Origin of the sequence: Aeromicrobium sp. Root344 (genome assembly GCF_001425755.1) — a bacterium.
Taxonomy (GTDB): Bacteria; Actinomycetota; Actinomycetes; order Propionibacteriales; family Nocardioidaceae; genus Aeromicrobium.
On the sequence record NZ_LMDH01000001.1, the window covers coordinates 2,223,802 to 2,336,258 of the forward strand.

Annotated in this window: 115 protein-coding genes and 1 riboswitch (1 of these 116 running past the window's edge); of the genes, 72 read left to right on the plus strand and 43 right to left on the minus strand. The window is 69.5% G+C overall.

Annotation, left to right across the window (positions count from 1 at the left end):
• Positions 1–452 precede the first annotated feature (452 nt).
• From ASC61_RS10860 to ASC61_RS10925, 14 genes are all read left to right on the plus strand, one after another.
• Positions 453–1,475: a LacI family DNA-binding transcriptional regulator gene (locus ASC61_RS10860; protein WP_162243669.1), complete on the plus strand. Its 1,023-nt coding sequence runs from the start codon at positions 453–455 to the stop codon at positions 1,473–1,475.
• Positions 1,476–1,663: 188 nt separating this feature from the next.
• Positions 1,664–2,692, plus strand: coding sequence for a substrate-binding domain-containing protein (locus tag ASC61_RS10865; RefSeq protein WP_157439454.1), 1,029 nt, complete (start codon positions 1,664–1,666; stop codon positions 2,690–2,692).
• 98 nt (positions 2,693–2,790) lie between these two features.
• Entirely contained in the window at positions 2,791–3,894 is a 1,104-nt protein-coding gene (locus ASC61_RS10870; protein WP_082530604.1) for an ABC transporter permease, read from the plus strand.
• Entirely contained in the window at positions 3,891–4,709 is an 819-nt protein-coding gene (locus tag ASC61_RS10875; RefSeq protein ID WP_056211790.1) for an ATP-binding cassette domain-containing protein, read from the plus strand. The genes ASC61_RS10870 and ASC61_RS10875 overlap by 4 nt, the downstream gene beginning before the upstream one ends.
• A 108-nt stretch (positions 4,710–4,817) precedes the next feature.
• Positions 4,818–5,741 (plus strand): TIM barrel protein, encoded by a 924-nt coding sequence (locus tag ASC61_RS10880; RefSeq protein ID WP_200935437.1) that lies wholly within the window; start codon positions 4,818–4,820, stop codon positions 5,739–5,741.
• Positions 5,742–5,756: 15 nt separating this feature from the next.
• Positions 5,757–6,767 carry a Gfo/Idh/MocA family oxidoreductase gene (locus tag ASC61_RS10885; protein WP_056211792.1) on the plus strand — a complete coding sequence of 337 codons (1,011 nt, stop codon included), beginning with the start codon at positions 5,757–5,759 and terminating at the stop codon, positions 6,765–6,767.
• A 41-nt stretch (positions 6,768–6,808) separates the two neighbouring features.
• The gene (locus tag ASC61_RS10890; protein WP_056211794.1) at positions 6,809–8,305 is read left to right on the plus strand and encodes a CoA-acylating methylmalonate-semialdehyde dehydrogenase; all 1,497 of its coding nucleotides are present in this window, start codon (positions 6,809–6,811) and stop codon (positions 8,303–8,305) included.
• Positions 8,306–8,330: 25 nt separating this feature from the next.
• Positions 8,331–9,209, plus strand: a complete 879-nt coding sequence (locus ASC61_RS10895) for a sugar phosphate isomerase/epimerase family protein (RefSeq protein ID WP_056211796.1) — start codon at positions 8,331–8,333, stop codon at positions 9,207–9,209.
• Positions 9,203–10,195, plus strand: coding sequence for a 5-dehydro-2-deoxygluconokinase (iolC, locus tag ASC61_RS10900; protein WP_200935438.1), 993 nt, complete (start codon positions 9,203–9,205; stop codon positions 10,193–10,195). Before ASC61_RS10895 ends, iolC begins: the two co-directional genes overlap by 7 nt.
• On the plus strand, positions 10,192–11,142 hold the full coding sequence (locus ASC61_RS10905; RefSeq protein WP_056211798.1) for a Cgl0159 family (beta/alpha)8-fold protein: 951 nt from the start codon (positions 10,192–10,194) through the stop codon (positions 11,140–11,142). Before iolC ends, ASC61_RS10905 begins: the two co-directional genes overlap by 4 nt.
• Positions 11,139–13,049: a 3D-(3,5/4)-trihydroxycyclohexane-1,2-dione acylhydrolase (decyclizing) gene (iolD, locus tag ASC61_RS10910; protein WP_056211800.1), complete on the plus strand. Its 1,911-nt coding sequence runs from the start codon at positions 11,139–11,141 to the stop codon at positions 13,047–13,049. Before ASC61_RS10905 ends, iolD begins: the two co-directional genes overlap by 4 nt.
• 101 nt (positions 13,050–13,150) lie before the next feature.
• Positions 13,151–13,978, plus strand: coding sequence for a hypothetical protein (locus tag ASC61_RS10915; protein ID WP_200935439.1), 828 nt, complete (start codon positions 13,151–13,153; stop codon positions 13,976–13,978).
• Between the two features lie 79 nt (positions 13,979–14,057).
• Entirely contained in the window at positions 14,058–14,630 is a 573-nt protein-coding gene (locus ASC61_RS10920) for a maleylpyruvate isomerase family mycothiol-dependent enzyme (RefSeq protein WP_082530605.1), read from the plus strand.
• Between the two features lie 55 nt (positions 14,631–14,685).
• Complete coding sequence (locus ASC61_RS10925; protein WP_056211806.1) at positions 14,686–16,035, plus strand: flavin monoamine oxidase family protein; 1,350 nt, start codon at positions 14,686–14,688, stop codon at positions 16,033–16,035.
• 3 nt (positions 16,036–16,038) lie between these two features.
• Here the strand turns inward: ASC61_RS10925 and ASC61_RS10930 are convergent, their stop codons facing one another.
• Positions 16,039–17,433 (minus strand): hypothetical protein, encoded by a 1,395-nt coding sequence (locus tag ASC61_RS10930; RefSeq protein WP_056211808.1) that lies wholly within the window; start codon positions 17,431–17,433, stop codon positions 16,039–16,041.
• A gap of 114 nt (positions 17,434–17,547) precedes the next feature.
• On the opposite strand from ASC61_RS10930, the gene ASC61_RS10935 reads away from it, so the two are divergent.
• Both ASC61_RS10935 and ASC61_RS10940 read left to right on the plus strand, forming a co-directional pair.
• The gene (locus ASC61_RS10935) at positions 17,548–19,938 is read left to right on the plus strand and encodes a hypothetical protein (protein ID WP_056211810.1); all 2,391 of its coding nucleotides are present in this window, start codon (positions 17,548–17,550) and stop codon (positions 19,936–19,938) included.
• A 43-nt stretch (positions 19,939–19,981) separates the two neighbouring features.
• Positions 19,982–20,659 (plus strand): TetR/AcrR family transcriptional regulator, encoded by a 678-nt coding sequence (locus ASC61_RS10940; protein WP_157439455.1) that lies wholly within the window; start codon positions 19,982–19,984, stop codon positions 20,657–20,659.
• Positions 20,660–20,693: 34 nt separating this feature from the next.
• Here the strand turns inward: ASC61_RS10940 and ASC61_RS10945 are convergent, their stop codons facing one another.
• Both ASC61_RS10945 and ASC61_RS10950 read right to left on the minus strand, forming a co-directional pair.
• Positions 20,694–21,293 carry a TetR/AcrR family transcriptional regulator gene (locus tag ASC61_RS10945; RefSeq protein ID WP_056211816.1) on the minus strand — a complete coding sequence of 200 codons (600 nt, stop codon included), beginning with the start codon at positions 21,291–21,293 and terminating at the stop codon, positions 20,694–20,696.
• A 163-nt stretch (positions 21,294–21,456) separates the two neighbouring features.
• A complete protein-coding gene (locus ASC61_RS10950) occupies positions 21,457–22,311 on the minus strand; it encodes an alpha/beta fold hydrolase (protein ID WP_056211818.1) in 855 nt (284 codons plus the stop codon).
• A 166-nt stretch (positions 22,312–22,477) separates the two neighbouring features.
• Here ASC61_RS10950 and ASC61_RS10955 point away from each other — a divergent pair, with 166 nt between their 5' ends.
• Positions 22,478–24,100 (plus strand): AMP-binding protein, encoded by a 1,623-nt coding sequence (locus ASC61_RS10955; RefSeq protein ID WP_056211820.1) that lies wholly within the window; start codon positions 22,478–22,480, stop codon positions 24,098–24,100.
• Here the strand turns inward: ASC61_RS10955 and ASC61_RS10960 are convergent.
• Together ASC61_RS10960 and ASC61_RS10965 are read right to left on the minus strand one after the other, a co-directional pair.
• Positions 24,097–24,345, minus strand: coding sequence for an HPr family phosphocarrier protein (locus ASC61_RS10960; protein WP_056211822.1), 249 nt, complete (start codon positions 24,343–24,345; stop codon positions 24,097–24,099). The two genes, ASC61_RS10955 and ASC61_RS10960, sit on opposite strands and share 4 nt — an antisense overlap.
• 37 nt (positions 24,346–24,382) lie before the next feature.
• Positions 24,383–25,147 carry a DeoR/GlpR family DNA-binding transcription regulator gene (locus ASC61_RS10965; RefSeq protein WP_056211824.1) on the minus strand — a complete coding sequence of 255 codons (765 nt, stop codon included), beginning with the start codon at positions 25,145–25,147 and terminating at the stop codon, positions 24,383–24,385.
• Positions 25,148–25,253: 106 nt separating this feature from the next.
• Between ASC61_RS10965 and ASC61_RS10970 the strand changes: the two genes are divergently transcribed.
• Together ASC61_RS10970 and ASC61_RS10975 are read left to right on the plus strand one after the other, a co-directional pair.
• On the plus strand, positions 25,254–26,906 hold the full coding sequence (locus ASC61_RS10970; protein WP_056211826.1) for a phosphoenolpyruvate--protein phosphotransferase: 1,653 nt from the start codon (positions 25,254–25,256) through the stop codon (positions 26,904–26,906).
• A 31-nt stretch (positions 26,907–26,937) separates the two neighbouring features.
• Positions 26,938–27,477 carry a DUF1697 domain-containing protein gene (locus ASC61_RS10975; RefSeq protein ID WP_056211828.1) on the plus strand — a complete coding sequence of 180 codons (540 nt, stop codon included), beginning with the start codon at positions 26,938–26,940 and terminating at the stop codon, positions 27,475–27,477.
• 3 nt (positions 27,478–27,480) lie between these two features.
• Here the strand turns inward: ASC61_RS10975 and ASC61_RS10980 are convergent, their stop codons facing one another.
• On the minus strand, positions 27,481–27,942 hold the full coding sequence (locus tag ASC61_RS10980; RefSeq protein WP_056211830.1) for a PPOX class F420-dependent oxidoreductase: 462 nt from the start codon (positions 27,940–27,942) through the stop codon (positions 27,481–27,483).
• 61 nt (positions 27,943–28,003) lie between these two features.
• Positions 28,004–29,512 (minus strand): ABC1 kinase family protein, encoded by a 1,509-nt coding sequence (locus tag ASC61_RS10985; protein WP_056211831.1) that lies wholly within the window; start codon positions 29,510–29,512, stop codon positions 28,004–28,006.
• Between the two features lie 122 nt (positions 29,513–29,634).
• Between ASC61_RS10985 and ASC61_RS10990 the strand changes: the two genes are divergently transcribed.
• Entirely contained in the window at positions 29,635–30,435 is an 801-nt protein-coding gene (locus ASC61_RS10990; RefSeq protein ID WP_056211833.1) for an adenylate/guanylate cyclase domain-containing protein, read from the plus strand.
• Here ASC61_RS10990 and ASC61_RS10995 read toward each other — a convergent pair.
• Both ASC61_RS10995 and ASC61_RS11000 read right to left on the minus strand, forming a co-directional pair.
• Positions 30,432–30,854 (minus strand): cyclic nucleotide-binding domain-containing protein, encoded by a 423-nt coding sequence (locus tag ASC61_RS10995; RefSeq protein ID WP_056211835.1) that lies wholly within the window; start codon positions 30,852–30,854, stop codon positions 30,432–30,434. The genes ASC61_RS10990 and ASC61_RS10995 overlap by 4 nt on opposite strands.
• Before the next feature lie 120 nt (positions 30,855–30,974).
• The gene (locus ASC61_RS11000) at positions 30,975–31,991 is read right to left on the minus strand and encodes an aldose epimerase family protein (RefSeq protein WP_056211837.1); all 1,017 of its coding nucleotides are present in this window, start codon (positions 31,989–31,991) and stop codon (positions 30,975–30,977) included.
• 206 nt (positions 31,992–32,197) lie between these two features.
• Here ASC61_RS11000 and ASC61_RS11005 point away from each other — a divergent pair, with 206 nt between their 5' ends.
• Both ASC61_RS11005 and ASC61_RS11010 read left to right on the plus strand, forming a co-directional pair.
• On the plus strand, positions 32,198–32,923 hold the full coding sequence (locus ASC61_RS11005) for a flavodoxin family protein (protein ID WP_056211839.1): 726 nt from the start codon (positions 32,198–32,200) through the stop codon (positions 32,921–32,923).
• 46 nt (positions 32,924–32,969) lie between these two features.
• Positions 32,970–33,380 carry a nuclear transport factor 2 family protein gene (locus tag ASC61_RS11010; RefSeq protein ID WP_056211841.1) on the plus strand — a complete coding sequence of 137 codons (411 nt, stop codon included), beginning with the start codon at positions 32,970–32,972 and terminating at the stop codon, positions 33,378–33,380.
• Between the two features lie 8 nt (positions 33,381–33,388).
• Here ASC61_RS11010 and ASC61_RS11015 read toward each other — a convergent pair whose 3' ends face one another.
• From ASC61_RS11015 to ASC61_RS11025, 3 genes are all read right to left on the minus strand, one after another.
• Positions 33,389–33,958: a TetR/AcrR family transcriptional regulator gene (locus tag ASC61_RS11015; RefSeq protein WP_056211843.1), complete on the minus strand. Its 570-nt coding sequence runs from the start codon at positions 33,956–33,958 to the stop codon at positions 33,389–33,391.
• A 157-nt stretch (positions 33,959–34,115) separates the two neighbouring features.
• A complete protein-coding gene (locus ASC61_RS11020; protein WP_056211845.1) occupies positions 34,116–35,009 on the minus strand; it encodes a ribokinase in 894 nt (297 codons plus the stop codon).
• Positions 35,006–35,464, minus strand: coding sequence for an Lrp/AsnC family transcriptional regulator (locus tag ASC61_RS11025; protein WP_056211847.1), 459 nt, complete (start codon positions 35,462–35,464; stop codon positions 35,006–35,008). The genes ASC61_RS11020 and ASC61_RS11025 overlap by 4 nt, the downstream gene beginning before the upstream one ends.
• Before the next feature lie 165 nt (positions 35,465–35,629).
• On the opposite strand from ASC61_RS11025, the gene pdhA reads away from it, so the two are divergent.
• Genes pdhA through ASC61_RS11040 form a run of 3 tightly spaced genes read left to right on the plus strand, consistent with a single transcriptional unit; the run spans position 35,630 to position 38,954 of the window.
• Positions 35,630–36,715 (plus strand): pyruvate dehydrogenase (acetyl-transferring) E1 component subunit alpha, encoded by a 1,086-nt coding sequence (pdhA, locus tag ASC61_RS11030; RefSeq protein ID WP_056211849.1) that lies wholly within the window; start codon positions 35,630–35,632, stop codon positions 36,713–36,715.
• Positions 36,715–37,704 (plus strand): alpha-ketoacid dehydrogenase subunit beta, encoded by a 990-nt coding sequence (locus ASC61_RS11035; protein WP_056211851.1) that lies wholly within the window; start codon positions 36,715–36,717, stop codon positions 37,702–37,704. The genes pdhA and ASC61_RS11035 overlap by 1 nt, the downstream gene beginning before the upstream one ends.
• Entirely contained in the window at positions 37,704–38,954 is a 1,251-nt protein-coding gene (locus ASC61_RS11040) for a dihydrolipoamide acetyltransferase family protein (protein WP_200935441.1), read from the plus strand. Before ASC61_RS11035 ends, ASC61_RS11040 begins: the two co-directional genes overlap by 1 nt.
• Positions 38,955–38,958: 4 nt before the next feature.
• Here the strand turns inward: ASC61_RS11040 and ASC61_RS11045 are convergent, their stop codons facing one another.
• Both ASC61_RS11045 and paaZ read right to left on the minus strand, forming a co-directional pair.
• Positions 38,959–39,264, minus strand: coding sequence for an EthD family reductase (locus tag ASC61_RS11045; RefSeq protein ID WP_056211853.1), 306 nt, complete (start codon positions 39,262–39,264; stop codon positions 38,959–38,961).
• A 37-nt stretch (positions 39,265–39,301) separates the two neighbouring features.
• A complete protein-coding gene (paaZ, locus tag ASC61_RS11050) occupies positions 39,302–41,332 on the minus strand; it encodes a phenylacetic acid degradation bifunctional protein PaaZ (RefSeq protein ID WP_056211855.1) in 2,031 nt (676 codons plus the stop codon).
• A 100-nt stretch (positions 41,333–41,432) separates the two neighbouring features.
• Between paaZ and paaA the strand changes: the two genes are divergently transcribed.
• The 6 genes from paaA (at position 41,433) to ASC61_RS11080 (ending at position 45,720) form a co-directional block, all read left to right on the plus strand.
• Positions 41,433–42,386, plus strand: a complete 954-nt coding sequence (gene paaA / locus ASC61_RS11055) for a 1,2-phenylacetyl-CoA epoxidase subunit PaaA (protein WP_056211857.1) — start codon at positions 41,433–41,435, stop codon at positions 42,384–42,386.
• Complete coding sequence (gene paaB, locus ASC61_RS11060) at positions 42,383–42,679, plus strand: 1,2-phenylacetyl-CoA epoxidase subunit PaaB (protein WP_056211860.1); 297 nt, start codon at positions 42,383–42,385, stop codon at positions 42,677–42,679. Before paaA ends, paaB begins: the two co-directional genes overlap by 4 nt.
• 79 nt (positions 42,680–42,758) lie before the next feature.
• Positions 42,759–43,700 (plus strand): 1,2-phenylacetyl-CoA epoxidase subunit PaaC, encoded by a 942-nt coding sequence (paaC, locus tag ASC61_RS11065; protein ID WP_157439456.1) that lies wholly within the window; start codon positions 42,759–42,761, stop codon positions 43,698–43,700.
• Positions 43,700–44,188: a 1,2-phenylacetyl-CoA epoxidase subunit PaaD gene (gene paaD / locus ASC61_RS11070; RefSeq protein WP_056211862.1), complete on the plus strand. Its 489-nt coding sequence runs from the start codon at positions 43,700–43,702 to the stop codon at positions 44,186–44,188. Before paaC ends, paaD begins: the two co-directional genes overlap by 1 nt.
• A complete protein-coding gene (gene paaE, locus ASC61_RS11075) occupies positions 44,189–45,274 on the plus strand; it encodes a 1,2-phenylacetyl-CoA epoxidase subunit PaaE (RefSeq protein ID WP_157439457.1) in 1,086 nt (361 codons plus the stop codon).
• A gap of 44 nt (positions 45,275–45,318) precedes the next feature.
• A complete protein-coding gene (locus ASC61_RS11080; protein ID WP_056211864.1) occupies positions 45,319–45,720 on the plus strand; it encodes a carboxymuconolactone decarboxylase family protein in 402 nt (133 codons plus the stop codon).
• On the opposite strand, the gene ASC61_RS11085 is transcribed toward ASC61_RS11080, so the two are convergent.
• The 3 genes from ASC61_RS11085 to ASC61_RS11095 are packed head-to-tail and all read right to left on the minus strand — an operon-like array spanning position 45,721 to position 48,765.
• Positions 45,721–46,332 (minus strand): TetR/AcrR family transcriptional regulator, encoded by a 612-nt coding sequence (locus tag ASC61_RS11085; protein ID WP_056211866.1) that lies wholly within the window; start codon positions 46,330–46,332, stop codon positions 45,721–45,723.
• A gap of 29 nt (positions 46,333–46,361) precedes the next feature.
• A complete protein-coding gene (locus ASC61_RS11090) occupies positions 46,362–47,525 on the minus strand; it encodes an acyl-CoA dehydrogenase family protein (RefSeq protein WP_056211868.1) in 1,164 nt (387 codons plus the stop codon).
• Positions 47,526–47,565: 40 nt separating this feature from the next.
• Complete coding sequence (locus ASC61_RS11095; protein ID WP_056211870.1) at positions 47,566–48,765, minus strand: homogentisate 1,2-dioxygenase; 1,200 nt, start codon at positions 48,763–48,765, stop codon at positions 47,566–47,568.
• Positions 48,766–48,832: 67 nt separating this feature from the next.
• On the opposite strand from ASC61_RS11095, the gene ASC61_RS11100 reads away from it, so the two are divergent.
• A complete protein-coding gene (locus ASC61_RS11100) occupies positions 48,833–49,657 on the plus strand; it encodes a hypothetical protein (protein WP_157439458.1) in 825 nt (274 codons plus the stop codon).
• A complete protein-coding gene (gene fahA / locus ASC61_RS11105) occupies positions 49,654–50,799 on the plus strand; it encodes a fumarylacetoacetase (protein ID WP_056211872.1) in 1,146 nt (381 codons plus the stop codon). The genes ASC61_RS11100 and fahA overlap by 4 nt, the downstream gene beginning before the upstream one ends.
• 86 nt (positions 50,800–50,885) lie before the next feature.
• Here the strand turns inward: fahA and ASC61_RS11110 are convergent, their stop codons facing one another.
• From ASC61_RS11110 to ASC61_RS11135, 6 genes are all read right to left on the minus strand, one after another.
• Complete coding sequence (locus ASC61_RS11110) at positions 50,886–51,518, minus strand: IclR family transcriptional regulator (RefSeq protein ID WP_056211874.1); 633 nt, start codon at positions 51,516–51,518, stop codon at positions 50,886–50,888.
• A 38-nt stretch (positions 51,519–51,556) separates the two neighbouring features.
• Positions 51,557–52,921, minus strand: coding sequence for an FAD-binding oxidoreductase (locus ASC61_RS11115; RefSeq protein WP_056211875.1), 1,365 nt, complete (start codon positions 52,919–52,921; stop codon positions 51,557–51,559).
• 7 nt (positions 52,922–52,928) lie between these two features.
• A complete protein-coding gene (locus tag ASC61_RS11120; RefSeq protein WP_056211877.1) occupies positions 52,929–54,062 on the minus strand; it encodes an AI-2E family transporter in 1,134 nt (377 codons plus the stop codon).
• A 35-nt stretch (positions 54,063–54,097) separates the two neighbouring features.
• Complete coding sequence (locus ASC61_RS11125; protein WP_056211880.1) at positions 54,098–55,033, minus strand: zinc metalloprotease; 936 nt, start codon at positions 55,031–55,033, stop codon at positions 54,098–54,100.
• A 71-nt stretch (positions 55,034–55,104) separates the two neighbouring features.
• Positions 55,105–55,782, minus strand: a complete 678-nt coding sequence (locus ASC61_RS11130) for a uracil-DNA glycosylase (protein WP_056211881.1) — start codon at positions 55,780–55,782, stop codon at positions 55,105–55,107.
• Positions 55,779–56,927, minus strand: coding sequence for an MFS transporter (locus ASC61_RS11135; protein ID WP_056211883.1), 1,149 nt, complete (start codon positions 56,925–56,927; stop codon positions 55,779–55,781). The genes ASC61_RS11130 and ASC61_RS11135 overlap by 4 nt, the downstream gene beginning before the upstream one ends.
• Positions 56,928–56,972: 45 nt before the next feature.
• On the opposite strand from ASC61_RS11135, the gene ASC61_RS11140 reads away from it, so the two are divergent.
• A complete protein-coding gene (locus ASC61_RS11140; RefSeq protein WP_056211885.1) occupies positions 56,973–58,196 on the plus strand; it encodes an MFS transporter in 1,224 nt (407 codons plus the stop codon).
• 6 nt (positions 58,197–58,202) lie between these two features.
• Here ASC61_RS11140 and ald read toward each other — a convergent pair whose 3' ends face one another.
• The gene (ald, locus tag ASC61_RS11145; protein WP_056211887.1) at positions 58,203–59,312 is read right to left on the minus strand and encodes an alanine dehydrogenase; all 1,110 of its coding nucleotides are present in this window, start codon (positions 59,310–59,312) and stop codon (positions 58,203–58,205) included.
• A 133-nt stretch (positions 59,313–59,445) separates the two neighbouring features.
• Between ald and ASC61_RS11150 the strand changes: the two genes are divergently transcribed.
• Together ASC61_RS11150 and ASC61_RS11155 are read left to right on the plus strand one after the other, a co-directional pair.
• Positions 59,446–59,913, plus strand: coding sequence for an Lrp/AsnC family transcriptional regulator (locus ASC61_RS11150; protein WP_235503539.1), 468 nt, complete (start codon positions 59,446–59,448; stop codon positions 59,911–59,913).
• Positions 59,910–60,302 (plus strand): OsmC family protein, encoded by a 393-nt coding sequence (locus tag ASC61_RS11155; protein ID WP_056211891.1) that lies wholly within the window; start codon positions 59,910–59,912, stop codon positions 60,300–60,302. Before ASC61_RS11150 ends, ASC61_RS11155 begins: the two co-directional genes overlap by 4 nt.
• On the opposite strand, the gene ASC61_RS11160 is transcribed toward ASC61_RS11155, so the two are convergent.
• Genes ASC61_RS11160 through ASC61_RS11170 form a run of 3 tightly spaced genes read right to left on the minus strand, consistent with a single transcriptional unit; the run spans position 60,289 to position 63,381 of the window.
• The gene (locus tag ASC61_RS11160) at positions 60,289–60,894 is read right to left on the minus strand and encodes a GNAT family N-acetyltransferase (RefSeq protein ID WP_056211893.1); all 606 of its coding nucleotides are present in this window, start codon (positions 60,892–60,894) and stop codon (positions 60,289–60,291) included. The genes ASC61_RS11155 and ASC61_RS11160 overlap by 14 nt on opposite strands.
• A gap of 39 nt (positions 60,895–60,933) precedes the next feature.
• A complete protein-coding gene (locus tag ASC61_RS11165; RefSeq protein WP_442854219.1) occupies positions 60,934–62,370 on the minus strand; it encodes an alpha,alpha-trehalose-phosphate synthase (UDP-forming) in 1,437 nt (478 codons plus the stop codon).
• Between the two features lie 21 nt (positions 62,371–62,391).
• A complete protein-coding gene (locus ASC61_RS11170) occupies positions 62,392–63,381 on the minus strand; it encodes a Gfo/Idh/MocA family protein (protein WP_056211897.1) in 990 nt (329 codons plus the stop codon).
• A 66-nt stretch (positions 63,382–63,447) separates the two neighbouring features.
• Here ASC61_RS11170 and ASC61_RS11175 point away from each other — a divergent pair, with 66 nt between their 5' ends.
• The 13 genes from ASC61_RS11175 (at position 63,448) to groL (ending at position 73,836) form a co-directional block, all read left to right on the plus strand.
• Complete coding sequence (locus ASC61_RS11175) at positions 63,448–63,744, plus strand: DUF3263 domain-containing protein (RefSeq protein WP_056211900.1); 297 nt, start codon at positions 63,448–63,450, stop codon at positions 63,742–63,744.
• 8 nt (positions 63,745–63,752) lie between these two features.
• The gene (locus tag ASC61_RS19405; protein WP_082530837.1) at positions 63,753–64,319 is read left to right on the plus strand and encodes a LytR C-terminal domain-containing protein; all 567 of its coding nucleotides are present in this window, start codon (positions 63,753–63,755) and stop codon (positions 64,317–64,319) included.
• Positions 64,285–65,076, plus strand: a complete 792-nt coding sequence (gene otsB, locus ASC61_RS11180) for a trehalose-phosphatase (protein WP_056211901.1) — start codon at positions 64,285–64,287, stop codon at positions 65,074–65,076. The genes ASC61_RS19405 and otsB overlap by 35 nt, the downstream gene beginning before the upstream one ends.
• Positions 65,066–65,515, plus strand: coding sequence for a hypothetical protein (locus tag ASC61_RS11185; RefSeq protein WP_056211903.1), 450 nt, complete (start codon positions 65,066–65,068; stop codon positions 65,513–65,515). Before otsB ends, ASC61_RS11185 begins: the two co-directional genes overlap by 11 nt.
• 227 nt (positions 65,516–65,742) lie before the next feature.
• Positions 65,743–65,855, plus strand: a riboswitch (SAM riboswitch).
• A gap of 9 nt (positions 65,856–65,864) precedes the next feature.
• Entirely contained in the window at positions 65,865–67,136 is a 1,272-nt protein-coding gene (gene thrC / locus ASC61_RS11190) for a threonine synthase (RefSeq protein WP_056211905.1), read from the plus strand.
• 25 nt (positions 67,137–67,161) lie between these two features.
• Positions 67,162–67,440, plus strand: coding sequence for a MoaD/ThiS family protein (locus ASC61_RS11195; protein ID WP_056211907.1), 279 nt, complete (start codon positions 67,162–67,164; stop codon positions 67,438–67,440).
• An 82-nt stretch (positions 67,441–67,522) separates the two neighbouring features.
• Positions 67,523–67,723, plus strand: coding sequence for a cold-shock protein (locus tag ASC61_RS11200; protein WP_056211909.1), 201 nt, complete (start codon positions 67,523–67,525; stop codon positions 67,721–67,723).
• A gap of 108 nt (positions 67,724–67,831) precedes the next feature.
• Positions 67,832–69,661, plus strand: a complete 1,830-nt coding sequence (locus tag ASC61_RS11205; RefSeq protein ID WP_056211912.1) for a hypothetical protein — start codon at positions 67,832–67,834, stop codon at positions 69,659–69,661.
• Positions 69,658–69,846 carry a hypothetical protein gene (locus ASC61_RS11210; protein WP_056211914.1) on the plus strand — a complete coding sequence of 63 codons (189 nt, stop codon included), beginning with the start codon at positions 69,658–69,660 and terminating at the stop codon, positions 69,844–69,846. The genes ASC61_RS11205 and ASC61_RS11210 overlap by 4 nt, the downstream gene beginning before the upstream one ends.
• Entirely contained in the window at positions 69,843–70,205 is a 363-nt protein-coding gene (locus ASC61_RS11215) for a hypothetical protein (protein WP_056211915.1), read from the plus strand. The genes ASC61_RS11210 and ASC61_RS11215 overlap by 4 nt, the downstream gene beginning before the upstream one ends.
• Positions 70,202–71,449: a hypothetical protein gene (locus tag ASC61_RS11220; protein WP_056211917.1), complete on the plus strand. Its 1,248-nt coding sequence runs from the start codon at positions 70,202–70,204 to the stop codon at positions 71,447–71,449. The genes ASC61_RS11215 and ASC61_RS11220 overlap by 4 nt, the downstream gene beginning before the upstream one ends.
• Before the next feature lie 22 nt (positions 71,450–71,471).
• Positions 71,472–72,044 (plus strand): dihydrofolate reductase family protein, encoded by a 573-nt coding sequence (locus ASC61_RS11225; RefSeq protein WP_056211918.1) that lies wholly within the window; start codon positions 71,472–71,474, stop codon positions 72,042–72,044.
• A gap of 160 nt (positions 72,045–72,204) precedes the next feature.
• Entirely contained in the window at positions 72,205–73,836 is a 1,632-nt protein-coding gene (gene groL / locus ASC61_RS11230; protein WP_056211920.1) for a chaperonin GroEL, read from the plus strand.
• 104 nt (positions 73,837–73,940) lie between these two features.
• Here the strand turns inward: groL and helR are convergent, their stop codons facing one another.
• On the minus strand, positions 73,941–76,085 hold the full coding sequence (gene helR / locus ASC61_RS11235) for an RNA polymerase recycling motor ATPase HelR (protein ID WP_235503540.1): 2,145 nt from the start codon (positions 76,083–76,085) through the stop codon (positions 73,941–73,943).
• Between the two features lie 144 nt (positions 76,086–76,229).
• Positions 76,230–77,084, minus strand: coding sequence for a tryptophan 2,3-dioxygenase (kynA, locus tag ASC61_RS11240; protein ID WP_056211923.1), 855 nt, complete (start codon positions 77,082–77,084; stop codon positions 76,230–76,232).
• 52 nt (positions 77,085–77,136) lie between these two features.
• On the opposite strand from kynA, the gene ASC61_RS11245 reads away from it, so the two are divergent.
• The 10 genes from ASC61_RS11245 to ASC61_RS11290 all read left to right on the plus strand — a co-directional run bounded on the left by ASC61_RS11245 (position 77,137) and on the right by ASC61_RS11290 (position 86,766).
• Positions 77,137–78,054: an ATP-binding cassette domain-containing protein gene (locus ASC61_RS11245; protein ID WP_200935442.1), complete on the plus strand. Its 918-nt coding sequence runs from the start codon at positions 77,137–77,139 to the stop codon at positions 78,052–78,054.
• The gene (locus tag ASC61_RS11250) at positions 78,051–78,869 is read left to right on the plus strand and encodes an ABC transporter permease (RefSeq protein WP_056211925.1); all 819 of its coding nucleotides are present in this window, start codon (positions 78,051–78,053) and stop codon (positions 78,867–78,869) included. The genes ASC61_RS11245 and ASC61_RS11250 overlap by 4 nt, the downstream gene beginning before the upstream one ends.
• A 40-nt stretch (positions 78,870–78,909) precedes the next feature.
• Complete coding sequence (locus tag ASC61_RS11255; RefSeq protein WP_056211927.1) at positions 78,910–80,190, plus strand: GAF domain-containing protein; 1,281 nt, start codon at positions 78,910–78,912, stop codon at positions 80,188–80,190.
• A 71-nt stretch (positions 80,191–80,261) separates the two neighbouring features.
• Entirely contained in the window at positions 80,262–81,785 is a 1,524-nt protein-coding gene (exaC, locus tag ASC61_RS11260) for an acetaldehyde dehydrogenase ExaC (protein ID WP_056211929.1), read from the plus strand.
• Positions 81,786–81,810: 25 nt separating this feature from the next.
• Positions 81,811–82,200, plus strand: a complete 390-nt coding sequence (locus ASC61_RS11265; RefSeq protein ID WP_056211930.1) for a DUF779 domain-containing protein — start codon at positions 81,811–81,813, stop codon at positions 82,198–82,200.
• Positions 82,201–82,360: 160 nt separating this feature from the next.
• Positions 82,361–83,956 (plus strand): AMP-binding protein, encoded by a 1,596-nt coding sequence (locus ASC61_RS11270; protein ID WP_056211932.1) that lies wholly within the window; start codon positions 82,361–82,363, stop codon positions 83,954–83,956.
• A 63-nt stretch (positions 83,957–84,019) separates the two neighbouring features.
• The gene (locus ASC61_RS11275; RefSeq protein WP_235503541.1) at positions 84,020–84,397 is read left to right on the plus strand and encodes a type II toxin-antitoxin system PemK/MazF family toxin; all 378 of its coding nucleotides are present in this window, start codon (positions 84,020–84,022) and stop codon (positions 84,395–84,397) included.
• Entirely contained in the window at positions 84,394–85,413 is a 1,020-nt protein-coding gene (locus ASC61_RS11280; protein WP_082530609.1) for a YihY/virulence factor BrkB family protein, read from the plus strand. Before ASC61_RS11275 ends, ASC61_RS11280 begins: the two co-directional genes overlap by 4 nt.
• Positions 85,414–85,456: 43 nt before the next feature.
• Complete coding sequence (locus ASC61_RS11285) at positions 85,457–85,852, plus strand: cold-shock protein (protein WP_056211936.1); 396 nt, start codon at positions 85,457–85,459, stop codon at positions 85,850–85,852.
• Between the two features lie 71 nt (positions 85,853–85,923).
• Complete coding sequence (locus ASC61_RS11290) at positions 85,924–86,766, plus strand: AEC family transporter (protein WP_082530610.1); 843 nt, start codon at positions 85,924–85,926, stop codon at positions 86,764–86,766.
• Here the strand turns inward: ASC61_RS11290 and ASC61_RS11295 are convergent.
• Entirely contained in the window at positions 86,686–88,161 is a 1,476-nt protein-coding gene (locus ASC61_RS11295; RefSeq protein WP_235503542.1) for an MFS transporter, read from the minus strand. The two genes, ASC61_RS11290 and ASC61_RS11295, sit on opposite strands and share 81 nt — an antisense overlap.
• A 61-nt stretch (positions 88,162–88,222) precedes the next feature.
• On the opposite strand from ASC61_RS11295, the gene ASC61_RS11300 reads away from it, so the two are divergent.
• Positions 88,223–88,969 (plus strand): DUF3027 domain-containing protein, encoded by a 747-nt coding sequence (locus ASC61_RS11300; protein ID WP_056211940.1) that lies wholly within the window; start codon positions 88,223–88,225, stop codon positions 88,967–88,969.
• Positions 88,970–88,973: 4 nt separating this feature from the next.
• Here the strand turns inward: ASC61_RS11300 and ASC61_RS11305 are convergent, their stop codons facing one another.
• A complete protein-coding gene (locus ASC61_RS11305; protein ID WP_235503543.1) occupies positions 88,974–89,381 on the minus strand; it encodes a DUF2530 domain-containing protein in 408 nt (135 codons plus the stop codon).
• 59 nt (positions 89,382–89,440) lie between these two features.
• Between ASC61_RS11305 and ASC61_RS11310 the strand changes: the two genes are divergently transcribed.
• The 3 genes from ASC61_RS11310 (at position 89,441) to ASC61_RS11320 (ending at position 92,499) form a co-directional block, all read left to right on the plus strand.
• Positions 89,441–90,448 carry a hypothetical protein gene (locus ASC61_RS11310; RefSeq protein WP_056211942.1) on the plus strand — a complete coding sequence of 336 codons (1,008 nt, stop codon included), beginning with the start codon at positions 89,441–89,443 and terminating at the stop codon, positions 90,446–90,448.
• Between the two features lie 70 nt (positions 90,449–90,518).
• Positions 90,519–91,958, plus strand: a complete 1,440-nt coding sequence (locus ASC61_RS11315) for an NCS2 family permease (protein WP_056211944.1) — start codon at positions 90,519–90,521, stop codon at positions 91,956–91,958.
• 22 nt (positions 91,959–91,980) lie between these two features.
• The gene (locus ASC61_RS11320; RefSeq protein ID WP_056211946.1) at positions 91,981–92,499 is read left to right on the plus strand and encodes a gamma carbonic anhydrase family protein; all 519 of its coding nucleotides are present in this window, start codon (positions 91,981–91,983) and stop codon (positions 92,497–92,499) included.
• Here the strand turns inward: ASC61_RS11320 and serC are convergent.
• The gene (serC, locus tag ASC61_RS11325) at positions 92,496–93,605 is read right to left on the minus strand and encodes a phosphoserine transaminase (RefSeq protein ID WP_056211948.1); all 1,110 of its coding nucleotides are present in this window, start codon (positions 93,603–93,605) and stop codon (positions 92,496–92,498) included. The genes ASC61_RS11320 and serC overlap by 4 nt on opposite strands.
• Before the next feature lie 100 nt (positions 93,606–93,705).
• Between serC and ASC61_RS11330 the strand changes: the two genes are divergently transcribed.
• The 4 genes from ASC61_RS11330 to ASC61_RS11345 are packed head-to-tail and all read left to right on the plus strand — an operon-like array spanning position 93,706 to position 99,488.
• Positions 93,706–95,511, plus strand: coding sequence for a methylmalonyl-CoA mutase family protein (locus ASC61_RS11330; protein ID WP_056211950.1), 1,806 nt, complete (start codon positions 93,706–93,708; stop codon positions 95,509–95,511).
• Positions 95,508–97,691 carry a methylmalonyl-CoA mutase gene (gene scpA / locus ASC61_RS11335; RefSeq protein ID WP_056211952.1) on the plus strand — a complete coding sequence of 728 codons (2,184 nt, stop codon included), beginning with the start codon at positions 95,508–95,510 and terminating at the stop codon, positions 97,689–97,691. Before ASC61_RS11330 ends, scpA begins: the two co-directional genes overlap by 4 nt.
• Entirely contained in the window at positions 97,691–98,662 is a 972-nt protein-coding gene (gene meaB, locus ASC61_RS11340; RefSeq protein WP_056211954.1) for a methylmalonyl Co-A mutase-associated GTPase MeaB, read from the plus strand. Before scpA ends, meaB begins: the two co-directional genes overlap by 1 nt.
• Positions 98,663–98,696: 34 nt before the next feature.
• Positions 98,697–99,488, plus strand: a complete 792-nt coding sequence (locus ASC61_RS11345) for a transglutaminase-like domain-containing protein (protein ID WP_056211956.1) — start codon at positions 98,697–98,699, stop codon at positions 99,486–99,488.
• Here ASC61_RS11345 and ASC61_RS11350 read toward each other — a convergent pair.
• The 4 genes from ASC61_RS11350 to ASC61_RS11365 form a co-directional block, all read right to left on the minus strand.
• Complete coding sequence (locus ASC61_RS11350; protein ID WP_056211959.1) at positions 99,476–100,123, minus strand: NADPH-dependent F420 reductase; 648 nt, start codon at positions 100,121–100,123, stop codon at positions 99,476–99,478. The two genes, ASC61_RS11345 and ASC61_RS11350, sit on opposite strands and share 13 nt — an antisense overlap.
• A 315-nt stretch (positions 100,124–100,438) precedes the next feature.
• Positions 100,439–101,350, minus strand: coding sequence for a hypothetical protein (locus ASC61_RS11355; RefSeq protein ID WP_157439460.1), 912 nt, complete (start codon positions 101,348–101,350; stop codon positions 100,439–100,441).
• 24 nt (positions 101,351–101,374) lie between these two features.
• A complete protein-coding gene (locus ASC61_RS11360; protein ID WP_056211962.1) occupies positions 101,375–101,659 on the minus strand; it encodes a DUF4287 domain-containing protein in 285 nt (94 codons plus the stop codon).
• An 82-nt stretch (positions 101,660–101,741) separates the two neighbouring features.
• A complete protein-coding gene (locus tag ASC61_RS11365) occupies positions 101,742–102,530 on the minus strand; it encodes a TetR/AcrR family transcriptional regulator (protein WP_200935443.1) in 789 nt (262 codons plus the stop codon).
• 93 nt (positions 102,531–102,623) lie between these two features.
• Between ASC61_RS11365 and ASC61_RS11370 the strand changes: the two genes are divergently transcribed.
• Together ASC61_RS11370 and ASC61_RS11375 are read left to right on the plus strand one after the other, a co-directional pair.
• On the plus strand, positions 102,624–103,586 hold the full coding sequence (locus ASC61_RS11370) for an ABC transporter ATP-binding protein (protein WP_056211965.1): 963 nt from the start codon (positions 102,624–102,626) through the stop codon (positions 103,584–103,586).
• Positions 103,583–104,392 (plus strand): ABC transporter permease, encoded by an 810-nt coding sequence (locus tag ASC61_RS11375; protein WP_056211966.1) that lies wholly within the window; start codon positions 103,583–103,585, stop codon positions 104,390–104,392. The genes ASC61_RS11370 and ASC61_RS11375 overlap by 4 nt, the downstream gene beginning before the upstream one ends.
• A gap of 121 nt (positions 104,393–104,513) precedes the next feature.
• Here the strand turns inward: ASC61_RS11375 and ASC61_RS11380 are convergent, their stop codons facing one another.
• On the minus strand, positions 104,514–105,617 hold the full coding sequence (locus tag ASC61_RS11380) for a citrate synthase 2 (RefSeq protein ID WP_056211968.1): 1,104 nt from the start codon (positions 105,615–105,617) through the stop codon (positions 104,514–104,516).
• Positions 105,618–105,653: 36 nt separating this feature from the next.
• Here ASC61_RS11380 and pdxH point away from each other — a divergent pair, with 36 nt between their 5' ends.
• A complete protein-coding gene (gene pdxH / locus ASC61_RS11385; protein ID WP_056211970.1) occupies positions 105,654–106,298 on the plus strand; it encodes a pyridoxamine 5'-phosphate oxidase in 645 nt (214 codons plus the stop codon).
• Here the strand turns inward: pdxH and ASC61_RS11390 are convergent.
• The 3 genes from ASC61_RS11390 to rfbB are packed head-to-tail and all read right to left on the minus strand — an operon-like array spanning position 106,295 to position 109,067.
• On the minus strand, positions 106,295–107,593 hold the full coding sequence (locus ASC61_RS11390) for a sugar nucleotide-binding protein (protein ID WP_056211973.1): 1,299 nt from the start codon (positions 107,591–107,593) through the stop codon (positions 106,295–106,297). The two genes, pdxH and ASC61_RS11390, sit on opposite strands and share 4 nt — an antisense overlap.
• Before the next feature lie 5 nt (positions 107,594–107,598).
• Positions 107,599–108,066 carry a glycerol-3-phosphate cytidylyltransferase gene (gene tagD / locus ASC61_RS11395; RefSeq protein ID WP_082530613.1) on the minus strand — a complete coding sequence of 156 codons (468 nt, stop codon included), beginning with the start codon at positions 108,064–108,066 and terminating at the stop codon, positions 107,599–107,601.
• Between the two features lie 2 nt (positions 108,067–108,068).
• On the minus strand, positions 108,069–109,067 hold the full coding sequence (gene rfbB / locus ASC61_RS11400) for a dTDP-glucose 4,6-dehydratase (protein ID WP_056211976.1): 999 nt from the start codon (positions 109,065–109,067) through the stop codon (positions 108,069–108,071).
• A 49-nt stretch (positions 109,068–109,116) separates the two neighbouring features.
• On the opposite strand from rfbB, the gene rfbA reads away from it, so the two are divergent.
• On the plus strand, positions 109,117–109,983 hold the full coding sequence (rfbA, locus tag ASC61_RS11405; protein WP_056211978.1) for a glucose-1-phosphate thymidylyltransferase RfbA: 867 nt from the start codon (positions 109,117–109,119) through the stop codon (positions 109,981–109,983).
• Between the two features lie 70 nt (positions 109,984–110,053).
• A complete protein-coding gene (locus ASC61_RS11410; RefSeq protein ID WP_056211980.1) occupies positions 110,054–110,719 on the plus strand; it encodes a DedA family protein in 666 nt (221 codons plus the stop codon).
• On the opposite strand, the gene ASC61_RS11415 is transcribed toward ASC61_RS11410, so the two are convergent.
• The 3 genes in view from ASC61_RS11415 to ASC61_RS11425 are tightly spaced (at most 44 nt apart) and all read right to left on the minus strand, a layout consistent with a single transcriptional unit that may run on beyond the window.
• Positions 110,716–111,009 carry a hypothetical protein gene (locus tag ASC61_RS11415; protein ID WP_157439461.1) on the minus strand — a complete coding sequence of 98 codons (294 nt, stop codon included), beginning with the start codon at positions 111,007–111,009 and terminating at the stop codon, positions 110,716–110,718. The two genes, ASC61_RS11410 and ASC61_RS11415, sit on opposite strands and share 4 nt — an antisense overlap.
• A gap of 44 nt (positions 111,010–111,053) precedes the next feature.
• Positions 111,054–112,340: an MFS transporter gene (locus tag ASC61_RS11420; RefSeq protein ID WP_056211984.1), complete on the minus strand. Its 1,287-nt coding sequence runs from the start codon at positions 112,338–112,340 to the stop codon at positions 111,054–111,056.
• A 39-nt stretch (positions 112,341–112,379) separates the two neighbouring features.
• Positions 112,380–112,457, minus strand: the end of a protein-coding gene (locus ASC61_RS11425; RefSeq protein ID WP_056211986.1) for a hypothetical protein. The gene runs 636 nt beyond the window's last position; 78 of the gene's 714 nt are visible here — the last part of the coding sequence; the start codon falls outside the window, past its right edge; it ends in the stop codon at positions 112,380–112,382.

The following is a 112,457-nucleotide window of genomic DNA, read 5'->3' on the forward strand; positions in this document are numbered from 1 at the left end:
TCATGGCTGACACCAAAGGGGGTCCGATGATCTGGTACCCCACGGCGCCCACTCGTCGGTTGACGCAGCCCGGGGGAGGGACGTGGGCCCTCGACGGCACGATCCACGCCGGGGAGGTTGGGGTTGCCTCGACCGCCTGTGGGCTGGCTGCTCATCAGTGGCCGATGCTGTTCTACCGCCAGTTCGATCCCTGCGGGCCGGCGGCCTGTGCATCGTGCGCTGCCCTGGTGATCATCGGCGAGAAGGGCGGCACAACGTCGCAAGGTCCATCCGCGAGATATCTGCCAGCACATCAAGGGACACAGCAGTGATCAACGAGGCAACCGGTACGTCGCGGGTCAAGCGTGGTGTCGTATGGGGTGAACGGCACACCTGCGTCTGACACGATGTCGGCACGTCCGGACTCGTGCGACGACCGGGTGCTAGCCTCCGTCGAGGCGGACAGGGAGATCATGCAGCAGCCAGAGGACGGGCGAGCGCCCACCATGGCGGACATCGCTGCGCACCTGGGCGTCTCGCGGCAACTGGTGTCGCTGGTCCTGCGCGACCTGCCAGGTGCCAGCGAGGCCACTCGTACGCGAGTCCGTGACGCGGCTCGCGAGCTCGGCTACCGCCCGCATGCCGGAGCCAGAGCCCTTCGTCGAACGCGCAGCGCCGATCTGGGCGTGGTCTTCAGTCCGGTCCACGCCACCGAGCCGGAGATCGTGCAAGCGATGTATGACGCCGCCGCGGCCAAGGGTTACCACGTCATCCTTGCTGCTCAGACGCCGAGTCGTAGCCTCAGCACGTCGGTCGACGAGCTGCTCAGTCACCGTTGTGCCGCGGTCGTGGTCATGGGTGCCGAGGTCAGCCACCGCGAGCTCCGTGCGATCGTCGACCGCAGTCCGGTGCCGATCACGAACGTCGGCGGTGGCAATCGCAACTCCTCGTACGACGTTGTCCGCTCTTCGGGTGACATCGGCATCAGCCTGGCCGTCGACCATCTCGTCGGGCTGGGCCACCGCCGTGTCAGCTTCCTGAACAGCTCCACCATGGGTCCTGCACGTCTGCGACTCGAGGGTTATCGGCGAGCCATGCAGGAGCACGGCCTCGAGCTCGACGTCGTGATGTGGGACGGGGAACACGACGAGCAAGCCGGCGCGGTCGCCGCCCGCGGGCTGTTGGCGCGTCCCGAGCTGCCCACCGCGGTCGTTGCGGGCAACGACCAGATCGCCTTCGGCCTGCTCCAGGTCATGTTGCGAGCTGGCGTGCGCGTCCCTCAAGATCTCTCGGTCACAGGTTTCGATGACATCCGCATCGCCAGCGTGCCGGGGGTCGAGCTGACCACGGTTCGCCAGGACCCGGCTCTCATGGGTGCCGCCGCGGTCGAGCTGGCTGTCCGGCGGGTCGAGTCGCCGAAGTCTCCACCTGCCCTGCGGTCGGTGGAGAACACCCTCGTGGTGCGTGCCTCCACAGGCACAGTTCCGGCCCGCTGAAGCCCCTTCCCGCACGAGTTTGAGCGTGCGACGCACAAATGTTAGAACAAACTATTGACACCGACTAGCACGTGCTAGTTCAATGGCTCGCGTGACCCCCGTCACACCCGGAGAACTCGGATTCCGGGCACCAACTCCGTTCGTCCGCGATTCAGAAGCCAGCGGGCGCGAAGAAAGGTACTGCCAAGGTGTCTATCTCCATCCACAAGTCGCGCCTCGTGGCGATGGCTGCGGTCGCCGCCATGTCGCTGGGTGTTCTTGCTGCCTGCAGCTCGTCCGGAGACGCCAAGAGCTCCGGAAGCGCCGCCGCCCTCAAGGACGGCTTCGGCGATCGTGCCAAGAGCCGCAACATCGAGTTCATCACCTACTACGACCCGTCCCAGGACGCGTTCTGGAACCAGATCAAGCAAGGCGCCGAGGACGCGGCGAACGTCTCGCACCTGTCGATCAAGCTGGAGACAGCGGCTGGCGACACCGGGAAGATGACCGACCTGGTCAACGCCGCGGCGGCGAGCAAGCCGGCCGCGCTCGTGATCTCCTTCAACGATCCCGCTTGGGAGAACGCGGCGTGCGAGGCCTCCAAGGCCGGAGTCGCGGTGTTCGCCTACAACGTGCCGCCCACCGGCCCTGCGAAGGACTGCATCAAGGCGTTCGTCGGACAGGACTTCTTCCAGGTCGGCACGTACGTCGGCCAGAAGCTCGTCGACAGCGTGGACCTCTCGGCCGGCGACAAGGTTCTCTGCCCAGCTGAGGAGCCCTCCCAGCAGTACGCCATCCAGCGTGGCGGCGGTGTCGAGTCGGTCCTGAAGGACAAGGGCGTCAAGTGCACCTACCTCCGGACCTCCGGTGAGGATGCGCCGGCGTTGGACAAGATGCAGGCGTGGCTGACGGCCAACAAGGACGTCAAGGCGATCGTGCCCTTGGGTGGTACGCCGCATCGCAACGCGGTCCAGGCTGAAGACGCCGCGGGCGTGAAGGTCCCGATCGTGGGCTTCGACACCTCGCCGCAGGTCATCGACGGCATCAAGTCGGGCCGCATCCTCGCGACCGCGGATCAGCAGGGTTACGTCCAGGGTTTCCAGCCGGTGCTTGAGGCCAGCCTCTTCCTGGACTTCGGTCTCTCGCCGTCGACCATCAACTCTGGCGGCAACTCGCTGATCGACAAGTCGAACGTGTCGAACCTCGAGGACAAGGCGCTGCAGGGCGTGCGCTGGTAACAGGGCGTGGCCGGGTCCGGCCGCACCTGTGACCGGACCCGGCGACACCATCCGACCCGCCACCCGACGTCTGGGCGGCACCGACGAAGTGAGAAGCCATGACCATCAGTACTCCCGAGGGAACCGACAGGGCAACCGTGCCCGAGGCGCCCCTCGCGCTCGAGGAGCAGGCGCCAACGCGGCGCCGGCTGGCGGACAGCCAACCGACGACCAGGGCAGAACGGTTCAAGGACACGCTGTACTACCTACGGGGCCGAGGCGCACTGGAGATCAGCGGCGTCTACGCCCTCATCCTGGTGGGATTCATCATCGCCTCGGCGACGAACTCCACCAGCTTCCCGTTCCTCAACTCCAACAACCTTTCCGGGGTCCTCTCACAGAACATCCCGGTGCTGGCGATCCTCGCCATCGGGGCCGGAGTGCTGATGATCGCGGGGGAGTTCGACCTGTCGATCGGGGCGACCATCGGGCTCTGCGGCGTGGTCTTCATCCGTACCGCGAACAACCACGGCTGGCTGCTGGCCTTCGTGGCCACGCTCGCAGTCGGGATGGCGGTGGCGTTCATCAATGGCGTGATCGTGGTGAGGACCAAGATCCCGTCCTTCATCGCGACCCTCGGCATGTCGTTCTTCTGGACAGGTGTGAGCATCTACGTCAACGGCAGCACGCCGGCAACCTTCTTCCCCGGCGTCCGGACCGAGACGATGGTTGACGTGATGGCCGGCAACTACGGCTACTTCCGATCCCAGCTCGTGTGGCTCATCGTCGTGGCTGTCGCCGCCTGGTTCGTGCTGCACCGTCATCGGCTCGGCAACAAGGTCTTCGCGGTCGGCGGCAACCCAGCCGCGGCTGCCGCGGTGTCGATCAAGCCGAACGTCGTGCGCCTGCAGGCCTTCGTGTTCATGGGGTTCATGGTGGGACTGGCCTCGTCGCTGTACGTCGCGCGTACCTCCGGCATGCAACCCGGCACCACTGACTCCTACACCCTGCTCGCGATCGCTGCTGCCGTCGTCGGCGGGTGCTCACTGACCGGCGGGCGTGGCTCGGTGACCGGGATGGTCATCGGCGCAGCCCTGATCCTGACGATCGAGAACGGGCTCGTCCTCGGCAACGCCCCCGGGTTCTACGTGCAGCTGTTCCTGGGCCTCGCGATCGTTGTCGCGGCGGTCTTCAACAAGTTCATGGAAGGGAAGGCGACATGACCACGCTCAGCAACGAGGTCGCCGAGCCGTCGACCAGCGCGGGAGCGCCGCTCCTTCGCCTCGAGGGTGTCACCAAGAACTACGGGCCGAACACCGTGCTCGACGATGTGTCCTTCGAGATCGGCAACGGCGAGGTCGTCGGTCTGCTCGGGGACAACGGCGCCGGCAAGTCGACGCTCGTCAAGATCATGTCGGGCGTCGTCCCGATGAGCAGCGGTGCGTACTTCTGGGAGGGTGAGCAGCTCTCGCGGGTCAGCCGGCCGGAGACCGAGCGCCTCGGCATCGAGACCATCTTCCAGGACTCGGCCCTCGTGCCCACGATGTCCATCACGCGCAACATCTTTGCCGGCCGCGAGGTCACCAACCGGTTCGGTTTCATGAAGATGCGCGAGATGGACGCGATCACGACCGAGATCCTGGACAGCGTCGTCTCGATCGAAGGCATCAAGAGCGCCAAGCAGCTCGTGAGCTCGCTCTCCGGTGGTCAGTCGCAGGCAGTCGCCATCGCGCGAGCTGTGCACTTCAAGCGTTCGCTCCTGATCCTCGACGAGCCGACCAGTGCTCTCGCCGTACGCGCCACCGAGGCTTTGCTCAACTACCTCGTGCACCTGAAGTCCGACGGCGTCTCGTCGGTGCTGGTCACTCACAACCTGCACCACGCCTTCAAGGTCTGCGACCGGCACATCGTGATGAACCATGGCCGCAAGATCCTCGACGTACGCCGCGAGGACACGAGCGTCGAAGAGCTCACCGCCGCCGTGGTCGAGGGCGCGGAAGGGATCAAGCGCTTCCGGCGGGGCAACGCGCTGGCCTAGCAGACGTGGCGTCGACGCATGGCCGCTCGAGACAGCGGCCCCGGCGGCGCTGCCCGAACACCCCACCGATCCGGCCGCGCCCGCGGCCGCAGACAAGAAGAGACCGTCATGACCGACCTGTCCAACCTCCGCCTCGGCACTGCGCCTGACTCCTGGGGGGTCTGGTTCGCCAGCGACCCTCACCAGGTGACCTGGGACGTGTACCTCGACGAGATCGCCCGAGTCGGATACGTCTACACCGAGCTGGGGCCGCAGGGCTTCATGCCGCAGGATCCCGAACAGCTCAAGGACGAGCTGGCCAGCCGGGGCCTGACGGTCGTCGGCGGCACGGTGTTCGCCGGGTTGCACCGAGGTGCCGAGGCGCTTGACGAGGCGAAGGTGTCGTTCGGGCGCGAGGCGAAGCTTCTCGCGGCCGTCGGTGCCGAATACCTCGTCCACCTGCCCGAGCAGTACACCGACATGCGTACGGGGGAGGCGACCGAGGGCGCCGACATCGACCCCGAGCAGTGGAAGAACCTGGTGACAGGGACCAACGAGCTGGCCACGTTCATCTACGAGTCGTACGGGGTGAAGCTGGTCTTCCATCCACACGTGGACACGCATGTCGACACGCAGCCGCGGATCGAGCGGTTCCTGTCCGACACCGACCCTTCGCTGGTCAACCTCTGCCTGGACACCGGGCACATCGCGTACTGCGAGGGCGACAACATCCAGATCGTCGAGAAGTTCCCCGAGCGAGTGACCTATGTGCACCTCAAGTCGGTCGACCCGGCCGTGCGCGCCCGCGCGCTCGCGGAGAACATGCCGCTCTCGGAGGCCGTGAAGCTCGGGGTCATGTGTGAGCCGCCCTATGGCGAGCCGGACATGCCGCCCTTGCTGGATGCGCTGGGCCGCCTCGGCCGCGAGACGTTCTGCGTGATCGAGCAGGACCTGTACCCGATCGAGCCTGACCTTCCCCTCCCCATCGGCGCCCGCACCGCCGGCTACTACGTCGGCTGCGGCATCGGTCCCGTCCGCCGCTGGCCCTACTGAGGAATGAGACACAGCATGACGCTTCGAATCGGAGTCATCGGAACCGGGATGATCGGGCAGGACCACATCCGGCGCATCACCCACGTGCTCTCGGGCGCGGAGATCACGGCAGTCACCGACGCCGACCTCGACGCGGCGAAGCAGGTCGCTGCGGAGCTTCCCGGAGCCGACGTCATGGACACCGGCGATGCCGTCGTCCGCTCGGAGCGGGTGGACGCCGTCATCGTCACGTCGTGGGGCCCCACGCACGAGGAGTTCGTCCTCGCCGCGATCGCCGCAGGAAAGCCCGTGTTCTGCGAGAAGCCGCTGGCCACCACCACGGAAGCCTGCCGCCGGATCATCGACGCCGAGGTCGCTTCCGGTCGGCGCCTCGTGCAGGTCGGCTTCATGCGCCGTTACGACTCGGCCTACCGCGCACTCAAGTCCGTCATCGAGTCCGGAGAGATCGGCGCGCCGCTCCTCTACTACTCCGGACACCGCAACCCGGATGTGCCGCCCAGCTACACCCGAGACATGGCGATCGTCGACACGGCCGTCCATGACTTCGACGTCGTGCGATGGCTCCTCGACGAGGAGCTCAGGGCGATCCGCGTGCTTGCCGCCAAGCCCAACAGCCTCGGCGGAGACCTGCAGGACCCGCTCTTGATGGTGGTCGAGACCGCCAGCGGGGTGCTGGTCACCGTGGAGACCAGCGTCAACATCCGGTACGGCTACGACATCCGCGGCGAGGTGGTCGGCGAGACCGGCACCGCGGCACTCGCCGATCGCAACCTCGTCGACGTGCGCAGCGCCGGTCGCGTCAACAGTGCGGTCCCCGCCGACTGGCGCGAACGCTTTGTCGCCGCGTTCGACACCGAGTTCCAGGAATGGATCAACACCATCGCCGCGGGCAAGGCGCCCACAGGCCCGAGCTCGTGGGATGGCTATGCCGCCACGGCCGTGTGCGACGCGGGCGTCCAGGCGCTGCACAGCGGCGAACGAGTGGAGATCGCGCTCGGCGAGAAGCCCGCCCTGTACGGCCACTGACCACGTCACATGAAGACCACTCAAAGAGAAAGGCCTCTCTCGTGAGGACCATCGAGCACTGGATCGCCGGCAAGCGTTCGGCCGGTATCTCCGACCGCACCGCTCCCGTCTTCAACCCCGCGAACGGGACCCAGCAGGCCGACGTGTTGTTGGCGGAAGCCACGGACGTCGCGGATGCGATCGCGGCCGCCAAGGACGCGTTCCCGGCGTGGGCTCAGACATCGGTCAGCAGGCGGACCAAGGTGCTGTTCGCCTTTCGTGAGCTGGTCAACGCGCATGCCCAGGAGCTGGCCGAGCTGGTCACGGATGAGCACGGCAAGGTGTTGTCGGATGCCCTCGGCGAGGTTCAACGGGGTCTGGAGGTCGTCGAGTTCGCCTGTGGCATACCGAGCCTGCTCAAGGGCGAATACTCGGACCAGGTCTCCAACGACGTAGACACCTTCTCGTTCCGTGAGCCGCTCGGGGTGGTTGCCGGCATCACGCCCTTCAACTTCCCGGTCATGGTGCCGATGTGGATGTTCCCCGTGGCGATCGCGTGTGGCAACACGTTCGTGCTGAAACCAAGTGAGCGGGACCCTTCTGCGTCGCTGCTCATCGCCGAGCTCTGGCAGCGCGCCGGCCTCCCCGACGGCGTCTTCAACGTCGTCCACGGCGACAAGGTGGCAGTCGACGCGATCCTCGACTCGCCGGACATCGCTGCGGTCTCGTTCGTCGGCTCCACCCCGATCGCGAGATACATCCACGAACGCGGTACTGCCAGCGGAAAGCGAGTCCAGGCCCTCGGCGGTGCCAAGAACCACGCGATCGTGATGCCCGACGCCGACATCGACTTCGCGGCCGATCACCTGGCCGCCGCGGCGTTCGGATCGGCGGGGGAGCGGTGCATGGCGATCTCGGCGGCGGTGGCGGTGGGATCAGCTGCCGACGCCGTTGTCGCAGCCGTCAACGAACGAGCGCGCGCGGTCAAGGTCGGCTCCGGGCGCGACTCGGGTGCCGAGATGGGCCCGGTCGTCACGCGGGCAGCCCAAGAGAGGATCACGGGCCTGATCGGCACCGGCGTCGACCAGGGTGCCGAGGTGACCGTGGACGGCCGCGGCTACGTCGTCGCCGGTCACGAGAACGGCTTCTTCGTAGGCCCCACCGTGATCGACCACGTCACGCCGGACATGGACGTCTACACGGAAGAGATCTTCGGACCTGTCCTCTCGGTGGTGAGGATGGACGACGTCGACGCGGCCATCGAGCTGATCAACGCCAATCCGTACGGCAACGGCACCGCGATCTTCACCTCGAGCGGCGAGGCCGCGCGGCGCTTCCAGCGTGGTGTCCAGGTCGGGATGATCGGCATCAACGTACCGGTGCCGGTGCCGATGGCCTTTTACTCCTTCGGCGGCTGGAAGGACTCGCTCTTCGGCGACAAGCACATCCATGGGCCCGAGGGCGTCAGCTTCTACACCCGCGCCAAGGTCGTCACCGCGCGCTGGCCACGCCTCGAGCACGCCAATGACGCCAGCTTCCACTTCCCCACGGCCAAGTAGCCACCGTCAGACGAAAGGCTCCATCATGAAGATCGCCCTCGATCCCTACATGTTCCGGACGACCCCGCTGCTCGAGCTGCCCGCTCTGGTCGCCGACCTGGGATATGAGTACATCGAGCTCTCGCCTCGCGAGGACTTCACTCCGTTCTTCCTCCACCCCCGTGCGGACGACGGCACCGTCAAGGCGTTCAAGAAGGCGCTGGATGCCGCCGGGGTGAAGGTCGCCGCCCACTTGCCGCTGTACCGCTGGTCGGGACCCGACGAGGACGAGCGCCAGGCTGCCGTCCGGTACTGGAAGCGCGCCATCCAGATCACCGTCGACCTGGACTGCCACGTGATGAACTCGGAGTTCAACGGCCGGCCGGAGGCGGCGAGCCTCAGCGAGGCACAGTTCTGGCGGTCGATGGACGAGCTGCTGCCGGTCTTCGAACGCGAGAGCGTGGAGCTGCGACTCGAGCCGCACCCTGATGACTTCGTCGAGGACGGACTCGTCGCGATCGACATGATCCGCGGCATCAACTCACCGTTGGTCTCCTTCCTCTACTGTGCGCCGCACACGTTCCACATGGGTGGCACGACCCCCGAGAAGATGGTCGCGATCATGGAGTACGCCGGCCCGCTGATGACCCAGCTCCACCTGGCCGACTCATACGACCACACTGGCTCCTCAGGGCTGCGCTACATCACCAACCCACCTGGCAACGCGGTGCGAGTGCACCAGCACCTCGACATCGGCCAGGGCGAGGTCCACTGGGACCTGTTCTTCGAGACGCTCGGCCGGCTCAATTTCGGGGACGGCGAGGGCAACATCATGACCTCCTGTGTGTTCGCGTGGGAGGACAGGGCCCGCGAGTCCAGTCTGTTCATGCGCCAGACCATCGACAAGTACGTCAGCTCGTGGTGACCACGTCCGTCGATGACCTCGAGGTGCTGACCGTCGGCCGCGTCGGGGTCGACATCTACCCCGAGCAGCCTGGTCCGCTCAAGGACGTCCGTACGTTCGCGAAGTTCCTCGGCGGCACCGCCACGAACGTCGCGGTCGGGAGCGCGCGCCTCGGCCGCCGTACGGCTGTGCTCACGAAGGTCGGCGCGGACGGCTTCGGCGACTTCGTCCGCGAGGCGCTGGCTGGTTTCGGAGTCGACGCTTCGTACGTCGGCACGTCCACGGAGCTGCACACACCCGTGGTCTTCTGCGAGCTGAACCCCCCGGAGGACCCGCCCCTCCTCTTCTACCGCGCACCGGCCGCTCCGGACCTCATGCTGTTCGCCGACGACGTCCCGATGGACGTCGTGCGCGATGTGCCCGTCCTGTGGGTGACCGGGACGGGTGTGAGCGTGGAGCCGTCGCGTACGACCCACCTCGAGCTACTTGCACACCGAGGTCGCCCACAGCCGGGTTCTGGCAGGTGGACATGCCTGGACCTGGATTGGCGACCGATGTTCTGGCCCTCGTCGGCGGACGCCCGGGCTGAGTACGACCAACTGCTCGACCACGCGACCGTGGTGGTCGGAAACCGGGCGGAGGTCGAGGTGGCGGTCGGCACGGCGGACCCCCGCGAGGCGGCGCGCCGGCTGATGGGCCGGGGGGTCGAGCTGGCCCTCGTCAAGATGGGTGGTGAAGGTGTGCTCGTCGCAACGCGGGACGACGTGACCGTCGTCCGGCCGCACCCCGTCGAGGTCGTCTGCGGGCTCGGCGCCGGCGACGCCTTCGGCGGCGCGCTGGTGCATGGCCTGCTCTCCGGCTGGGAGCCCGTCCGATGCGCCGAGTACGCCAACGCGGCCGGGGCGATCGTCGCCTCGCGGCTCGCCTGCGCCGATGCGATGCCCACCATCGACGAGCTCGAATCACTCGTCGCCACCCCCACAGCGAACCCAGGAGCACTTTCATGACCACCATCGACGTCGACGTTGACCGTCGCGGACCCGACCTCACCGACGAGCAATGGCTACGACTGCTCGAGCAGCGCGCCACCGACCCCGACGCGGTCAGTCGCGCCTATGCCGCCCGGGCGCGGCCGGGGAGGATCCTCTCCGAGCGCGGCAGTCTCTTTCTCGTGGCTGCCGACCACCCGGCTCGTGGCGCCCTCGCCTCCGGGGGCGACGCGATGGCGATGGCCGACCGGCGTTCGCTCCTCGCGCGGCTCGTCGCGGCACTGGAGAACCCAGACGTCGATGGCGTGCTCGGCACCCCGGACGTCGTCGAGGAGCTGCTGCTGCTCGGGGCGCTCGAGGGCAAGGTCGTGATCGGTTCGATGAACCGCGGCGGCCTCGACGGGGCCAGCTGGACGATGGACGACCGGTTCACCGGCTACGACGCCGCCAGCATCGCCGCGAACAACCTCGAAGGCGGCAAGATGCTGCTTCGGATCGATGACCAAGACCCTTCCACAGCCGACACCATCGAGGGATGCGCGGCCGCCGTCAGCGAGCTCGCCGCACGCGGCTTGGTCGCGATGGTCGAGCCGCTTCCCTACCACCGTGAGGAGGACGGCGCGCTCACGCTTCTCAAGGACAGCCGGTCGCTGGCCCGGGCGGTCACCGTCGCCAGCGGACTGGGCACGACCAGTACGCACACCTGGCTCAAGATGCCCTCTTGCGACGACCCGGGAACGGTGTTCGCAGCGACGACACTGCCGTGCGTGGTGCTGGGAGGCGTGCCCGGACCCGACCCGGCCCAGGACCTGGAGTCATGGGGGCGGGCCCTGACTCAGCCCACGGTGCGTGGCCTGGTGGTCGGCAGGTCCCTTCTCTACCCACCGGACGGAGACGTCGCCGCTGCCGTGGCTGCCGCCGCCGCTGTCCTTCGCGCCGCTGCCGCTCCCAAGGGCGGCCAGTGACGACCAAGACTGTTCGGCTGACCACCGCCCAGGCTCTGGTGCGATGGCTGGTCGCTCAGCGCTCGGAGCTGCTGGACGGCTCGGAGGTGCCGCTGTTCCCGGGTGTGTTCGCGATCTTCGGGCACGGCAACGTGCTCGGTCTCGGCACCGCGTTGCACGACGTCCGTGAACTGCTGCCGACGTGGCGAGGCCAGACCGAGCAGGGGATGGCGCTCGCAGCCGTCGCCTACGCCCGCGCGGTGGACCGCCGCCAGGTGATGGTCGCGACGAGCTCGGTCGGCCCGGGTGCGCTCAACATGGTGACCGCGGCAGGCCTGGCGCACGCCAACCGGCTACCGGTGCTCCTGCTCCCGGGTGACACGTTCGTCAGCAGAGCCCCCGACCCGGTGCTCCAACAGGTCGAACACTTCGGGGACCCGACGACGTCCGTGAACGACGCGTTCCGATCCGTCTCTCGCTACTTCGACCGAATCACCAAGCCGGAGCAGCTGCTCTCGTCGCTCCCGCAGGTCGCCCGGGTGCTCACGGACCCGGCCGACTGCGGTCCGGTCACTCTCGCCCTGCCGCAGGACGTGCAGGCCGAGGCGTACGACTTCCCTGCGGCGATGTTCGAGCCACGGCTGCACCGCGTGCCCCGTCCTCGGCCCGACCGGGACGCTCTCGCGGAGGCGGTCGCGGTGATCAAGCTGGCCGAGCGGCCGCTACTTGTTGTTGGTGGCGGAGTCCGTTACTCCGGCGCTGGCGCTGAAGCCCTCGCGTTTGCGGAGCGACACCACGTGCCCGTGGTGGAGACCGCGGCCGGCCGCACCTTGGTGCCGCACGACCATCCCCTTTTCGGGGGAGCGCTCGGGATCATCGGCTCGGCCTCTGCCAACAACCTCGCCGCCCAAGCCGACGTCATCGTGGCGGTCGGAACCCGGCTCCAGGACTTCACGACCTCCTCGTGGACAGGGTTCGCGGCCGACGTGCGGATCGTGGGGGTCAACGCCGCCCGCTTCGACGCCGTCAAGCACAACGCTCACGCGGTGACGGGTGACGCGCGAGAAGCCCTGCTCGAGCTCGACGCAGGGCTCGCCGGCTGGACGTCGACGCAAGAATGGTGCGCTCGGGTCACGACTGAAAAGGCCACGTGGGACGAACACATCGATGGCCTACGCGCCGGCGACCATGCCTCAGGCGGACTCCTCAGCTACGCCGAGGTCACCGGCCTGGTCAACGACCTCAGCACCCCCGACGACTACGTGCTTGCCGCCTCGGGCGGCATGCCGGGTGAGCTGCACGGCGGTTGGCGCACCGGGCAGGTCAAGCACGACACCGCGCCGACCTCTGGCGCGACCATGGACCTCGAGTACGGATTCTCCTGCATGGGCTATGAGGTGGTCGCACCCTGGGGTGCCGCCATGGCGCGGCAGCTGACCCACCCGGACGGGCTGGTCACCTCGATCTTCGGCGACGGCTCGTACCTGATGCTGAACTCTGAGATCTACTCCGCGGCCTTCAGCGGGCACCCGTACGTTGCAGTCATCTGCGACAACGGGGGGTACGCCGTGATCCACCGCCTGCAGACGAACCAAGGGGCCGAGGGCTTCAACAACATGCTGGCCGACTCGCGAGGCCCAGGCGCGGACGGCAGCGTGCGCGTCGACTTCGCTGCCCACGCGGCCGCCCTTGGCGCGCACGTGGAGGATGTGCGAGACAGCAACGACGTCGTGGACCTGCGGGCGGCATATCTGCGTGCCCGCGACGCGGCGCGGCTGAATCGGCGGCCTGCGGTGGTCGTCTGCTCGGTGGACCACTCGGCCTGGACCGAGGCCGGCGCATGGTGGGAGACGGGTGTCCCCGACTCGTTGTCCGGCCGGGAGAAGCACGATGAGGGCAAACAGCGTCAACTCCGCTGGATCGACTGAGGTCCGCACTACCGCGGCTATTGGAAATCGGTCTGGCGACAGACGCTGAAGAGAGCCAAGGAAAAGTCGGTCACCGCGAACCTGACCAGTAGCCTCGTCACGTGACTCCGGACGTGGTGCTTGTCGGCTGCGGCGACCTCGGGGCTGACGTGGGCCTGCGTCTCGCCGCCCGCGGCCACTCCGTGCTCGCGCTACGACGGCGCGCTGACCTCGTCCCGCAACCGTTGCAGGGCTTGTCGGTCGATCTCACCCGCGACCGGCCGGACCTGCCGACGCTCGACCTCGCGTACCTGGTCGTGGCATTGACTGCGAAGCCGCGGACTGAGGAGGCCTACCGAGCCACGTACGTCGAGGGCATGGCGCGGGCGCTGGATGCCCTGACGGCCACGGGTCAGGTGCCGCAGCGTGCGGTGCTCGTGTCGTCGACGGGAGTCTTCGGCAACCTGGACCCGGAGGTGCTCGCCGACGAGTCCACGCCTCCCCGCCCTGCCGACGGGCCGGCACGGATGCTGCTCGAGGCCGAGCAGGTGTTCTCCGATCGGGTGCCGGGCGGCACGGTGCTGCGCCTGTCGGGGCTCTACGGCCATGGCAGCACGCGACTCATCGACCAGGTGCGCGCCGGCGCGGTGACCGACCCGAACCGGTGGACCAACCGCATCCACCGCGACGACGCTGGGGCCGCCGTGGCCCACCTGCTCACCCGGGAAACGGCTCCGGAGGCGCTCTACGTGGGGACCGACGACGAGCCCGCGCTCCTGGGCGATGTCGCCGCCCACGTGGCTGCCCAGCTGGGCGCGCCGACCCCTCCGGTTGCCCAGGTCGACCTCGCGCACGGCAAGCGGTTCACCAACGCGCGACTGCGTGCCAGCGGCTGGGTGCCGGACTTCCCGACGTACCGCGAGGGCTACGCCGGTCTGTCGACATCTTGAAAGCCTGTCTGCTAGGTTCCCGACGAAACAGTGCGTCCCGGCGACGACCGGTGTGCACCTAAATCCGAGGGGAACTCACGTGACGTTCGACGTACTCACCACCGCACTGGATGCCCTGCGAGGTGTCGCCGACGGCGCCACCGATCGGCTCGATCAGCCGACACCCTGCAGCGACTGGACCGTCGGGCAGGTGCTGATGCATGCCGCCGGCGACCAGCATGCGTGGGCGGCGACCGTCGGGTCGGCGAGCATGCCGACCTACAACCCGTTCGACCCGCCGCAGGACGCGGAAGGCGGAGTCGCGGAGGCCGTACGATCGGCAGCCGACGTCGCGGCCGAGACCTGGGCTGGTGTCGATCCCGGCACGGATGCGTTGCCCACGCCGCTCCCGCCGGTGCCGACTCTCGCGCCCGAGCTGGCGGCCGGTGCCGCGGCTCTCGATGCTGCCGTCCACGCGTGGGACGTCGCCGTGGCGACCGGGCAGCCTTCTCCGCTCACGCCCCAGCTCGCAGCACAGCTCCGCCCCGCGGCAGAGGCGACGGCCGACTCGCTGCGTGGCTTCGCCTATGCCGCGGCTCTGCCGGAGGTCGACGGGGACGACGAGGCGGCAGCGCTGCTGCGTTACCTGGGTCGCGATCCCGCCTGGTCATGAATCCGTGACCAGCACCACCGGCGCACCCACCAGCGGGGCCGTGTAGGACTGGACCATGACGAATGAACAGGTCGACGTCCTGGTGGTCGGGGCCGGAGCGACCGGACTGTCCGCGGCGTACGCCGTGCAGCGCGCGGGCCGGTCGGTGCTGGTGCTCGAGTCGCGGGAGCGGGTCGGCGGGCGGCTGTGGACCGACGAGGTCGACGGCGTCGATCTCGAGATCGGCGGCCAGTGGGTGTCACCGGACCAGGACGCGCTGCTGGCGATGCTCGATGAGCTCGGCCTGGAGACGTTCGAGCGGCACCGCGAGGGCGCGTCGATCTACGTCGGCCGCGACGGCGAACGGCGTACGTTCACCGGTGAGCAGCTCCCGGTGGCCGACTCGGTCGAGGCCGAGATGACCCGGCTCACGGCCCTGCTCGACGAGCTGTCGGGGCAGATGGACCCGTCGAGGCCGTGGGACATGCCGGGAGCCCGTGAGCTCGACCAGGTCACGTTCCTCGGCTGGCTCGAGCAGCACTGCGCCGAGCCGGAGGCACGGGACAACATCGGCATGTTCATCGCGCAGGCCATGCTGACCAAGCCGGCACACACGTTCTCCGCCCTGCAGGCCGTGCACATGGCCGCGAGCGCGGGGAGCTTCAGCAACCTCGTCGACTCCGAGTTCATCCTCGACAAGCGCGTCATCGGCGGGCTGCAGCAGGTGCCGCTCCGCCTGGCCGAGCGCCTCGGCAGCGCCGTGCGCACGGGCCGCGACGTCGAGAAGGTCGCGTGGAGCGACGAAGCGGTCACGGTCTCGTCCGGCGACCTGACCGTCAGCGCGCGGCACCTGGTGCTCGCGATCCCGCCGACCGCGGTCACGCGCGTACGGTTCGAGCCGCCACTGCCGTCGATCCAGCGCGAGACCCGCCAGCACCAGTCGTTCGGGCAGGTCATCAAGGTGCACGCCACGTACGAGACGCCGTTCTGGCGCGATGCCGGCCTCTCGGGCACGGCGTTCAGCCCGTACGAGGTGGTGCACGAGGCGTACGACAACACCAATCACGACGAGCCGCGGGGCACGCTGGTGGGATTCGTCTCGGACCTGCAGGCCGATGCCGTGCTCAGGCTCTCGGCGACCGATCGGCGCGACGTCATCCTCTCGTCGCTGTCGACCTACTTCGGGCCCCAGGCCGCTGCGCCGCTGACGTACTTCGAGAGCGACTGGACCTCCGAGGAGCTCGGCAGCGGAGCGTACGGCTCGAGCTTCGACGTCGGCGGCCTCACGCGGTTCGGGCCCCGTCTCCGGGAGCCGGTCGGCCCGATCCAGATCGGCAGCTCTGACGTCGCAGGGCTGGGATTCCAGCACGTCGACGGAGCCCTGCGGGTCGGTGCCGAGCTGGCGGCGGCGATCGTCGGATCCTGACGGTCAGTGGCCGGCCGTCGCCTTCTTCGGCGCGGTGCGATGAGCCACGCGCCAGGCGACGATCGCGACGGTGAGGTAGACGCCGTAGCCAGCCAGCCAGGTGCCGAGGCTCAGGTTGACGTCGCTCCACGTCGCGGGCATCGGCATGACGATGACGAAGAACGCGAACAGGCCCAGCAGGTAGAGCGTGCCCCAGAGGGTCCGGTTCCAGTCGAACACCTTGAACCCGGCCATGCCCCTGATCGGCAGCAGGGCGAGGGGCATGGCTGCGACGCCGCCCACGGTGAGCGAGGCCAGCAGGTCGGAGACAAAGGTGCCGACGACGCTGTGGGATGTCTCCAGGAACGAGTAGCCGACCCACGCGGCGAGTCCGAACGCATAACCGTGCACCAACCCGATGGTCGCGACCTTGCCGCTGGATGCCTTGCCGAGGCGGTCGCCGAAGCTGATGCCGGCGACGAGGCCGAAGATGATGCCGGGCTGGAACCCCGTGAGCCGGGTGAACACCACGAGGCCCGCGACGATCAGCAGCGAGAAGGGCTGGAACGAGAACGTCGCGGTGGCATCGGGAGCGGTCCGTCGTACGAGCCACGAGACGAGCGCCCAGCCGACGACGACCTCGAGCAGGAACGACACCACGATCGCGCAGGCGACCCGCAGGGAGCCGAGGTTGAGACCGAAGTGCGGGTCGATGAATCCAGAGATGATGCCGGCCGCCATGACGCCCGATGCTGCCTCCCACCAGCGGATCTCTCGTACGGCCTTGAGTCCGCGCTTGGTTCGCCGACGCTCGGCGAACCGCTTGAACAGCTCGTCCACCGACACGTTCAACAGGCCGGCAGGGAAGACCATGAGCGAGCCGATCACCACCGCGGCTCCGCCGGCGGTCGCCACGCCCTGCGCGGTGACGTCGCCGGCCTTGGGCAGGCCCGAGAGCACCGACCGGTCCTTCAGTCCGAAGCCGGTCGGTTCCTCGTACGACCTGAGGTCGCCGGTGAACGTCCACTGCTGGGCGCGCAGATCGCATTCGCTCGACGGCGCGAGCCGTGTGGTCACCGTGGCGGTGCGGGGCGTGAACTCGGCCGTGATCGTGTTGTCGAGGTGCCGCCTGGCACACGGCCGGCCGAGCTGCTCGGGGACGTGCATCGAGACCCGCCCGTGCTTGACCAGGATCGGTGGGAACGTCGACGGCGTCCCGGTCCAGCCGCGGATGTCGAAGGCCTCGCAGCGGCCGTCCCGGCAGACCACCTTCACCGTCGCGGGTGCTGACGTGCCGCCGAACGTCGCGGTGCCCGCATAGGTCCAGCTGCCGTCGGCCAGGTCGCCGTCGGCCGCCATCGCAACCCCCGGCACGGCCAGCCACAGGAGTGCAGCAAGCAGGATGAGCGTCCGCTTCACGAGGACAGCACATCACCAATCGACCCGTTTGTGCGAGATTGCGCGGTGGGCGCGGGTGCTTGCCGGGCTCAAAGGGGTTGTGGGAGCGTGTCTCCACCGCAACTAGGAGCTCCCGTGACGCTGCTGCTTTCCGTACGTCGTGCTGCCCTGGCAGTCGCCGTGTCGGCCCTGGTGGCGATGGTCGCAACGACGATCCCGGCAGCCGTGGCGGAGGACTTCCCGGGCGACAACGGGCTTCTCGTCCACCTGAACCCGTCGCCGCTCGTCGAGCGCAGGACGGCCGACGACCCGGGATTCACGCTCGACGTCGACGACGCCAATCCCGACGGCGTCGCGTTCTCGTCCTACCTCCTGACGGGGGTCCCGGCCGGCTGGGTCGTCGAGGTGGGCGGGTCGGTTGCGGCGCCCTCCTCGGCCGGTGCCGGCGGCACCGAGGTCTACGCACTGCCCAAGGCGTCCGCCACGGCCGGTGACGTCGAGCTGCTGCCACCGACCGGGTTCGTCGGCGCCACCAGTCTCGGCGTCAGCCGGACGTCCCCGGACAGCCCCAACTCGATCACGGCGCTGTCGAACGGGACGTTCGACTATCCGAGTGTGGCCACGCCCGAGCTCGACCCGTCGGTCACCAGCTACCAGTACCGGAACCCGTCGGTCCTCAGCGGTGGTCAGTACGGCCCGAACGACGGGCAGTACGCGATCTGGCCGACGTCGAGGATCACGGGTCCCGGAGATGGGACGAACGGCATCTCGATGGTCGACCTGCGGAGCGTCGACGACCCGCTCGGCGGCTACCCGAACCTGTGCTCGATCCAGACGGCGGTGTCGACGACGGACTCGGCGCCGGCCGGCAAGCTGTTGATCGTCAACGCGACGAACTCGCTGCCGCCGCCGAACGAGTTCATCCACGTCAGCGCCAACCTCACGGCTGGCTCGGTCTACGACTTCTCGGCGGAGCTCGGGAATCTCTCGATGGTCGAGGTCGGCCTCGGCCCCCGTCCCGACGCGACGTTCCAGATCGTCGCACCCGACAACAGCGTCACGACGCTCACGACGTCGGGGCCGATCGACCAGGACCCGTGCGCCTCGGCGACGTGGCACCGGTTTTCGTCGGTGTTCGCGAGCCCGTCGACCGGCTCGTACACCCTGCGGCTCATCAACAACGCGCCCGGCGGCGGCTGGAACGACATCGGCATCGACAACCTCGAGCTGCGCGAGATGACCCACGTGGGGCTCACCGCTGTGGTCAAGAAGAAGGCGGCGACCACGACTCCGCCGCCCGGGGACGGGTCCGGTGGCGCGGGCTCGCCGGGCGGTCCAGGCTCGCCGGGGACCGACTATCCGGGGAGCCTGCTCGGGGCGATCCCGCCGATCTATCAGCTCGACCCGGACCGGTCGGACGACCCGGCCTCACGGAGCGAGGTGACGCCGCCGGCCGACGGTACGCCCGGGACGGCCGGCGACCCCGGCGACCTCGACCCCGGTCTCGGCGGGCCGGGCCCGGCGCCAGTGATCCTGCGCAGTGACCCGTCAGCGCCGAGCGCGCTCACGAACTCGCTGTCGACGCTCAACGAGCTCCGCAAGCACCCGTTCCGCATCGCGCGGGGCTTCGCGGCCGGGTTCGTCCTGCTCCTGCTCGGACTGCTCGTGGCCGGCTTCGTCAATCGCATCCTCGAGTCGCGTACGGGTTCATGGGTCCGGTGGCTGGCGGGCCAGCCCGTGATCGGCGGGTTCGTGCGTGCTTCGCAGTCGTGGGTCGACCGCAACCCCGTTCCGAGCGCCGTCGTGCTGACCGCGTCGTCGGCGGTCGTCATCGCCGCGGTCGATCCCGGATTCGGCTGGGACATCGTGACGCTCCGGCTCGTCGGGTCCGCGGCCGCCGCGATCCTCATCGGCCGCCTCGCGTCGTTGTGGATCGCGGCGATGATGGTGCCGGAGGACAAGGGCGAGCCGGTGACGCTGCGCGGCATCCCCGCCGGATTGCTGCTCGCCGGCGTCGGAGTGCTGATCTCTCGCGCCCTCGACTTCCAGCCGGGTTTCATCATCGGCCCCGTCTTCGGGCTCCTGATCGCGGGCGGCGTCACGCGTACGGTCCAGGTCGAACGACTCCGGGCCGTCGTCGCGCTGGTCATCGCCGGCATCGCGTGGCTGGCCAGCAATGCGATCCACCCGACCACCACGTTGGGGGCGTTCGTCCATGACGCGATGGTGATCGTCGTGGCCTCGCTGCTGTGCGGGACGCTGCTCCGTCTGCTGCCACTGCCGGCGTTCCCCGGCATGACGCTCGCGCGTCATGCCACGGTCACGTGGCTTGCGCTGTTCGGCATCTCCGCCACGGCGTTCTTCGCGATCGTGCTCCCGCAACCGGGCAACTGGCTGTTCGTCGGCCACGACCTGGTCTCCCGCTGGTTGATCCTGCTGGGCGTCTTCGGTCTGTTCGCCTTCGCGGTCTACCTCGTCGAGCTGCGCAACCTGCGGCGCGAGCGCAAGGCGGCGCCCCGGCACTGACGCTGGGGCCGATTCGTGCGGGGTCGATGCGAGTATGGGAACCATGCTCGAGGAACCGGCACCACGCGATCCGGCACAGCTGCTGGTGCAGGCGACGGTGAAGCTCTTGGCTGAGCAGGGACCGTCGGCGATCAAGGCGCGGACCGTTGCTGCGGAGGCGGGGGTGTCGACGATGGTCGTCTACCACCATTTCGGCGGCATCCCTGAGCTTGTCGGGGCGGTGATCGATCACGGATTCGGGGAGATCGAGAGGGCGTTCGCACGGCTACCGGTCACTGCCGATCCGGTCGCCGACCTCTTCTCGATGGCGCTGGCTGTACGTGAGATCGCTCGGGCGAACCCTCACTTGTACGACCTGATGTTCGGCCTCTCGATGCGAGCGACGTATCGGCCTGCTCCGAGCAAGGCGGTGCGCAGAAGTGGACACTCTGAGGCATTCAAGGCTGCGTACGCACACATGACGGCTGCGTGTGAGCGGCTCGTCGCGTCGGAAGAGGTGGCGTTCGTGGCACCCGAGACGGTCGCCGCCGGACTGTGGAGCACGATGCACGGCTACATCAGTCTCGAGCTGGCGGACCACTTCGTCGAGTTCGACGACCCGGTGGGGTCGATCATGCTGCCGGCGGGTGTCGTGTTCGCTGTGGGTCTCGGCGGTGATCGGCGACGCGCTCAGGCATCACATGTCGAGGCGATGCGACGACACGAGGCGTCGGCGCGCTGAGCGCGGTCGGCCCTCTCAGGCGGATGCAGCCGGATCAGCGGGCCAGGAGGGCGCGCACCTGGTTGCGGATGTCGGCGACGACGGTCTCGTCGGTCACGCCGGGGTCCGCGTGGGCGGCCATGCTGAGGAAGCTGATCGCCGTGACGATGTGCGCCAGGGTGGCGGTGTCGTCCGCGAAAGACGCGTCCCGGCTGAGAACTTCGGCGAGCGCCTCCTCGGTCCGCGACGAGATGGCAAGCGCCTCGCCGTGATGCGGTTCGTCGGGGTCGCCGAACGCCATCTCGCGCAGGTACGTACGACCGTTGGCGATCTGGGTGCGGTTGCACTCGACGATCGGTTGCACGATCGCCATCACCGCGCCCAGCGCGTCCGGGACCGACTCGGCCGCCGTCCGACCCCGCTCGAGCGCCTGCGCGTAGTGCGTGTTCTGCACCATGAGCAGGAGCTCGCCCTTGGTCTTGGCATAGAGGAACAGCGTCCCGGTGCCGATGTCGGCCTGGTCGGCGATCTGCTGGGTCGTGACGTCCTCGACGCCGTGCTCGGCGAACAGCTCGCTCGCGGCCGAGATGATGCGTTCGAGCTTCTCCTGCTTGTTGCGCTCGCGCCGGCCGAGCGGCTGGGAGGCGAGAGTCATGGCGCAACCTCCGGATCTGGGCTCTGACGGGGCCGGGCTCCATCCTTCCACGGAGGAGCGACCGGCTCCGACCTACTCGTCACGAACAGCCGCTCCTTGAGCACGCCGGTGCGACCCATGGACGGGGCGGTGGTCATGGTCGTTCCTTCGTCGGTCGTGGGGATCAGCGGTTGAGGAACTCGACCGCGAGCGGAGCGAACTGCTCGTGGTACTGGAAGATGCCGCCGTGCCCGGAGTCGGCGTAGATGACGAGCTCCGAGCCCGCGATGCGACGGTGCAGGTCCTCGGACAGGACGGACGGCACCATGCGGTCGTTGTCGCCGTTGGCGATGAGCGTCGGCTGCGTGACCTTCGAGAGGTCCGACGGGGTACCGCGGCCGTACTTCTTGATGGCCTTGAGCTGTGTCTGGAACGCCTGCGTCTTGATCTTGGCGTCGCGGCTCTCGGTGCGCTCCTCGAGCCGCTTGATGAACGCTTTGGCGGCGGGCTTGCCGGTGGAATTGCGGTTGAAGAACAGGAACTCCTTGGGGTCGGAGTGCGTCAGCGTCGCGCGGAGGATGTCCCAGTACGTGACGCCGGCGACCTTGTCCATGTCCTTGCCGCCGCGCGGTCCGGTGCCGGTCAGCACGAGCCTGCGGACGAGCTCGGGGTGCTTGACGACGAGGTCCTGGGCGACCATGCCGCCGAGGGAGAACGAGAAGATGTCGACCTGCTCGAAGCCGAGTGCCTTGATGAACGCGTAGGCGTCGTCGGCCATGGCCTCGACGCTGTCGGGCACCTTGCCGGACGAGCCACCCACGCCCTTGTTGTCGAACGCGATGACGTGGCGGGTCTTGGCGATGGGGTCCACGATGCGCGGGTCCCAGTTGTCGAGGGTCGCGGCGAGGTGGACGAAGAAGATGACGGGGATGCCTTCCTTCGGTCCGAGCTCCCGGTAGGCATATGTCGTGCCGCCGGCCGTGATGGTCTTGGCGGGCGCCTGGGCGTACGTGGTGATGATGTCGTTGGTGCTGCTCATGATTGATCTCCTGTGAGTGAGGTGCTCACAAACGAGCACACTCAATTATGAGTAGACTCAGAAAGATTGTCAAGTGGCGTGAGCCACCCCTGTCGGTGCTTCTGTGGATCTCGGGTCTCTGGTGGGGGACGATGCAGGGAGGCCACCACGGGAGGGAACGCCAAGCATGGATCTCAGCATCGCCACAGGGCCGACGGAGTCGCCGCAGCTCATGACCACGATCGGCGCGAACTTGGTGGACACCGTGGCGCGGCACGGTGACCGTGAGGCGCTGGTCGACTGCGTCAGCGGTCGTCGTTGGACGTACGCGGAGCTGCTCGCGGAGGTCGACGCTGTGGCGCTCGGGCTGTTGGAACTCGGCGTCACGAAAGACGACCGGGTGGGGATCTGGGCGCCGAACTGCCCGGAGTGGGTGTTCGTGCAGTACGCAACGGCACGCATCGGGGCGATCTTGGTCAACGTCAATCCGGCCTATCGCAGCCATGAGCTGTCGTTCGTCGTCGGCCAGTCCGGGATGCGCACGATCGTCGCGGTGCCTGAGTTCAAGGGTTCCAGCTATGCCGGCATGATCGCTGAGGCGCAGGCCGAGCACCCGTCGCTGGTTGATGTGGTCCTGATCGGCACCAGGTCGTGGGAGCAGCTCTGCGAAACGGGGCGTGGTGAGGATCGGACCCGGCTCGCCGAGATCGAGAGCGGGCTCGACGCGGCCGACCCGATCAACATCCAGTACACCTCGGGAACGACCGGTTTCCCCAAGGGTGCGACGCTCTCGCACGCCAACATCTTGAACAACGGTTGGTTCGTCGGCGAGCTGATCGACTACACCGAGGAGGACCGGGTCTGCATCCCGGTGCCGTTCTACCACTGCTTCGGGATGGTCATGGGCAACCTGGCGTGCACGTCGCACGGCGCCGCCATGGTGATCCCCGCACCGGCGTTCGACCCGGTGGCGACGCTCGAGGCGGTGGCAGACGAGCGTTGCACGTCGCTGTACGGGGTGCCGACGATGTTCATCGCGATGCTCGACCAACCGATCGTCGACACCCTCGACCTGACCTCGCTGCGTACGGGCATCATGGCCGGGTCGCCGTGCCCGGTCGAGACGATGAAGCAGGTCATCGGCAGGCTCGGCATGACCGAGGTCTCGATCTGCTACGGCATGACCGAGACGTCGCCGGTCTCCACGCAGACCCGTACTGACGACTCGCTCGAGCGCCGCGTCTCGACCGTGGGACGGGTCGGGCCGCACCTCGAGGTCAAGATCGCCGACCCGGGCACGGGGGAGGTGCTGCCACGCGGCGAGGCGGGTGAGCTGTGCACGCGTGGCTACTCCGTGATGCTCGGCTACTGGGACCAGCCCGACAAGACCGCCGAAGCGATCGACGCCGACGGCTGGATGCGCACGGGTGACCTCGGGGTGATGGACGCCGACGGCTACGTGACGATCACCGGGCGCATCAAGGACATGGTGATCCGCGGCGGCGAGAACATCTACCCTCGCGAGATCGAGGAGTTCCTCATGACGCACCCCGATGTGCTCGACGCCCAGGTCATCGGCGTCCCCGACGACAAGTACGGCGAGGAGCTCATGGCCTGGCTGCGCCTGCGCGACGGAGCGGCCCCGATCGATGCGCCGGCACTTCGTGAGTTCTGCAGCGGCAAGCTCGCGCACTACAAGATCCCGCCCTACGTCCACGTCGTCGACGAGTTCCCCATGACGGTCACCGGCAAGGTCCGCAAGGTCGAGATGCGGAAGGCCGCCGCCGAGCTGCTCGCCGACCGGGGCTAGCCGTCGAGGTTGCTGGCGACGAGGTCGGCGATCGTCGCGAGCATCGCCTCGTCCTCGGACTCCACGATGACCTCGTCGCCGAACTTGGCGCCGAGCGTCATGATCATCAGCGCCGAGCCGGCGTCGACGGCCGGCTTGTCGGCCATCGCGATCGTGACCCCGCTCGTGGCCGCCTGCGCGATGAGGGCGGCTGGGCGGGCGTGGAGGCCCACGGTCGATCCGACGGTGACAGTCCTGGTTGCCATGGTGCTCATCCTCTGTGTTGGTGGGGGTCAGGTCGGTTCATGCGAGTACGACCTCGACGTCGCGGGCTCGCAGCGCCTCGACCTCACGCTGGTCGGCGCCCTTGTCGGTGATCACGATGTCGAGGTCGTCATAGGAGGCGAAGGCGAAGACGTGCTCGGCGGAGAACTTCGACGCGTCGAACAGCGCGACGACCTTGCGGGCCGATCGTACGAACGCACGCTTGACGGCGGCCTCCTCGCTGTCGGGTGAGCTCAGGCCGTGCTGGGGCGATGCGGCACTCGTCGCCAGGAAGCAGACGTCGACCTGCACCGAGGCGAGCGCGTCGACGGTGGAGTGACCGGCGGCCGCCGAGGTGACGCCGCGAACCCGCCCTCCGAGCATGTGCAGCTCGACGGAGGGAATCGTCATGAGCTTGGCAGCGGTCGGGATCGCGTGGGTGATGACGGTGAGCTGGTGGTCGTGAGGGATCAGGTCCACGAGCTGGCTGATGGTCGTACCGGCGTCGAGCACCATGCTGCCGCCGGCCTCGGGCAGGTGGGCCGCGGCGGCACGGGCGATGCGGCCCTTCTGCTCGGCGTTCGGGATCGCGTGGCCAGGTCCCGCCGCCGGCATGCCGCGTCCGCGTGCCGCCACCGCGCCACCGTGCACGCGCTGGGCCAGGCCGTCGCGTTCGAGGGCTGCGAGGTCGCGGCGGATCGTCTCGCTGCTGACGTCCAGCTCCTGGGCCAGCTCGATCACGGCGAGCCGGCCGTCCTCGAGGAGCCGCTCCACGAGGAGCTGCTGGCGTTCGGCGGCGTACACGGCGCTCCTCGGGGAATGTGGGTTTGTGTGGATATCTGCCTGGTACGTATTGTTCTACGCCCGAGTGTGTGTAAAGTCAACCAACACCACCAGCTGGAGGAGCGGCATGTCGTCGACGATTCTGCATGGCAACGGCGTGGTCCCCGGGGTCGGCAGCGGACCGGTCGTCCGACCGAGGTCCCGCCCCGAGGTCCCGTCGGACGAGGACAGCCTCGACCCCGAGACGGGTGCTGCGAGGTTCAGCGAAGCGGCGGGAGTGGTCGCCGACCGGTTGGCGGCCCGGGCTGAGCAGGCCAGCGGAGCGGCGGCCGAGGTGCTCCTGGCGACGTCGGCGCTCGCCCGGGACCGCGGTCTCGTGGCGCTGGTGCAGAAGCGACTGGCGGACGGCGCGGGCATCTGCGCGTCCACGGCAGGTGCGGTCGAGGAGCTCAGCGCGATGTTCGCCGCCGCGGGCGGGGTCATGGCCGAACGCGTCACGGACCTGGAGGACATCCGCGATCGGGTCGTCGCCGAGCTCTCGGGCCAGCCCGAGCCCGGCATCCCGGCTCCCGGGGTCGCTTCGGTGCTGTGTGCCGTAGACCTCGCGCCGGCCGACACCGCGACCCTCGACCCGGCCTCGTTCGTGGCGATCGCCACCTCCTTGGGCGGCGCGACCAGTCACACCACGATCATCGCTCGCCAGCTCGGCATCCCGTGCGTGGTCGGGACGGAGGGGCTGGACGACATCGCGGAAGGCGCCACGGTCCTGGTGGACGGGTCCGTGGGCGAGGTCGTCGTCGATCCGGATCCTGACCTCGTACGCGAGCGCACCGAATCAGCTGCCGCGCTCGGAGCCGCCGCCGCGTCGTGGCGCGGGCCCGGTGCGACATCCGACGGGCACCTCGTCGAGATCCTCGCCAACGTCCAGGACGGCGCCGGCGCCCGCAAGGCAGCCGAGACCCCCGTGCAGGGCGTCGGGCTGTTCCGCACCGAGCTGTGCTTCCTCGACCGTGACGTCGAGCCCACCGTCGACGAGCAGGCGGCGATCTATCGCGAGGTGTTCGACGCGATGGGCGATCGCAAGGTCGTCATCCGTACACTCGACGCCGGCTCCGACAAGCCGATCGGCTTCGCCACGATCAAGGACGAGCCCAATCCCGCTCTCGGCGTACGCGGCATGCGGCTCGGCCTGCGCGACGAGGGGCTCATGGACCGCCAGCTCGATGCCATCGCACTGGCTGCCGAAGGGGCGGCCGCACCCGTGTGGGTCATGGCGCCGATGGCCGCCACCGAGGACGAGGCCGAGTGGTTCGGCGCCAAGGTGCGTGCACGCGGCCTCGTGCCGGGAGTGATGATCGAGATCCCCAGCGCGGCCCTCCTGGCCGATCGCATCCTGCGGCACGTCGACTTCGTCTCGATCGGCACCAACGACCTGAGCCAGTACGCCTTCGCGGCCGACCGGATGGCGCCGTCGCTGTCAGAGCTCACCGATCCGTGGCAGCCGGCACTCCTTGGTCTCGTCGAGCGTGTGGCGCAGGCGGGTATCGAGGCCGGGAAGCCAGTTGGTGTCTGCGGTGAGGCCGCCGCCGATCCGCAGCTCGGCTGCGTGCTGGTCGGGCTGGGCGTCAGCTCGCTGTCCTCGGCGGCCTCCGCGGCGCCCCTCGTTGGCGCCACGTTGTCCGGCGTCTCTCTCGAGGCGTGCCGGTCGGCTGCTCGCGCCGCCCTCGGGGCCCGCGATCCAGCGGCAGCCCGTGAGGCCGCCGCCACGCACCTCGCTTGACCTGTCCGGCCCGTGCGCGAGGATCGACCTCATGACGTACGTCGTGCTGTTTCGTGGCATCAACGTCGGTGGCCGCAACAAGGTCCCGATGGCGGCACTCCGCGACCACTTGGGCGCCGACTTCGCGAACGTCCGCACCTACATCCAGTCCGGCAACGTGCTGCTCGACAGCGACTTGCCCGCGGCCGAGGTGGCGACGCACATCGACGCCAACCTGAGGTCGGCATTCACGCTCGACTCCGACCTCGTACGCGTGCTGGTGCTCGACGCCGACGCGTTCCATGAGGTCGTGGCCGAGGCGCCCGACGGCTTCGGCAGCGATCCTGACACGCATCGTCATGACGTGTTCTTCTACATGGGCGTCACCGCCGCCGAGGTCGAGCCCTACGTCGTCGTCAACCCTGAGGTCGACGAGGTCTTCGTCGGGGGCCGGGCGCTCTATCACCGCCGGGTCGCGGCGCTGGCGACGCGGAGCCGGGTCAACAAGATCATCGGCTCCCCGGTCTATGCCGGCCTGACGATCCGCAACTGGAACACCACGACCAAGCTCGCCGCGCTGCTCGACGGGTGAGCGTCAAGCCAGACGTGCAGGGAATCCGCCGGTCGCCACGGGGCCCCAGCGCCTCGGGGTGATGCGCATCAGGCACTTGCCCTGGTCGAGCATCGCCTGGCGATACTCCGACCAGTCCGGGTGCTCGCCGGAGATGTTGCGGAAGTACTCCACGAACGCGTCGAGGCCCTCCGGCACGTCGAGCACCTCGCACGTGCCGTCCACCTGGACCCACGGATCGTTGAAGTCGTCCGAGAGCACGACCACGCTGACGTCGGGCCGCTTGCGGGCGTTCCTGGCCTTGGCGCGCTCGGGATAGGTCGAGATCACGATCCGGCCCGAGTCGTCGACGCCGCCCGTGACCGGCGAGGCCTGTGGCGAGCCGTCAGCGCGCTGGGTGATGACGATCATCCGGTGGCGTGGCCGGACGAACTCGACGAGCTCCGGCTGGCTGACCTGGGTCGACGTGGCGATCTGGCGTGGCATGGCGTACGTCCTTCCGGCGGCGCGGGTGTCGCACGTTCGATCGTACGGACGGCCACCAGCCTCAGGCCACGCCCGCGATGTCGGCGGGCTCGGCGAACAGGTCGAGCAGGATCTCCTGGACGACCGCCAGCACGTCGGTGTCAGGGGCGACGCTCGCGGCGAACCCGGACAGGTAGAGCAGGTTCTTGAAGAACAGCACGAGGTCCTTGGGCATCCGGAAGCCGTTGCGGGCCAGAACTTGCAGGAGCCTGCCGAGCGTCAGCCCGAGCTGGTCGAACGTGACCTGCCCGCGTGACCGGTCCTGCAGGAGGTCGAGCTCGGCCTGCAGCTCGGCGACGACCGTCGCGGTGTCGGCGTCGGTGGCGATCGCGCCGAACGACTGCATCGCCGCGATCTGTCCCTCGGCGTCGTTGGTCGCCCAGGCGGCGAGGTACTCGACAAGCCCGGCGCGCTGCTGGGCCGTCAGCCGCCCGGTGATGCCGAAGTCGACGAGCGAGAACGTCTGCGTCGCGTCGTCGATCAGGACATTGCCCCCGTGCAGGTCGCCGTGGAAGACGCCGTGCCTCATGGTCGCCTCCAGGACGCCCTTGATGCCGAGCTGCAGCAGGCGTTGCCCCTCGGCCGGGCTGAGCCGACCGTCGAGGTGGGCGTACGAGACGCCGGGGAGGTGCTCCATGACCAGCAGGCGCTCGGTGACCATGCCGGGTATGGGTCGCGGGGTGTTCATGTGGTCCGCGCCGAGTGCCTCGAGCACGGCGCTGGAGTCGACCAGGTTGGCGGCCTCGAGCTGGAAGTCCAGCTCCTCGAGGGCGAGCTGGGCGAACAGCTCGACGAAGCCGCGGAGGTTGGCCGAGCGGGCGCCGGCATGCAGCTTCTCGGCGGCAGCCGCGGCGATTGCCAGCGTCTCGATGTCGGCACGGAAGCGCCGGCGCAGACCCGGGCGGCGCACCTTGACGACGACCTCGGTGCCGTCGTCGAGCCGGCCCCGGTGGACCTGACCGATCGATCCGGCAGCCAGCGGCTCGTCGTCGAGCCAGGCCAGTCGGGCCCGTTGATCGCCGAGCTCGCGGTCGATCACCTCGTGTGCGACGCCAGCAGGCAGCGGCGGAGCCTCGTCCCGGCACCATGCGAACGCCTCGACCCACTCGGGCGGTAGCAGCCCCTCAGCCGTGGCGATGAACTGACCGAGCTTGATGTAGGCCGGGCCGCCGGCGCGGACGAGTCGCTGGGCCCGGTCCAACGTGCCGGCACTCGCGTGGGGCGGCTCGACCCGGAGGCCCACGGCGCAGGCGCCGGCCGCCAGGAGCTGCAGCGGGGCGTCGGGCGCCGCGGTCGCGATCAAGCGCCAGCCGGTGGACGCGAGGGACGCGATCGTGTCGAGCCACAGTCGCGGCGTGGCGAGCCGGTCGGCCTCGCGGGCGAGGGTCTTGCGGCGGGCGATCGCCTCACGGTGCCAGATGAGGGCCTGCTCGGTCAGCCCGGGCACGGCGCACAGCCGGGTCGAGCGGCGGATGAGCTCGCCGACCGCGGGCTCGGCCGAGAACGTGACATTGTCGATGGCAGATTCCATACTCGGAGTATGTCCCAGGTTCCGGTCCAGCAGGAGTGCCCGTGCGGGTGAGTCCCATCACGCCTCGACGGGTGGGCTCGAGGCAGTCACCCGGTCGGCCGTCAGCCCGCTAGTGTGAGCCGGTGACATCGCTCGAGGTCGGCCTGGCCGCATCGACCGCTGTGCTCGCGGTCGGGCTGCTGGTGACGGTGCTGAGGCTGCGCGCGGCTCGGCGCGAGGTCGAGCGGCTGAGCCGGCGGACCGACCGGAGCCGCCTCGTGCCGTCGCCCACGGACGCCGTGCGGACCGTCGTCGGAACGGCGATGAAGGTGCGGGACCAAGGGTTCAGCGGCGCGCTCCGCAGCTCGATCGACGAGCTCGCGTTGTGGGCCGACGTCGAGCGCCCGGACCTGGCCCGGCTCGCGAGTGCGGACGGCTCGGTGACGATCCTGTTCAGCGACATCGAGGGGTCGACGTCGCTCAACCATCGACTGGGTGATCGCGGCTGGGTGCAGCTGCTGTCGAAGCACGACCGGCTGCTCAAGCACGCCATCGAGGCCCACGCGGGACACCTCATCAAGAGCCAGGGCGACGGGTTCATGGTCGCGTTCGCCGAGGCGAGCCAGGCCGTCGCGGCGGCCTCGGACATCCAACGCCGGTTCCACCGGGTACGGCCGGGGTCGCGGCTGTCTGGAGTCAAGGTCCGCATCGGCGCGCACAAGGGCTCGGCGGTGCACCGCGACGGCGACCTGTTCGGCCGCAACGTCGCGTTCGCCGCACGCGTCGCCGCCCAGGCCGAGGGCGGCGAGATCCTGGTCAGCGAGAGCGTCGTCGACTCACTGCCCGAGGGCTCGGTGACGGTGCTCGAGCCCCGCGCGGCAGAGCTCAAGGGCGTACCGGGGACGCACCAGCTCTATCCGATCGAGTGGCGCGCCCGTCGCTAGGAGTCCGAGGCGTCGTTGGCCAGGCGCTTCTCGGCCGTGCTGCGCAGCGTGTCTGCGAACGTCGGGTCCTGCTCGATGAGCGACTCGAGGGCGGAGGCCTCCAGGCGCAGTGCGCGGATCGCGGTCGAGGCGACGACGGACGCGCTGCGCAGCCGGTGATTGACGAGCGCGATCTCGCCGAACACGTCGCCGGGCCCGAGCGTCGCGAGGACCTCGCCCGACTTGCGGATCTCGACCTCGCCGTCGAGCACGATGTAGGCCGAGTCCGCCGGGGTCGACTGCATGATGATCGACCAGCCCTGGGGGATGGTGACCGGTGTGCCCACGGTGGCGAGGGTCTTGACCAGCTCGGCGTCGAAGTCGGTGACGCGGCTCAGGTCCTCCTGGACCTCGGGGTCGATCTTCTGCCTACGGATCATGGGGAGTCCTTATCGAGAGTGCGACTGCGGCATCGCCGCCGGGGCCCACGGTAGCGACAAAATGGGACATCCGCCCGGATTGTGCGGGCAAAACACGCGGCCGCTCGCGCCGGGCGCCGCTCAGACGACCGAGAACTCGTACCGCACGACGTTGACGTACGTCTCGCCCGGGCGCAGGACCCGTTGGGGGAACTCCGGGTGGTTGATCGAGTCGGGGAACGTCTGCATCTCGGCGGTGACCCCCGCGAACGCGGCGTACGTCCCGAGGTCGCCCTTGGCGCTGGCACCCTCGAGGTAGCCGCCGGCGTACACCTGGATGCCGGGCTGGTCGGTGACCAAGGTGAGTCGCCGGCCGCTCGGTGGGTCGGTCAGCGTCGCGACCCGGCGCATGCCGTCGCCGTCGAGCACCCAGTTGTGGTCGTAGCCGGCGTTGTCGACCTCGTCGATGTGCGCGCCGATCGGCGTGGGCTCCCTGAAGTCGTACGGCGTCCTCGCCACGCTGAGCACCTCGCCGGTGGGCAGCAGCTCGGCGTCGACCGGCGTGTAGGCCCCGGCGTCGACCTGGAGGACCTGGTCGAGCACCGTGCCGGAGTCGTGACCGGCGAGGTTGAAGTACGCGTGGTTGACCAGGTTCACGATCGTCGGGCGGTCCGTCTCGGCCTCGATGCGGATCTCGAGCGCGGAGCCGTCGAGGGTGTAGGTGACGCGTGACTCGAGGGTGCCGGGATAGCCCTCGTCGCCGTCGGGAGAGGTGTGCGTGAACGTGACGGCGTCGCGTGCGGCGTCGAGCTCGGTCGACCAGACGTACGTGTCGAAGCCCCTGCGGCCGCCGTGCACGTGGTTCTCGCCCTCGTTGCGGGTGACCTCGTGGTCGATGCCGTCGATCGCGAAGCGGCCCTTGCGGATGCGGTTGGCGTAGCGGCCGGCGGTGACGCCGAAGTAGTACTGGTCGCCGGGCAGCTCGTCGTACGACGTGCGGCCCAGCACGACGTCGGCGAGCACGCCGTCGCGGTCCGGGGCGTGCAGCTCGAGGATGCGGGCGCCGAGGTCCGTCAGCACGACGCGGCACTGGTCGTTGGAGATCGTGACGACGGTGATCTGCTGGTCGCCGGCGGTGGCCGTGAAGCTTTCGAGCATCGGATGGTCTTTCTGGAAGGGGTCGTCGTCCCACCCTCACAGGTGGGTCACGGAGCTCCTCCTCACCGCGGGCAGCACTCTATCGGGGCCGACGCGAGCCCGCGTACGAGGTGGGCAATCCTCCGTGCGGGCCATAGCCGTGACGGCCTGTCGGCCCTACGCTGCCAGTGCGGGGGACTGGAGCGGTTGGACGCCGAGGAGCAGCCATGACCACTGAACCCACGACCGATGTCGACTACTCGGACCTGAGCGCCGTCTTCATCAACTGCACGCTCAAGCGCTCGCCGGAGGTCTCCAACACCGAGGGGCTGGCGGCCATCTCGATCGAGATCATGCGCAAGCAGGGCGTCGCGGTCGAGTCCATCCGGGCGGTCGACCATGAGATCGCCACGGGGGTGTGGCCCGACATGACCGCGCACGGCTGGGAGCGCGACGACTGGCCGGGCATCTTCGACAAGGTCATGGCCGCTGACATCCTCGTGCTGACGACCCCGATCTGGCTCGGCGAGAAGTCATCCGTGTGCACGCGCATCGTGGAGCGTCTCTACGGCAACTCGAGCCAGCTCAACGACGCGGGGCAGTACGCGTACTACGGCCGCGTCGGCGGCTGCCTGGTCACGGGCAACGAGGACGGGGTGAAGCACTGCGCCATGAATGTCCTCTACTCGCTCCAGCACCTCGGATACCTGATCCCCCCGCAGGCGGACTCGGGTTGGATCGGGGAGGCCGGGCCCGGACCCAGCTACCTGGACCCGGGGTCCGGTGGCCCGCAGAACGACTTCACCAACCGCAACACGACGTTCATGACGTGGAATCTGCTGCACCTTGCGCGCATGCTCAAGGACGCGGGTGGCATACCGGCACACGGCAACCAGCGATCGCTGTGGGACGCCGGCTGCCGCTTCGACTCCGACAACCCGGAGCATCGCTGACCACTGCGCCACGAGTCCGCGGGCCGGGACGTCGTACGCTCCGAGGATGGGAGAGCAGCTCGAGACCGCGGTCGACACCTACCTGTCCGCACTGCGCGAGGCCGACGTGGAGCGCGTGCTGTCGCTGTTCGCGCCGGACGCTGTCGTGCACTCTCCGCTCTACGGGCCGTTGCCGCCGAGCGACTTCTACCCGCGGCTGTTCGCTGACACGAGCGCGGCGAACCTCGAGCTCCGATCGGTCATGCACGGCCGTGACACGACCGGCGTACGGACCATGAGCTTCTGGTTCCACTTCGACTGGCGCCTCCCCTCCGGGGCGGCGGCGCCGTTCGACGTCATCGACGCGGTGACCCTCGACGACGACGGCCGGTTCACCTCGCTGCACATCCTGTACGACACCGTGGACGTGCGGCCTGCCTTCGAGGCGGAGACCGGTCGGCCGTCCTGGCGACCGTAGGAGTTTCGTCAGGCGAGCAGGCGGCTGCCGAGGCCGTCGAGCACGATGTCGAGGATGCGGTCGTGCCAGTCGTGACGTTGCGTCGTGGTCCGGTCGCCGTTGATGCGGGCCAATGGGTAGGAGCCGGAGGTGCCCTTGACCGACGTGGTCAAGGCGAGGTTGCCGGCGATCTGGACCGCGACAGTGGCGTCCTCGATCGTGAATCCCTGCTGGTGCAGCGACGCGATGTAGGGCGTGACCTGGGCGACGATGCGCTCGGGCCACTTCGGGGGTGACAGGGCGACGACGTCGTAGCCGGGGTAGCGCTCGCAGATCGTCCAGACCGAGCGGGCCACCTCGCCGAGCAGCTGGCGCCACGGCAGGTCGGGCTCGGGCCAGTCGACTGAGAGCGCCGCCTGCTCGATCGCCTTGACGAGCAGCTCGTCGCGATCCTTGACGTAGCGGTAGAGCCCGGAGTGGGCGACTCCGAGCCGCGCCGCGATCGACGGCATGCTGAAGGTCGCGATCCCGTCCTCGAGCACGGCGTCGACGATGAGCTCCAGGCTGAGGGAGCGTGGCCGGCCTGGTCTGCGGTCCATGCGTCGATCGTACGTTCAGCGCCCTCGGCCGGACGCCGAGGTCCGCCGGCGAGGCCTTGGGCAGGGCGCCGGCGGGGGCCGTTGCCGCGGGATCCGCGACTCCGCCGACGCCTGCGCTGCCGCGATACCCACCGGTGCGCCGGGCCAAACCGGCGGGCTACGGCAGTAGCGCCTCGACCTCGGCCTGCGTGGGTATCGAGTCCTGCGCGCCGGACCGCTGGACCGCGAGGGAGGCTGCGGAGCCGGCGGCCGTCATGGCGTGCGCGACCTCAAGGCCCGCCGCCAGGCCCGCTGCGAGGACCCCGCAGAACGTGTCGCCGGCCGCCGTCGTGTCGACGACGGGAACCGCCAGGGCCGGCGCCCGTACGACCGGCTGGTCGGTTCGGTGCAGCTCGGAACCCCGTGCGCCGAGGGTCACCAGCACGGCCGGGAAGCGGCCGACGAGAACCTGGACGGCTGTGCCGAGGTCGCTGGTGCCGGCGACGGATCGTGCCTCGTGCTCGTTGACGACCAGCAGGTCGACCTCGCAAGCGAGCTCGTCGGTCAGCGGGGCAGCGGGAGCGGCGTTGAGGATGAACGGCGCGCCGGTGCGGCGCGACCGCGCGGCCTCGGCCACCGCCGGTTGAGGGGTCTCCAGCTGGGCGAGCAGCACGTCCGCGGTGTGGATGAGCTCTCGAGCAGAGGCTCCGACGACCACGGCCGAGTTGGCGCCCGGGGCCACGACGATCGCGTTCTCGCCGTCGTGGTCGACCGTGATGAGGGCAAGGCCCGAGGGCTGCCCCGGGAGCACGGCGACCTGGGTGGTGTCCACGCCGGCTCGCCCGAGCTCGTCGAGCAGGTGGCGCCCGTCCGCGTCGTCGCCGACAGCTCCGACGAGGCTCGTAGAGCCGCCACCGGCCCGAGCCGCCGCGACCGCCTGGTTGGCGCCCTTGCCACCCGGGCTCCGGCGCACGGCGCTCGCCAGCACCGTCTCACCGGGGGCCGGGATCGTCTCGCACGCCAGGGAGAGGTCGATGTTGAGGCTGCCGACCACGACGACCCGTCCGGTCATGCTGTGTCCGTCCGCTCGGGCGAGGACTCCTCGAACACCAGGAGCGTACGCGTGCTGAGGATGCCCGGAATGGCCTGGATCTCGTCGAGCACGAGGCGTCTGAGGTCGGCGTTGTCCCGCGCGCGTACGAGCATCACGACGTCGAACTCGCCGCCGACCAGCGCGATGTGCTCGACACCGTCCAGCGCCCTCAGCTGGGCATGGATGCTGCGCCAGTCGGGCTGTCGGACGTTCATCGTGAGATAGGCCGACGTGCCGAGACCGCGGCCGACCGGGTCGACGAGCGCGGTGTAGCCCTTGATCACGCCGGACTCCGAGAGCCGCTCGACGCGCGCGTAGGCATTGGCGCGCGAGATGTGGACCTCCTCGGCCAGCTGGCGCATCGACAGCCGGCCGTCGCGCTCGAGGGCGCCCAGGATGCGCGTGTCGATGTCGTCGATCGGGGCTCCGGCCATCTGTCTCTCCTGACTGGTGTGACGTGGGTCATGCTGGACGTACGGCCACGCGAAGCGGCTCTACGCGAGACATCTTCTCGACAATCATGCAGCACTTGAACCCGGATGGCCATGTGGCGCACTGTTCTGTGAACAGACGTACGTCATCGAAAGGTGTGCTGCCCGGTGCCGAGCCATGACTTCCTGCCCTCCGAGCAACCCGTCCAGCTGCTCGACCAGGACGGGCGACGGGTCGAGGACCCGGAGCATGAGTTCCCGGCGGACGAGGCGATGCTGCGGGCCCACGAGGCCTTGGTGGTGGGCCGGCGGGTCAACGAGCAGGCGTACGCCTTGGTGCGTCAGGGCCGGCTCGCGGTCTACCCCTCGTCGTACGGGCAGGAGGCGTGCGAGGTCGCCGCAGCGTTGGTACTGGCCGACCAGGACTGGCTCTTCCCGACCTACCGCGACGTCGTGTCGATCATCGGCCGTGGCGTCGACCCGGTCGAGACGCTGACGCTGCTCAAGGGCGACTGGCACTGCGGCTACGACCCGACGGAGCACCGGGTGGCCCCGCAGACCACGCCGCTCGCCACGCAGCTGATCCACGCGGTCGGCGTCGCGCACGCGGCGACGCTGCGCGGAGAGGACACCGTGGTCATGGCGATGTGCGGCGACGGCGCGACGAGCGAGGGCGACTTCCACGAGGCGCTCAACTTCGCGGCCGTGTTCAAGGCGCCCGTCGTGTTCTTCGTGCAGAACAACGAGTACGCGATCTCGGTGCCGCTGGCTCGCCAGACCGTCGCACCGTCGCTGGCGCACAAGGCGGTCGGCTACGGCATGCCGGGGGAGCGGGTCGACGGCAACGATGTCGCTGCGCTGCTGTCGGTGCTCGGCACCGCCGTGGATGCTGCCCGCAGTGGCGCCGGGCCATCGCTCGTCGAGGCGCACACCTATCGCATGCAGGCGCACACCAACGCCGACGACGCGACGCGCTACCGCCAGGACGACGAGGTCGAGAAGTGGCAGGGTCGCGACCCGTTGCTGCGCTCGGAGGCGTACCTCACGGGCCGCGGCCTGCTGACCGACGAACGCTCCGCCTCGATCTCGGCCAGGGCCGAAGCGGTGGCCACCGTCATGCGCGACGGCCTGATGCAGGACGTCGCGCCCGATCCCGCCGACCTCTTCGACCATGTCTATGCGACGCCGACCCCGCAGCTGCGGGAGCAGGCGGCGTTCCTCGCCGACGAGCTGAGCCGGGAGGGGGTCAGCTGATGGCCGAGCACGAGAAGATCACGATGGCGCAGGCGTTCAACCAGGCGCTGCGCGACGCGATGACCGCCGACGAGTCGGTGCTGATGTTCGGCGAGGACGTCGGCGCTCTGGGCGGCGTCTTCCGGGTCACCGACGGGCTCAACGCGGAGTTCGGTGACGCCCGCTGCTTCGACACGCCCCTCGCCGAGTCCGGCATCATGGGCCTGGCCGTCGGGCTGGCGATGAACGGCATGCGCCCCGTCGTCGAGATGCAGTTCGACGCCTTCGCCTATCCGGCGTTCGAGCAGATCGTCAGCCACGTCGCCAAGATGCGCAACCGCACGCGCGGCGCCCTGACGATGCCGATCACGATCCGCGTCCCGTACGCCGGAGGCATCGGCGGTGTCGAGCACCACTGTGACTCGTCGGAGGCCTACTACGCGCACACGCCGGGGCTGACCGTCGTCGCGCCGGCCACCGTCGCCGACGCCTACACGCTGATGCGCGGAGCCATTGCCTCACCGGACCCCGTCGTGGTGCTGGAGCCCAAGAAGCTCTACTGGAGCAAGGACGAGGTCGACCTCGACGAGGCGCAGCCCGGGATCGGTCGCGCGGTCGTACGCCGTGAGGGGACGGATGCCACGCTCATCGCGTACGGCACCTCGGTGCCGATCGCGCTCGAGGCTGCGGACGCCGCGGCCGCGGAGGGGCGGAGCCTGCAGGTCGTCGACGTGCGCTCGATCGTGCCCTTCGACGACGAGACGGTCTGCGCCGCCGTACGCTCGACCGGTCGTGCCGTCGTGGTCGCCGAGGCGGCCGGATTCGCCAGCGTCTCGTCGGAGATCGTCGCGCGGGTCACGGAGCGGTGCTTCCACCACCTGGCCGCGCCGGTGCGCCGGGTCACCGGGTTCGACATCCCGTACCCGCCGCCCAAGCTCGAGCATCTCCACCTGCCGAGCGTCGACCGCGTGCTCGACGCCGTCGACGACCTCCAGTGGGACGACGTCTGATGGCGCAGACGTTCACCCTGCCCGACCTGGGCGAAGGACTCACCGAGGCCGAGGTCGTGCGCTGGCTCGTCGCGGTCGGCGACGAGGTCGTCGTCGACCAGCCGGTCGTCGAGGTCGAGACCGCCAAGTCGATCGTCGAGGTCCCGTCGCCGTACGCCGGCCGGGTCAGCGAGCTGCACGGCGAGGAGGGTGGCACGGTCGCGGTCGGCAGTCCCTTGATCTCGGTGGAGGCGCTGGTGCCGGCCGCCGCCGAGGCGTACCGGCAGGAGGAGCAGGCCGGGTCGGGCAACGTCCTGATCGGCTACGGCACCCCTGAGGGTGCCGGCTCCGGCCGCCGCCGCCGTCCCCGCATGACCCCCGCCGCGGCGGCGCCTGCGTCATCGTCCTCGGTGCCGCGCGTGTCGTCCCCGCTCGTGCGCCGGCTGGCCAGGGAGGCCGGGGTGTCGATCCTCGGCATCACCGGGACCGGCGTCGACGGGCTCATCACCCGCCGCGACGTCGAGGCTGCGATCTCCGCCGCGGCGCCGCGCGGGGAGTCCGCCGGCCGTGCGGGTCTCGAGGTCGCGCAGCGCACGCCGATGAGCGGCTTCCGCAAGGCGGTCTCGTCGGCGCTGTCGCGCAGTCGCAGCGAGATCCCCGAAGCCACGGTCTGGGTCGACGTCGACTTCACCGAGCTGTTCGCGATCCGCGAGTCCGCGAAGGCGGCCGGCAAGCCGACCCCGAGCCTGCTGGCCTACCTCGCCCGGTTCACCGTGGCAGCGCTGCGGGCCCATCCCGAGCTCAACGGTGAGGTCGACAGCGTCAACGACGAGCTGATCCAGTACGCCGGGATCAACCTCGGGCTCGCCGTGCAGACCGACCGCGGACTGCTGGCTCCTGCGGTGCTGGACGCCCACCTCCTGACGACGACGGAGCTCGACACCGAGATCCGGCGGGTCACCGAGGCGGCACGGCAGGGCCGAGCGACCCAAGAAGAGCTGACCGGTGGGACGTTCACGCTCAACAACTACGGAGCGTTCAACGTCGACGGCAGCGCCGCGATCATCAACCACCCGCAGGTCGCGATCCTCGGTTTCGGCCGGGTCATCGACCGAGCGTGGGTCGTGGACGGCGAGCTGACGGTGCGCAAGATCGCGCAGATGTCGTTCGTCTTCGACCACCGGGTGTGCGACGGCGGCACCGCGGCGTCGTTCATGCGGATCGTCGCCGACGCGATCGAGTCACCCGGCTCGGCGATCGCGAACCTCTGAGGGATCAGAGCTCGGTCTCGATGACCTCTCCGGTGAACGTGGTCATCGAGGCGACGTCGAGCGTCTGGGCGTCGGCGGCGGTCTCGGCCATCTCCGGCGACTTCAGCGCCGCCTTGAGCGCGTCGGCGTCGTCGAACCACAGCTCGGCGACGAGATAGGGCGCGTCGCCGCCCATGCCGCGCGGGTGCGAGCGGACGTAGCGCCGCAGTCCGGGCAGCGTGGAGGCGAGCGGGACGTGCACCTCGGTGTAGTGCTGCTCGAACGCCTCGGGATCGGCGGGAGCGCCGTACTGGATCGTGATGCGGTGCATGGCGGGTCTCATTTCGACAGGCTCAATGAGCGACGGGTCAGAGGGTCTTGGCGACGAGGGTCAGGACGTCGTACGTGGCGACGGGCTGGCCGTCGGCATTGGCGACGACGGCGTCCCATCGCACCTCACCGTAGTCGGCGCTGTTGCGCGGAGTGATCTGCTTGACGGTCAGCGTCACGTCGATCGTGTCGTCGGCCTTGACCGGCGTGAGGAAGCGCAGGTTGTCGACACCGAAGTTGGCCAGCACGGGGCCCGGGTCGGGATCGACGAACAGGCCGGCTGCGAGCGACACGACGAGGTAGCCGTGCGCGACGATCCCGCCGAACAGCGGGTTGGCGGCGGCCGCTTCGGGGTCGGTGTGCGCATAGAACGTGTCGCCGGTGAGCTCGGCGAAGTGGCCGATGTCGTCGAGCGTGACGGTGCGCGACGCCGAGCGGATCGTGTCGCCGATGCGCAGCTCGACGAGGCTCTTGCGGAACGGGTGGACGTCGTCGACGAGCTGCTCCGAGCCCTTGATCCACTGGCCGGTGATCGCGGTCAGCATGTCGGGGGAGGCCTGGATCGCGGTGCGCTGCATGTGGTGCAGGACGCCCCGGATGCCGCCGAGCTCCTCGCCGCCGCCGGCGCGCCCGGGGCCGCCGTGCACCAGCATCGGCAGCGGCGAGCCGTGGCCGGTCGACTCGGGGGCGTCGTCGCGGTCGAGCACGAGGATGCGGCCGTGCCACGGCGCGAGGCCGAGCGTGATCGCCCGTGCGACGGCGGGATCGTGCGTCACGAGGGAGCCCGCCAGGCTGCCCTGTCCGCGAGCGGCGAGGGCGATGGCCTCGTCGATCGAGTCGTACGTGATGACGGTGCTGACCGGGCCGAACGCCTCGACCTCGTGAGGCTCACCGGCGCCGGTGGTTGCCCGCAGCAGGATCGGTGACATGAACGCGCCGGCCCCCGCATCGCCGTCGACGACGTCCACGTGGTCGGGGTCGCCGTGCACGATCTCGGCGGAGCTGCGCAGGATCTGCACGGCCTTGCGCACCTCGTCGCGCTGGGCGAGGCTCGCGAGGGCTCCCATGCGTACGTCGGGGTTGGCCGGGTTGCCCACCGTGACCTTGGCGAGGCGGGCGCTGATGGCCGCGACGACCTCGTCGGCGATCGCCGAGGGCACGATGGTGCGGCGGATCGCGGTGCACTTCTGCCCGGCCTTGACCGTCATCTCGGCGACGACGCCCTTGACGTAGAGGTCGAACTCCGGGTCATCGGTCGTCACGTCGGGTCCCAGGATCGAGCAGTTGAGCGAGTCGGCCTCGACGCCGAGCTGCACGCCGCCGTGCAGCACGGAGGGATGCTGGCGCAGCGTGGCGCCGGTGCTCGCGGAGCCGGTGAACGCGACGGAGTCCTGCGCACCGAGCTGGTCGAGCAGTCCGTCTGGGCTGCCGCAGAGCAGCTGCAGCGAGCCCTCCGGCATCAGGCCGGACTCGATGATGCGCCGCACGACGAGCTCCGTGAGGTATGCCGTCTGGCTGGCCGGCTTCACGATCGTGGGGAGGCCGGCGAGGAAGGCCGGGGCGAGCTTCTCGAGCATGCCCCAGACCGGGAAGTTGAAGGCGTTGATCTGCACCGCGACGCCGGGCCGTGAGGTCCAGAGGTGCTGGCCGAGGAACATTCCGGTCCTGCCGAGCTGCTCGGTGCCGCCGTCGAGGATGACGGTGTCGTTGGGCAGCTCGCGCGTGCCCTTGCTGGCGTAGCTGAAGACCGTGCCGATGCCACCGTCGATGTCGACCTGCGAGTCGCGCAGGGTCGCACCGGTGCGCGCCGACAGTGCGTACAGCGGGTCCTTGTCCTCGCCCAGGTGCTTGGCGACGGCCTTGAGGATGCCCGCGCGCTGGTGGAACGTCAGGGCACGGATGGCGGGTCCGCCGACGGTGCGGGCGTGCTCGACCATCGCGGACAGGTCGAGCCCGGTCGCGGAGATCCTGGCGACCTCCTCGCCGGTGGCCGCGTCGAGGAGGGGCTTGCCTTCATCGCCGGCCCGGAACCAGGAGCCTCCGGCGTAGCTTTCGAGCAGTGCACTCACGGGTCTTGAGCCTTCCGTTGCATGAACCTGACGTCGCGTGCAAGACTATTACAGACCGTTCGGTCAGTAAATGGCTGGCACGAGATTTCTGGAGGCGTGCATGACGCTGACACCCGAGGCCGACGAGAGCGAGCTGCTGGCCGCGTTCGAGGCGACGATCGAGCGGCACGACCGCATCGAGCCGCGCGACTGGATGCCCGAGGCGTACCGCAAGACCGTGATCCGGCAGGTCGCCCAGCACGCCCACTCCGAGATCATCGGCATGCAGCCTGAGGGCAACTGGATCACCCGCGCTCCGTCGCTGCGCCGCAAGGCGATCCTGCTGGCCAAGGTGCAGGACGAGGCGGGCCACGGGCTCTACCTCTACTCCGCGTGCGAGACGCTCGGGGTCTCCCGGCTGGAGCTCACCGAGATGCTGATCTCCGGTGGGCAGAAGTACTCCTCGATCTTCAACTACCCGACGCTGTCGTACGCCGACGTCGGCACGATCGGCTGGCTCGTCGACGGCGCCGCGATCTGCAACCAGGTGCCGCTGTGCCGCACGTCGTACGGGCCCTACGGGCGGTCGATGATCCGCATCTGCAAGGAGGAGTCGTTCCACCAGCGCCAGGGCTACGAGCTGCTGGCCACGATGATGCGCGGCACCGACGAGCAGCGCGAGATGGTGCAGGAGTCGGTCAACCGCTTCTGGTGGCCCGCGCTCATGATGTTCGGTCCGCCCGACGACGACTCGCCCAACACGGCGCAGTCGATGGCGTGGGGCATCAAGCGCAACACCAACGACGACCTGCGCCAGCGCATGGTCGACATGACCGTGCCGCAGGCCGAGGCGCTCGGCGTGACCCTGCCGGACCCCGACCTGAGGTGGAACGAGGAGCGGCAGTCGTACGACTTCGGGTCGCCGGACTGGGACGAGTTCAAGGACGTCATCAAGGGCAACGGCCCGTGCAACCGGCAGCGCATCGCGCACCGGCGCCGCGCGCACGAGGACGGTGCGTGGGTGCGCGAAGCCGCGACGGCGTTCGCCGCTCGTGCGGAAGGAGCATCGGCATGACCGAGCAGATCCAGGGTGAGTGGCCGCTGTACGAGGTGTTCGTCCGGGGCAAGCGCGGCCTCAACCACGTGCACGTCGGCTCGCTGCACGCCGCCGACGACGAGATGGCGGTGCGCCATGCGCGCGACGTCTACACCCGCCGCAACGAGGGCGTCAGCATCTGGGTCGTCCGCTCCGACGCGATCACGGCGTCCAGCCCCGACGAGAAGGACCCGCTGTTCGCCCCGAGCGGCGACAAGGTCTATCGCCACCCGACGTTCTACGACATCCCCTCCAACGTCCCCCACATGTGATCCCACCCCACGGAATCCTCCGTTCCCCCGCTTCGCTCCTCCACGAACGATTCCGCGGGGGCCCCGAGAGAGAAAGCTGATGAGTCATACACCTGATCCGAGCCACCTGCCCGACCACGACTCCGTCTACGACGGGCTGTTGGGCAGCGACGACTCCCAGTGGGCGTTCGGCACCGACTTCGAGGACCCGCTCGCCGGCGTCGACACGACGGTGCCCGACGGCGTCGACACGCACGAGCTCGCGACCTACTGCCTGATGCTCGCCGACGACGCCCTCGTGATGTCCCACCGGCTGTCGCAGTGGTGCAGCAACGCGCCCGACCTCGAGGAGGACATCGCGCTGGCCAACATCGCGCTCGACCTGCTGGGGCAGGCCCGGCTGTTGCTCGCGCGCGCCGCAGCCGCCGATCCCTCGGTCGTACCGGCGCTGCCCGAGGGCTCGCCGGTCCCGCCGGAGGACGCCCTGGCGTTCTTCCGAGGGGATCGCGAGTTCCGCAACGTACGCCTGGTGGAGACCGACAACGGCGACTTCGCGGTGACGATCGCCCGGCTGCTGCTGTTCTCGACCTGGCGACTCGCGCTGCTGCAACGTCTGGCCGTGAGCCGCGATCACGTGCTGTCGGCGGTGGCGGTCAAGGGTGTCAAGGAGATGACGTATCACCGCGACTACGCCGGTCGCTGGTTCCTCACGCTCGCACGGGGCACGGAGGAGTCGCGCCGTCGGCTGGTCACTGGCCTCGAGGCGACCTGGCCGCTGCGCGCAGAGCTGTTCACGTCTCATCCGGTCGAGCTCGCTGTCGCCGCTTCGGGTGTCGGGGTCGACCCGTCCACGGTGGCCGACGAGGTCGACGTGCTGCTCGAGCAGGTGTTCTCGATGAGCGGCGTCGACCGGCCGGAAGTTGGGCCGCTGGCAGGCGTACGCGGCGAGACCGGGCGCGACGGCCTGCACACCGAGGCCTTCAGCCGGCTGCTCGCGGAGATGCAGGTTGTGGCGCGGGCGCACCCGATGGGGAGCTGGTGATGGTCGCCGCGCGTGAGGTCGCCGCATCTGTCGTGGATCCGGAGATGCCGATGCTGACCCTCGAGGACCTCGGCGTGCTGCGCGACGTCGAGGTCGCCGACGAGCGGGTCGTCGTGACGATCACGCCGACCTACTCGGGCTGCCCTGCGATGGCCACGATGCGCGACGACCTGGTGCACCGCTTGCGCGACGAGGGGTTCGACGACGTCGAGGTGCGCGTCAGTCTGCACCCTGCGTGGTCGAGCGACTGGATCACTCCTCGCGGTAGGGCCGCACTGGTCGAGCACGGCCTTTCGGCACCGGGTCCGGCACCGTCCCACGACGGCCCGGTCGTCCTGTCGCTGCAACCCACCCGCCGTACGCTCGCCTGCCCGCGGTGCGCCTCGTCGCGCGTCGAGCTGACGTCGGAGTTCGGCCCCACCGCCTGCAAGGCGCTCTACCGCTGCACGGCCTGCCTCGAGCCGTTCGAGCACGTCAAGGAGATCTGAATGACCGTCATGACTCCACCGGTGTCGGCGGCCCGAGCGGCGTTCCACACCCTCACGGTGGCGTCGGTCGAGCAGCTGACCGAGGACTCCGCAGCGATCACGTTCGACGTGCCCGAGGAGCTGCGTGAGGCGTACGCCTTCGCGGCCGGGCAGTCACTGACGATCCGCCGGATCATCGATGGGCAGGACCACCGTCGCACGTACTCGATCTGCGCCCCCGTCGGCGAGCGCCCGCGCATCGGCGTGCGCGAGATCCCCGACGGCGTCTTCTCGAGCTGGCTCGTGCACGACGTACGACCGGGGGACCGCGTCGACGTGCAGACGCCGACGGGCAGCTTCCGCGCCGATCCCGAGGCGGGCGGCCGACACCTCTGCATCGCCGCAGGCTCAGGGATCACGCCGATGCTGTCGATCGTGTCATCGGTGCTGAAGCACTCGAATGCCCAGGTCACGATGCTCTACGGCAATCGCACGAGCGGCTCGGTGATGTTCGCCGAGGAGCTCGCCGACCTCAAGAATCGCTACGGGCCGCGGTTCGACCTCGTGCACGTCCTGTCGCGGGAGCCCCGCGACGTCGAGCTGTTCTCGGGCCGGCTCGAGGCCGATCGGCTGCGCCGCCTGCTGACGGCGCTGGTGCCAGTCGGCGCCCTCGACGACGTGTGGCTGTGCGGGCCGTTCGGGCTGATCGGCGATGCGCGTGCGGTGCTCGAGGACCTCGGCGTCGAGCCCGGCACGGTGCACTTCGAGCTGTTCTACGTCGACGAGCCGCCACCGGAGCTGCACCGGGCCGACAAGGTCGTCTCCGGGATCACGAGCGACGTCACGATCGTGCTCGACGGACGGACGACGACCGCGCCGATGCCGCGTGACCAGAGCGTCCTCGACGGTGTCGCGGCGACTCGCAACGACCTGCCGTTCGCCTGCAAGGGCGGCGTGTGCGGCACGTGCCGCGCCAAGGTCACCGACGGGGAGGTCGAGATGCGGCGCAACTACGCACTCGAGGACACCGAGGTCGAGGCCGGCTTCGTGCTGACCTGCCAGAGCCACCCCGTCACGGAGGCGGTCACCGTCAACTTCGATGCCTGATCGAGTTTGACCTGGAGCGCGCTCCACCTCCTAGCCTGCACAGCATGAGTGAGAACGCGGAACGACAGCAGCGGTTCGAGCAGGGCATGGGGGTGCTGGACGCCGTCGACGGCGAGGCCGGCGCCAACGTCATCAAGGCGCTGGAGGACATCTCGCCAGAGCTCGGCCACCAGGTCGTCGCGTGGGGCTTCGGTGAGATCTACGCACGGCCCGAGCTCGCACCGCGCGACCGCCAGCTGGTGACGCTCGGGATGCTCACGGCGCTCGGTGGCTGCGAGCCCCAGCTCGAGGTTCACGTCAATGCCGCCCTCAACGTCGGGCTCACCCCTCAGCAGATCGTCGAGGCGTTGCTCCACTCGGCCGTCTACTGCGGCTTCCCGCGAGCCATCAACGCCACGTTCGCCGCGAAGAAGGTCTTCGATGAGCGCGGGCTGCTGCCGCTCTGACTAGCCCTCGTGCAGCGCGAGACCGTCGAACGCCAGGGTCGCGATCGAGGATGCCAGGTCCTCGGGGTCGACCGGGCCGCCGGGGCGGTACCACTCGACGAGCGAGTTGACCAGGCCGAACAGCAGCCGGCTGATGAGGTCGGGCGGGATGTCGGCGCGCAGCGCACCCTCGTCGACGGCGGCCTGCACGAGCGTCGCGAGGCGCTCGTCGATGCGGCGCCGACGCTTCAGTGCGGCCAGCTCGACCTCGCTGTTGCCGTGCACGCGGAGCAGCAGCGTCACCGCAGGCAGGTGCTCCACCAGGATCTTCACCGACTCCTGCACCACGGTGCGCAGTCGCTCGTACGCGCTGGTGCCCGGAGCGGCAGCTGCCGCCGAGTCGACCGCGGCCGAGAGCCCGTCGAGCGCCTCGTCGAGGGCGGCGGCGAGGAGGTGCTCCTTGCTCGGCACGTGGTGATAGATCGCCGACTTGGTCAGCCCCAGCTCCTTGGCGAGGTCACCCATGCTCGTGCCGTCGTAGCCCTGACGGTTGAACAGCTCGATCGCGCGACGCAGCACGGTCTGCTGGTCATAGCCGGGCCGGCCGCGTCGGGGTGTCGGCGCCTCCGTCATGGGCCAAGCGTCTCACGCAGGACCGCGAGCTAGGCGAACGCGGACAGGCCCGTCAGCTCGCGGCCGATCGTCAGCTGGTGGATCTCGGCGGTGCCCTCGTACGTCAGCACCGACTCGAGGTTGTTGGCGTGCCGCATGACGGAGTACTCGCCCGAGATGCCGTTGGCGCCGAGGATCGTCCGCGCCGTGCGAGCGATGTCGAGGGCGACGCGGGTGTTGTTGAGCTTGCCGGCGCTGACCTGCGCGGGCTTGAGGACGCCGGCCTCCTTGAGCCGGCCGAGGTGGACGCTCAGCAGCAACGCCGTGCCGTGCGCGACGCTCATGTCGGCGAGCTTGCCCTGAGTCAGCTGGAACGCGCCGATCGGCTTGTCGAACTGCGTGCGAGTCGTCGCATAGTCGATCGCCGTCTCGAGGCACGAGCGTGCCGCGCCGGTGGTGCCGAAGACGATGCCGAACCGCGCCTCGTTGAGCGCTCCGAGCGGACCGCGCAGGCCCTCGGCGCCGGGCAGCAGCGCCGAGCCGGGCAGCCGCATGTCCTCGAACGTGAGCTCGCTGGTGACCGACGCGCGCATCGACATCTTGTGCTTGATGGCGCGGCCCGAGAAGCCGGGGGTGTCGGTCGGCACGACGAAGCCGCGGATGCCGTCGTCGGTCTGCGCCCACACCACGACGACGTCGGCGACGCTGCCGTTCGTGATCCACATCTTCGCGCCGTTGAGGACCCAGTCGGCACCGTCGCGCTTGGCGCGCGTACGCATGCCGTTGGGGTTGGACCCGTGGTCGGGCTCGGTCAGGCCGAACGCGCCGACGTGGTCGCCTGCGGCCATGCCGGGGAGCCACTGCTGCTTCTGCTCCTCCGAGCCGTAGGCGTGGATCGAGTACATCGCGAGCGAGCCCTGCACCGAGAACAGCGAGCGCAGGCCGCTGTCGATCGCCTCGAGCTCGATGCTGGCCAGCCCGTACGCCGTGGGGCCGACGCCCGCGCAGCCGTAGCCGCTCAGGTGCATGCCCAGCAGGCCGGCGCCACCCATCTGCTTGGCGATGTCGCGGGCCGGCAGCTCGCCGGTCTCGGCCCACTCGGCGACGTGCGGGGCGAGCTGGTCCTGCGCGAACCGGCGGGCGGTGTCGCGGATGGCCCGCTCCTCGTCGCTCAGCAGGTGGTCGACGTCGAGCAGGTCATGCGGTGCGTTCATGGATCCACCTTCTCAGAGCAGGGTGTCGGCGCATCAGCGGCTATGAGTCCAGCGTCCGGCCGGCCCACGTCCAGGCGTACGCGTCGTCCTCGGCGGCGAGCCCGCCCTCGCCGAGCTCGAGCGGCCGGAACGTGTCGACCATGACCGCGAGCTCGTCGAACGCCTCGGCGCCGAGGCTCGCCTCGATCGCGCTCGGCTGCGGCCCGTGGGCGTACCCGCCGGGGTGCAGCGAGATCGAGCCCTTGTCGATGCCCGAGCCCTTGCGGGCCTCGTAGTCGCCGTCGACGTAGAACATGACCTCGTCGGAGTCGACGTTGGAGTGGTAGTAGGGCACCGGGATCGCGAGCGGGTGGTAGTCGACCTTGCGCGGCACGAAGTTGCAGACCACGAAGTTCTGCCCCTCGAACACCTGGTGCACCGGTGGGGGCTGGTGCACGCGGCCGGTGATGGGCTCGTAGTCCGAGACGTTGAACGTGTAGGGGTAGAGGCAGCCGTCCCAGCCGACCACGTCGAAGGGATGCGTGTCGTACGTCATCCGGCTGCCGACGATGCCGTTGGCACCGGAGCCGCGGTGCTTGACCAGAACCTCGACGTCGGTGCCCTCGACGAGCAGCGGCGCGTCGGGTCCGTGCAGGTCGCGCTCGCAGTAGGGCGCGTGCTCGAGCAGCTGGCCGTAGCGCGACAGATAGCGCTTGGGCGGTGCGACGTGGCTGTTGGACTCGATCGCGTATGCCTTGACGACGCCGTCAGGGACCCAGCGGTGCGTCGTGGCGCGGGGAATGATGACGTAGTCGCCGGTGCGGAACGACAGCGCGCCGAAGACCGTCTCGACCGTGCCGGAGCCGGCCTCGATGAAGACGCACTCGTCCCCGACCGCGTTGCGATAGAGGGGCGAGGGCGCGCTGCCCACGACGTACGCGATGCGGACGTCACCGTTGCCGAGCACGAGGCGGCGGCCGGTGACGAGATCCGTGGTCGCCGGGTCGGAGTCGGCGAACAGCGAGGGCAGGCGCAGGTGGCGCGGCTTGAGCGGGTGGTTGGCGGTCGGGGCGTGGTCGGGCAGGTCCCAGACCTCCGACGCGACGATGCCCGACGGGACGCCCAGGTGGTAGAGCAGCGACGAGTCGCTCGAGAAGCCCTCCTCGCCCATGAGCTCCTCGCGGTGCAGGGCACCCTCGGGCGTACGGAACTGGGTGTGGCGCTTGGGCGGGATCTGCCCGACGCTGCGGTAGTGGGCCACGAGGACTCCTGTGTCCGGATAACGGATACAACTATCCGATAATAACATGAGCCGCTAGGGTGGGGACGTGCCGATTCCTGCCAGTCTCACCGGGTTGGTCGACGACGCCGCGATGTTCCCGCCCGGCAATGCACCACTCGACGTCGCGATCCGTGAGCACCTCGCCCACCGGTCCAGTGCATACGCCCCGCTGATCGGGCCGCTGCTGGTCCGCGACGCGGATGTCGCTCGCGTGGCGGGGCTGACCGACGAGCCGTTGGAGATCGGGATCATCGCGACCTCGAGCCCGGGCGGGCTCGACCAGTCGGTCGCCGACCTGCACGACTTCCCCCACGTCCGGGTGATCGCGTTCGAGCTCCCGCTGGGCGACGTGTCGGCGGCGGAGCTGATCTCTGCGCTGACCGTCCCGGACGGCGTCACGGTGTCGGTCGAGCTGCCGCGTGCGCCGGCCGGCCCCGGCACAGGATGGATCGGTGCTGCGGACGAGATCAGCGCCGCCGGCTGGCAGGTCAAGTTCCGCACCGGCGGGGTCGAGGCGTCGGCGTACCCCGACGAGCAGGAGCTCGCGGCGGTGCTCGCCGCGTTGGTGCCGCGCCGGTTCAAGCTGACCGCGGGTCTGCACCGCGCCGTGCGGAACACCCAGGCCGGGACGGGCTTCGAGCAGCACGGGTTCGTCAACGTCATGGTCGCGGTCCGCCGGTTGCTGGCTGGTGCGGCGACCGGCGAGGCGGCTGAGGTGCTGGCGATCCGCGATGGTGGCAGGCTGGCGGCCGAGATCGGGTCGTGGACTGCAGACGACGCCGCTGCCGTGCGCGAGACGTTCCGCGGCTTCGGCTGCTGCGGTGTGGCCGAACCCTGTGAAGACCTCCTCGAGCTGGGACTGATCGCATGACCGGATTCGGAATCGACCACCTGCCGTACGGCGTCGCGTCGCGCTCAGGCCGTGACCTCGTGGTCGTACGCCTCGACGACGACGTCATCGACCTCGCGGCGTTGGCGTCGGCATCGCCGCCCGGGTTCGACCCGGCCGTCCTGGCCGGACCGTCCCTGGCACCGCTGATGGCGGCCGGTGCAGGCGTGTGGGCGGACGTACGCGCGTGGCTGCAGGACGTCCTGCCCGATTCGTCGGTCGGGTGCATCCCGCTGGCCGAGGTCGAGATGCAGATGCCGTTCGCGGTCGCGGACTATGTCGACTTCTACGCCTCCTTGAACCACGCCTCGAACGTCGGCAGGATCTTCCGCCCCGACGCCGAGCCCTTGTTGCCGAACTGGCGGCACCTGCCGGTCGGCTACCACGGTCGCGCCGGCACCGTCGTCCCGTCGGGCACCCCGATCGTCCGCCCCGCCGGTCAACGCCGGCCCGGACCGGACGGGCGTCCCCGCTTCGGGCCGTCGGAGGCGCTGGACATCGAGGCTGAGCTCGGCTTCGTCGTGGGTGCCCCGAGCCGCATGGGCGAGCCCGTGCCGGCCGGGGCGTTCGCCGATCACGTGTTCGGCGTGACGTTGCTCAACGACTGGTCGGCCCGCGACATCCAGGCGTGGGAGTACGTCCCGCTCGGGCCGTTCCTGGGCAAGTCGTTCGCGACCTCGATCTCGCCGTGGATCACCCCCCTCGCCGCGCTCGACGATGCGCGGGTGCCGTTGCCGGGACAGGACCCGGAGCCGCTGGACTACCTGCAGGTCGCCGAGCCGGCCGGATACGCCATCGACCTGGAGGTCGTGGTCAACGGCACCGTCGTGGCGCGGCCGCCGTACGGCTCGATGTACTGGTCGCCCGCGCAGATGCTGGCCCACATGACGGTCAACGGCGCCTCGCTGCGTACCGGCGACCTCTACGGCTCGGGCACGATCTCCGGCCCCGAGCGCGCTCAGCGAGGATCGTTCCTCGAGCTGTCATGGGGTGGCACCGAGCCGTTCACCCTTGACGACGGGGCCACGCGCACGTACCTCCAGGACGGTGACACCGTCATCCTGCGCGCCACCGCCGGCACGGTCACCCTCGGCGAGGTCGCCGGCACGCTCACCTCCCCCTGAGCGGTGGATTCTCCACGTTTACGCCTGAGCGGTGGATGTTCCACCGTATGGCCGCTCATACGGTGGAAGATCCACCGCACGAGGGCTTAGGCCAGCGCTTCGGCGACGGCTTTGGCGGCCGCGAGCACGAGCGGCTCGACGGTCCTGGCGTCGATGTCGTGGAGGCTGACGACGCCGACGGACGCCTCGAGGCCTGGCACGCCCCGCACCGGCGCCGCCAGCCCGGCAGCACCGGGCTGGAGCTCGCCGGACGTGCTCGCGACACCGTCCCCGTCGGCGCGACCGAGGAGGATCGCCTTGCCCGCCGCACCGGCATCGAGGGGGTGACGCGCACCGACCCGGTAGGCCACGTGCATGTCGCTGCGGCTCGGCTCGACGACGACCAGCGCCACCGCGTCCTCGCCGTCGGCGATCGTCAGGTGCGCCGTCGTCCCAGTGGCGTCGGCGAGCCGCGTGAGCGCCGGGGTCGCCCGTGACTTCAGCTCGGGCAGGTACGCGTTGCGGAACGCCATCATGCCGAACCCGGCGCCGATGCGGCCATGCTCGTCGCGATGCAGCAGGTCGTGCTCCTCGAGCGTGACGATGAGCCGGTAGGCCACGGTGCGGCTGATCCCCAGCGACTCGGCGATCTCGTTGATCGTGAACCGGGACTCCGACGCGGCGACGAGGCCGAGGATGCGCAGCCCACGGTCTAGCGTCTGCGCGGTCTCGGCTGCCATCGGTCCTCCTCGGTTCGGTCGTTGAAGTCTGGCAGGCGTCAGAGCACGGCACCGGGATTGAGGATGCCCTGCGGATCGAGGGCGGCCTTGACCCGGCGGTTGAGGTCCATGACCTCGGGGCCGAGGTAGGCCGGCAGCCACTCCTTCTTGAGCCGGCCCACGCCGTGCTCGCCCGTGATCGTGCCGCCGAGGCCGATCGCGAGATCCATGATCTGACCGTATGCCGCTTGGGCGCGCGCGGTCTCGTCGGGATCGGAGGCGTCGAACACGATCAGGGGGTGCGTGTTGCCGTCGCCGGCGTGGGCGACCACCGCGACCGTGATGACGTGTTCGGCAGCGATCGCCTCGATGCCGCGGACCAGCGCGCCCAGCTCGGGCACCGGGACGCCGACGTCCTCGAGCAGCAGCGACCCCTGACGCTCCAGCGACGGGATGACCATGCGGCGCGCCAAGACGAACGCCTCACCGGTGTCGGCGTCATCGGTCGAGAACACCTCGGTGCTGCGGTTGGCCTGACACAGGGCGGTGACCTCGGTGATCTCGGCGACGCCGTGGGTCGCCGGTTCGTCGGACTGCACGACCAGCATCGCCTCGGCAGTGCGGTCGAGACCCATCTTGGTGACGTCCTCGACGGCATTGATCGAGGTGCGATCCATGAGCTCGAGCATCGCCGGGCGCATCGTGCGGGTGATGTCGAGAACCGTCCGGGTGGCGTCGTCGAGCGACGCGAACGTGGCGACGAGCGTGCAGGGCGGGCGCTGCGCCGGCACGAGCCGCAGCACGACGCGGGTGATGATCCCGAGCGTGCCTTCGCTGCCGACGAACAGCTTGGTCAGGGACAGCCCGGCAGCGTCCTTGAGCCGTGGACCGCCGAGCTCCACCAGCGTGCCGTCGGCGAGGACCACTGTCATGCCCAGCACGTAGTCGCTCGTGACGCCGTACTTGACGCAGCACAGCCCGCCTGCGTTGGTCGCGACGTTGCCGCCGATCGAGCAGATCTCGTACGACGACGGGTCCGGCGGGTACCAGAGCCCGTGCTCGGCGGCAGCGGCCTTGACCTCGGCGTTGAGGGCGCCGGGCTCGGCGACAGCGATGCGGGTCGCCGGGTCGACGTCGATCGCCCGCATGCGCTCCAGGGAGACGACGAGGCAGCCGGAGAGCGCCGATGCCCCGCCCGAGAGCCCCGATCCGGCGCCACGGGGGACGACCGCGAGGCCGTGCCGGCTGGCAAAACGTACGGCTGCCTGTACGTCGGCGGCCGACGTCGCGCGTACGACCGCGAGTGGGACCCCTGCTGCGGGGTCGTTGGCCCGGTCCCACCGATAGCCGGCCATGCGGTCCGGGTCGGTCAGCAACGCTCCATCGGGCAGCTCGGCGGCGAGCTCGGCGAGATCGGGCGTCACGACCTGGTCAGTCCTCGGCGAGAGTCTCGGCGGACTCCGAGTCTTCCTTGGGTGCCAGGACCGAGACGGAGTCGTCGATCCGCTCGTTGAGGTAGCGCAGGATCTCGGCGACCGTCGCCACGACCGGCACCGCGAGGAAGGCCCCGGTGATGCCGAACAGGGTGCTGCCGGCGGTCACCGAGAGCAGGACGACAGCGGGGTGGAGGTTCATGTTCTTGCCCTGCAGCCACGGCGACAGGACGTTGCCCTCGAGCTGCTGCACGGCGACGACGATGCCCATCGCGATCAGGGCATCGTTGGTGCCGTTCGTGACGAGCGTGACGAGCACCGCGAGCGCGCCGCTGACGAACGCACCGATGATCGGGATGTACGCACCGAAGAACGTGACGACGCCGAGGGGGACCGCCAGTGGCGAGCCGAGGATCGCGAGACCGCCGCCGATGATGACGGCGTCGATCAGGGCGACCAAGGTCTGGGTGCGGATGAAGCCGCCGAGCGTGTCCCAGGACCGCTCGAGCACCTCGACCAGGTGCACGCCGGCGCGCTGACCGCCGATGGCCTTGACCCATGGCAGGAACTTGTGACCGTCCTTGACGAAGAAGAACGTGAGCATCAGGACCAGCACGAGGTTGACGATGACGGACGTTGCCGTGCCGATCGTCGTGAAGACTCCCGAGCTGATCGCGCTGGCGCTCTCGGTGAGCTTGTCCTGGACCGCCGAGATGGCGCTGGTGATCTGTCCTTCCGAGAGGTTGAGGGGCTTGCCGGTCAACCAGTCGTGGATCTCCTGCAGGCCGTCGGACGCCCCGGCCGCCACCTCGTCGGCCTGGCCCGCCACCTGGGGAGTGAGCAACGCGATGCTGCCGACGACTGCGCCGATGAACCCGAGCACGATCGCGACGGCGGCGAGCGCGTCCGGCCAGCCCTTGGACCGCAGCCACGCGGCGGGCGGACCGAGCACCGTCGTGACGATCAGTGCCAGCGAGACAGGATAGATGACCATCCAGATCGTGCCGATGAACTGACTGACGACCCAGGCCGCCACTCCGATGACGATGATCCGCAGGCCCCAGCGCTGCAGGTGGGCGAGCCCGTCGTCGATGACGACCGCGCGATCGCGGATTCGGTTGTCGTTGGCCACCCGCTCAGCCTAGGGGTAGCAGGGGCCCAACGCTCCTAGCCGGCGCCGCCCGCACGGAAGTCGACCCATGCGTCGTTCATGCGCTCGACCTGACCGGCCGTGAACATGTTCATGCAGGAGTCCTGGCTGTAGTCCATGAAGTTGTGGATCGGGTCCTTGCCGGGTGCGGTGCAGGTGTCGGCGCCGGTGGGGCAGTCGAACTGCGCCTGGCCCTCGCGCGGGGTGTCTGCCACGAAGTCGCCCGACGCCGAGCAGCCGCTCTTGAACGTGTGCTCGAGCATCAACCAGTGGCCGACCTCGTGGGTCAGGGTGTCGCCGAGGGAGTACTTGCCCTGGTTGCCGCCGGGCATCGACTCGTCGAGCATCACGACGCCGTCGATGAAGTCGCGACCGTGGTTGTAGCCCTTGGGGAAGTAGGCCCAGCCGAGGAGCCCCGCGCCGATGTTGGCCGAGTAGACGTTGAGCGTCGTGGAGTCGCCCTCGTAGAGCTCCTGCTTCATGTCGCGCTCGTTCTTGCCGGGCACGACGGTGTACCACGCCGGGTTGATCGTCCAGGTGATCCTGGTGAGGCCGAACCGGAACGGCGAGTTGGCGGCGTTGGCGGCGGTCCTGCCCGAGTAGGAGTCGTTGAGGACCTTCATCTGGGCCGTGATCATCGTGGTCCAGCGCGTCTTCTCCGCGGTCGAGAGCGCGTGGTCGGAGACGACGTGGAAGACCGTCGGGATGTGCACGCTGCCGTTGGGCAGGCGGGGCGCATCCTTGAGGACGCCGTAGGCGTTCGCCTCGTTCTTGGAGTAGAGCGCCGGCTCCTTGGCGGTGCTGCCCTTGGTCACCCGCGCCGCGCTGGGTGCGCAGGAGTCCGCGCCGGGCGAGGCGGCCGCCGAGACGGTCTGGCTGGCTCCGGCGGCGGTCATGAGACCGCCGACCAAGGCAGCGACGGGCATCCAACGCATCATCGAGCTACGGCGCATGGTGTTTTCCCCTTGATCACGGTGGTTTCAGACAAGGTACGCCTTGCAGGGACCGGTCGGCGACGGTTTGCCTAGACCTGCAGCCGCCAGTCCACGGGCTCGATGCCTTGGGCGGCGAGCAGCTCGTTGGCCCGGCTGAAAGGCTTGGAGCCGAAGAATCCACGCGAGGCCGACAGCGGGCTGGGGTGCACCGACTCGATGCGCGGCACGTCGCCCAGCATCGGCGCCAGGCCCTGTGCGTCGCGGCCCCAAAGGATCGCCACGAGTGGGGTGCGGCGCGCGACGAGCGCCCGGATCGCCTGCTCGGTGACGGCCTCCCAGCCCTTGCCGCGATGACTGGCCGGCGCGCCGGGTCGCACGGTCAGGACGCGGTTGAGCAGCAGCACTCCCTGCCGGGCCCACGGGGTGAGGTCGCCGGACGGGGACCGCGGGATGCCGAGGTCGGCCTCGAGCTCGGTGAAGATGTTGACGAGGCTGCGGGGGAGCGGGCGCACGTCTGGCGCCACCGAGAACGACAGCCCGACGGGATGACCAGGGGTGGGATAGGGGTCCTGGCCTGTGATCAGCACGCGTACGTCCGACATCGGCTCGGCGAACGCGCGCAGGATGCGGTCGCCGGCCGGCAGGTAGGGACGCCCGGCGGCGATCTCGTCGCGGAGGAACTGGCCCATCGCGTGGATCTGGTCCTCGACCGGCGCCAGCGCCTCGGCCCAGTCCGGCGCCATGATCTCGGCCAACGGCCTCGTCATGCCACTTCCTTGCGCAGCGCCGACGGAGCGAGCAGGCCGGCCAGCAGGCACCCGACGATCGGCACCGCGAACGCCGTGGTGAGTGAGACCCAGTTGGTGAGGATGCCGATGATCGCCGGTCCCGCGAGCAGCCCGAGGTAGCCGGTGCCGGTGACCCGGGCGAGGTAGGTGCCGGCCGCGGCCGGGTCGATGTTGCCGGCGGCGCTGAAGAACTGCGGGACGCATCCGGCGAGCCCGACACCGAAGACCGCCCAGGCGGCGATCGCCACGGCCGGGTTGGGCGCGAGCGCCGCCCCGAGCAGTCCGGCCGCACCGACGAGCGCGGCCCGTTGGACGTACGCCGCAGCGCCGATGCGCGCGACGACGCGGTCGGCCACCAGGCGCACGAGCGTCATCGTGATCGAGAACGCGCCGAAGGCCCAGGCGGCGACCGTCTTGCTGGCGTCGAGGGAGTCGTGCAGGTGGACCGTGCTCCAGTCGTAGGCGACGCCCTCCGACAGCAGCAGCATGAAGGCGAGCAGCGACAGGACGACGACTCGCGGCGTCCACGGCGCGTGGGCGCGCGGCACACCGGACTCGCGGATCGTGCCGGGCGAGGGCGGCAGCAGCGTGGGCCGGACCGCGAGCGTGAGGACCAGGCCGAGCGTGCCGGCGCCGGCGAGGGTCAGGCGGACGTCGACGTCGAGGGCGATCAGACCGCCGCCGGTGATCGATGCGAGCAGCCCGCCGAGGGAGAAGAACGCGTGGAACGCGCTGATGATGGGCCGGCCGTACGCGCGCTCGACCTCGACGGCCTGGGCGTTCTGCGACACGTCGATGACGCCGTTGAACGCACCGAGGAGCGCCAGGGCGACGGCGAGCACCGGGACGTTGGTCGCGAGGCCGGGCCCGACGAGGCACGCGCTCAGCGCGAGTCCGGCGATCACCACGACGACGCGGCTGCCGAAGCGGTCGATGAGCCGGCCGCCGACCTGCATGCCGAGCAGCGCGCTGCCACCCAGGAGCAGCAGCAGGTAGCCCAGCACCACGGTGCTGGCGCCCGTGCGGTCGCGGATCTCGGGGATGTTGACGACCCACATGCCGAGGAGGAAGCCGTTGAGGGCGAAGATCGCGAACGTCGACCGTCTCGCGGCTGATGGCGGCATGCTCCGACCCTATCGAGGCCGCCGGTGCCCTACAGTTGTCAGGCTGTGTCAGCAATCGCCGCCTACCGCGCACTCCTGCGGATCGTCGGGCCCGCCTACATCCTCGTAGCCTTCCTCGGGCGGATCCCGCTTGCCATGAGCCAGCTCGGCGTCCTGGTGCTGGTGAGCTCCGAGCTCGACAGCTACGGCGCGGGCGGCGCCGCGGCGGGCATCCTCGCGATCGCCAACGCCATCGGCTCACCGCTCGCCGGCGCGCTCGCCGACCGCATCGGACAGCGGCCCGTCGTGCTCGTGCAGTCGCTCGTCGGCGCCGCCGGTCTCGCGTCGGTCGTGCTCGTGACGGGTCCCGACGCCTCGCGGGCGCTGATCTTCGCGGTGGCCGGCGTCACCGGGTTCGCGATGCCCCAGGTAGGGCCGCTGGCGCGCGTACGCTGGCGCCCCATCACGCGCGACGAGGGCGATCAACGTCGCTTGGTGGACGCGGCGTTCTCGTACGAAGGGGCGGCCGACGAGGCGTCGTTCGTGCTCGGCCCGGCGATGATCGGTGTCCTCGCGATCCTGGCGGAACCCTCCGGCGCGCTCCTGGCGGCGGCGGCGATCCTCGCGGTCTTCGGGTCGTGGTTCGCGATCCACTGGACCTCCGAGCTCGTCGCGAAACGGTCGACGACCGGCGGGGCCGGCTCCGAACCGCTGTGGTCCGTCGCCTTCGCGGTGCTCGTGGTCGCGCAGCTGTGCATCGGCACGATCTTCGGCAGCGTCCAGACCGGCACCGCGGTGCTGGCCCGCGCCGATGGCCACGCCGGCAGCGCGGGACTGATTCACGCGGTGCTGGGCATCGGCAGCGTCACCGCCGGGCTCGCGATCACGGCCCTGCCCGAGCGCATCCTGTACGCCACGCGGATGCTCGTCGCGGCGATCGGTCTGCTCCTGCTGTCGGCGCCGTTGCTGCTGGTCGACTCGATCGGCTCGCTGGTGCTGGTCATCGCGCTGCTGGGGTTCGCCGTGGCGCCCTACATGATCAGCAACTTCGCCCTTGCCGGAATCCTCGTGCCGGTGCACCGGGTCGGCACCGCGATGACGCTGCTCGCCGGGGCGACCGGGATCGGGTATGCCTTGGGCGCCTCGATCGCCGGACGGCTCGCCGACGAGGGCGGGCACACGCCCGCGTTCGCGGTCACGGTCGGCGCGGCAGGAGTCGCGGTGCTGCTGGCCGGGCTGGCCAACAAGGCGCTCCGAGAAGCCCGCCCGTACGTCCCCCTCGGTCCTTGAGCCAGCTCAGAGCTGGTCGAGCGGGGTGACCTCGAGCTCGAGGGCTTCGCCGACGGCGGCGTTGACGAGCTGGCCGTCGTGCGTGCTCAGGCCACCGGCGAGTGCCGCATCGTCCGTCACGGCCTTCTTCCAGCCCTTGTCGGCGAGCGCCACGGCGTAGGGCAGGGTCACGTTGGTCAGCGCGTACGTCGACGTGCGCGGCACGGCGCCCGGCATGTTGGCGACGCAGTAGAAGATCGAGTCGTGGACCTTGAACGTCGGGTCGTCATGGGTCGTGGCGTGCGAGCTCTCGAAGCAGCCGCCCTGGTCGATCGCGATGTCGACCAGCACGGAGCCGGGCCGCATGCGTGCCACGAGGTCGTCGCTGACGATCTTGGGTGCCTTGGCGCCGGGCACCAGCACCGCGCCGATGACCAGGTCGGCGCGGGTGACGGCCTTCTCGACCGCGAACGCATTGGACGCCACGGTCGTGATCATGCCGGCGAAGCGGGCGTCCACCTGGCGGAGCTTGGCGACGTCGAGGTCCAGGATCTCGACGCGGGCACCCATGCCCCGGGCGACCTCGGCGGCATTGACGCCCGAGACGCCTGCGCCGATGACGACGACGTCCGCGGGGTAGACGCCCGGCACGCCGCCGGGCAGCACGCCGCGGCCGCCGTTGCTCGCCATGAGGTGCTGGAACCCGACCTGCGGGGCGAGTCGGCCGGCGACCTCGGACATGGGTGCCAGCAGCGGCAGCGAGCGGTCCGGCAGCTGCACCGTCTCGTACGCGATCGATGTCGTGCCCGCTGACAACAGGGCGTCGGTGCACTCGCGGCTCGCGGCGAGGTGGAGGTAGGTGAACAGCGTCTGGCCGCGGCGCATGCGGCCGTACTCCTCGGCGATCGGCTCCTTGACCTTGAGCACCAGCTCGGCGTCAGCCCAGACGTCGTCGGCGCGATCGAGGATCTTGGCGCCCGCCGCGACGTACTCGTCATCGGTGATCGACGAGCCGAGGCCGGCGTCGTGCTCGATGACGACGTCGTGGCCGTGCCGCGTCAGCTCGTGGACGCCCGCGGGCGTGATCGCGACGCGGTACTCGTGGTTCTTGACCTCGCGTGGGACACCGACCAGCATGACGTGCTCCTTCAGACGGAATAGTGCTTCCATGGTGAATCAACTGCGGTTCAGTGCGCAACTGAGCGAACAAGATTCTGTATGATGGGGCACCACCGCCCATAACACCGAACCGCGACCCGCAGGAGTGCCCGTGCCGAATGATGTTCGCGAGCTCGACGACATCGACCAGAGGATCGTCGCGGAGCTGCGCCGTCAGGGCCGGCTGCCCAACAACGCGCTGGCCGACAAGGTCGGCATCGCCGCCTCCACGTGCCTGACCCGGCTGCGCAGCCTGGTGGACCGCGGCGTCATCGCCGGCTTCCACGCAGAGGTCGACCCGGCGTGGATCGGCCGACCGATCCAGGCCATGATCGCGGTGCGTCTGCGCGGCGACGCCCGCGGCGCGATCAACGAGTTCTCCGACCGGCTCGCCGGGATGCCCGAGGTGCTCAACGTCTACTTCCTCGCCGGTGCCGACGACTTCCACGTGCACGTCGCCGCGCAGGATCCCGACGACCTGCGGGCGTTCGTCGTCGACCACCTCAGCTCGGCGCCGGAGGTCGCGCTGACCGAGACCAACCTGATCTTCGAGCACAAGAGGGGCAGACTGGCTGAATGACGACGATCCAGGCAACGTTCCGGACGATTCCCGGCACCCAGGCGGCCGAGGGACGCACGGGTGCGCACGCCGTCGTCGTCGACCGGCCGGCCGGTGTCGCCGGGGGAGCCGGAGCCGGCATGAACGGGGGACAGCTGCTCGCGCTCGCGATCGGCGGCTGCCTCGCCAACGACGTCCGCTACGTCGCGGCGGTCCGCCACGACACGATCGACGACGTGCAGGTCGACGTGTCGCTCGAGATCGAGAACGGGCTCATCACGTCGGGCGACGTCGCCATCCGTCTGGTCGTGCCGGACGGCGTCGACACGGCAGCGCTGGTCGACCAGGCAGTCGCGGCCTCGACAGTGCTGGCGGCCGTACGCGACGGGTTCCCGGTCACGGTGCGCTGACGGCCAGCCGCCGCTCGAGCGCGTCGCGAGCCGTCGGCCACTCGTCGTCGGTCATCGAGAACAGCACGGTGTCGCGCCACGACCCGTCGCGACGGATCCGGTGCTTGCGGAGCACGCCTTCGCGTACGCCGCCGATCCGGGCGACTGCGGTCTGCGAGCGCTCGTTCTTGATGTCGACGTGCCAGACGACGCGGGCGCAGTCGAGGTCGTCGAACGCGTGGCGCAGCAGCAGGAGCTTGGCCTCGGTGTTGACGCCCGTGCGCCAGAAGCGCCGGCCGAGCCAGGTCGAGCCGATCGCGACGGTGCGGACCGCGGGGTCGATGTCGTAGTAGGTCGTGAGGCCGGCAACCTCACCTGATGCCTGGTCGACCTGGACCCAAGGGACCGTGCCGGGCTTGGTCAGGTAGAGACCGACGAGCGCCTCGGCCTGCTCGATCGTGGCGGGCCGGGCGAACGCCTGCCAGGTGAAGACCTCGTCGTCGTCCGACGCCCCGAGCACCCCGGCGGCGTGGTGCGGCTCGAGCTGCTCGAGGCGCACGTGCCTGCCGGCCAGTGTCGGCGCCGAGAAGTAGTCATCAGGGCTCGCGGTCATGCGCCCAACCTATCGAAAGGAGCCTCGACCACCGGTGGCTCAGACGGGGCGGGGGTTCTTGGCGTGCGGGTTGCGGTCCATCGTCAGCTCGCGCAGGAAGTTGGCCGCCCAGAGCTCGATGTCGTTCTCCATGACCTGCTTGCGCATCGCCTTCATGCGGCGGGCGTTCTCGCGCGGGCTGGCGTTGATCGCCGCGAGCATCATGCCCTTCATGCCGTTGATGTCGTGCGGGTTGACCTGGTAGGCCGACTTGAGCTCCGACGCCGCCCCGGCGAACTCGCTCAGCACCAGGGCGCCGCGGTCGTCGTAACGGCACGCGACGTACTCCTTGGCGACGAGGTTCATGCCGTCGCGCAGCGGCGTGACGACCATGACGTCGGCAGCCCGGTAGAGCGCGGCCATCTCGGCGCGCGGGTAGGACGCGTGGAGGTAGGTCACGGGCTGCTGGCCGATGCGTGCGACGTCGCCGTTGATGCGCCCGACGAGCCGGTTGATGTCGTCGCGGAGGATCTTGTACTGGTCGACGCGCTCGCGCGACGGGGTCGCGACCTGCACGAACACCGCGTCGTCGACGTGCAGCGAGCCGTCGCTGATGAGCTCGCCGAACGCACGGAGCCGCTGGCGCAGGCCCTTGGTGTAGTCGAGCCTGTCGATGCCCAGCAGCATGGTCTTCGGGTTGCCGAGGCTCTCGCGGATCTCGGCGGCGCGGGCGATGACCTCGGGCGTACGGGCGAGCTCCTCGAAGCCGGCCGCGTCGATCGAGATCGGGTAGGCCTGCGCGAGGACGGTGCGTCCATCGGGCAGGTAGATCATGTCGCGGTGCGTCTTGTGGCCGACCCGCTGGCGGACGAGGCGCACGAAGTTCTGCGCCGCGCCGGGCATCTGGAAGCCGACCAGGTCCGCGCCGAGCAGCCCCTCGAGGATCTGACGGCGCCACGGCAGCTGCTGGAACAGCTCGGCCGGCGGGAACGGGATGTGCAGGAAGAAGCCGATGCGCAGGTCGGGGCGGAGCTCGCGCAGCATCGTGGGCACGAGCTGCAGCTGGTAGTCCTGCACCCACACGACGGCGTCGGGCTTGGCGACCTTGGCTGCCCGCTCGGCAAAGCGACGGTTGACCCGGACGTACGCGTCCCACCACTCGCGGTGGAACTCCGGCGGCGCGACGACGTCGTGGTAGAGAGGCCAGAGCGTCGAGTTGGAGAAGCCCTCGTAGTACTCGGCGACCTCCTCCTCGCTCAGGTGGACCGGCACGAGGTGCAGGCCGTTGTGCTCGAACGGCTTGAGCTTCTCGTCGGCCGCACCGTGCCAGCCGATCCACGCGCCACCGTTGCGACGCATCACGGGCTCGAGGGCGGTGACCAGGCCGCCGGGGGAGGTGCGCCACATCGTGCCGCCGTCGGGTGACGTCACCCGGTCGACGGGCAGACGGTTGGCGATCACCACGAAGTCTGCGGTTCCCGTCACCATGTCCGGCAGCCTAGCGGTGTGTGTCGAGGCTCACCTGCCGGCGACACCCAGCTGGTCGAGGATCGTTGCCATCTGACGCATGATCGAGACCGTCTCGTCGAGGGGGAGCAGGTCCGACTCGGTTGCTCCGGCGCGCAGGCACGCGGCGACCTCCTCGATCTCATGCGCATACCCGTGACCGGTGACCGGCTCGCTGATCGTGTCGACCGTGCCGTCGTGCCAGTGCGTGAACGAGGTCGCGGTGGGGAAGCGGGACGGCACCTCGATGAGCCCGGCGTCGCCGGCGATCGACGCGCGATTGTCGGTGTGGGCGACCTGGGTCCAGGAGATGCTCGCGACGGCTCCGCTGTCGTACGTGAGCGTGGCTCCGCCGCTGACGTCGATGCCCTCGTCCGACAGCGTCCCCGCAGCCACGATCCCAGCCGGCTCGCCGAGGATCAGGTGCGCGAACGTCAGCGAGTAGACGCCGACGTCGAGCAGCGCGCTCGCCCCGAGCGCCGGGTCCCAGAGTCGTGCCGTCGTGGCCGGGCCGACGAATCCGCGGGCGGCCCTGAGCTCGCCGAGCGTCCCGAGGGCTCCGCCGGTGGCCAGCTCGGCGACCCGGCGGATGTTGGGGTTGGCCCGCATCGCCATCGCCTCGGCGAAGAACAGCCCGCGCGTACGGGCCTCGGCCACGAGCGCCTCCGCGTCGGCGGGGTTCATCGTGAGCGCCTTCTCGCACAGCACCGCCTTGCCGCCCTCGAAGCACGTCATGACGTCCTCGGCGTGGCGGCTGTGCGGGGTCGCGACATAGATGACGTCGACGTCGGGGTCGGCGGCCAGCTCCTCGTACGACCCGTGTGCCCGCGCCGCGCCGAAGCGGTCGGCGAACCTGCGGGCGGCATCGAGCCGGCGCGAGCCCACCGCCGCGAGCTCGTTGCCCTCGACGAGGGCCAGCTCGCGCACGAACGACTCCGCGATGCGACCTGTGGCCAGGATCCCCCACCGGATGGACGTACGTGTCCCCGAATCGGTCGTCATGAGACACAGCCTGCCATTCGGCGAAGCAAATGACACCGGTGTGATTCGTGCCCTAGAATCAATGGCATGAGCGCCGTGGAGAAGTCGAACGCCGGAGCGCCGGCAGCCGCTGAATCGCTGTCGGAGCGCGACCGCGAGATCCTGGCGCTCGAGCGGCTGTGGTGGCAGTACGCGGGTGCCAAGGAGCAGGCGATCCGCGACAAGTTCGACATGTCGGCCACGCGTTACTACCAGGTGCTCAACGCCCTGATCGACCGTGAGGACGCACTCGCGTACGATCCACTCCTGGTCAAGCGTCTTCGCCGCCTGCGCGCCCAGCGCCAGCGCAGCCGTTCGGCCAGGCGTCTCGGCATCGACCTCTGAAGGTTCCCATGGACCACCGCAGGACCCCGACCGGCAAGGCATACGTACCCGCCAGCTGGTTCATCGTCCTGACGATCATGCTGTGCGTCGGCGCTGCGGGCTGGCTGGGATGGCTGTTCGTCGACGACGACCCGGAGACGGCGCCGACCACCGCCACGTCGGCCCCGCCGGCGACCAAGACGACACCGGCTCCCTCGCCGAGCGCAACCACCAAGACGACACCGTCGCCCACGCCGACCCAGACCACCGACCAGCCCGAGGCCGAGCGCACGACGCCGGTCGCGGTGCTCAACAACACCACGATCCAAGGGCTCGCTGCGACCTACTCCGCCAAGGTGCGCTCGGCGGGCTGGGCCACCGTGACGATCGGCAACTGGCGCGGGTCGATCGCCGGCAACACCGTCTACTTCCCGCCGCAGCTCGAGGAGCAGGCCAAGCTGCTCGCCGACGACCTCGACATCAGCCGGGTCCTGCCGAGCGTGGCGCCGATGCGGACCGACCGGCTGACGATCATCCTGTCCGGCCCGCAACAATGGGCGGATGCCCGCTCCCGTCCGCGCCGCCGTGATCGCTGATCCGGCCGGAACCCTGCTCGCCCTCGACTTCGACGGCACGCTGGCGCACATCGTCGACGACCCGACCCAGGCGTACGCCCATGAGCGTTCGGTCGCTGCGCTGGCCCGGCTCGGCCACGTCCTCGGCCAGGTCGCGATCATCACCGGGCGTCCCGTCCGGCAAGCGCTCGAGCTCGGTGGCTTCGACGGCGTCGCGGGCCTCGAGCGGCTCGTGATCTGGGGCCAGTACGGCGCCGAGCAGTGGGACGCGTCGACGGCCGAGACGGTCGAGCCGGAACGTCCCGAGCCGATCAGCCGCCTGGCCGACGAGCTGCCCGGCTGGCTCGAGTCGCGCGGCGCCGGCCACGTACGCATCGAGGACAAGGGACTTGCGATCGCGGTGCACACCCGCGGCATCGACCCGGGCCTGCTCGACGAGCTGGCCCAGCCGCTGGCGGACCTCGCCGGTGACCTCGGCCTCGCGGTCGAGCCCGGCCGCCAGGTCATCGAGCTGCGCGCCCCGGGCATCGACAAGGGCGACGCCGTACGTGCCCTGGCGTCACGCCTCGGTGCCCGCCAGGTGATCTTCGCCGGCGACGACCTCGGCGACCTGCCTGCGTTCGCGGCGGTCGAGCAGCTCCGTGAGAACGGCGTCGGCGGGCTGCTGATCTGCTCGGCGTCCGCGGAGCAGGACGCCCTGGTGGCTCACGCCGACGTCGTCCTCGACGGGCCCGACGCCGTCGCCGACTGGCTGGAGGAGCTCGCGGATGAGTTCTGATCCGGTGCTGCCGCACACGCGGTGGACTCGCGTGCGTACGGTGCTCAACTGGATCAACCTCAGCACGCCGCTCGGGCTGCTGATCGCACGGATCGGCGGTGCGACCATCACGCGGCGCGGGCGGGGCACCTACCTCGCGGGGGGCTACCGGTTCGGCTTCCCGGTCGCCAGCGCGTTCACGATCGGCAGCGTCATCACGAGCAAGCACGAGCTCGACTGGCTGCTCGAGCGGCCGGTGCTGCTGCAGCACGAGGACCGGCACTGCACGCAGTACGCGTTCGTCCTCGGCGTCGCGATGCTGCCGGTCTACTTCCTCTGTGTCGGCATCTCGTACGCGATCGCCGGCGACCACTCGTCGTACAACCCCTTCGAGCGTCTCGCCAACCTCGCCGACGGCAACTACCCGCCCCCGCGCACCCGCTTCTCCCGCAAGCACTGACCCGCCGCTGGGGTTGGCGGTTTACCAAGAGGGCAAGGGAAACTGCGCGATTGCTCCGACTCCGCACGGCAACCTGCCACTCCGCAAGGCGCGCGCACCCTGAGGAGTGGCGGTTTGCCCTGACCTCCTGGTAAACCGCCAACCCCGGGGTGACCGAGGGGCGAACAGGCGCCGTCCAGCATCCGGACCGAGTGGACACATCGTGAGACGCGCCCGTAGGCTGAAACCACTCATCACGAGGGGTACAGGGACACGGCCCTATGACGCCCCAGCAACCAGTCGCTCATCGACCAGGTGCTCAATCCGTCCCGGACGACAGTCGATCCGGGAAAGATGAAAGGTCACTTCTGTGAGTACATCCGCTCCAAGCCTCGCCGCACCCGCCCTCCGCGAAGGCGCCTTCGGCAACGCCGTCGAGCTCGTCTGCCGCGAGTGCGGCACGACGCGTGAGCTCGGCCCGCACTACGTGTGTGCCGAGTGTTTCGGCCCCCTGGAGATCCGGTACGACTTCCCGGCCATCACCCGCGAGCAGATCGCGGCCGGCCCCAACAACATCTGGCGCTACAAGGCACTGCTCCCCGTGCCCGACGACATCGAGCTCAGCCCCAACCTCGAGCCGGGCTTCACGCGACTCCTCAAGGCTGACAACCTCGCCGCCGAGCTGGGCCTCAAGAGCCTCTGGGTGAAGGACGACAGCACCAACCCGACCAACTCCTTCAAGGACCGCGTCGTCGCCTGCGCGCTGAGCGCCGCCCGCGAGTTCGGCAGCAAGGTGTTCGCCTGTCCCTCGACCGGCAACCTCGCCAATGCCGTCGCCGCCGCTGGTGCCCGCGCGGGCATCAAGACCGTCGTCTTCATCCCGAGCAACCTCGAGACGCCCAAGCAGGTCAACTCGGCGGTCTACACCGAGAACCTCGTCGCGGTCGACGGCAACTACGACGACGTCAACAAGCTCGCCTCCGAGATCGCCGGCGAGCAGGACGGCTGGGCGTTCGTCAACGTCAACGTCCGCCCGTTCTACGCCGAGGGCTCCAAGACGCTGGGCTACGAGATCGCCGAGCAGCTGGGCTGGCGCCTGCCCGACCAGATCGTCATCCCGGTCGCCTCCGGCTCGCAGCTGACCAAGGTGCACAAGTCGTTCAAGGAGCTCATCGCCCTCGGACTCGTGGAGGACAAGCCCTACAAGGTCTTCGGCGCCCAGGCCACCGGCTGCTCGCCGGTCTCGGAGGCGTTCCGCGAGGGCTGGGACGTCGTACGACCTGTCCGCCCCGACACGATCGCCAAGTCGCTCGCGATCGGCAACCCCGCCGACGGCGCGTACGTCCTCGACATCTGCCGTGAGACCGGCGGCGCGATCGCCGACATCTCCGACGACGAGGTCCGCGACGCGATCGTCCTGCTGGCGCGCACCGAGGGCATCTTCACCGAGACGGCCGGCGGCACGACCGTCGGCGTCCTCAAGAAGCTCGTCGAGACCGGTCAGCTCGATCCCGAGCTCGAGACGGTCGTGATCAACACCGGCCACGGCCTCAAGACGCTCGACGCGGTCACCGAGCTGGTCGGCCCCGCAGCCACCATCGCCCCGACGTACGAGGCCTTCGTCGCCGCCGGCATCGCCTGAGTCCAGAGAACACCCAAGGAGCACTGTGAGCATCAACGTACGCATCCCGACGATCCTGCGCACCTACACGCAGGACCAGTCGCAGGTCACCGCCGAGGGCGAGACCCTGACCGAGGTCCTCGAGTCGCTCGAGGGCGCGTTCCCCGGCATCAAGGCGCGAGTCGTCGACGAGCAGGGCAAGCTGCGCCGCTTCGTCAACATCTACGTCGCCGAGGAGGACGTGCGCTTCGCCCAGGGCCTGGACACGCCGACCCCGGCCGGCACGCAGGTCTCGATAATCCCTGCCGTCGCCGGGGGTTGCTGAACTCGCGGCACAGCCTTGTAGGCTCTGCGCATGAAGGGGCTCCGGCAGGTGGGTTCCTCCAGAATCAGGTGGGAGTGGCGGCATGGTGCAAGGCACCGTCAAGTGGTTCAACGCTGACAAGGGCTACGGCTTCATCGAGGTCGAGGGCCAGGACGATGTCTTCGTCCATTGGTCCAAGATCGCGTCAGACGGTTACAAGACTCTCGAGGACGGCCAGAAGGTCGAGTTCGAGGTCGTCGACGGCCCCAAGGGTCGCGAGGCCCACGAGGTCATCGGGCACTGAGCCCGTGAACGGACCCGGTCCGGGGGGACCGGGTTTTTTCATGCCCGAAACACCTGCGTGACGTATGTGACACTTGCGATGTCACATACTCGCTGACATACTCCGAGTATGTTCATCTCTGCAGCCGACCCCGTCACCGCACCCGCCGGAGGCGCCGCGATCGGTCAGGTCATCGGCCTGTCGATCGCCGCGGGCATCGTCACGGCCATCCTGCTGGTCATCGCCTGGGCGCACCGCACGCACCGCATCGAGTGGATCCAGCGCGCGGGCGAGCGGCTCGGGGCGCGCACCGGCGAGCCCGGCTGGGCCGCGATCCCGACGCTGTTCGTCGCGAGCTCGCTGATCGTCGCGCTGCTCGGGTTCATGTGGGACGTCAGCCTGCACGCCGGCCGTGGCCGCGACGCCGGCCCGTTGGCCAACCCCGCGCACTACCTGATCCTCTACGGGCTCTTCGCGCTGTTCGTGGCCGGCATGTCAGCGGTCATCTACCCGCGCGACGGCGAGAAGCCCGGCATCGCCTCGGTCCGCATCACCCGCAACTGGTACGCCCCGGTCAGCGGCATCTTCATCGCCGCGTGTGGCCTGTACGCCCTGATCGGCTTCCCCCTCGACGACGTCTGGCACCGGATGTTCGGCCAGGACGTCACGCTCTGGGGACCGACCCACCTGATGCTGATCGGCGGCGCCGGGCTGTCCACCGCCGGCATCATCCTGCTGCACCGTGAGGCCGACTTCGCGCTGCGCCAGAACGGCAAGGAGATGCCGACCTGGATGCGGACCGCGACGCTGTCGATCAGCTTCGGCGCCCTGCTGATCGGGCTCTCGGTGTTCCAGGCCGAGTTCGACTTCGGCATCGCGCAGTTCCGCATGGTGTTCGCGCCGCTCATGATCGTGGCCGCCGCTGGCGTGACTCTCGTCGCCGCCCGCCTCTACGTCGGCCCGGGCGCCGCGATCGTCGCCGCGGTCTTCTTCCTGCTGATGCGCGGCATCATCTCGTTCATCGTCACCGACTTCTTCGGCGAGGCGCACCACGTGTTCCCGCTCTACCTCGGCAGCGCGGTGCTGATCGAGCTGCTGGCGTTCACCCAGCTGCGCCACAAACCCTTGTGGTTCGGCGCGATCGGCGGCCTCCTGATCGGCACGATCGGCCTGGTCATCGAGAAGTTCTGGAACGACCGCGTCTTCCAGTTCCCGTGGACCCAGGACATGTGGCTGGAGGGCCTGCTCATGGCCGTACCCGTCGCGATCGCGTCGGGCCTCTGCGGTGCACTGTTCGCACTCGGCCTGCAGGGCCGGCTCCCGGCAGCGAAGATCAGCCGGGCGATCATCACGGTCTCGGTGCTCGTCATCGCGGCAGCCGTCGCCAACGGCCTGCACGCGACGGTGCCCAAGAACGCCTCGGCGAGCTTCGCGCTGACCCAGGTCGGCACCACCGAGCACCCCGAGGTCACCGCCAAGATCACGGTCAAGCCCGCCGACCTCATCGACGACCACCCGACGTGGGTCCAGATCACGGCGTGGCAGGGCGGTGGCGCCGGCGTCGTGACGGATCGCCTGCGGCGTACGGGCGACAACACGTGGGAGTCGACCAAGCCCGTGCCGGTCGGCGGCAACTGGAAGACCCTGCTGCGCGTCCAGGACGGACGTACGCTCGCCGCCGTGCCGATCTTCATGCCGGCCGATGCGCCGCTGAGGGTCAAGGAGGTTCCCGCCTCTGCCGAGTTCACCCGCAAGTTCGTGCCGGAGATCGACATCCTCCAGCGCGAGCGCAAGGGTGACACGTCGCCCTGGCTGTGGGGTGCGGCCAACATGGTCGTGCTGCTGTGCAGCCTCGCGATCATCATCGGCATCTCGGTGTCCGTCGCCCGCGTGGCGCGCCGCATCGAGGAGCACGAGGCCGACTCGTCGGGAGACCGTACGCCTACCCTGACGTCATGACGCCGGGCGGAGACCAGATCCTTGCGCACCACGCTGCCCTGCTGGCGATCCCGGCCATCGTCCCGGCCCTCGTGGTCGTGGGCGTGATCCTCTACATCGCCCGCAAGGACCGGCGTGACGAGCGCGAGGAGCGCGAGATCATCGAGCGGGCCTTCGAGCCCGACGACGACAAGGAGAACCCGTGAGGATCGCTGCAGCGCTGCTGGCCTGTGCCCTCGTCCTGACCGGCTGCGGCGGCAGCTCCGACGGCTCCGACGGCGGCACGAGCGCCAAGGATGCCGTGACCGTCGACATCGTCATCAAGGACGGCAAGGTCACGCCTCAGGGCAAGCGGGTCAAGGTCGAGGCCGGCCGGTCCGTGACGCTGCACATCACCTCGGACGCTGACGAGGAGATCCACGTGCACTCCGACCCCGAGCACGAGTACGAGGTCAAGCCCGGTGACGATGTCACCGAGTCGTTCACGCTCAAGACCCCCGGCCAGGTCGCGGTCGAGGCGCACCACCTCGACGTCACGATCGTGCAGCTCGTCGTCGAGCCGTGATCGCCACCGGGCTCCAGGCCCATGGTCTCGGTGGGTCGACCGACCTGCCGATCCCGTTCCTGTACGCGATGGTCGGCGCCTCGTGGGCGCTGACGATCTCGTTCGCTGTGCTGGCGCTGGCGTGGAAGGAGCCGCAGTTCGCGGCCGAGCCCGACCCCGGTGATCTGCCGCCGCGGCGCCCGTGGCTCGCCGTGGTCGGCCTGCTGCTCACGGCGTGGTTGCTGGTCGCGCTCTACGCCGGCCCGTCCACCGCCGGCAACGGTGGCCTCGGCGGCTTCTACATCTTCGTCTGGGTCGGTCTGGTGCCGCTCGCCTTGGTCGCCGGCCACGTGTGGCGCGACCTCTCGCCGTGGCGCACGATCCAGTCGTTGCTGGGCCCGGGCCGGTGGACGTACCCGAAGCGGCTCGGCTACTGGCCGGCCGTCGCGGGGTTGTTCGCGTTCGTCTGGCTCGAGCTGGCCTCGCCCGACCCGGGCTCGATCCACGCCGTACGCGTGTGGGTCGCGGTCTACGTCGTGGTCACGATCGCCGGCGGCATCGCGTTCGGACCGCGCTGGTACGACCGCGCGGACCCCTTCGACGTCTACAGCGCGATCGTCGCGAAGCTCTCGCCGTTCGTCCGTGACGGCCGCTGGCGCCTGCACAACCCGCTCCGCTCCCTGCCCGGCGTGCCGGTCGACGCCGGCCTCGTCGCGGTGCTGGCGACGCTGCTGGGCTCCACGGCGTACGACAGCTTCTCGGCCTCCTCGTTCTGGCAGGGCAAGACCTTGTCGACGTGGCAGCACTCCCTGACCCTGCTGGGCTTCTGCACGGTCGTCGCCGTGCTGTTCGTCGCGGCGGCTCGAGCGACAGGCGGGGTCAGCGCGGGGGAGCGCCGGCTGCTGCCGGGCCGGCTCGCGCACTCGCTGGTCCCGATCGTGGTGGGCTACATCTTCGCCCACTACCTGACGTACCTCGTCGAGAAGGGGCAGGCGGTGTTCCTCGCCCTGCTCGACCCGCTGGGCCGCGGCTGGCACCCGCTGGGTGATCACGACACGGCGTACGTGCTGTCGCAGCACACCTCGACCCTCGCAGCCCTCAAGGTCACGTTCGTGGTTGCCGGCCACGTGCTCGCTGTGGTCGCGGCGCACGACAAAGCGCTGGCGCTGCTGCCCAAGGGCCACCGGCTGAGCGGGCAGGTCGCGATGCTGCTGCTGATGGTGGCCTACACGTTCACCGGGCTGTTCCTGCTGTTCTCTGTCTGACCCCGTGGGTAGCGTCGCGCGCATGGCGACGATCTACTACACCGCAACGACCCTGGACGGGTTCCTCGCGACCCCCGACAACTCCCTCGACTGGCTCTTCGCGGTGCCCGGTGCTGACGACGCCGAGTCGGGCATCGATGACCACTTCCTGCCTCGCATCGGGGCACTCGCGATGGGCTCCACGACGTACGAGTGGGTGCTCGAGCACGAGCAGATGCTGGACCACCCCGAGAAGTGGCGGGAGTGGTACGCCGAGCGTCCCACGTGGATCTTCACGCACCGCGACCTGCCACTGATCCCGGGTGCGGACCTGCGGCTGACCCACGACGACGTCCGCAGCGTCCACGCCGAGATGACGGCAGCCGCGGGCGAGCGCGACGTGTGGCTGATGGGCGGCGGTGACCTCGTGGGCCAGTTCGACGATGCCGGGCTGCTCGACCGCGTCACGGTCACGATCGCACCGGTGACGCTCGGTGCCGGAGCGCCGCTGTTGCCTCGCGACATCCGTTCGGACCGGCTGACCCTCAACTCGGTGTCGCAGGTCGGCCAGTTCGCCGAGCTCTCCTACGACGTCCGACCCAATCCGTCCACCTGATTGCGCGGCGTTGATTAGCACTCGTATGATGAGAGTGCTAACCGGATCAGACCGATGAGGTTGTGGGCCGCGGCGAGAAGGGTTCGCCGCACGCCGCAGCCGTCCGTCGCGGGCATCGCCTGGTCATCCACGTCGACAACCAAGTCGGAGAAACGTACACATGGCAAAAACCATTGCTTTCAACGAGGAAGCGCGGCGCGGCCTCGAGCGCGGGATGAACCAGCTCGCCGACGCCGTCAAGGTCACGCTCGGCCCCAAGGGTCGCAACGTGGTCCTGGAGAAGAAGTGGGGAGCCCCCACGATCACCAACGACGGTGTGAGCATCGCCAAGGAGATCGAGCTCGAGGACCCCTACGAGAAGATCGGCGCCGAGCTCGTCAAGGAGGTCGCCAAGAAGACCGACGACGTCGCCGGTGACGGCACCACGACCGCTACCGTCCTCGCCCAGGCCCTCGTCCGCGAAGGTCTGCGCAACGTCGCGGCCGGCGCCAACCCGATGGGCCTCAAGAAGGGCATCGAGGCCGCCGTCGAGGCCATCAGCTCGCAGCTGCTGGGCATGGCCAAGGACGTCGAGACCAAGGAGCAGATCGCTTCGACCGCCTCGATCTCCGCTGCTGACACCACGGTCGGCGAGATCATCGCCGAGGCCATGGACAAGGTCGGCAAGGAAGGCGTCATCACGGTCGAGGAGTCGAACACGTTCGGCCTCGACCTGGAGCTCACCGAGGGCATGCGGTTCGACAAGGGTCACCTGTCGGGCTACTTCGTCACCGACGCCGAGCGCCAGGAGACCGTCCTCGAGGATCCCTACATCCTCATCGTCAACTCCAAGATCAGCTCCGTGAAGGACATGGTCCCGGTCCTCGAGAAGGTCATGCAGGCCGGCAAGCCGCTGGTCATCATCGCCGAGGACGTCGAGGGCGAGGCTCTCGCGACGCTGGTCGTCAACAAGATGCGCGGCACCTTCAAGTCCGTCGCCATCAAGGCGCCCGGCTTCGGTGACCGCCGCAAGGCCATGCTGGCCGACATCGCGATCCTCACGGGTGGCGAGGTCATCAGCGAGGAAGTCGGACTCAGCCTCGAGACCGCCGACCTGACGCTGCTCGGCACGGCCCGCAAGGTCGTCACGACCAAGGACGAGACCACGATCGTCGAGGGCGGTGGCTCCGACGAGCAGATCCAGGGTCGCGTCAACCAGATCAAGGCCGAGATCGAGAACAGCGACTCGGACTACGACCGCGAGAAGCTCCAGGAGCGTCTCGCCAAGCTCGCCGGCGGCGTGGCCGTCATCAAGGTGGGTGCGGCGACCGAGGTCGAGCTCAAGGAGCGCAAGCACCGCATCGAGGACGCCGTCCGCAACGCCAAGGCGGCCGTCGAAGAGGGCATCGTCGCCGGTGGTGGCGTCGCACTCGTGCAGGCCACTGCTGCGGTCTTCGAGAAGCTCGAGCTCACGGGTGACGAGGCCACCGGCGCGAACATCGTTCGCACCGCGGCGTCCGCCCCGCTCAAGCAGATCGCGATCAACGCCGGCCTCGAAGGTGGCGTCGTCGCCGAGAAGGTTGCCGGGCTCGAGTCGGGTTGGGGCCTCAACGCCGCGACCGGCGAGTACGTCGACCTGATCGCTGCCGGCATCATCGACCCGGCCAAGGTCACGCGCTCGGCGCTGCAGAACGCAGCCTCGATCGCGGCACTGTTCCTCACCACCGAGGCCGTCGTCGCCGACAAGCCGGAGCCTGCTCCGGCCGGCGGAGGCGCCCCCGACATGGGTGACATGGGCGGCATGGGGTTCTAGTCACCTAGCTAGGTCACGTCGCCTCGCGACGTGCCCCAGGTGAAAGAACGTCCAAGACAAGACGAAGGCCCTCACCGCTCTGCGGTGGGGGCCTTCGTCATGCCTCAGGTCAGGACCACGAGCTCCTGGGTCGCGCGGGTCATCGCGACGTAGCGGTCGACCGCGCCCTCGACGCCGTCGCCGAACGTCTGGGGATCGAGCAGGACGACCAGGTCGAACTCGAGTCCCTTCGACAGCTCGGGGGACAGTGAGCGTACGCGTCGACGCTCCTCGACCTCGTCGGTGCTGATGACGCAGGCGATGCCTTCGGCGTTCGCCGCGAGCCAGGCGTCGAGGACCCGGTCCAGCTCGGAGAGGGCGCCGTGCGTGACGGGGATGCCGCTGCGGCGGATCGACGTCGGCACGTTGGCGTCGGGCAGGGCCGCCCGGATGACCGGCTCGGCCTCGGCCATGACCTCCTCCGGCGTGCGGTAGTTGATGCTCAGCGCCTGCACCGTGACCTGGTCGAGTCCGGCCCGCGCGAGGCGTTCCGGCCAGGTCTCGGCAAACCCGTGGCGCGCCTGCGCGCGATCACCCACGACGGTGAAGCTGCGCGACGGGCAGCGCAGCAGCAGCATCTGCCACTCCGCGTCGGTCAGCTCCTGGGCCTCGTCGACCACGACGTGCGCGAACGGGCCGGTGAGCTCGTCGGGCTCCGGGGTCGGCAGGGCCGAGGTGTCGACCAGCGTCTCCTGCAGGTCCTCGTGGCGCAGCATCGTGACGAGCCCCTCGCCGTACTCGTCACCGTCGGCTGACGAGGCGATCAGGTCGTCGATGACCCGGCCCATCTGCTCACGCTCAGCGGCGACGGCTGCCACCCGTCGACGCTTGTGACGGGACGCCTCGACGTCGCCCAGCCGTTGGCGTGCCGCGTCGAGCAAGGGCAGGTCGGAGACGGTCCACGCCTGAGGATCCGCGCGCTGCAGCAGCGTGACCTCGTCGGGACTGAGCCACGGGGCGCACATACGCAGGTATGCCGGCACGGACCAGAGGTCGCCGACCAGGTCTGCGGCGTCGACCAAGGGCCAGGCGCGGCCGAACGCGTCAGCCAGCTCCTCGTTCTGGGTCAGTGACCTGCGCAGCAGCTCCGGCGAGACGTCGCCGTCGTCATCGTGCTTGTCGATCAGGATCGTCAGCAGCTCCTCCCAGACCTGGTCGCGCGCCTCGTTGTGCGGCGTGCCGGGCTCGGCCGCGCCGAACGCCTCTGCCCAGTCGGCGGTGCTGAGCCAGATCTCCGACCAGTCGGTCTCGACGGTCATCGGCTTGGTGGGTGGCTCCTCGTAGAGCCGGACCGCCGGCTCGATGGCGCGCACCATGTCGGCCGTCGACTTCAGGCGAACCACCTCGGGATCGGCCTCGGGGCGAGCCCCGGCGCCGTCCGGCACGAGGTCACGCAGGGTGCACGTCTGCACGCCCTCCTCGCCGAGGCTCGGCAGGACGTCGGCGACGTAGCTGAGGTAGGGCTGGTGCGGGCCGACGAACAGCACGTCGCCGCGGCGATGTCCCAGACGAGGGTCGGCATAGAGCAGGTACGCCGCGCGGTGCAGGGCGACGACGGTCTTGCCGGTGCCGGGCCCGCCGTCGACGACCAGGGTCCCGCGGGACCCGGCCCGGATGATCGCGTCCTGGTCCGCCTGGATCGTGCCGAGCACGTCGCGCATACGCGGTGAGCGGCTGCCGGCGAGGCTGGCGATGAACGCGGACTGGTCGTCGAGTGCCGCATGACCCTCCAGGCCGTCGGCGGTGAACACCTCGTCCCAGTAGTCGGTGATCCGGCCACGCGTCCAGCGGAACCTACGCCGGCTCGCCAGCCCCATCGGGTTGGCGTGGGTCGCGCCGAAGAACGGCTCGGCGGCGGGGGAGCGCCAGTCCAGCAGCAGGCGACGGCCGTCGTTGTCGGTGAGGCCGAGCCGGCCGACGTACGCCGGCTCGCCGTCGGCGCCGACGATGCGGCCGAGGCACAGGTCGAGGCCGAACCGTCGCAGGGTGCGCAGCCGGGCGGTGAGCCGGTGCACCTCCATGTCGCGGTCGAGGGCCTCCTGCCCGATGCCGCCGGGCGCCTTGCGCTCGGCATCGAGTCGTGCGGACAGCTCGGCGATCGACTGCTCGAGGGTGTCCTCGATCGCCGCGAAGTGCCGCTCGTCGGCGGCGATCAGTGCTGGATCTGCCTTGGTCGGGTGGTCGGTCAGGTTGAAGGCGCTTGCACGCAAGATGGTGGCTCCCCTGTCGGTCGGTGTGGCTCCGGCCGGCCATTCTGGAGCACCACGGGGGTCTTGCGGCAAGCCCCCTGGTCCGCTATAGATTGGTAGTAGAGGGGCGGTCCGCCCCTCTTTTTGCTGCCCTCGATCAGGCGCTCAGGGAGCGCCGATGTGCGTTCGCACATCCAGCAGCTCAGGGAAGAACGTGAGCTCGAGGGCCTTCTGCAGGAACGTCACGCCGGACGAGCCGCCGGTGCCGCGCTTGAACCCGATGATGCGCTCGACGGTCTTGAGGTGCCGGAACCGCCACAGCTGGAAGCTGCCCTCGACGTCGACGAGCTCCTCACACATCTCGTACGCCGCCCAGTACGCGTCCGGGTCGGCGTAGATGCGGCGCAGCACCTCGATCACGCCTGGATCGGCGACGTACGGCTGCGTGACGTCACGCTCGAGCACCGCGGTCGGCACCGCATGGCCCTGACGGGCGAGGAACCGCAGGAACTCGTCGTAGAGGCTCGGCGCCTCGAGGTCGGCCCGCAGCGCTGAACGCAGCGCCTCGTCGTGCTCGAAGACCTTGATCATCTGCGGATTCTTGTTGCCGAGCAGGAACTCGACGGTGCGGTACTGCGGCGACTGGAAGCCCGACGCCTTGCCGAGCGAGTCGCGGAACTGCGCGTACTCGATCGGCGTCAGGGTCTCCAGCACGGCCCACTGCTCGAACATCTGCCGCTGGATCGCCTTGACCCGCGCGAGGCGCTTGAGCGCGGGCGGCAGGTCGTCGGCGGCGATCAGGGCGATCGCGGACCGCAGCTCGTGGGTCAGCTGCTTGAGCCACAGCTCGGTGACCTGGTGCTGGATGATGAACAACATCTCGTCGTGATGGTCCGACACGGGGTGCTGCGCCGACAGCAGCGTCGGCAGCCGGAGATAGCTCGCGTACGTCATCTCGCCGCGCAGGTCGGTCGCGACCCCGTCCTCGATCGGCCTGAAGGACTCGTTGCTGTCACTCATACGTGCACGGTATGCCGTCGGTGGCTCGGTCCGGCGTGACAGGGTGGTGCTCATGGCACTGATCCAGGCGGTGGGACTCGGCAAGACGTACGGGTCCACGCGGGCCGTCAACGACCTGTCGTTCGAGGTGCATCCCGGCAGCGTCACGGGGTTCCTCGGCCCCAACGGATCCGGCAAGTCCACCACGATGCGGCTCATGCTGGGCCTCGACCGGGGCGACGGCGCCACGACGTACGACGGCCGGACCTTCGCCGAGCTCGACCACCCGATGCGGCACGTCGGCGCACTGCTCGAGGCCAAGCCGTTCCATCCGACCCGGCAGGCGCGCAACCACCTGCGGATGCTCGCGGCCGCCAACCGCATCCCCGACTCCCGCGTCGACCAGGTCATCGAGATGGTCGGGCTGTCGAGTGTCAGCAAGGGCAAGCCCAAGAAGTTCAGCCTCGGCATGGGCCAGCGTCTCGGCATCGCCGCAGCGCTGCTCGGCGACCCGGACACCTTGATCCTCGACGAGCCGAGCAACGGGCTCGACCCCCAGGGCATCACGTGGCTGCGTTCCCTGCTCAAACACCTGGCGGGGGAGGGGCGCTCGGTCTTCGTGTCGAGCCACCTCCTCCAGGAGATGGCGGTCCTGGCCGACGAGCTCGTGGTGATCGGCCGGGGCCAGATGCTGGCCAACGGTGCGGTCGCGGACTTCATCTCGCACAGTGGTCTGGGCACGGTCGAGGTGCGGACACCCGACGGGGCAGTCCTCGCCCCGGCGATCGAGGCGCTCGGCGCCGCGATCACCCGCGAGGGCGACAGCCTCGTGGTCAGCGGTGTCACGGCCGAGCAGATCGGAGAGGCGGCGCACTCCGCCGGGGCGAGGTTGCACCAGCTCGTGACGCGTCAGGCCACGCTGGAAGAGGCCTTCCTCGAGGCGACCGGCCTGTCCGAGGAGTTCCGCGGCTCGACGGGAGACGTCGCATGATCGACGCCCTCCGCTACGAGTACGTGCGACTGCGCACACTTCGCTCGACCTATTGGCTGATCGGCATCGCGATGACGTTCCAGCTGATCATGTCGGTCGTCCTGGCCGCGGTCATCTCGCAGTCGAGCTCGTTCGACGGAGGCAATGCCGCGTTCGACGTCATCGCGACGATCGGTGCCTCGAGCGGCTTCGCACCCCTGTTCATCGCGTACATCATCGGCCTGCTCGGGGTGTTCTCGACCGGCCACGAATATCGCCACGGGATGATCCGGGCCACCCTCACGGCGATCCCCAACCGCACGCACGTGTTCGCGGCCAAGGTCATCTCGACGGTCGTGATCTCGGCGGCGGCCGCCCTGCTGTGCATCCTCATCGCCCTGCTCAGCATCGTCGCGTTCGGGCTCGACCTCCCGACCGCCAAGGGCCTGGTCAACATGACGTCGGGCACGCTGATCTTCACAGCGCTCTTCTCGCTGTCGGGCCTGGCGTTCAGCGCCCTGACCCGCAACCAGACCGCTGCGGTCGCGCTGCTCATGCTGGTGCCCTCGGTCGTCGAACAGATCATCCGCGCGATCGTGATCGCCATCAAGAGCGCGTCGGACCACCCGAGCTCCGACGGCGGCATCATGAACATCCTCAAGTACCTCCCGTACGACGCCGGCGGCAAGCTCTACACGCGCGCGTCGCTGGACGACCTGTTGTCGTTCCTGGGCTTCATCCCGTTCGGCGCGGTGGGCGGCGGCATCGTCATGGCCGTCTTCGTCGGCGCGCTGCTGGCCGGCTCGTACGCGCTGTTCATCCGCCGCGACGCGTGAGTCCAGTGATCGTCGTCACACGGGGTCGTACACTCCGGGCATGGCCCGCCACGATCTCGCGATGCCGCCGGGTGCCGATCCGGCGGCTCTGTCGCGTCACCTCGAGGAGGCGCACGACCAGTTCGTGAGCACGGGCCAGGTCGATTCCGGCCTGCGCCAGCTGGTGTTCGAGTCGTGGCGGCGCAGTGTCGAGGGCGGGCTCGATCCCGAGCAGGCGCTCGCGGCCATCAGGCTCGACGAGGCGGCCCTCGCCGACATCCGTGACTCGCACCCGCTTGCGGCCGGGATGCCGGTGATCCGCCGTCTCCTCGTCGAGAGCGCCGCCGAGGCCGGCCTGCTCGTGGCGGTGAGCGATGCCGCAGGACAGCTGCTGTGGGTCGAGGGCGACTCGTCCCTGCGCACGCGTGCCGAGGACATGCACTTCCTGCCCGGGGCCGACTGGAGCGAGGCCAGCGTGGGCACCAACGCACCGGGCACCGCGCTTGCGCTCGACCGACCCGTCCAGATCTTCGGTGCCGAGCACCTGGCCCGGCAGGTCACCCCGTGGAGCTGCTCGGCGGCGCCCATCCACGATCCGGACACCGGCGCGATCCTCGGCGTGCTCGACCTGACCGGTGGCCCCGACGTCGCCACCGCGCAGAGCCTGACCCTCGTACGTGCGACGGTCGCGGCCGTCGAGGCCGAGCTGCGCATCGAGCGGCTCAGCCCGGCCCCGACAGCGACCGCGAGCAGCGGCTGGTCGATGCCGGCGCTCGAGGTGCTCGGGAGTCGTGGCGCGACGCTGCGCCACGGGTCCACGACGACGCGGCTGAGCCTGCGCCACAGCGAGATCATGCTGCTGCTCGCCGAGTCCCGCGACGGCATGACGACCGCTGAGCTGTCGGTCGCACTGAGCGACGACGAGCAGGCGCAGGTCACGATCCGAGCCGAGCTGTCGCGGCTGCGCGCGGTGCTGGGACCGATCGAGCTGTCGTCCCGGCCCTACCGGCTCGGCACCGCGATCGGCACCGACATCGACCGGGTGCGCGAGGACCTCGCTGCCGGGCGCGTGCGGAGCGCCGTCGCGCACTATCGCGGTCCGCTCCTGCCCGCTTCGACCGCGCCGGCCATCGAGCAGCTGCGCGACGAGATCCACATGTTCGTACGCTCGTGCCTGCTGAGCGCTGGCGATGCCGATGCGTTGCTCTCGTTCGCCGACACCGCGCACGGGCGCGACGACTTCGAGATCTGGCAGCGTGTCCTCCAGGTCCTGCCTCCCACGTCGCCCCGCCATGCGCAGGTCGCCGCACAGGTCGCGAAGCTCGACGCCGAGCTTGGCTGAGCCAGTCGCTGCAACGTTCGGGCAACGGTCGCGTGACTACGGTCACAGCAACCTCGACCTGAAGGAGCACCATGACCGTCTACGCGCAGCCCGGAGCCGAAGGAAGCGTCGTCACCTACAAGCCCCGCTACGACAACTGGATCGGCGGCGAGTACGTCGCACCGGTCAAGGGGCAGTACTTCGAGAACCCGTCACCGGTCAACGGCAAGGTGTTCTGCGAGGTGGCCCGTGGCACCGCCGAGGACATCGAGCTGGCGCTGGACGCCGCCCATGCCGCGGCACCGGCGTGGGGCAAGACGTCGGTGACCGAGCGGGCCAACATCCTCAACAAGATCGCGGACCGCATCGAGCAGAACCTCGAGATGCTCGCGGTCGGCGAGACGTGGGACAACGGCAAGCCGGTCCGCGAGACCCTCGCTGCCGACCTGCCGCTCGTGGTGGACCACTTCCGCTACTTCGCCGGGGCGATCCGCGCTCAGGAAGGCGCCCTCTCGCAGCTGGACGACAACACCGTGGCGTACCACTTCCACGAGCCGCTGGGCGTCGTCGGCCAGATCATCCCGTGGAACTTCCCGTTGCTGATGGCCACCTGGAAGCTCGCGCCGGCACTCGCCGCGGGCAACGCCGTGGTGCTCAAGCCGGCCGAGCAGACGCCGGCGTCGATCATGCTCCTGATGGAGCTCATCGCCGACCTCCTCCCGGCCGGCGTCATCAACGTGGTCAACGGCTTCGGGGTCGAGGCCGGCGCGCCGCTCGCCTCGAGCAGCCGCATCCGCAAGATCGCCTTCACCGGAGAGACCACGACCGGGCGCCTGATCGCGCAGTACGCCAGCCAGAACCTCATCCCGGCGACGCTGGAGCTGGGCGGCAAGAGTCCCAACATCTTCTTCGAGGACGTCGCCAGCAAGGACGACGCGTTCTACGACAAGGCACTCGAGGGCTTCGCGATGTTCGCGCTCAACCAGGGCGAGGTCTGCACCTGCCCGAGCCGTGGGCTGATCCAGAACTCGATCCTCGAGCAGTTCCTGCCGGCCGCGACGGACCGGGTCAAGCAGATCGTCCAGGGCAACCCGCTCGACGACGCCACGATGATCGGTGCGCAGGCCAGCAACGACCAGCTCGAGAAGATCCTGTCCTACTTCGACATCGGCGTGCAGGAGGGTGCCCGGATCATCACGGGCGGTGAGCGCGTCGATCTCGGCGGCGACCTGTCGGGCGGCTACTACGTGGCGCCGACGATCTTCCAGGGCCACAACAAGATGCGCATCTTCCAGGAGGAGATCTTCGGTCCGGTCGTGTCCGTCACGGGCTTCGAGGACTACGACGAGGCCATCGAGATCGCCAACGACACGTTGTACGGCCTCGGTGCCGGGGTCTGGTCGCGCGACACCCACACGGCGTACCGCGCCGGTCGGGACATCCAGGCCGGTCGCGTGTGGACCAACTGCTACCACCAGTACCCCGCGCACGCCGCGTTCGGTGGCTACAAGTCGTCAGGCATCGGGCGTGAGAACCACAAGATGATGCTCGACCACTACCAGCAGACCAAGAACCTGCTGGTGTCGTACGACCAGAACAAGCTCGGCTTCTTCTGATGGACCACGGGACGGGAGACCCGTCGTGACGGTGGAACGCGTCGCGATCACCCCGGAGGCTGCGGCCCTGCTCCGCAGCCTCCGGGCGTCCCACGCCATGCCGTTGATGTTCCACCAGTCCGGCGGCTGCTGCGACGGGTCGGCGCCGATGTGCTTCACGCAAGGCACGTTCCTGACCGGACCGCAGGACGTCCACCTCGGCGAGCTCGACTACGGCGGGCCCGAGCCGGCTCCGGTGTGGATCTCTCGCGAGCAGTTCGCCTACTGGTCGCACACGCACATCACGATCGATGTCGTGCCGGGCCGGGGAGCCGGGTTCTCGATCGAGGGCCCGACCGGCAACCGGTTCATCATCCGCTCGAGGATCTTCACCGAGGCGGAGACCGCCGAGCTGGCGACGTACGTCACGCCCTGAAACCGTAACTCGTTGTTACACTTCGCAGGTTCGACCCCGGCGCAGTAGCGTCAGAGGGGAACGCACCAAGGAGTTGCATGAGCGAGCGACAGCGAGCGAACAATCAGGCAGGGCTCATGCCGTCGCCTCCATATCGTGGGTTGTCTGAGGAGGCGGTGGCATGAGCGAGCTGGGCTACACGCTGAAGGTCTTCAGGCAGATCGGGATGTTGAAGCCGGTCCTGCCGCACCGGCTGATCGGTGCCGGGCTGCAGCTCGTCAAGTGGGGCCCGGGGCTGCCATCCGGTGTCAACGCCGCGGCCAAGCGTTTCCCCAACCAGCTCGCGATCATCGACGACGCCGGCCAGATCACCTGGACCGAGCTCGCCGAGCAGATCAACCAGTTCACCCAGGCCCTCAAGGACCGGGGCATCGAGGCGGGCGACTCCGTGGCGGTGCTGTCGCGCAACCACCGCTACATGATCATCGCGCTCATTGCGGTGATGCAGGCCGGCGGCCGGGTGCTGCTGCTCAACACGATGGCGAGCCGCTCGCAGCTCGGTGAGCTGGCCAAGCGCGAGGGCGCCAAGCTCGTGATCCTCGACCAGGAGTTCCTCGAGGTCGGCGCCGACGTCGAGGACGAGTCGATCATCCTGTGCTGGGCCGACGACGACGCCCCGGCGCGCTACCCGACGGTCGCCGGACTGCTGGCCGGTCAGCCGACCAAGGCGCACCCGAAGCCCGCCCGCCACGGCCAGATCATCATCTTCACCTCCGGCACCACGGGGCTGCCCAAGGGCGCCAAGCGCGAGGAGCCTGCGGATCTCAAGCCGCTCATCGCGTTCTTCGGCGCGATTCCCTATCGGGGCAACTCGACGGTGGTGCTCGCCGCCCCGCTGTTCCACTCGTGGGGCCTGATCAACTTCGGGTTCGGCCTGTCGACCGCGCCGACGTACGTCCTGCGCCGCCGGTTCTCCGCTGAGCAGGTGCTGCGCGACATCGACGAGCACAAGGCCAAGGTCCTGGTCGTCGTGCCGCTCATGATGCAGCGCCTCGTCGATGCCGACCCGGTCATGATCGAGAAGACCGATGTCTCGTCGCTCGAGGTCACCGCGAGCAGCGGCTCGGCGCTCGCCGGCGACCTCGCCAACCGGTTCATGGACCTGTTCACCGACTCGGTCTACAACTTCTACGGCGCGACGGAGACCGGCTGGGTCACGATCGCCAGCCCCAAGGACCTGCGCGAGGCACCCGGCACCGCAGGCAAGCCGCCGTTCCGTACGTTCGTCAAGATCCTCGACGCCGACGGCCGTGAGGTGCCGCAGGGGGAGACCGGCGTCATCCACGTCGGCAACGACATGCCGTTCGGCGGCTACACCGACGGCAACACCAAGGCGTTCGCCGACGGGCTCATGAACACCGGCGACCTCGGCTTCTTCGACGAGAACGGCCGGCTGTTCGTGTCGGGCCGCGACGACGACATGATCATCTCCGGCGGCGAGAACGTCTTCCCGCGCGAGCTCGAGGACGCCCTCATCGAGCACCCCGACATCTCCGACGTCGTGGTCACCGGCGTGGAGGACCCGGCATTTGGCCAGGCCCTCGCCGCGTACGTCGTGGTCAAGGACGGCGCGTCGCTCACCGAGCAGGACCTCGTGGCGTACGCCAAGGAGCACGTCGCCCGGTTCGCGGTGCCGCGCCGGACGATGTTCCTCGACGAGCTGCCCCGCAACCCCACCGGCAAGGTCATGAAGCGCGAGCTGCCCGAATTCGACTGACCCGCGCGGGCGTCCTGCGACGATCAGCGGGCTCTGCGGCGACCGCTGTGGCAGGCTGACCGCGTGGACATCGCGTACGACCCGCACCCGGACGGGCGGCCAGACCCGGGTGAGGTCGTGTGGACGTGGGTGCCCTACGAGGACGACCCGACGCAGGGCAAGGACCGCCCCGTCCTCATCGTGGCCCGCCAAGGAGACAGTCTTGTCGCGATCCCCATGACCTCGAAGGACCACGACCGCGATCTGACCCAGGAAGCCGCTGAGGGCCGCTACTGGTTCGACATCGGCGCGGGGCCGTGGGACCCCGCGGGCCGGCCCAGCGAGGTCCGGCTCAACCGGCTCCTGACGGTCGACCCTGCCGACGTACGCCGTGAAGGTGCGGTCCTCGACCAGGCGCGCTTCGACGCGGTCGCTGCGGCGCTGGAACCGTACGTGCCATGACCCCGCACATCGGCCCGGTCGACGCCTTCCAGCGCAAGCACCGGGTGGTCAGCTTCCCGATCGCGGTCGTCTACAAGTACTTCGACGACCAGGGCCCCTATCTCGCGGCGATCATCGCCTACTACGCGTTCATCGCGATCTTCCCGCTGCTGCTCCTGGGTTCGTCGATCCTCGGGTTCGTGCTGCAGGACAACGCCGACCTGCGAGACCGGCTGCTCGACTCGGCGCTCAGCCAGTTCCCCATCATCGGCACGCAGCTCGGCCGACCAGAGGGCATCAAGGGCAGCACGACGACGATCGTGATCGGCTCGATCGTGGCCCTCTACGGTGCCATGGGACTCGGCCAGGCGGTCCAGAACGCCGCCAACATCGCCTGGTCCGTGCCCCGCAACAGCCGGGCCAATCCCATCATCCTGCGCCTGCGCAGCATCCTGTTCCTGGCGATCAGCGGGGCCGGCATCCTCGCGCTGGCGATCGCGACGTCGGTCTTCGCCAATCCCGGTGCCGTCGGCGCCAACCTCGAGACGACCCTGCGATGGATCATCCGTCTGGTGGGCTTCGTCCTGACGATCGCGATCTTCGTCAGCGTCTACCGGCTGATCAGCCACGGGCGCGCAGGCTGGCGCTCGGTGCTGCCGGGCGCGGTGGTGACGGCGATGCTCTGGCAGGGCCTGCAGTGGATCGGCAACACGTACGTCCGCGAGGTCATCCTCAAGGCCGACGACAACCAGATGAACAAGACGTTCGCGCTGGTCCTCGGCCTGATCGCCTTCATCTTCATCGCCGCGATCATGGTGGTGCTCGGACTGGAGGTCAACGTCGTGCTGCGGCGGCACCTCTACCCGCGTGCGCTGCTGACCCCGTTCACCGACAACGTGATCCTGACCAAGGCCGACCAGAAGGCGTACGCGGCCTACGCCAAGTCACAGCGCCACAAGGGCTTCCAGTCCGTCGAGGTGACGTTCGAGGACCGGACCCCGAAGCCGCCCCCGCCCGAGCCGAAGCCGTCAGACTAGGCTGGACACAGCAGCAGAGCACCGACGACCAGAGGACATCGCCATGCCCACGGGCAAAGTGAAGTGGTACGACGCGGACAAGGGCTTCGGCTTCCTGACGCAGGAGGACGGCCCTGACGTCCACGTGCGCTCCGACGCGCTGCCCGACGGCGTCACGACGCTCAAGGCCGGCACGCGCGTCGAGTTCGGCATCGTGCAGGGCAGCCGCGGCGACCAGGCCCTCCAGGTGCGCGTCCTCGACCCGGTCACCTCGGTGTCGCGGGCGCAGTCGCACGCGCGCCGCAAGGACCCCGAGACCATGGCCGTCATCGTCGAGGACCTCATCCGCCTGCTCGACACCATCGGTGAGGGCTACCGCCACGGCCGACACCCCGACGCCAAGAAGGCCAAGTCGGCGGCCCAGGTGCTCCGGGCCGTCGCGAGCGAGCTCGAGCTCTGACAGGCGTCATCCAGGGATTCGGGGTCATCGGGATCCTGATCGCCCTGGGGCTCGGCCTGGCTCATGCCGGGGTGCTCGACCGCGACTCCCAACGGGTGCTGTCGCGCCTCGTCTACTTCGTCGCGACGCCGTCGCTCCTGGTCGACCTGTTGGCGCGCACCGACGTCTCGGACGTGCTGGGCGTCGGCTTCGCGATCGCGGGGCTCAGCGTGCTCGCCGTGCTGGTCGTCTACGTGCCGGTCGCCCGCCGCCGGGGCCGGTCGATGTCGCACATCGTGATCGGTGCGCTGTCCGCCTCGTACGCCAACGGGGGATACCTCGGCTTGCCGATCGCCGTGTACGTGCTGGGCGACGCGGCGTTCGCGGTGCCGGTCATGGTGCTGCAGCTCATCGTCTATGCGCCCCTGGCCCTCTCGATGCTCGACCTCGAGGCGACAGGACGTCGGCCGACGCTCGGCGCCCTGGCCCTGTCGGGCGTACGCAACCCGGTGTCGGTCGCGGCTGTGTGCGGCGTGCTGATCTCGGTGCTGGGGATCCACCTGCCCGACCTCGTCGGTGAGCCGATCAAGCTGCTCGGTGGGATGGCGGTGCCCGGAGCGCTCCTGGCGTACGGCGTCTCGCTGCGGTTCGGCGGCGCCATCGGCACGGCGCATCGCCGGGAGATCGCGGTGATCGCGCTGCTCAAGCTGGTCTGGATGCCCGCCGTCGCGTACGTCCTGGCGCGCTTCGCGTTCGGGCTCGAGTCGCACCAGGTGTTCGGCTTGACGGTCATGGCGGCGCTGCCGACCGCCCAGAACGTGTTCGTGTACGCGTCGAGGTTCCAGCGGTCGGAGCTACTGGCCCGGGACAGTGTCGCGGTCACCACGCTGCTCTCGATACCCGTGCTGTTCGGTCTGGCGGCCGTCCTCGCCTGACTTGCCCTTGGCGCGGTTGAGCACGAAGGCAAGCCACGCGACGAGGATGACGGCTGTGACGAGCAGGCCGATGCGCGGCGTCGCGTCGACCGTGAACAGGCCGATGCCGATCAGGCCGCCGATGACCCATGACAGCTGCAGGAGCGTCTCGGACCGCGCGAACATGCTCGTGCGCACGCGCTCGGCGACATCGCGTTGGATCAGTGCGTCGAGGCTCAGCTTGCCGAGCGACTGGCACAGGCCGACCGTCAGGCCGAGGATCACAGCCGTCCACCAGGTGAAGAACACCGCGACCGTGACGACGACCGCGACGTCGAGCACGAGGACCGCGATGACGACGCGTTCGGGCCGTCGGGACTTGGTCAGCGACGCGATCAGCGTGCCGATCGTGTTGCCGGCACCGGCGCCGCCGATCACCAGGCCGAGCAGCACCGTTGCGTTGCCGTGCCAGCCCATCGAGTCCGGCGGGTCGCGCAGCGTGAACGCCATGAAGATCGTGAGGAAGCCCGAGAGCAGCCGCAGGCCCGAGTTGCTGCGCAGGGCGTTGACGACGTCGCGGGAGATGCTGATGCCCTTCTTGGCCGCACCCGTGGCGATCTTGGAGAGGTCGACCTGCTCCTCACCCTCGCTGGAGTCGACCCGGGCGGGCAGCAGGATCGCGAGGATCGTGCCGACGACGAACAGCAGGGCGGCGTAGCGGACCGCCCATTCGGCGCCGATCGCCGCAGCGCCGCCGGCCAGCGGGGCCGAGATGGCCGCGGCGCCGGTGCCGGTCAGCGAGATCCGCGAGTTGGCCTTGACCAGCGTGAACTCCGCGGGCAGCAGGCGCGGCACCGCGGAGGCGCGGGTCACACCGTACGCCTTGGAGGCGACGAGACAGCCGAGCGCGGCGAAGTAGAACGACGGGGGAGGGTTGTCGGACGAGATGGCGCCGGCGAGGACCCAGCAGCAGAACGCGCGGATCGCCAGGGTCGCGCCGATGGCCCAGCGACGCCCGCGACGGAAGCGGTCGAGGAACGGCCCGATGAGCGGCGCGACGACCGCGAAGGGCAGCATCGTCAGGACGAGGAACAGCGTCACCTGGCCGGTGGCCTCGCCGGTCGGCACGGTGAAGAACAGGGTCCCGGCCAGCGAGATCGCGAAGGCCGCGTCGCCGGCGGTGTTGAACGCGTGCAGCTCGAGGAGTCGTGACAGTCCGCTCTCGCCGGCGCCGCCGGAGTGGGTGAACCGCCGCGATGCGGTGAAGGCCGACGTGCTGCCCTTGGCCACGAGGCGAGCCGTGCCGGACGAGACCCGGCCGGCGATCTGCGCGGAGCGGCTCAGGCGCGACTGCTCGGGCGGCTCGACACGCGTCGGATCGAGCCCGCGGTCGTCCTCGTCTCCGTACCCGTCCACGCCGTCTATCCTGCCTCACCCCGCGAGCCGCGGCCGTCCGGACATGGGCGACAATGGAGGAATGCCGATCGATGAGCAGCTTGCCGCCGCAGTCGACGTCGCCCGTGCGGCCGTCGACGAGGCCGCTGACGCCGGAACCGTCGGCGATCACGTGCGCGCCGTCGAGGACGGCGACCGGCTCGTCTCCCACCACTTCACGTGCCTCAAGGCCGGCTACGAGGGTTGGTACTGGTCGGTCAGCGTCTCGCGCGCACCCGACAGCGACCGGGTCACGATCAACGACGTCGTCCTGCTGCCCGGCGACGAGGCGATCGTCGCCCCGGCGTGGACGCCCTACAAGGAGCGCATTCGTCCGGGCGACCTCAGCCCCGGTGACGTGCTGCCGCCCGACGAGGACGACATCCGGCTCGTGCCCTCGTGGTCTGCCGGCGACGGTGACGAGCAGGCTCCCGATCGGTTCTTCGCCCGCGAGGTCGGCCTGGGCCGCGAGTGGGTGCTGTCGTTCGAGGGCCGTGAGCTGGCCGCCGACCGCTGGCAGGAGGGCGAGCAGGGACCCGACGCCGCGATCGCCCAGCAGGCCTCGGGCGTGTGCCACTCATGCGGCTTCATGGTGAGCCTCGCCGGTCCGTTGTCCGAGCGGTTCGGGGTCTGCGCCAACGGCATGGCCAACGATGACGGCAAGGTCGTCTCGTTCGACCACGGCTGCGGAGCGCACTCGGGCGCTCGCCTGAGCCGTTCGGCCAGCGCCCAGGCGCTGCCCCCGCCGGTGTTCGACACCGTCGGCGTCGACGAGGTCGAGCACTTCTAGCGGGCTAGTCCAGACGGCGGCGACGACCGGGCTGCATACGCAGCGCGTTGCGGCGCCGGCGGCAGTACTCGATGCCGATCAGGCCCAGCCCGAAACCGGCGAGCGCGGTCCACAGCCACCACGTGCGGCCGTTCTCGTCGAGCGTGCCGAGGAACGGCAGCAGCGCGATCGCGATGACGCCCCAGACGATCGTGCCGACCGTCATGGTGCGGACGCCGTCGACATCCATGGGCTCGACCTCGGCGACGCGGTGGGTCTTGCTGCCGATCTCGAGCTCGGTGAGCTCTGGCCGGCCGAACTCGTGACGACGCGCGGCGCGCTCGAGCCGGGCGATCTCACGATGCCCCATCTTGCGCTCGATCGTCTCGGGTCCGTCGCCCTGACGGATGACCCACTCGTCGTCACTGCTCACCCGCCCACCCTACCGCCGCGGGCTCTTCGCGTTTCGGGTGCTGTCATGCTGAACCTGCCATGAATCCGCGTCACCGTCGCCTGCTGATACCGGGCCTGCTCGTCGCTCTGCTGGTCGTCGTGCTCGTGAGCTCGGTCGCTCGCCGGGCCGACGGCGCCGAGGCGGGCCCTGACGTCGTCAGCCGGATGTCCGACACCAGGATCACGGAGTCCAGCGGGCTGGCGATCAGCGTCAAGCACGACGACCTGGCATACACGATCAACGACTCGGGCAACGCGCCGATCGTGTTCGCGATCAAGATCTCCACCGGAGCGGTCGTCGGAACGACCACGATCACCGAGAACACCCCGATCGACACCGAGGCCATCGCGATCGACGGCGACGGCGTCCTGTGGGTCGCGGACACCGGGGACAACCAGGAGCGGCGCACCGACGTCGCGCTGTATGCCCTGCCGGAACCGGGAACGGGCGACCACTCGGTCGCCGCGACCCGCTACCCGCTGACCTACCCGGGCGGCCCCGCCGACGTCGAGACGTTGCTGATCAACCCCCGCACGGGCGCCAAGGGGGTCGTCACCAAGGGGCTGTTCGCCGGTGAGCTGCTCGCGCTGCCCAGCAAGCTCGTGGCAGATCGGCCCAACCTGGCCAAGGACACGGGTCACGAGATGCCGGCGGTCGTGACGGACGGGGTGATGTCGGCGAACGGCCGCTACGCGCTGCTGCGGACCTACAGCAACGTCCACCTGTACGACGCGAAGACCTGGAAGTCGATCCGGTCCGCCGAGACACCGCCGCAGCCGCAGGGCGAGTCGATCGCGATCGAGCCCAACCAGAAGTCGTTCCTGATCGGCAGCGAAGGCGCTGACTCGGCGCTGATCCGCATCCCCTTGACGCTGCCGAAGACGGCGGACGACGAGCCGACCACCAAGCCCTCGCCGACCAAGACCGCGGCCGAGAAGCCGGCGGACGACGCGGGCAACGGGTTCGCCGGCAGCATCTGGCTCTGGGCGATCGGCGGGGTCGCGCTGCTGGCCGCCATCGCGTCGGCAACCACCAACCGGACGTAGCCTTCCCGCCGCACGAACGCGTCTGGCATGCTCCCTTGCGACCGACGTGTCCACCTCGACCAGGAGTGCCATGACCAGCACGCTCGAGCAGTACTTCAAGATCAGCCAGCGCGGCTCCTCGATCGGGCAGGAGGTACGCGGAGGCGTCGTCACGTTCCTGACCATGGCCTACATCGTCGTGCTCAACCCGATCATCTTGGCCGGCGTCGCTGACGAGGACGGCAAGTTCCTCGGCGGTGGCTCGACGCCGGGCTCGGGCTTCGCCACGATCGCCGCGGTGACGGCACTCGTCGCGGGCGTGCTGACGATCCTCATGGGTGTCGTCGCCAACTTCCCCCTGGCGCTGGCGACCGGGCTCGGCCTCAACGCGTTCGTGGCGTTCTCGGTCGCGTCGCAGATGACCTGGGCCGACGCGATGGGACTGGTGGTCCTCGAGGGCCTCATCATCCTGCTGCTGGTGCTCACTGGGTTCCGAAAAGCGGTGTTCGACGCCGTGCCGCGGCAGCTCAAGACCGCGATTGCGGTCGGCATCGGCTTGTTCATCACCCTGATCGGCCTGGTCGACGCCGGCTTCGTGCGGACGACCGGCATCAGCGCCCCGCCGATCCAGCTCGGCATCGGTGGTCACCTCGAGGGCTGGCCCGTGCTGGTGTTCATCGCCGGGCTGCTGCTGATGATCGCCCTGCACGCGCGCGGGGTCCCCGGCGCGATCCTGATCGGCATCGTCGCCACCACGATCCTCGCGGTCATCGTGCAGGCCATCGCCGACCTGCCGGCCAGCGGCGGCAAGGCCACCTCCAAGGGCTGGAACCTGAACGTGCCGGAGTGGCCGAAGAAGGTGTTCGCCAAGCCTGACTTCTCGCTCCTCGGCGACTTCAACCTGTTCAACGGCTTCGAGCGCGCCGGTGTCGTGACCGCAGCGCTGCTCGTCTTCACCCTCCTGCTCGCCGACTTCTTCGACACGATGGGCACGATGACCGCGATCGGCGCCGAGGCCGGGCTCAACGACGACGACGGCACGCCGGTCGGCGCGCAGAAGATCCTCGTCGTCGACTCGATCGCCGCCGCGGCGGGCGGCGCGGCCGGCATCTCGAGCAACACGTCCTACATCGAGTCGGCCTCCGGTGTCGGCGACGGTGCGCGTACGGGCCTGGCGTCGGTCGTCACGGGCGTGCTGTTCCTGCTGTCGACGCTTGCCGTGCCGCTCGTCGAGCACATCCCCAACGAGGCGGCCGTGCCCGCGCTCGTGCTCGTGGGCTTCCTCATGATGAGCCAGGTCAAGGACATCGCCTGGGACGACTCGGAGATCGCCATCCCGGCGTTCCTCACGATCGTGCTGATGCCGTTCACGTACTCGATCACCGCAGGAATCGGCGCGGGCTTCATCGCCTACGTCGTGATCAAGCTCGTCAAGGGCAAGGTCGCCGCGATCCACCCGTTGATGTGGCTCATCGGGATCCTGTTCGTGATCTACTTCGCGATCGACCCGATCACCAGCTGGGTGGGCTGAGCCGCCGGGATACCTTGAGCGCATGCTCATCGCACTCGGAGACAAGGCCCCACGCGTCGCGGACACGGCGTGGGTCGCACCCAATGCGACCCTCGCCGGGTCCGTCGTGATCGAGGACGGCGCCAGCATCTGGTACGGCGCCGTCCTGCGCGCCGACAACGAGCCGATCACGATCGGCCGGCGCTCCAACGTGCAGGACAACTGTGCGTTCCACGTCGACAAGGGCAAGCCCGTGCTCCTCGGTGAGGGGGTCTCGGTCGGGCACGGCGCGGTGATCCACGGCGCCACGATCGGCGACCACGTGCTGGTCGGCATGGGCGCGATCATCATGAACGGTGCGGTCATCGGCGACGAGTCGCTGATCGCCGCGGGTGCGTTGATCTCCGAAGGCGTCGAGATCCCGCCCCGTTCACTGGTCGCCGGGGTGCCGGGCAAGGTGCGCCGGGAGCTGACCGACGACGAGGTCGCCACGCTGCACCACAATGCCGAGATCTACGAGGAGCACCGCGAGCTGCACCGCAAGGGCGCCGAGGTCATCTAGCTGAGGCGCTCGACGACGTAGTCGATGCTCCTCGTGAGCTGGGAGATGTCGTCGGGCTCGATCGCGGGGAACATCGCGATGCGCAGCTGGTTGCGGCCCAGGCCCCGATAGCCGGCGACGTCGACGATGCCGTTCTCGCGCAGTGCTGCGGTGACGGCGGCAGCGTCGACGCCCTCGAGGTCGATCGTCCCGACGACCAGTGAGCGGTCAGCCGGGTCGGTGACGAACGGCGTGGCGTACGCCGACGCCTCGGCCCACGCGTAGAGCCGAGTCGAGGAGTCGCGCGTACGCGTGACCGCCCAGTCGAGCCCGCCCTGCGCGAGCATCCAGCGCACCTGGTCGTCGATGAGGAACAGCGTCGCCAGCGCCGGCGTGTTGTAGGTCTGGTTCTTGCGGGAGTTGTCGATCGCGCTCGGCAGGTCGAGGAATCCCGGGACGTGCCGGCCGCTCGCCCTGATCTCCTCGGCGCGGTCGATCGCCGCCGGCGACATCAGGGCGACCCACAGTCCGCCGTCGGAGGCAAATGTCTTCTGCGGCGCGAAGTAGTAGACGTCGCTCTGCGACGCGTCGAGCGGCAGACCGCCCGCCCCGGAGGTCGCGTCGATCAGCATGAGCGCACCCTCGTCGGCACCGGCGACCCGCTCGACCGGCACCATGACGCCCGTCGAGGTCTCGTTGTGCGCCCAGGCGTACGCGTCGACGCCCGGCTCCGCGACCGGCACCGGGTGCGTCGTGACGTCGCTCTCGAGCACGTGCGGATCGGCGAGGAACGGTGCGCGCTGCACGGCCGTGGCGAACTTGCGGGTGAACTCGCCGTGCACCAGGTGCTGGCTGCGCTCGCGGATCAGCCCGAACATCGCGGCGTCGAAGAACGCGTGCGAGCCGCCGACCCCGAGCACCACCTCGTAGTCGTCGGGCAGGGCGAACAGGTCGGCCAGCCCCTCGCGGAGGCTGCCGACGAGGTTGCGCACGGGCGACTGACGGTGCGAGGTGCCCATCAGCGAGTCGCCGGTGGTCGCCAGCGCGTCGAGCGCCTCGACGCGCACCTTGGACGGGCCGGACCCGAATCGTCCGTCCCCGGGCAGGAGGTCCGCAGGAATCTTCACGCGGCAAGTCTCCCAGCATGGACCTGCGCACGCGTAACACCCTCGTCACATATGTCACATTGAGTGGCTGGTATCACCGTCAATTCGTACGATGCCCCGTATGGCCTCTGACGGATCGGTCGATGTTCCCCTGTCCAAGGGGCTCGAGCACACGCAGGACGAGTGGGAATCGGCGACCGCGGCCGTGCTCCGCAAGGCGCGCAGGCTCGCTGACGACGCACCCGACAGCGACGTCTGGGGCAAGCTCGCGACGACGACCCTCGACGGCATCACCGTCACGCCGCTCGGCACGCCGTCCCTGACCCGTGAGCTCCCGGACGGCGGCCTGCCCGGCCAGGCGCCGTTCACCCGCGGAAGCGCCGCCACGAGCGAGCTCGAGGGCTGGGACGTACGCGCGTGGTTCGCCGACCCCGACGCCGAGCGCACCGCCAAGGACGTCGTCACGGATCTCGAGAACGGCGTCAACTCGCTGTGGCTCTCGGTCGGTGGCGGAGCGATCCCGTCCGACGCCCTGGCGTCAGTCCTCGAGCCGGTGTTCCTCGACCTCGCGGCGGTCGTCCTCGACGCCCCCGCCGAGCCCGTCGAGGCGGCGCGCGCCCTCGCAGCAGTGCTCGCCGACAAGGGCGTCGTCGCAGCACCCGGTACGTCCTTCGGTGCCGACCCGCTCGGCGCGACGATCCGCGGCCAGGGCGTCACGGACCTCGGGATCGTGGCCGAGATCGCCGCGTTGGCGCAGACCCACGACGTACGCGCCGTCACGGTCGATGCGACGGCGGTGCACGACGCCGGTGCCTCCGACGTCCAGGAGCTGGCCTACTCGCTCGCCGCCGGTGCCGCCTACCTCCGCACCCTCGTCGCGGCCGGCATCGAGGTCGACGCCGCAGCCGCACTCATCGACTTCCGCTACGCCGCCACCGACGAGCAGTTCCCGACGATCGCCAAGCTTCGCGCGGCCCGCCGCCTGTGGAACCGGGTCGCCGAGCTCAGCGGCGTCACCAGCGCCGCCGCGGGTCAGCTGCAGCACGCCGTCACGTCGCGGCCGATGATGGCGAAGTACGACCCCTACGTGAACATGCTCCGCACGACCGTCGCGGCGTTCGCCGCCGGTGTCGGGGGAGCGGCGTCCGTCACGGTGCTGCCGTTCGACGAGCCGCTGGGCCTGCCGGAGGCGTTCAGCCGCCGCATCGCGCGCAACACGTCGAGCCTGCTGATCAGCGAGTCCCACGTCGCTGCGGTCGCCGATCCGGCCGGTGGCGCGCACGCGGTCGAGAAGCTGACGGACGACCTCGCCCGTGCCGCATGGGCGCTGTTCGGCGAGATCGAGGAGCGCGGCGGGCTCGTCGAGGCACTCGACTTCCTGCGCGAGGGCGTGGCGGGGACGGTCTCGGCACGCGCGCTCGACATCGCCAAGCGCAAGCGACCGATCACCGGCGTCTCGGAGTTCCCCAACCTGCACGAGGAGCTGCCCGAGCGCCGGCCGTACGGTCACCCGCTCGAGGTGCACCGCTATGCCGGAGAGTACGAGGCGCTGCGCGACGACCCGGCGTCGAAGCCGGTGTTCCTGGCGTCGATGGGCACGGTGGCGGCCTACACCGCTCGAGGCACGTTCGCGGCCAACCTGCTCGCCGCCGGCGGCATCGACACCGTCGTCGCCGGACCCACCGAGGGCGTCGACGACGTCCGCACGGCGTACGACGACGCGGGACGGCCCACGACGGTCTGCCTGGTCGGCAACGACAAGGCGTACGAGGCGTGGGGTGCCGATCTGGTCGCCGCCCTGCGTCAGGCCGGGGCGACGTACGTCGTGGTGGCCGGCAGGGCCGACATCGGCGCCGACACCCACGTCGCGGCCGGGCTGGACGCCCTCGCCTTCCTCCGCTCGATCCGACAGGAGCTTGAGAAGTGAGCATTCCCGAGAGCTTCGCCGGGCTGCCGCTCGATCCCGAGCAGCCGTACGAGCCGGACGCCGACACGTACGCCCGTGCCACCGACGGCGCCGAGCCGTGGACCGCGCCCGAAGGCATCGACATCGAGGGGCTCTACACCGCCGCCGACCTCGAGGACGTGGACGCGCTCGACACCTATCCGGGCCTCGCGCCGTTCCTGCGCGGCCCCTACCCGGCGATGTACACGACGCAGCCGTGGACGATCCGGCAGTACGCCGGGTTCTCGACCGCCGAGGAGTCCAACGCGTTCTACCGCCGCAACCTCGCCGCCGGGCAGAAGGGGCTCAGCGTCGCGTTCGACCTGGCGACCCACCGCGGCTACGACTCCGACAACCCCCGGGTCGTCGGCGACGTCGGCATGGCCGGCGTGGCGATCGACTCGATCTATGACACGCGCAAGCTGTTCGAGGGCATCCCGCTCGACGAGATGAGCGTGTCGATGACGATGAACGGCGCGGTGCTGCCGGTGCTGGCGCTCTACATCGTCGCCGCGGAGGAGCAGGGCGTGCCGCCCGAGAAGCTCTCCGGGACCATCCAGAACGACATCCTCAAGGAGTTCATGGTCCGCAACACCTACATCTATCCGCCGGCACCCTCGATGCGGATCATCTCGGACATCTTCGCCTACACCGCGCAGAAGATGCCGCGCTTCAACTCGATCTCGATCTCCGGCTATCACATCCAGGAGGCCGGGGCGACGAACGACCTCGAGCTCGCCTACACGCTGGCCGACGGTGTCGAATACATCCGTGCGGGCCTCGACGTGGGCCTCGACATCGACGCGTTCGCGCCGCGGCTGAGCTTCTTCTGGGCGATCGGCATGAACTTCTACATGGAGATCGCCAAGCTCCGGGCAGCCCGGGCCCTGTGGGCGCAGCTGGTCGCCGACTTCAACCCCCAGAACCCCAAGTCACTGAGCCTGCGTACGCACAGCCAGACGTCGGGCTGGTCGCTGACCGCACAGGACGTGTTCAACAACGTCGGGCGCACCGCGATCGAGGCGATGGCCGCGACCCAGGGCCACACGCAGTCGCTGCACACCAACGCCCTCGACGAGGCGATCGCCCTGCCGACCGACTTCAGCGCCCGCATCGCCCGCAACACCCAGCTCCTGCTCCAGCAGGAGTCCGGCACGACCGACATCATCGACCCGTGGGGTGGCTCCTACTACGTCGAGCGGCTGACGCACGACCTCGCCAACCGCGCCTGGGCGCACATCCAGGAGGTCGAGAAGGCCGGGGGCATGTCCAAGGCGATCGAGGCCGGCATCCCCAAGATGCGCATCGAGGAGGCCGCCGCCCGGACGCAGGCGCGCATCGACTCCGGCCAGCAGGCCGTCATCGGCGTCAACACCTACCGGCTGGCCGACGAGGACCCGCTCGACGTGCTCAAGGTCGACAACAAGGCGGTGTACGCCTCGCAGATCGCCAAGCTCGAGCGGCTGCGCGCCGAGCGCAACCAGGACGACGTCGACGCCGCGCTCGCGGCGCTCACCAAGAGTGCCGAGCGAGGCTCCGCAAGCGACGGCTCGCTCGACGACAACCTGCTGACCCTCGCGGTCAACGCGGCGCGTGCCAAGGCGACGGTCGGAGAGATCTCCGACGCGCTCGAGAAGGTCTACGGGCGCCACCAGGCCGTGATCCGTACGATCTCAGGTGTGTACCGCACCGAAGCCGGCCAGGGTGGCAACATCCAGAAGGTCATCGACGCCACCGCGGCGTTCGAGCAGGCCGAGGGCCGACGCCCGCGCATCCTCGTCGCCAAGATGGGCCAGGACGGCCACGACCGCGGCCAGAAGGTCATCGTGACGGCGTTCGCCGACATGGGCTTCGACGTCGACGTCGGCCCGCTGTTCTCCACGCCGGAGGAGGTCGCCCAGCAGGCGGTCGACGCCGACGTGCACATCGTCGGGGTCTCCTCGCTGGCTGCCGGCCACCTGACCCTGCTGCCGGCACTCAAGACGGCGCTCGCCGAGATGGGCCGGCCGGACATCATGGTCGTCATCGGCGGCGTCATCCCGCCCGACGACGTCCCGACGCTCAAGGAGATGGGTGCAGCCGCGGTGTTCCTGCCCGGAACGGTCATCGCCGACTCCGCGCTCGACCTGCTCGACAAGCTCCAGACGACGCACCGGGCCTGATGGTCGACGTCGCTGACCTCGCCGACGACGTCCGCGTCGGCAAGCGCGCGGCGATCTCGCGGGCGATCACGCTGATCGAGTCGAGTCGTGCCGATCACCGGGCCGAGGCGCGAGAGCTGCTCGGCCTGCTGACCCCAGACGCCGGGGGAGCCGTTCGCGTCGGGGTCTCCGGCGTGCCGGGCGTCGGCAAGTCGACGTTCATCGAGGCGCTCGGCATGCACCTCGTCGAGGAGGGGCACCGCGTCGGCGTGCTCGCGGTCGACCCGTCGAGCGTACGCACGGGCGGCTCCGTCCTCGGCGACAAGACCCGCATGTCGAGGCTCGCGGTGAGCCCTGACGCCTACATCCGGCCCTCGCCCAGCGCCGGCACCCTCGGTGGTGTCGCCCGAGCCACGAGCCAGGCCATGACGGTGCTCGAGGCCGCCGGGTTCGACGTCGTGCTGATCGAGACGGTCGGTGTCGGCCAGTCCGAGATCACGGTCGCCGGCATGGTCGACACGTTCCTGTTCCTGACCATCGCGCGTACGGGTGACCAGCTCCAGGGCATCAAGAAGGGCATCCTCGAGATCTCCGACGTCGTCGCGGTCAACAAGGCCGACGGCGAGCGCGTGCAGGAGGCCGAGGCGACGTCGAAGGACCTCGCCGGCGCTCTGCGCATGGTCTATGCCGGCGGCACCGGGTGGGTCCCGCCCGTCCTGACATGCTCGGCGCTCGAGGGCACCGGCATCGACACGGTGTGGAGCCGGATCATCCGGCACCGCGAGTTCCTCGGCAGCAAGGGGCTGCGCGAGAAGCGGGCGCAGCAGCAGCTCGACTTCACCTGGGCCCTGGTCCGCGACGAGCTCGACCAGCGGCTGCGCACCGACCCGCGCGTTGCCGCGATGCGCGAGGAGATCCGCGAAGCCGTGCTGTCGGGCGAGATGCCGGCCGCCACCGCCGCTGACCGCATCCTCGAGGCGTACGACTCCTAGCTCGGGCTCACCGGGCGTGTGAAACGATCGGGCGGTGAAGCGATCCGTCTCGGCCCACCTGCAGCTCCATCTTCACGACCACGCCGACCTGATCTTCTCGATCGCGGTGGCCGAGGGGCACGCCACGACCGAGACGTTCTCGATCCAGTCCGGCGGCGTCGAGCTCGAGGCGCACGAGATCGCCGGACGCCACGGCACCCGCCTGCACCGCCTGACCGGACCGCCGGGCCACATGACGATCAACTATGCGGCCGAGGTCGTCGGCCAGTCGGAGCCGGCCGCGGTCGAGGAGCTCGACCTCATCGAGTACCGCCGGCCGAGCCGCTACTGCGAGTCCGACACGTTGTTCTCCACGGCCAACTCCGAGTTCGCGGGTGTGCACGGCAAGGAGCTGCTCGACGCGGTCAGCTCATGGGTCGGCGCGCACCTGTCGTACGTGCCGGGCGCGAGCCAGCCGACGGATGGCGCGGTCGCCACGATGCTGGCCCGCGAGGGAGTCTGCCGCGACTACGCGCACCTCGTCGTGGCGCTGCTGCGGGCGCTCGACGTGCCCGCGCGGCTCGCGTCGGTCTATGCGCCCGGGCTCTATCCGATGGACTTCCACGCGGTCGCCGAGGCCTACATCGAGGATGCGTGGCAGGTCGTCGACGCGACGACACTGGCGCCTCGCGGCAGTCTGCTGCGCATCGCCACGGGGCAGGACGCCTCCGAGACGGCTTTCCTGTCGCAGCACTGGGCGCGGGTCGACCTGCTGTCGATGAACGTCACGGCGGTCGTGGACTCGTTGCCGACCGACGACCTCGCCCAGCTGACTCAGCTGCGCTGAGGCGGGGTGGCCGCCTGGGCCGCGGCGCGCAGCTCGTCAGCCGTGAGCCGGGGACCGTAGCCGGGGGTGTCGGGCTGGACCCGCCAGCCCTCGGCCAGGGGTCCGAGGTCGACGACGTCGAACCCGATCTCGTCGATGAACGCCGCGACGGCCGCTTTGGCCGCCTCGTCGTCGGAGGCGACGGCGAGCGCGCGACGGTCGGACGTACCGGCTTCCTGTGCCTCGGCCGTGATGGCCGCTGCCTGGATGTGGTTGAACGCCTTGACCACGCGGGCGCCAGTGAGGTGCTTCTGCAGGAGCTCCGAGCTCGTCAGGGTGCCGTCCTGCAGCTCGGCGATGTCACCGTCGCGCTGGGCGTAGTAGTTGTTGGTGTCGATCACGGGCTTGCCCGCCAGCGGCGCGGCCGGCACCGAGCCGATCGCGTGCACCGGCGTCGTGACGACGGCGATGTCGGCGGCTTCGGCAGCCTCGGCAGGGGTGCCGGCCCGGGCTGATGGCCCGAGCTCGCTCACGAGGTCGACGAGGGTCTCCGGTCCGCGGGAGTTGCTCACGACGACGTCGTGTCCGTGGGCGATGGCGGCGCGGGCGAGCTGGCTGCCGATGTGTCCGGCGCCGATGAGTCCGATGGTGGTCATGCAGGTGACAACCGCCGCGGCGGCGTACGTATTTCCGACAGCCTGGTGCAGAGAGTGCGACGCGGAGGCAGGGAGGCCTCCGCGTCGATCGGACCAGCTTCGAGGGAGTAACTCTGAAGGACTAGTTCCGAATAGCCCTAACTAACTACATTCTGCGCTAATGTCAAGACTGCACATGACGCCCCGTCTCGGATAGCGTCTATGTCACAGGTTGTCAGGTCCGACCCATTCGGGGGGATGGTCGGACCGTCGTATGACCCGGCGCAGGGGCGCCGATGGGCCGGCCATCTCGGGGGGATGGCCGGCCTCGGGCGTTCAGCGCACCGCGAGCTTCGCGTACTCGTACGTGCCGCTGGTGAGCTGCCAGCCGCCGACCTTCCAGCTCGAGCCTTCCTTGCGCAGGAAGAACATCGCGTGCGTCGGGACCGTCAGCATGTCGTCGCGTCGTTCGGCCGGGTTGAAGACCGGCACCGCCGCGGACGCGTCGAGGACGGCCACGATGCGCGGCTCGGCCTTCGAGCGGTCGACGCTGATCGCGACCTTCGACCACGTCGGGTTGACCCACACCGCGCGGTCGCGGTAGCCGTCGGCCGAGTAGGCCGAGCCGTAGAACACCCGGCCGCTGCCGGCCGCGGTGTGCTTGGCACCGGCCTCGGTCCCCTCGCCGCGGAACACGACGAGTCCCAGCTCTTCGCGGACGTCGACGCTGTCGGGTTGGGCGACGAACGCGTTGACGCGTGGGCGGAATACCTCTGTCGTCGAGGTCGCGAGCGCCGGGAGCACGAAGTCGAGGTCCTGCACGTCGTACGAGTCCCGGGGGATCGCGAGGCGCGAGTAGCGCTTGCCGAAGATGAATCGCACGGCCGCGCAGGCCGCGTCGTCGACTGCCGCCTTGCCGAAGACCGCCACGGCCCCGGCGGCGCCCGTCGTGCGCACGGCGGGGCACCAGTCGACACTGTTGCCGGTGACCGTGACGGAGTCCGGATGACCGGGCCACGGCCCTCGTACGCTCACCGGTGCGCGCCCGGCCGTGGGTCTCGCGGGCGTCGCAGACGGGCTGGGTGTGGTCGCCGTCGGCGTCGGACTGGGAGTCGTCGCAGTGGCTGACGGCTTCGCCGTGTCGCTGTCCTTGAGGCTTCCGTCGGGGGTGTTCAGCCCGATCGCGACGCTGACGAGCACCATGGCGGCGATCAGCCCCGCGAGCACCGTGATCCACTTGGACCTCACGCGGGCCAGCATAGGCGCCCGACGTCAGGGTCGCGTGTCCTTGCCGTCGAGCCACAGCGTGTCGGACTCGTCGCGGTGGGTGCCGGTCGAGCCGACGTGCTTGCTGCTGATCCTCGGCCCGTTCTTGATGACGTGCACCAGGGCCATGGCGTGACCCCGGCCGAGGTTGTGGTCGGTCTTGAGCCAGTCGATGATGGCACCGGCCTTGGTCGTGGCGTCGTAGCCGCGGTCGTGTGCCTGCGCGATGAGCTCGCGCGGGGTGAGTCCGGTCTTGGTCTCGATCGTGTCGAGGTAGGCCTGGAACGTCATGGTGCACTCCTTCGTCGAGGTGGTCTCACCTGTACGTCGAGTGGCGGGGACCGATTTCGACACGGGCGACCAAGAGATCCGGCTAGCTGTTCGACGGTGCCAGCTTCTCGATCAGCAGCTCGACGCCGTCGAGCAGGCGAGCGAGCCCGAACTCGATCTCGTCACCTGCGGAGCGCTCGAACGCTCCGGACTCCCAGATCGCGGTCATGGTGGGGAACCGCTCACGCGAGTAGTAGGTGCCCCAGAAGCTGCTGCGGGAGTCCCAGTACTCGTCGGCCGTGACGCCGGTGTTGGACGACATGCTCGTGTCGGTGATGAGGCTGCGAGCCACCCCGAAGACGTGTGACTCGACCAGGCCCGCCACCCGGGCGACCTCCTCATAGGGGAGTCCGGTCAGCAGGACCGCGCGATAGAGGTCCTCCTGCGCGTCGAGCACGTGAGGGCCCAGGGGCATCCGCCACAGGTTGGCCCGGATCAGCCACGGATACAGCTGGTACATCGACCACGCCTCGCGAGCGTGCAGCTCGACCTGGTCACGCCAGGGCAGTGACCTGTCCGGAAGCCTGCGGGCGGCCCAGGCCCGGTCGACCATCAGCTCGAACAGCTCGTCGCGCCCGGGGACGTACGTGTAGAGGCTCATCGCGCCGACCCCGAGGTGTGCTGCGACGTTGCGCATCGAGAGCTTGTCGACCCCGTCGGCAGCTGCGACGGCCATGCCGGCCTCGATGACCTGGTCGAGGGTCAGCTTCTGCTTGGGGCCGCGGCCGGCGGGCGCAGGCGGGTCCCACAACAGCCTGATCATGTGCCGCCCCTCGGGGGTGCCCCAGGTCAGCGGGTCGGTGTCGGGGACCGTCGGTCGTTCGTCGTTCATGGATGTCCTTCTGCGGGTCACGTTCTTGTCACACCGTACACCGTATGATGTAATGGTCAGGAACTCAGTACGACGTACGGAAAAGGGACCCACATGATTCACACACAACAGCTCACCCGGACCTTCGAGTCCGGCAAGGAGACGGTCGAGGCGGTGCGCGGGATCGACCTGGACGTCGCCGAGGGCGAGCTCGTCGCCTTCCTCGGCCCCAACGGCGCTGGCAAGTCGACGACGCTGCGCATGCTCACGAGCCTGCTGCCGCCCACCTCCGGCACGGCGACGGTCGCAGGTGTCGATGTCACGGCCGACCCGGCGGGCGTACGCAGCCGCATCGGCTACATCGGGCAGAAGGACGGCGCCGGGCACAACTACCGCGTGTGGGACGAGCTGCTGATGCAGGGCCGCTTCTACGGGCTCGACAAGCAGCGAGCCACGGCGCGGGCCGACGAGCTGCTCGGCACGCTGGACCTCGAGGGCATGAAGATGCGCAAGGTCAGCACCCTGTCGGGCGGCCAGAAGCGGCGGCTCGACATCGCGCTCGGGCTGATCCACGAGCCCGCCCTGCTGTTCCTCGACGAGCCGTCGACCGGCATGGACCCGCAGAACCGGGCCAACCTCTGGGACCACATCCTGCGCCTGCGCGAGGAGTTCGGCACCACGATCGTGCTGACGACGCACTACCTCGAGGAGGCCGACACGATGGCCGAGCGAGTCGTGGTGATCGACCACGGCAGGATCATCGCCGACGACACGGCCCAGTCGCTCAAGGCCGAGCAGGCCGGCGACCGGATCACCGTGACGGTCGGTGCCGACGACCTGCCGACGGCCCGTGAGGTCGTCGCCCAGGCCGGCACGGAGGTCCAGGAGGTGTCGGCCGACGGTGGCACGGCGATCTCGTTCCGTGTCGATGCCGGTCCGGTCGCCCTGCCGCGGGTCCTGCACACCCTCGGCGACAAGGGCGTGGCCGTCAACGCGGCGACGCTCAAGCAGCCCACCCTCGACGACGTCTTCCTCAACCTCACCGGACGCAGCCTGCGCGAAGGAGCAGAAGCATGAGCACCATCCTCGATTCCGCCGCCACCTCGGCACGCATCGCCCACCGTTCCGTCCTGGGCGACATCAAGGCCGTCTGGACGCGTGAGACGCTCACGATCCTGCGCGACCCGTTCTCGCTGGTCTTCTCGCTGATCCAGCCGTTGGTGTTCCTCGGCCTGTTCGCACCGCTGCTGGCCGGCGTGGCCGACGACGGTCTGGGCTTCGGCTCGACACTGCAGTTCTTCCTGCCCGGTGTCGTCGTGATGATCACGATGTTCGGCACGTCGATGACCGGCGCCAACCTGCAGTTCGAGATCATGACTGGAGCGTTCGAGCGGATCCTCGCGACGCCGCTCGCCCGTCAGGCGCTGCTGATCGGCCGGGCACTCAAGGAGCTGACTCCGCTCGTCGTGCAGGCCCTGATCATCACGCTGGTCGCGGTGCCGTTCGGCTTCGACCTCCACCCGGCGCACATCGTCGTCGGCCTGCTGATCCTCGGGGTGTTCGGCGTCGGCGTCGGTGCCCTCTCGTACGCCCTCGCGATCGCGACTCGCAAGAACGAGTGGGCGTTCTGGGCGGTGCAGCAGTCGTTGCTGTTCCCGCTGCTGATCCTTTCGGGCATGATGCTCCCGCTCGAGACCGGGCCGGACTGGATGCAGGCCCTGTCGAAGGTCAACCCGCTGACCTACATCGTGGACGCCGAGCGCGTGCTGTTCGCCGGGACGTTCGACGACAGCGCGGTGGTCTACGGGATCGTCGCGGCGATGGTGACCTGCGCAGCCGGCCTCTGGGTCGGCGTCCGCACCGTCACCAAGAGCATCCTGTAGTCAGGCGCTGCCAGTGGCGGTGCGTGAGTTGGCTTTCCGGAGGTTGGAAGGGCGACTCGCGCACCGCTCGCTGGCGGGATGGGCGATCAAGTCACCGCCCCAAATCGGCCTTGCAGGCGCGTCACTGCGCCCAAGCGCTGTCCCAACCTTCTACCTCGTCGGCGCGGCGTGAGGCCGGGCCGGTGTAGATCGCGGAGGGCCGGATCAGGCGGCCGGTGCGCTTCTGCTCCAGGATGTGCGCGCTCCAGCCGGCCGTGCGGGCCGACGTGAACATCGCGGTGAACATGTGCGGGGGGACCTCGGCGTAGTCGAGGACGATCGCGGCCCAGAACTCGACGTTGGTCTCGAGCACACGGTCGGGGCGACGCTCGCGGAGCTCCTTGAGCGCGGCCTCCTCGAGCGCGACGGCCACCTCGGCGCGAGGCGCGTTGAGCTCCTTGGCCGTCCGTCGCAACGTGCGTGCACGCGGGTCCTCGGCACGGTAGACGCGGTGGCCGAAGCCCATGAGCCGCTCACCGCTGTCGAGCAGCCCCTTGACGTACGCCGTGGCGTCGCCGGACTTCTCGACCTCTTCGATCATCGTCAGCACGCGGGCCGGGGCACCGCCGTGCAGCGGACCGGACATCGCGCCGACGGCACCCGACAGGGCGGCGGCGGCATCGGCGCCGGTGGAGGCGATGACGCGTGCGGTGAACGTCGAGGCGTTCATGCCGTGCTCAGCGGCGGACACCCAGTAGGCGTCGATGGCCTTGGCGTGGTTGGGGTTGACCTCGCCGCGCCAGCGGGTCAGGAAGCGCTCGGTGATCGTGGAGCACTTGTCGATCTCGGACTGCGACACCATCGGCTGGCCGACGCCGCGCGCGGCCTGGGCGACATAGGAAAGGACCATGACCGCAGCGCGGGCAAGGTCCTCTCGAGCCTGGACATCGTCGATGTCATAGAGCTGCTTCATGCCCCACGCGGGAGCGGTCAGCGCGATCGCGCTCTGTACGTCGGCGCGGATGTCGCCGGAGTGGACGGGGATCGGGAACGGCTCGGCCGGCGGGAGGCCGGGTTCGTAGGCGCCGTCGACCAGCAGTCCCCAGATCTTCTCGAACGGCACGCGGCCGACGAGGTCGTCGATGTCGACACCGCGATAGCGCAGTGCGGACCCTTCTTTGTCGGGTTCGGCGATCTCGCTCTCGAACGCTACGACGCCTTCAAGTCCGTGGTGCACTTCAGTCATACCTTGCATTCTGCCTTGCGTCGTTACCGTGGAGTCATGGAGACCCCTGATTTGGCGCGGATGCGTGAGGAGTACGCCCGCGAAGGCCTCGACGAGGCGGCCTCCGGCGATGATCCGCTGGCATTGCTGGGTCGGTGGCTCAACGAGGCCATCGACGCCGGCCTGCACGAGCCCAACGCCATGGCGCTCGCGACCGCGACGACTGATGGCCGTCCGTCGGTGCGCATCGTGCTGCTCAAGGGTCTGGACGATCGGGGGCTGACGTTCTTCACGGGCTACGAGTCGCGCAAGGGCGTCGAGCTCGAGGTCAACCCTCGTGCGGCAGCGGTGATGCTGTGGCATCCGTTGCAGCGACAGGTGCGCGTCGAGGGCCGGGTGACCCGCATCGACGAGGCCGAGTCGGACGCCTACTTCCTGTCCAGGCCGCGCGGCTCGCAGGTCGGCGCCGTCGCCTCGCCGCAGTCCCGCACGATCCCGAATCGCGAGGTGCTGGAGCGGCGGGTCGCCGAGGTCGAGCGGGTCTTCGAGGGCCAGGAGGTCGTACGCCCGCCGGTCTGGGGCGGCTATCGGATCGCGCTCGACTCGGTGGAGTTCTGGCAGGGCCGGCAGAGCCGTCTGCACGACCGCCTGCGCTACCTCCGCCAGGGCGACGGCTGGCGGCGGGACCGCCTGGCGCCTTAGGGGGTGCGGGGGGCGAGCGTGCTGTGCCTCGGGCGAGGAGCCAGCTGCTTGTCGGCGCCGTAGGACTCGGTCGACACCCCGATGACGTCGTCGGCGCTGCGGCCCTCGGCGACGAACACCTCGCGGGCGATGTCGGCCCACGACCGGGGCTCGCCGCCGCCGGTGATGTGGTGGATGCCGTACGGGGCTCCGGACGACAGCAGCCCGGCGATCCCGTCTGCCAGCTCGCGGGCTGTCGTGAGCCGGCCGAGCTGGTCGTCGACGACCTGGGGGCGTACGCCGTCGCGGGCGAGCCGCTGCATCGTGGCGACGAAGTTGGCACCGTCGCCGACGACCCAGCTCGTCCGCACGACGTAGTGCTGGGGCACCGTCGAGGTCACCGCCTCGCCGGCCGCCTTGGTCTGCCCGTAGACACCGAGCGGGGAGACCGGCTCGTCGACGGTGTGCTCTGCCTCGGTGCCGTCGAAGACGTAGTCGGACGAGATCGTCACGAGCGTGAGCCGGTGCTGGATCGCGATCCTTGCGAGCGCGGCGACAGCGGTGACGTTCACAGCCCACGCCTCGCGACGTCCCTCGGGTGTCTCCGCGGCGTCGACCGCCGTGTAGGCCGCCGCGTTGATGATCGTGTCGACGTCGTCCCAGCGCACGCGGTCGTACGTCGAGGGGTCCGCCAGATCGAGGTCCGTACGCGTCAGGGCGAGCGCGTCGGGCAGGACTTCGCGGAGTGCGCGGCCCAGCTGGCCGTCGGCGCCGAGGATCACCGTGCGGCGCGGCGGCACCGGGACGACGTCGGCGAGGCGTGGGTGGTCGCGATCCTTCTCGGAGATCTCGACGAGCGGCAGGGGCCACGGGATGTTGACGGTCTCGTCGGCGAGGTTGAGGTTGGCGTACTCGGCGTCGGCGCTCCAGTGCGCGTTGACGAGGTAGGAGTAGGCCGTGCCGTCCTCGAGCGTCTGATAGCTGTTGGCCACGCCACGAGGCACGAAGACTGCCGTGCCGGGGTCGAGCTCCGCCGTGTGGGTGGCGCCGAACGACTCGCCGGCCCGCAGGTCGACCCAGGCGGCGAACACGCGACCCGTGGCGACCGACACCAGCTTGTCCCACGGCTCGGCGTGGATGCCGCGCGTGGTGCCGGCCGCGGTGTTGAACGCGACGTTGTGCTGCACCGGGCCGAAGTCGGGCAGCCCGGCCTCGACCATCCTGGCGCGCTGCCAGTTCTCCTTGAACCAGCCCCGGCCGTCGGCGTGCACCGTGAGGCGTACGACCAGCAGCCCCGGGATCGGGGTGAGCTCCACCCCGCTCACGTCAGGTCGCGGTAGTGCTCGAGCAGGCGGCTCATGACCGCGAGGGCGTCCTGCATCTCGGTGATGTGCGTGGGGTCGAGCACGCGCAGCATCTGCTTGATCTCGGTGCTGGAGATGCCGTCGGTGCGGGGCAGGTAGACGACCTCGCACAGCTCCTTGAGCTCGTCGAACTTGCCGGCCCAGTCCTCGCCGATCGCGAAGATGTCGACGTCGTGCTCCCTGATGTCGCTCGCCTTCTGCTCCCACGACGTCTCGGGGATCACGAGGTCGACGCCCTTGATGCTGCCGATGATGCGGGCGCGGTCCTCGTAGGAGACGACCGACGTCTTGCCCTTGCCCGCGTTGAACTCGTCGGTCGACACCGCGATGATCAGCCGGTCGCCCATCTGCGACAGACGCTCGATGAGGTTGAGGTGGCCGATGTGGAACAGGTCGAACGTGCCGTAGGTCAGCACCGTGGTCATGGTCATTGCCCCTGTCGTGCATACATGGATTCGGTCGCGGCCTTGCTCGGCCGCCACCAGTGCTCGTTGGCGCGGTACCACTCGACCGTCTCGGCCAGGCCGGTGGCGAAGTCGCCGAACCGCGGCGACCAGCCCAGCTCGGCCTGCAGCTTGTTCGGGTCGAGGGCGTAGCGCCGGTCGTGGCCGGCGCGGTCCGTGACGTGCTCGAGGTCGTCGGGCTCGCGGCCGAAGATCGTCAGGAGCAGCGCGACGACGTCGAGGTTGCTGTGCTCCCCGTCGGCGCCGACGAGGTAGGTCTCGCCGATCGCGCCGCGTTCGAGGATCGCCAGGACGGCGCTGCTGTGATCGTCGACGTGGATCCAGTCGCGCACGTTGAGCCCGTCACCGTAGACACGCGGCTTGAGCCCGTCGATGAGCTGGGTGACCTGACGGGGAATGAACTTCTCGACGTGCTGCCACGGCCCGTAGTTGTTGGAGCAGTTGCTGATCGTCGCGCGTACGCCGAACGAACGCACCCACGCGCGGACGAGGTGGTCGGACCCGGCCTTGGTCGCCGCGTACGGGCTCGACGGGCGATAGGGCGACGTCGCGGTGAAGCGTTCCGGGTCGGCGAGATCGAGGTCGCCGTAGACCTCGTCCGTCGAGACGTGGTGGAGGCGCACGTCGTGGCGGCGGACGGCCTCGAGGACCGTGAACGTGCCGACCAGATTGGTCTGGACGAACGGGGTGGGGTCGAGGAGGGAGTTGTCGTTGTGCGACTCGGCCGCGAAGTGGACCACGGCATCGTGCGTGCCGACGAGGTCTCCGACGAGCGCTGCGTCCGTGATGTCGCCGACGACGAGCCGGCAGCGGTCCGCCGGCAGCCCGTCGAGGCTCACGCGGCTCGACGCGTAGGTCAGCTTGTCGAGCACCGTGACGTCCAGGTCGGTCTCCTCGACGAGGTGCCGGACGAAGTTGGCGCCGATGAAGCCGGCTCCTCCGGTCACCAGGACGTTGCGCATGGGGCTCAGCGTAGTAGTGCCTCGTGCACCGCCACCTAGGATGACCGGCATGCGGGGAATCATCCTGGCCGGTGGCACCGGCTCGCGGCTCGACCCCGTGACGCGTGCCGTGAGCAAGCAGCTCCTGCCGGTCTACGACAAGCCGATGATCTACTACCCGCTGTCGACGCTGATCCTTGCCGGCATCACCGACGTCCTGGTCATCACGACACCGCACGACGCCGCGCAGTTCGAGCACCTCCTGGGCGACGGCTCGCAGTTCGGCATCTCGATCACGTACGCCGTGCAGCCGAGTCCCGACGGTCTCGCGCAGGCCTTCGTGATCGGCAAGGAACACATCGGCAGCCAGTCCGCAGCGCTCGTCCTGGGCGACAACATCTTCTACGGTGCGGGCCTCGGGACCCAGCTCGCGAAGTACACCGACGTCGAAGGCTCACTGATCTTCGGCTATCGCGTCGCGGACCCGTCGGCATTCGGCGTCGTGGAGCTCGACGACAACGGTGCGGCGATCTCGCTGGAGGAGAAGCCCGCAGCGCCCAAGAGCCTCTATGCCGTGCCGGGCCTCTACTTCTATGGCAACGATGTCGTCGGGATGGCCGAGAGCCTCCGGCCGTCCGCACGCGGCGAGCTCGAGATCACCGACCTCAACCGTCGCTACCTCGACGAGGGACGGTTGCGGGTCGAGCCGCTGGAGCGGGGCGTCGCGTGGCTCGACACCGGCACGTTCGACTCGCTCGGCGAGGCCGGCGAGTTCATCCGTACGGTGCAGAAGCGGCAGGGGCTGTCGATCGGTTGTCCCGAGGAGGCCGGTTGGCGGCTCGGGCGGTTGAGCGACGACGAGCTGCGGCGTCAGGCCGAGGCGTACGCGAAGAGCGGCTACGGCGACTACCTGCTCGGCCTGCTTGAGCACGGTTGAACGCTCGCTGTTCATCCGGCAGCCACCTGCTCGCAGCCACCGAGTCATGCCGCCCCGTCATCGTGAAGGCATGACAGCAATCGCGCTGACCCTTGCGCTCGGCCTCGGCCTGGCGTTCGCCGAGTCCGGACTCGGCCTCGGCATCGTGCTGCCCGGCGAGACGGCGATCGTGGTCCTGGCTGCCACGATGGGCTCGCCCGTGGAGATGGTTGCGCTCGGGATCGTCGTGATGGTCGGCGCCACGTGTGGCGATCACGTCGGCTACCTCCTGGGTCGTCGCTATGGCGACGCACTGCGTGAGACGAAGGCAGTCAAGCGCCTCGGCGTACGCCACTACGATCGCGCGACCGACTTGCTGCGGCGTCGCGGCGGGCTCGCGGTGTTCGCCACCCGGCTCGTGCCGATCGTCCGTACCCTCACGCCTGCAGCTGCTGGCGCGTCGGGCCTGGAGTACCGCAGGTTCGCGCCCGCGTCGCTCGCGGGTTCTGCCACGTGGTCCGCGGCCTACGTCGGCGGCGGCTCGACCGTGGCCGCGGTGACCGCGATGGCGACCGACGCGTTCGGGCGGGCCACCTGGCTGTTGCTGGTGCTGCTCGCAGTGGGCCTGATCCCGGTGCTGATCGTTCGCACCGTCGCGGGCGTACGCCCGGTGTCTGCCGCACCGGACGTGGCGTCCCTCGAGCTCGCTGCCCGGCGGTCGAGGTTCTCGCCGCTGGTCAGCGACCTCCAGCACTAGAGAATCAGCAGACCGGCCACGACCGCGGGGATCGCGCCGAGCAGGATCCACGGTGCGAACGCCGGTCGACGGTGGACCAGCCGGATCGCACCGAGCGCCACGATCCCGATGATCGCCATGACGACGAGCAGGATCGTGCCGTCGCTCCGGCGGCCGTCGTCCACGATGCTGCGGATCACGGCGATCAGCGCGCCGATGGGGAACGACGAGACGGCGAGGATCAGGAACGACACGACCCACCGCTGCACCTGCTCGGTCGTGAGCTCGCGGCGTACGCGCGTCCGGGACATGAGCACAGTATGTTGCCGGCCGTCCGTGGCCGGTGCGGTGGTCGTCAGTCGCGTACGGGTCGGCTGATGCGGTAGCGGACGAACGAGGGCACCGCGAGCGAGGCGACCACGACGCCGACGACGACGAGGACCCCGCCACCGGCCGATGCCGCCGCCGTGCCGACCGCGGCAGCGGTGGCCCCGTGCAGGGTGTCGGCGATGCGCGGACCGCCGGCGACGACGACGATGAAGACTCCTTGCAGGCGGCCCCGCACGGCATCGTCCGCGGCAGACTGGAGCATGCTGCTCCGGAACGCCGCCGAAGCGGTGTCGGCGGCGCCACCGATCACGAGCATCAGGAGCGCGACGACCAGCATGGGGGTGCGCCAGTGGTCGGCGAGGCCCACGCCGGTGCCGAAGCCGACCATCGCCAGGCCCCAGATGAGGATGCAGACGACGACGGCCCGACCCTGCCGCTCGACACGGGAGACCCACCCGCTGAAGATGCCGCCGATGACGGCTCCGGCAGGGATCGCGGCGAACAGCAGGGCGAAGACCAGGCCGCCGCTGTCGGGTCCGCCGAAGTCGAGGTGGGCGATCTCGGGAAACAGCGCCCGCGGCATGCCGAAGACCATCGCGATGAGGTCGACGACGAACGACATCAGCAGCACGGGCTGCGTGCGCAGATAGGTGAAGCCCTCGATGACGGCCTTGATCCCCGGCACCCCGGCCGCCGCGTCGAGCACCGGAAGGCGCGGCAGCCGGACGACGGCGCTGAGCGTGGCGAACAGCGTGAACGTGTCGATCAGGTACATCCACTCGAACCCGATGACCGGGATCAGGACACCGGCGACCAGCGGCCCCGCGATGGCGCCGGCCATCATGACCGTGGTGTTGAGCGAGTTGGCGGCGGGCAGCAGGGTCAGGTCGAGCAGCTTGGGCAGGACCGCGCTGCGGGTCGGCTGGTTGACGGCGAAGAACGCCTGCTGGACCGAGAACAGCGCGAGCAGGAGCCACACGTTGGTGTTGCCGGCGGCGGCCTGCAGCCAGAACAGCGCACTGGTGACGATCAGGCCGATCGTCGTGAAGATGAGGATGGTCCGGCGGTCGAACACGTCCGCGAGCGCACCACCGTAGAGGCCGAACACGATCAGGGGCACGAGCCCGAAGACGCCGGCGAGCCCGACATAGGCCGAGGAGCCGGTGTCGGCATAGATCTGCGCGGGGACCGCGACGACGGTCAGCTGGGCGCCGACGACCGTGATGATGTTGGCGGTCCAGAGCCTGCGGAAGTGCTGGTTGCGCAGCGGCCGGGTGTCGGCGAAGAAGTGGGAGAAGGATCGCCGTGCCACGTCAGGACAATCTACGGCACGCTCCCAGCGCGCCTCGGGTCAGGAGAAGGCAGCGATGTCGATCAGGATCCACGTCTGCTCGGCGCGGCCCAGCAGCTCGCCGTCGGCGGTGTAGAG

Coding starts and splice junctions, on each gene's coding strand:
- ASC61_RS10860 (WP_162243669.1), top strand. CDS start 453: ATGCAGCAGCCAGAGGACGGGCGAGCGCCCACCATGGCGGACATCGCT.
- ASC61_RS10870 (WP_082530604.1), top strand. CDS start 2,791: ATGACCATCAGTACTCCCGAGGGAACCGACAGGGCAACCGTGCCCGAG.
- ASC61_RS10875 (WP_056211790.1), top strand. CDS start 3,891: ATGACCACGCTCAGCAACGAGGTCGCCGAGCCGTCGACCAGCGCGGGA.
- ASC61_RS10880 (WP_200935437.1), top strand. CDS start 4,818: ATGACCGACCTGTCCAACCTCCGCCTCGGCACTGCGCCTGACTCCTGG.
- ASC61_RS10885 (WP_056211792.1), top strand. CDS start 5,757: ATGACGCTTCGAATCGGAGTCATCGGAACCGGGATGATCGGGCAGGAC.
- ASC61_RS10895 (WP_056211796.1), top strand. CDS start 8,331: ATGAAGATCGCCCTCGATCCCTACATGTTCCGGACGACCCCGCTGCTC.
- ASC61_RS10905 (WP_056211798.1), top strand. CDS start 10,192: ATGACCACCATCGACGTCGACGTTGACCGTCGCGGACCCGACCTCACC.
- ASC61_RS10925 (WP_056211806.1), top strand. CDS start 14,686: ATGACGAATGAACAGGTCGACGTCCTGGTGGTCGGGGCCGGAGCGACC.
- ASC61_RS10940 (WP_157439455.1), top strand. CDS start 19,982: ATGCTCGAGGAACCGGCACCACGCGATCCGGCACAGCTGCTGGTGCAG.
- ASC61_RS10945 (WP_056211816.1), bottom strand. CDS start 21,293: ATGACTCTCGCCTCCCAGCCGCTCGGCCGGCGCGAGCGCAACAAGCAG.
- ASC61_RS10950 (WP_056211818.1), bottom strand. CDS start 22,311: ATGAGCAGCACCAACGACATCATCACCACGTACGCCCAGGCGCCCGCC.
- ASC61_RS10955 (WP_056211820.1), top strand. CDS start 22,478: ATGGATCTCAGCATCGCCACAGGGCCGACGGAGTCGCCGCAGCTCATG.
- ASC61_RS10960 (WP_056211822.1), bottom strand. CDS start 24,345: ATGGCAACCAGGACTGTCACCGTCGGATCGACCGTGGGCCTCCACGCC.
- ASC61_RS10970 (WP_056211826.1), top strand. CDS start 25,254: ATGTCGTCGACGATTCTGCATGGCAACGGCGTGGTCCCCGGGGTCGGC.
- ASC61_RS10975 (WP_056211828.1), top strand. CDS start 26,938: ATGACGTACGTCGTGCTGTTTCGTGGCATCAACGTCGGTGGCCGCAAC.
- ASC61_RS10980 (WP_056211830.1), bottom strand. CDS start 27,942: ATGCCACGCCAGATCGCCACGTCGACCCAGGTCAGCCAGCCGGAGCTC.
- ASC61_RS10985 (WP_056211831.1), bottom strand. CDS start 29,512: ATGGAATCTGCCATCGACAATGTCACGTTCTCGGCCGAGCCCGCGGTC.
- ASC61_RS10995 (WP_056211835.1), bottom strand. CDS start 30,854: ATGATCCGTAGGCAGAAGATCGACCCCGAGGTCCAGGAGGACCTGAGC.
- ASC61_RS11000 (WP_056211837.1), bottom strand. CDS start 31,991: ATGCTCGAAAGCTTCACGGCCACCGCCGGCGACCAGCAGATCACCGTC.
- ASC61_RS11005 (WP_056211839.1), top strand. CDS start 32,198: ATGACCACTGAACCCACGACCGATGTCGACTACTCGGACCTGAGCGCC.
- ASC61_RS11010 (WP_056211841.1), top strand. CDS start 32,970: ATGGGAGAGCAGCTCGAGACCGCGGTCGACACCTACCTGTCCGCACTG.
- ASC61_RS11015 (WP_056211843.1), bottom strand. CDS start 33,958: ATGGACCGCAGACCAGGCCGGCCACGCTCCCTCAGCCTGGAGCTCATC.
- ASC61_RS11020 (WP_056211845.1), bottom strand. CDS start 35,009: ATGACCGGACGGGTCGTCGTGGTCGGCAGCCTCAACATCGACCTCTCC.
- ASC61_RS11025 (WP_056211847.1), bottom strand. CDS start 35,464: ATGGCCGGAGCCCCGATCGACGACATCGACACGCGCATCCTGGGCGCC.
- ASC61_RS11035 (WP_056211851.1), top strand. CDS start 36,715: ATGGCCGAGCACGAGAAGATCACGATGGCGCAGGCGTTCAACCAGGCG.
- ASC61_RS11040 (WP_200935441.1), top strand. CDS start 37,704: ATGGCGCAGACGTTCACCCTGCCCGACCTGGGCGAAGGACTCACCGAG.
- ASC61_RS11045 (WP_056211853.1), bottom strand. CDS start 39,264: ATGCACCGCATCACGATCCAGTACGGCGCTCCCGCCGATCCCGAGGCG.
- paaA (WP_056211857.1), top strand. CDS start 41,433: ATGACGCTGACACCCGAGGCCGACGAGAGCGAGCTGCTGGCCGCGTTC.
- paaB (WP_056211860.1), top strand. CDS start 42,383: ATGACCGAGCAGATCCAGGGTGAGTGGCCGCTGTACGAGGTGTTCGTC.
- paaC (WP_157439456.1), top strand. CDS start 42,759: ATGAGTCATACACCTGATCCGAGCCACCTGCCCGACCACGACTCCGTC.
- paaD (WP_056211862.1), top strand. CDS start 43,700: ATGGTCGCCGCGCGTGAGGTCGCCGCATCTGTCGTGGATCCGGAGATG.
- paaE (WP_157439457.1), top strand. CDS start 44,189: ATGACCGTCATGACTCCACCGGTGTCGGCGGCCCGAGCGGCGTTCCAC.
- ASC61_RS11080 (WP_056211864.1), top strand. CDS start 45,319: ATGAGTGAGAACGCGGAACGACAGCAGCGGTTCGAGCAGGGCATGGGG.
- ASC61_RS11085 (WP_056211866.1), bottom strand. CDS start 46,332: ATGACGGAGGCGCCGACACCCCGACGCGGCCGGCCCGGCTATGACCAG.
- ASC61_RS11090 (WP_056211868.1), bottom strand. CDS start 47,525: ATGAACGCACCGCATGACCTGCTCGACGTCGACCACCTGCTGAGCGAC.
- fahA (WP_056211872.1), top strand. CDS start 49,654: ATGACCGGATTCGGAATCGACCACCTGCCGTACGGCGTCGCGTCGCGC.
- ASC61_RS11110 (WP_056211874.1), bottom strand. CDS start 51,518: ATGGCAGCCGAGACCGCGCAGACGCTAGACCGTGGGCTGCGCATCCTC.
- ASC61_RS11125 (WP_056211880.1), bottom strand. CDS start 55,033: ATGCGCCGTAGCTCGATGATGCGTTGGATGCCCGTCGCTGCCTTGGTC.
- ASC61_RS11130 (WP_056211881.1), bottom strand. CDS start 55,782: ATGACGAGGCCGTTGGCCGAGATCATGGCGCCGGACTGGGCCGAGGCG.
- ASC61_RS11135 (WP_056211883.1), bottom strand. CDS start 56,927: ATGCCGCCATCAGCCGCGAGACGGTCGACGTTCGCGATCTTCGCCCTC.
- ald (WP_056211887.1), bottom strand. CDS start 59,312: ATGCTGGTCGGTGTCCCACGCGAGGTCAAGAACCACGAGTACCGCGTC.
- ASC61_RS11155 (WP_056211891.1), top strand. CDS start 59,910: ATGACGACGATCCAGGCAACGTTCCGGACGATTCCCGGCACCCAGGCG.
- ASC61_RS11160 (WP_056211893.1), bottom strand. CDS start 60,894: ATGACCGCGAGCCCTGATGACTACTTCTCGGCGCCGACACTGGCCGGC.
- ASC61_RS11170 (WP_056211897.1), bottom strand. CDS start 63,381: ATGACGACCGATTCGGGGACACGTACGTCCATCCGGTGGGGGATCCTG.
- ASC61_RS11175 (WP_056211900.1), top strand. CDS start 63,448: ATGAGCGCCGTGGAGAAGTCGAACGCCGGAGCGCCGGCAGCCGCTGAA.
- ASC61_RS19405 (WP_082530837.1), top strand. CDS start 63,753: ATGGACCACCGCAGGACCCCGACCGGCAAGGCATACGTACCCGCCAGC.
- otsB (WP_056211901.1), top strand. CDS start 64,285: ATGCCCGCTCCCGTCCGCGCCGCCGTGATCGCTGATCCGGCCGGAACC.
- ASC61_RS11185 (WP_056211903.1), top strand. CDS start 65,066: ATGAGTTCTGATCCGGTGCTGCCGCACACGCGGTGGACTCGCGTGCGT.
- ASC61_RS11200 (WP_056211909.1), top strand. CDS start 67,523: ATGGTGCAAGGCACCGTCAAGTGGTTCAACGCTGACAAGGGCTACGGC.
- ASC61_RS11205 (WP_056211912.1), top strand. CDS start 67,832: ATGTTCATCTCTGCAGCCGACCCCGTCACCGCACCCGCCGGAGGCGCC.
- ASC61_RS11210 (WP_056211914.1), top strand. CDS start 69,658: ATGACGCCGGGCGGAGACCAGATCCTTGCGCACCACGCTGCCCTGCTG.
- ASC61_RS11225 (WP_056211918.1), top strand. CDS start 71,472: ATGGCGACGATCTACTACACCGCAACGACCCTGGACGGGTTCCTCGCG.
- groL (WP_056211920.1), top strand. CDS start 72,205: ATGGCAAAAACCATTGCTTTCAACGAGGAAGCGCGGCGCGGCCTCGAG.
- kynA (WP_056211923.1), bottom strand. CDS start 77,084: ATGAGTGACAGCAACGAGTCCTTCAGGCCGATCGAGGACGGGGTCGCG.
- ASC61_RS11245 (WP_200935442.1), top strand. CDS start 77,137: ATGGCACTGATCCAGGCGGTGGGACTCGGCAAGACGTACGGGTCCACG.
- ASC61_RS11250 (WP_056211925.1), top strand. CDS start 78,051: ATGATCGACGCCCTCCGCTACGAGTACGTGCGACTGCGCACACTTCGC.
- ASC61_RS11255 (WP_056211927.1), top strand. CDS start 78,910: ATGGCCCGCCACGATCTCGCGATGCCGCCGGGTGCCGATCCGGCGGCT.
- exaC (WP_056211929.1), top strand. CDS start 80,262: ATGACCGTCTACGCGCAGCCCGGAGCCGAAGGAAGCGTCGTCACCTAC.
- ASC61_RS11270 (WP_056211932.1), top strand. CDS start 82,361: ATGAGCGAGCTGGGCTACACGCTGAAGGTCTTCAGGCAGATCGGGATG.
- ASC61_RS11280 (WP_082530609.1), top strand. CDS start 84,394: ATGACCCCGCACATCGGCCCGGTCGACGCCTTCCAGCGCAAGCACCGG.
- ASC61_RS11285 (WP_056211936.1), top strand. CDS start 85,457: ATGCCCACGGGCAAAGTGAAGTGGTACGACGCGGACAAGGGCTTCGGC.
- ASC61_RS11300 (WP_056211940.1), top strand. CDS start 88,223: ATGCCGATCGATGAGCAGCTTGCCGCCGCAGTCGACGTCGCCCGTGCG.
- ASC61_RS11310 (WP_056211942.1), top strand. CDS start 89,441: ATGAATCCGCGTCACCGTCGCCTGCTGATACCGGGCCTGCTCGTCGCT.
- ASC61_RS11315 (WP_056211944.1), top strand. CDS start 90,519: ATGACCAGCACGCTCGAGCAGTACTTCAAGATCAGCCAGCGCGGCTCC.
- ASC61_RS11320 (WP_056211946.1), top strand. CDS start 91,981: ATGCTCATCGCACTCGGAGACAAGGCCCCACGCGTCGCGGACACGGCG.
- ASC61_RS11330 (WP_056211950.1), top strand. CDS start 93,706: ATGGCCTCTGACGGATCGGTCGATGTTCCCCTGTCCAAGGGGCTCGAG.
- meaB (WP_056211954.1), top strand. CDS start 97,691: ATGGTCGACGTCGCTGACCTCGCCGACGACGTCCGCGTCGGCAAGCGC.
- ASC61_RS11350 (WP_056211959.1), bottom strand. CDS start 100,123: ATGACCACCATCGGACTCATCGGCGCCGGACACATCGGCAGCCAGCTC.
- ASC61_RS11360 (WP_056211962.1), bottom strand. CDS start 101,659: ATGACGTTCCAGGCCTACCTCGACACGATCGAGACCAAGACCGGACTC.
- ASC61_RS11365 (WP_200935443.1), bottom strand. CDS start 102,530: ATGAACGACGAACGACCGACGGTCCCCGACACCGACCCGCTGACCTGG.
- ASC61_RS11370 (WP_056211965.1), top strand. CDS start 102,624: ATGATTCACACACAACAGCTCACCCGGACCTTCGAGTCCGGCAAGGAG.
- ASC61_RS11375 (WP_056211966.1), top strand. CDS start 103,583: ATGAGCACCATCCTCGATTCCGCCGCCACCTCGGCACGCATCGCCCAC.
- ASC61_RS11380 (WP_056211968.1), bottom strand. CDS start 105,617: ATGACTGAAGTGCACCACGGACTTGAAGGCGTCGTAGCGTTCGAGAGC.
- pdxH (WP_056211970.1), top strand. CDS start 105,654: ATGGAGACCCCTGATTTGGCGCGGATGCGTGAGGAGTACGCCCGCGAA.
- tagD (WP_082530613.1), bottom strand. CDS start 108,066: ATGACCACGGTGCTGACCTACGGCACGTTCGACCTGTTCCACATCGGC.
- rfbB (WP_056211976.1), bottom strand. CDS start 109,067: ATGCGCAACGTCCTGGTGACCGGAGGAGCCGGCTTCATCGGCGCCAAC.
- rfbA (WP_056211978.1), top strand. CDS start 109,117: ATGCGGGGAATCATCCTGGCCGGTGGCACCGGCTCGCGGCTCGACCCC.
- ASC61_RS11410 (WP_056211980.1), top strand. CDS start 110,054: ATGACAGCAATCGCGCTGACCCTTGCGCTCGGCCTCGGCCTGGCGTTC.
- ASC61_RS11415 (WP_157439461.1), bottom strand. CDS start 111,009: ATGTCCCGGACGCGCGTACGCCGCGAGCTCACGACCGAGCAGGTGCAG.